The organism is Bradyrhizobium sp. AUGA SZCCT0182 (assembly GCF_018130185.1).
Classification (GTDB): Bacteria; Pseudomonadota; Alphaproteobacteria; order Rhizobiales; family Xanthobacteraceae; genus Bradyrhizobium.
In genome coordinates, this window is sequence record NZ_JAFCLY010000012.1 from 1 (window position 1) to 112,649 (window position 112,649).

A 112,649-nucleotide genomic window follows, 5' to 3' on the forward strand; every position below is an offset into this window, starting at 1 on the left:
TCTCGTGTGCGAATTGTGCATAAGAATGCTGCACACGAGCATACAGGGCAGCGGAGAGCATCCGACATTCCCTGCGCAATGGCTTTACGGCTTATAACGCGCTCTCCCCGGTGAGACGGCCTCTATTGCCACCGTCGTCCCTCGGAAGCGTTAGCTCCCTTAAGGACTTGACGCCGTTACGGGCGCCAGGACCACACGCCTTCACCGTACGCATCAGCCGCGACCGTCAATCGCAACATCAGCGTCCACCGCGACCCGCCCCTCGTTGTGACGATGGCCAACGCCCCTCTGAGTGGGACGGGATGGCGAGAATGTGCCGATGATTTGGGTCGAAGGAAAGGAAAATATTTTTGATTTTCGGAAATTCTGGACTTGACACGATTTCCGTAAATCGGAACTGATTTGCCCGTCGGGCAAATTTTGTTGATTGCGCTCGCCTTTTTTGCGTCATTCCCGATCGGCAATTGCGTATCGTACAAGGCACCTCAATCAGCGTCGGTAATTTTTCCTTTGCCGGTACAGGCCACGCACTTGGCCGGATAGATTCTGCGGGTTGCCAGCACAGGCTGCTTCACCACGGGGAAGCCCGTTCCTTTGCAGGCGGAGCACGTATGCTCCCTGATTTTTTGTGTCATGATTTTCATTCGCTGCCTCCTGGGTGGTGATCCCGCCAATATGCACGCTGGCCGCCCCAAGACGCTGATCAATATTGCTCATCCTGTGCGAATTTGTACAAGCGGCGGCGGGTCGGGAAAAAGCGCAGCCTGGGTCGATTTGGCAATACAGCTATCATTTCCTTGAAATGAGAGACGCCAATTTCATGTCATTGTGCAAAATGGACTGTTCGGCCCGATCATCCCATTTAAGGGATACGCCCGACCAGTTCCTCTCCGTGACGGTTGCCTGATCGCCTTCATCTGCACCCCAGCGAATGCGACTACCGACCTTGAGATTCCTTGATTCATCGCCGGTCATCGTCGGCTCATGTCCCCGGTGGCCGCGGCCCCTGGAATTGGATGCCGCACTTCTTGATGTTTGCGGCTTGTTCAATGGCAACCATCTGCCCCTTCATTTGGGCAAGCTCGGCTGCGGTCTGCTTGTCGCCGCCGACGAAAAACGCGGCTGGCCAAAAGATGACAACGGCCGCAGCGGTTGCCAGGCCGTCGTTGGTTCGCTTTTGATCCTGAACGCCCGATAGCGAAGCGGCCCGGGTTGAAACGGCCTGTGCTTCCTGAGCCAGTTGCTGACACGTATAACTCTGCTACGCGACCGGCGAGACGTAAGCCGGCATGATATCAGACGAACTCGACGCGCAGCCAGCCAGCGCGGTGCAAAGCACCACGATCCCGAGATTTCGCATTTTTGACTTCCCCTGCCCAGGAGGTGTTGCGCCTACTGTGGCGGGAACACAAGGCACTCGCAGGCAGTTTGGCGCTTCCCGGTATTAGTACTGCCTTCCCGCCAAATGATGCGCGGGGTTTCCATGGCCAACAAAAGGTTGCTGCTTAGCGAATCCACGACGCATCGCGCATCCTGTGAATTACCCCCCACCCACCAGCGCCAGAAACACCCGTCGCACCTCCGCCTCGGTCTCCCTTACCCTTGCCTGCAGCGTCGAGAAATCCGGGGTGTCGCCGGCGCGCGCCATTACGCGCTGCAGATTCTCGCCTGCGGTTTCCGGGTTGAACTTGCCGTTCACGCACAAACGCAAAATCTGGGTCAGGTCGTGATAGAGCCGCGCAGCCTGGCGCAGCACTTCGGCTTCGGCTTGCGGCAGCACGCCTGACCGAGCGGCGTTGTCGAGCACCTGCAGGGTGGAGACGCTGAGGATTTCGGGTTTGGCTGAAGCATAAGCCAGCTGCAGATATTGCGCGATGAAATCGATATCGACGAGGCCGCCGGCTGCGAGTTTCAGGTCCCAGATGTCGTCCTCGCCTTTTTCCAGTGCGATGGCGCGGCGCATGTCGGCGACGTCGGTCGCCGTGCTGGCGGGATCGCGGGAGCGGACCAGCACGCCGCGGATGATGTCCTCGATCTTCTTGCGGAACGCAGGGGATGCCGAAATCACCCGCGCCCTCGTCAGCGCCATGTGCTCCCAGGTCCAGGCCTCGCGTTCCTGATAGTCGGCGAATGAATCGATCCGCGACGCCACCGGGCCGGCGCGGCCCGAGGGGCGCAGCCGCATGTCGACGTCATAGAGCACGCCGTAATTGGTCCGCGTCGTGAAGGCCGAGATCAGGCGCTGGGTCAGCCGCGCAAAATACTGCGCGCCGTGCAGCGACCGCTCGCCGTCGGAATCCGGATACTCCTCGTCGAAATCATAAAGCAGGATCAGATCGAGATCGGAGGACGCGGTCATCTCGCGGCTGCCGAGCCGGCCCATCGCAATGATCGCGGTCTCCTGCCCTTTGATCCTGCCATATTGGGTCGCGAACTGGTCGGTGACGAGACCATGCACGGTGTTCACGATACCTTCGGCCACATCGGCAAAGGCGACGCTGGCCTGCTGCGCCGATACGGTACCTGAAAGAATGCGCGTGCCGATCAGGAACAGGCTTTCCTGGCCGAACAACCGCAACCGGTCGAGAAAGTCCTCGTAGGAATCCGCGTCCTTCAATGTCGTCGCAAGCCGCGCGGACAATTCCTTCTGGTCCGGCATCGCGCCGAAAAAGCGCGGGTCGATCAAGCCGTCCATGATCTGCGGCTGACGCGCCAGCATGTCGCCGAGCCGCGGCGCGGCACCGAGGATCAGCGCCACCAGCGCAACGAGATCGCGGTTCTGGCTCAATAGCGAGATCAACCGCCCGCCGCGCTGCAGCGCGCCGAGGAAACGGTCGAACGCCGTCACGGCATCGTCGGGGTCCTCGGCATGCGCGAGGCCGTCGATCAGGCCGGGGATGAATTCGATGAACGCGCTTTTGGTGGCCTCGTTACGCAGCCCGCGATAATCGCCCGTCATCCATTGCTGCAGGGTGCCTGCGACCATGACCGGCTTCTTGAAACCGAGCGTCGCCAAATGATCCAGCAGCCGCGGGTCTTCGGGTCCCGCGCCGTAATTGACATCGGGCAGTTTCTCGGTGCCGGTCGGATCGCCCTCGAACAGCTTGCTGTAATGCCCCTGCACTGTCTTGAGGTGGCCGAGCAAATCTTTTGCGAAGGCGGCGCGGCTCTCATAGCCGAAGAAGTTTGCGAAACGCTCCATGGCTTCGGGCTCGTCGGGCAGCGCATGGGTCTGCTCGTCCGATATCATCTGCAGCCGGTGCTCGACGCGGCGCAGATATTCGTAAGCGATGGTGAGCTCTTCCTGCGCCTGAAACGTGATCCAGTTGCTGGTCGCCAGCACCTGCAACGCCTGCAGCGTCGGCCGCACCCGCAAATGCGGATGCCGGCCACCCGCGATCAATTGCTGGGTCTGGGCGAAGAATTCGATTTCGCGGATGCCGCCGCGGCCGACCTTGACGTTATGGCCCTCGACCGAGATCTCGCTTTGGCCGCGATAGGTCTGCATCTGCCGCTTCATGTCATGGACGTCGGCAAGCGCGGCGAAATCGAGATGCTTGCGCCAGACAAACGGTGCCAGTTCGGCAATCAGCGCCTCGCCGGCCTTGGGATCACCGGCGCAGGGCCGCGCCTTGATCATCGCGGCGCGTTCCCAAGTGCGCCCTTCCCGCTCGTAATAATGCAGCGCCGCGTCGGTCGACATCGCGACTTGCGTCGAGGCGGGATCGGGGCGCAGCCGCAGATCGACGCGGAACACATAGCCGTCGCCGCTGCGCTGCTGCAGAATCCGTGCGAGCGCCTGCGTGACGCGCACGAAGAACGGCGCCGGTTCGATGTCGGCGACGAGCGAGGTCGCGGCGGGATCGAAGAACACGATCAGGTCGATGTCGCTGGAGTAGTTCAGTTCGCCTGCGCCCATCTTGCCCATCGCGAGCACGATCAGGCCGCAGCCTTCCTCGGGCCGGTCATGGTTGGCTGCATTCATCCGGCCGCGCACGACCTCCTGTCGGAGCAGGAACCGCAGCGCCGCCTGCACTGAAGCGACCGCGAGATCGGTCAGCGCCGCCGTCACGCGCATCACAGGCCAGACCCCGCCGATGTCGCACAGCGCGGTCATCAACGCGGCTTCCGCCTTCATGCGGCGAAGCAGATGCATCACGTCGGCTTCGCTGGCCGCATTGAATACGTCGCTGGTGGTTTTCTCGATCAGCGTGGAAAGGTGCGACTCCGGGTCGCACGCCAGCAAGCGGATCAGCCGCGCGGCGTCGGCGCGGAACAGATCGAACAGATAGGGCGAGAACTCCGCGATGCCCAGCAGGATGCGCCTGGCGAACGGCTGCGCCAGCACGGCCTCGAGCGCAGCCAACTGCGCCGGCTCCAGTTCGGAGAGCCAGGCTGAAAATATCTGTTCGGCATTGCTGGAAGCGGAGACATGCGGCCCGTCCACGAAGCGCGCGGCGAGGCCCTGTCCTTCCGCGTTGCCCGGCGCGGATGAGTTCATGCCACCTTCTGTGGCACATCCTGCGTTTGAGCCGCAAGCCTGTCACCGGAGGCCGCGCGCGCCGGAATGGCCAGCGTCGCGACCAGGCCCGGATGCGCATCGCCGAGCCGCAGTTCGCCGCCATGCAGGGTTGCCACCGCCGAGGCCAGGCTGAGGCCGAGGCCGGACCCCGGCAGCGTCCGGCTGGCCTCCAGCCGCACGAACCGTTCCACCGCGTGCTTGCGATCGCCTTCGGGAATGCCGGGGCCGTGATCGGTGACGCTGAGCAGCACGGTATCGCCCTCGCGCCGCGACTCGATCAGGATCTCCCGGGAACGTGCCGCCACCGCGGCGTCCAGCGGCTGCACCGCCGGATCCGGCTTGCCGTATTTGATCGCGTTCTCGACCAGATTGGCCAGCGCCTGGCTGATCAGCTCGCGGTTGCCGTGCAGGGCTGCGGGTGCGGCCCTGACGCGCAAGGTCAGGCCGTCGTCTTCGGCCAGCGGCTCGTAGAGTTCGTGGATGCCTTTTGCGACGTCGGCGGCGTCGAAATCGTCCATGTTGCCGCGCGCCTGCCCGGACTCGGCGCGCGCGATCATCAACAGCGCGTTGAAGGTGCGGATCAGGCCGTCGGATTCCTCGATGGTGCGTTCGAGCGCGGCGCGGTATTCGCTCTCGCTGCCTGAACTCGCCAATGCCTCCTCGGCGCGGTTGCGCAGCCGCGTCAGCGGTGTCTTCAGGTCATGGGCGATGTTGTCGGAGACTTCCTTGAGCCCCGTCATCAGGGCCTCGATCCGCTCCAGCATGGCGTTGAGATTTTCCGCGAGCCGGTCGAGTTCGTCGCCGCTGCGGCCCACCGGCAGCCGGCCGGAGAGATCGCCGGCCATGATGCGCCGGGTGGTGCCGGTCATGGCGTCGATCCGGTGCAGCACCCGCCGCGCCACGAAGATGCCACCGCCGAGACCGAGCACGATGACGACCAGCAGCGACCATTGCGCGGCGTTGGCGACGATGCCGAACATCCGCCTTCGTTCCTCGAGGTCGCGTCCGACCAGCAGCCGAAAACCGTTGTCGAGTTGGGTGACGCGCACCAGCGCGCGATGGTGGGCGGTGTCCTGCTCGTCGAGCCGGCGGTACGCCGTCTCGGACCAGCCCGAAGAGGCCATTACGCCCGGAGACAGCGATTCGACATTGCCGCCGAACGCCGTTCCTGCCGGCGTGGTGACGAGATAGAGGTTGGCGCCGGGCCGCAGCGTGCGGCGGCCGAGCGTGAGGGCAAGGCCCTGCAGCCCGCGGCGTGCGTAGATGATCTCGATCTCGGCGATCTCGGCGTTGACGGTCGCGGTGATCTGCTCGTTGATCAGCCGGCGCGTATTCCAGGCGAAATAGCCCAGCAACGAAGCGGCAAACAGCGCAAACAAAAACAGGTAGACCAGCGTCAGGCGAAACGCCGTGGTGCGGATCAGTTTACCGAATGCCGTCACGGATCATGTATCCAATCTGAGTGCTTCGTTTGTTATCACTGACCGTCGTTACAGCTTTTATTTCCATTTATTTTCAATGTATTGCTGGCATCTACCGTCGTCTGGCTTCGCTAAAAATCGCCGAACGCCGGCCGGTTTTGGTGAAGTAATGGCAAGTTAACGCTGCTTTCCCTCGTAAAGTATCCGTGATGGTCACCGATCCAAAGCAGGTCGATTTTGGAACAACTAACCATCACGACCGAGCATCCGTGACGGTAAGTGGTAAGCAGAACGGGAACGTTAAAGTGGCACTCAATTCGAACCAAGTTAAATCCCTGCAACCTGGCGTACATGCGGACGGTGGGGGCTTTATCTGGTGGTGCGCGAGAGCGGTGATCGGGTGTGGGCCTTCCGCTTCACCGACCTCGAGGGCAAGCGGGCGCAGATGGAGTTCGCCAGGGCTGGCGACCGCGACGGCGCAAGCGTGACGTTCTGACCCTTAGTGGGGCGCGCGAGAAGGCGCGCGACTATAAGGTCGCGTTGAAGCGCGAGGGCATCGATCCGCGCGTCAAGAAGCGGGCCACCGCTCAGGGCAGCAAGACCTTCAAGGAGTTTGCCGAGGAGCAGTATCCTGATTGGTGCCAAGGGCTGTCCGAAGAGGAGTTAAAGCAGTGGCAGCGCTCCATCCGGGACGTGCCGAGCCTGCACAACAAGAAGCTCCAAGAGATCACCACCGAGCACATATTGGAGGCGCTCAAAGCGATCTGGACCGTGAAGCCGGTCACAGCGTCGCGGACGCGCCAGCGGATCGAGCGGCTGACGGATGCTGCCAAAGCGTTGAGGCTGCGCGCGGGCGAGAACCCGGCCGCATGGCGCGGCAACCTCAAACACCTGCTGCCGTCGCCTCGCAAGCTGAATCGCAAGAAGGGGCATCGGTCCGCGCCGTATACGAAGATGCCGGGAATGATGACAGGGCTGCGCTATGATCCCGGCAACGCCGCGCGCTGCACAGAAGTCGGCATCCTCACCGTGTCGCGGAGCCAGGAAATCCGGCTGATGGAGTGGACGGAGCTCGACTTCGAAGCAAGGACGTGGATGGTTCCGGCTGAGAAGATGGGCTGACTTCATCAAGCCGCGCAAGGATACGTCGAGCGAGCAGCCACCAAGAAAGCGGCCAAAGCTCAATCTCGTCGCCTAACGAGGCGCACAAACCTACAGCATGCGGTGTCAGCTTAGTGCTGCTTGGTGCACTCAATTCCAACATGAGAATAGTTTGATGCCAACGCCCCCACGCAGGTTAGAAGACATTGTAGAGGCGCTGCGGCCGAAACCAGGCACAACGCGAAAATGCACCGTGCTACTTGGTGCTGGCTGTTCGATCAGCGCGGGGATTCCGTCGGCAGGTGCAGTGGTAGAGCATATTGGGCTCCATTGGGTAGGCTATGGAAAGGCGCCGCCGGCCCATGTCTCCAAACGGCTCCTCGCCCCCGGACGGCTCGGCTGACTATCTTCGATGGATAGAAGAACAGGTGTTCTGACAGGGTCTTGATAAGGATGGCGAGAGAGCTGCAAAGCAGCGACCCTGGTCACGATTGGTTTCCTCGCTTGTTAGATCTAACGCGGCCGTCTCGAGGGACGGGCCACGGGCCTCACGGTTCGCCCGGCGAAGCATCGTCCGGAGACGCGCGAAGACGCGCTCCTCACCATGAGGTTCGCTACCGCGCCACGACCTCGACCTCGCCATCAACACCGTTCACCACGTTGAACGGGCGCTCGAACACCTTGCCTTCGTTCTTGGCGATGGCGCGGTATTCGCCTTCGGACAGGACGACGCGGGGAAATGCGCCGATCGATTCCTTGATGACGTCGCCGCCCGGCGTGATGACGGACCAGGCGGTGTTGGCGAGCGCCTCGCCGCCCTTGTCGCTGACCAGTTTTAGCGTGATCACAGCGGCGCGATGGGTGACGATCACGTCGGTCAACTTGCCGGCCTGCACGCGGATGTCGGAACGGACAACGGAATTGGCATCGCCGTAGTTGGAGATGATGTAGTAGGTGCCCTCCGGCAGCAGCGCGACGTCGCCGCCGGCGACGTTGGGCAACAGCGAGGTCCGCTCCGCGCCGTCGAACTGGCTGCCTTTATAAATCGCGAACGAAATCTGGTTCGGCGGGATCTTGGAGGTGCCGACGCGGCCTTCGATGCGCAGGCCGCCGGCCGGAAGCACGAAGGATTCCCGATCGGTCTCCGACTTCAGGCTCACCGCCCGCACCGCGCTGACGAGGCCGAGCGCGACGTGCACGACATAATTGCCCGGCGGCAGCACGATGTTCGGGGTCGCACCGCGGTCCTCGCGGATCAGGCGGAACGTGCCGTTATCGTCCGGCTTGTCCGCGAACACCCGCCACACCAACCCGCTGTTGATGACCGGCAAATCCTTGCCGTAGCGCGCCGTCAACGACAGCACGGCCTGGCCAGGCGTCGCGGCGCCCGGCGGCGGCGCAACCGGCGGGACGGTGGCGATCGACGGCGGCACCAGGGTCGGCTGCGTCAGCGTTGGCGGCAGGGCGGGAATCGAGCCCGGCGGCGCCAGGTTCATCGCAGGACCCGACGGCGCATCCGGAATCGAACCCGGCGGCACCGGCGGCGGGCGATCGGAGAACATCTGGGCCGAAGCCGGGCCAGGTGCCAGCAACACCAAGGCAAACATTGAGGCAAGCAGAAGCCGCGGGAAAAGCCGCCATGCGCTCCCGTCCCCGCCGATGCCATTGCCTCGCCAAGTCATCGCCATGCTTTTCACTGAAAACGCGGCAAATTCAAGCCTGCAGAGTAGCCCGAAAGAGCAGCCCGAAGCCTCCTGGACCAAGGAACCGGCAGTTGATCACGCGGTCGCAGTCCAGTCATAATCTCCGCCTAGGCCGCTTTGGCCGGGCATAAACCATGCATCTGGAATTGATTGACATGATTCTGGTACGGCCATGCCGCGGCGAATATGCTTGAGCCGCAGGAGAGTTTTTCGTGTTGGATAACTGGATGGGCCGCGGCCAAAAGGGCTCCGACGGCCGTGACGAGGTAGGGCTCGGCAGCATCCGCCGGCCGGTGATCGGGCTGGCGCTGGGCGGCGGCGCCGCGCGCGGGTTCGCTCATATCGGCATCATCAAGACCCTGGTCGCCCACGGTATCCATCCCAATGTCGTGGTGGGAACGTCGATGGGCGCGGTGATCGGCGGCGGCTACGCCTCCGGAAATCTCGAAAAGGTGGAAGAATGGGCGCGCGGCCTGCAGCCGCGCAATATTTTCAGCTATCTCGATATCCGTCTCAACGGCTCCGGCCTGATCGGCGGCAGCAGGCTTGCCGCCCAACTCGAGACGACGATGGGTCAGGGCCTGATCGAGGACCTGCCGGTGAAATTCGCCACTGTTGCGACCGAAGTGCGCACCGGCCACGAGATCTGGCTGACCCATGGCCGCATGATCGACGCGATGCAGGCCTCATACGCGCTGCCGGGAATATTCTCGCCGGTCCTGATCGGCGACCGCTGGCTGGTCGATGGCGCGCTGGTCAACCCGGTTCCGGTGTCGGCGGCCCGCGCCCTCGGCGCGGAGATCGTCATCGCCGCCAATCTCTCCAGCGACGTCTTTACCCACTCGACGACGATCTATGCGCATGGCCCTTCCGCCGAGCTTGCGGTTGTGCCGGAAGCAGCGCCTGAACCTGCAACTCCGAAGCGCGGCCTCGGAAAATTCTTCTCCGCCGAACGCACCGTAAAGCGCGAATTCTTCGGCGCGCCCGGCCGGCCGGGAATTTCCACGGTCATGGTCGACGCCTTCAACATCATGCAGGACCGCATCACCCGCGCGCGGCTGGCCGGCGATCCGCCGGATCTCCTGATCTCGCCCCGGGTCGGCAAGATCGGCTTGTTCGATTTTCACCGCGCCGACGATCTGATCGCCCATGGCGTGCGCGCCGCCGAGCGCGCCATCGATTCCATCCAGGAAGCGATCCACATTCTGGCGCCGCCAGCGGCTGGTGCCGCCGCGCCCGCCGAAAAGGCCGGACCAGAGAAAGAATAGGGCTCAGGCGGTCTTGATGTAGTCGCGCAGCGCTTCCTGCTCGGCTTCATATTCGTGGACACGGCGCTTGACGATGTCGCCGATCGAGATCAGGCCGACCACCTTGCCCTCCTCGACGACAGGCAAATGCCTGAACTTGCCCAGCGTCATCATTTCCATGATGCCGCTGACCGTGTCCGACTCCCGGCAACTGACGACCTTGCGCGTCATCACGGCGCTGACCGGCTCATCCAGCACCTTGGCGCCGCGCTCGCCGAGCACACGGACGATGTCGCGTTCCGACAAGATGCCTTCGAGGCGTCCCTGGTTCATGACCAGCACGGCACCGATCTTGCGCTCGCCCAGGAGCTTGACCGCGGCCGAGAGCTTGGCGTCCGGCTCGACGTTCAGGATGTCATGGCCTTTGGAATCGAGAATTGCACGTACCGTCATTGCCGCCTCCTGAATCGGTGCGCACCCCTTTTGGGGGTTCGACTTGTTCGCGAGTCTTCAATCAACAGTTCCGCGCCGAACTCGTTTCAAGAGCGTTCGTTTCAGGCGCGGTCTACAAGCTCGGCTGTCCAGCATGGCAGCGGGCTTTGTCTTGTGTCACACATGTCAAGATGATGGATGAAATCGCGGTGCGCCGCAAGCGACGATCAGACGCGGTCGGCCTCGTCAGGCGATGACGCATCTGCAGCATGCGCTGCCGCCCGTGGCACCGGATCGAACAGCGAAAACAGCATCAGGCCGGCGAGAAATCCGCCGATATGCGCTTGCCACGCCACGGTGCCGCCGTCGGCGCCGATCGCAATCGATCCGACGCCAAAGATGATGTTGACGCCGAACCACACCGCCAGAAATCCCAGCACGCGCGTGTCGCGAAAGGCCTGTCCGAGCGACAGCGCCGGCACCTTCGCCGCTTCATCCGCGTCACCGCGGCTGAACGACAGAAAGCTTCCCTTCACAAAGGCAAAGCGAATGGCGGCCGCCATGGTGCCGGACACCGACGCCGACGCGCCGATCATCGGCGCGATCGCGTGTTCATGCGTGAGCAGATGTGCAATCGCGCCGGCCGCGGCCGTCACGGCCATGAACAGGTAAAACCTGACCGCGCCGAACCGGCGCGCCAGCGCGCTGCCGAACGGCAACAGCCACAGCACGTTGAAGCCGATATGGGTGAGATTGGCGTGCAGCAGCGAATAGGTGACGAAGGTCCAGACCTTGGCGCCCGCTCCGCCGGGAAAATCGATGTTGAGCAGCGTCGAATCGTAGCGTTTCGGAATGAAACCGAAGACGTCGATGGTCCAGTTCTCGAGGTCCGGCGGCAGCAGCACCCGCAGATGAATGACCGCGATCAGCGCGATATAGGCCGTCAGCGCACCCGGCAGGGTCAGGATCGGCTCTCGCGGACCGTCCGGGGCTTCAAGCTGGGTTTCAGGCTGGGATTCCAAGGGGCCAGGGACCTTTAGAGACCTTTAGAGGCGGCTTTGGGGAATAATCGGCCCAGATAGGCGGCTTTGCCCGCGCTGTGCAAGTGCACAAAATGGCTGTGGTGGACATACCCGTGTCCCCGGCTCTGCAGTGCACCGCAAGAGCGCTGCACTGCGTCCGGGACACGAGACAGGGTCGCTATGCCAACAAGAGCAAAGAAAAAGGGAGGACGCTGAGAACGTCCTCCCTCGTCGTGCCGATCTTTTCGCGCCCCTGGAGCTTGGGGGAACATCCCCACCCCTCCCCGCGCGACGACCAAACTGTTTGACGCCACCTGTGTACCAACCGAGCCGGTAAGTCGGAGATAAGCCGGCCGGGCTCGATGCGTTCCACTCTACGCAGGCCGCACCGGGATCGCCAATCTCATAGTTAATTTAACGTTAATAACGCAAAGCCGCCGCCAAAGCGGCCAAACCGCGTCCACGGCATGGACGCTGCACAGCCTGTCCTGCACAACACAGAAGGGACAGCACGTGAGCAAAATCGGGACAGATATGTTTCGCCCTGCCACGGGCGGGGGCGAGGCCAACGTATGAAACATCCATCGAGCCGTCAGTTTTTTGCCTATTGGGACGCAAAACGCGGCCACGCGCGGGCACCTGACCGCAGCGAGATCGAACCTTCCGCGGTACGCGAACTGCTCGGCGACATCTTCGTGCTGGGTTACGAAAACGAGACCGGCTTCCCCTTCCGCGTCGCCGGAACACGGGTCTGCGCCCTGCTCGGCCGCGACGCAAAGGACAGCAGCTTCTCGGCGCTGTTCGCACCAGAGAGCCGCCGCGAAATCGAAGACGTCGTGACTTACGTCGCCGAAGAAATGCTGGCCGCCGTCGCCGGCATCACCGCGACGTCGGAAGACGGCCGGACGGCGCATCTGGAATTGCTGCTGCTGCCGTTCAACAACCGCGCGCACGCGCCGATCAGCGTCACCGGCCTGTTGGCGCCGTTCGAGGACGATCTCGGCACGCTGAAGGATTTCAAGCTGACGTCCTGGCGCTATCTGCACCGGCCGGAAAAACTCGTTCCCCGCGCCTTGCGCAAGCTCGCCATCGCGCGCGGCTTCATGGTGTATGAGGGGATTACCGGCCGCTGAACCGCGCGGCGCGCTTTTCAAGAAACGCGTTGCGTCCCTCCAGCGCATCCGCGCTCTTGCGGATCTCGGCCTGCGTCTCGATTTCGCGCCGGAACTGATCGGCATAACTGGCGTGTTCGCTCTCCTCGAGCAGGCGGCGCGTCGCAACCAGCGCCCGCGTCGGACCGTTTGCAAGCTTGCGCGCCAGCGCCAGCGCGCCGCCCTGAAGCGCGGCATCATCGAACACTTCCCGGACCAGTCCCCATTCCCTGGCCGTCTCGGCCGATAGCGGCTCGTTCATCAACATCAGTTCGAGCGCGCGCTGCCGGCCGACCAGGCGCGGCAACAGCCAGGTCGAGCCCAGATCAGGCACCAGTGCGATCCGGCTGAAGACCTGAATGAAGCTCGCCGAGCGCGCCGCGACAATCACGTCTCCCGCCATCGCGAGACTGAAGCCGCCGCCGGCGGCGACGCCATTGACCGCCACCACGATCGGCACCTGACATTCGCGCAGCGCCCTGAAGGCCGGCCAGTAATACCGCATCACCCCATCGACAATGTCGTCGCCGAGGACGGCCGCGGCCTTGAGGTTCTGGCCGGAGCAAAAGCCGCGGCCGGCGCCGGTCAGGACCAGCGCCCGTACCCCGGGATCCTCGGTCATCTCCGGGATCGCGAGGGCAAGATCGCCCAACAGATCTGGCGTCATCGCATTCAGCGTCGCAGGCTCGTCCAGTGTCAGCACGCCGACGGCATCGTCGCGCTCCCGCTTTACTCCCGGCATCGCATCCCTCCCCGAAATTTGGCCGGCCCTGCCGGGCCCGACATTAAGCATGATGGTACCGAAACAACGCACTGACAAACAATCGCTTTCAGCGGTCTTGACCGAAAACGACCTTTGCCGGGATACTGACCGGATTGGACGTGAGCCATGTTTGAGATCATTATTTTCTGCGTCATTTTACTGGCGGTTTCCTATTGGGCGGTCCTGTGGCTGATGGGACGGCGCGAGGATGTTTTGCACGGCGAGTTCGTCGAAGCCGGCGCGCAGGCCGAAGAACCGGTCCGGCCGGTAATTCCAGATCGACCTGCCCAGCGTGCCGTTCGCCCGCTCTTTCCAAAGAAGCCCATCGTCACGGAGAAGCCGGTTCAAACCGCCATCGCGGAGTTGGCTGCTCAAGCGGCGTTGCCAGCGCAGCCGGCATTCAGGCCGGAACGGCTGGAGTCGCTGCTCAACTCGATCAAGCAGGATCTCCATCAGCTGGTCCAGAAGTAGCTTTCGACCGCCGGCGACGTTCAGGCCGAAATCCGTGCGCGCGTTGACATAGCTCGCTCGCGGTCGGAGGTTGCTCGACAACTCTTGAAGGTGCGGCATTGCGCAATCGCTGGGGCATTCTTGCGATCCTGTTCGTGGTTCGCCTCACGATGGCCTTCCAGTTTCAGAGCGTGGCCGCGGTCGCGCCGTTGCTCGGCAGCAATTTCGGCGTCAGCCTTGCCGATATCGGATTGCTGATCGGTCTTTACTTCACGCCGGGCGTGGCGATTGCGTTGCCGGGCGGCGCAATCGGGCAAAGGTTCGGCGACAAGACCACCGTGCTCGCCGCGCTCACGCTGATGCTGATCGGCGGCCTTGCGATGGCGCTGTCGGATTCCTGGACCGTGCAGATGGCGGGACGGCTGATCGCGGGCGCCGGCGGCGTGCTGCTCAACGTCCAGATGACCAGGATGGTCGCTGACTGGTTCGCCGGTCGCGAGATCGCAACGGCGATGGCGATCTTCATCAATTCATGGCCGGCCGGCATTGCGCTTTCGTTGTTGACCCTGCCCGCGATCGGCACCGCCTGGGGCGTGAGCGCGGTCTATTTCGCGGTCGCAGCCTTGATCGGATGGGGGATCGTTCTTCTTGCCGCGGGCTATCGATCGGCCCCGAATGCGGCTGCGGTCTCCGGCGCTCCCGCACGTCTCGACCGCAACGTAACGATCGCGGTGATCGTCGCGGGGCTGCTCTGGGGCATCTACAATATCGGCTTTGCGATGATCTTCAGCTTCGGACCGTTGTTGCTGGTCGAACGCGGCTGGTCGATCGCGTCAGCAGGATCGACCATCAGCATCGTGCTGTGGCTGGCGGCGCTCGCGGGCCCGGCAGGCGGATTTCTGGCGGATCGAACCAAGCGCCCGCAGACTGTTCTTGTCGGCGGGTGCATCGTGTTCGCGCTGCTGATGCTGATGCTGCCACGCTCCGGCGCCGTGCTGCTGACAGTCGTCGCGCTCGGCCTCGTCTGCGCGCTGCCGTCGGGGCCGATCATGAGCCTGCCCCCGCAGGTGCTGCAGCCTTCCACCCGCGCGATCGGCATGGGCCTGTTCTACACGGTCTATTATGCGGCGATGATGCTGGGGCCGTTTGTCGGCGGCAGCCTCGCCAAATGGACGGGGACCGCTGCCACCGCATTCGACTTCGGTGCGGCGATGGTTTTGCTGTGCCCGCCGCTGCTGTGGACGTTCAACCGGATTGCGGCGGCACGGACACACACAGCTTGATGCACATACTTGATGCAACCGGCGATAACACATCATTAACCCTGTCGGCCTTAGGGTCTTCCTGACGCCGAAGGACCGGACGTCGGGTGGCGAAGAATGTCGTTTGCGCAAAAAAAATCCACTGTCCCGGTCGCTCAGGAGCGACGGCGCTTCCAGCGCGTGAAAGTCCACCTGCTCGGCCGCTATATGCTGCCGGACCGGCGTGAATTTCCCTGCCAGATCATCAATATGTCGCCGGGCGGATTGGCCCTGCTGGCGCCCGGCATCGGCAATGTCGGCGACCGCGTGATCGCCTATCTCGACCATATCGGCCGGGTTGAGGGCAAGATCACCCGCATCATCGACAATGGTTTTGCCATGACCGTGGGCGCGACCGCGCGCAAACGCGACAAGCTCGCCGCCCAGCTCACCTGGCTCGCCAACCGCGATATTCTCAATCTTCCGGAAGACCGCCGCCACGACCGTATCGTGCCGCGCAACCCGATCGCGCTGCTCACGCTCGAGGACGGCAGCAAGATGACCTGCCGGATCATCGACCTCTCGGCGTCGGGTGCGGCGATTGCCGCGGAAAACCGCCCGCCGCTGAAATCGCTTGTCATGCTGGGCAAGGTCCAGTCCCGGGTGGTGCGAAATCTCGAAGAAGGCTTCGCGCTCGAGTTCGTCCACGAGCAAATTGCCGAGACGCTCGAAGACGCGGTTAGCGCGCGGTAAAGCGCCAGCCGCCCCAATCCTCGATTTCCCGACTTCAAAAGGCGGTATCCGCGTTGCCGGATACCGCCTTTGTGCGCTCTGACGCCGGCCAGAGCAGGTTAACGCCGGGCGCTTTTGCAACCGCAAGTGCCGCGGCGGCAGCGTCTGGCGCGTTAATGCGTACAATTTGAATCAATTGCAGTTGTTTCAAATTTTAGGCGAATTTTATTCAAGTATAGATCGAATTCGCCGCGTCTTTTACTTGTATTCGCGTCAAATGTACTTGGCTGACTTAGCGGCGGCGCAAATCCTTTGTGCGAAACATGGTCCCAACAAGAAACGGGGGCCACAATGTTGTTCAGGGGACAGGGGAAGGGATTGGCGGTTGCCGCCATCCTGCTGGGGATGAGCGTCTCTACGAGTTATCAGGCGAAAGCCGGTGACGCGCTCTATGCCAGCCTTGGCGATACCACGCGTTCGCCGATCGGCTGGGTTGAATTCTGCGCCGAGAATCCCGGCGACTGCCGCGGCGGCGCATCACAGCCGCGGGACATCGTGCTGTCGCAGACGGCATGGCGAGATTTGCTGAGAGTCAACAAGTGGGTCAACGAGACCATCAAGCCGATCACCGACATGGATCATTGGGGTGTGATCGAGAAATGGTCGTTGCCGACAGACGGCTACGGCGACTGCGAGGACTACGTGCTGTTGAAGCGCAAGATGCTGATCGACGCCGGCTGGCCGCGCGAGGCGCTGCTGATCACGGTGGTGCGCGACAAGAAGGGCGAAGGCCACGCGGTGCTCACGGTCAAAACCGACAAGGGCGAATTCGTGCTCGACAACCAGAACGAAAACGTCCTCGCCTGGACGGATACTGGCTACCGCTTCGTCAAGCGTCAGTCGCAGAGCGACCCGAATCTGTGGGTGTCGCTCGGTGATAACCGCCCCGCGGTCGCCACCGCCAGTTCTCGCGATCGCTAACGAAACAGGAATTTTACGAACCCGCGACCCGGTCACATCCCCACCCCTCCCCGTCCCAGACCGGTTCGCGCGCGGCCAGGCTTCCCCCAAAGCCTGGCCGCAACTTTTTTGTGACAAAGCCCAGCCGGCGTGCGGACAGATAGACCGGGTGCGTTGCGCTGATCTAGTCTTCCGGCAGCCAGAACTCGAGCATGCGTTTGGTTTCGCCGGTCCTTCGACGCCGTTGCCAATTCGGGTTGCGCGAGAGGAATTGAAACGGGTCCCTGTGCTCTCTTGCGGCCTCTTCGAGATAGGCCCGCCAGCGATAGTGACTGTAGGTCTGCATCGCGTTGATCGAATAGTGCATCGCGATCTCGCGATGACCACGAATGACCAGAAAATTCTCATCGTTCTTGCCGCTCGCAGACTTCGAGAAATTATGCGATCCCGTGATCACGATGGGATCGTCGCCGAACGGGTCGATCACAATCATCTTTGAATGCGTAATGGCGTGGCCGATATGCGCCCGGAAATCTGTCGCGGTGCCCTCCACCGCCCATTCTCCAACCGTCTTGCGCACCCCTGTTGCCTGCGCGGAATCGAGGAAGAAATCCTCGGGGTTCTGTTTCAGCAATTTGAACTCCTCGGCGCCCGTGCTGGTGAACTGCGTCGCCACGCCGCGCACGTACAGGTTCTTTTCCTCCTGCATCCTGAGCAGCGTGCGCACAGGCTCGTTGCCGGGCTGGAACATCACGAAGAGCACGCCTTGCTTCGCGTTCTTCACGAGATCGACGAGTTCCTCGATATCGACCTCGCCGCTCATTTTGGAGAACCAGCTGTCGATTGTGGCGTCGCCGAGCGGGATCCCTCGCTTCGGCCGGTTATTCGAGGCGAGCAGTTCCTCGGACACGACATCGCCCGCTTCGGCCAGCAGCTTGAACTGAGCCTCAAATCGTTCTGCCAGTTCGTCATGAACCAGCATGATCCCGTTGTTGAGCTGAGTACAGAGGCCGGTCGGCGTCCAATTGGTGCTGCCCGTCCACACCTTTTCCGGTTTGAATCCGCCCGCGGCCCGGCGCCCCACAACCACGAACTTGTTGTGCGCCAAGGCCCTCGGTGCGAGGAAACGATCGTGAACCACGACGCCAGCGTCGTTCAGCCGCGTCCGGGCTTCTTCATTTTCGTCCTCTCCTTGCACTTCAACGCTGCCGTTAGCCAGCACGATATGCGCGCGCTCGCCTATTGCGACGAGACCGTCCACCAGTTCCTCGTCGCTCAGTTCGTATAGCGCTGCATGGAGCTCAAGCTCATCGTCGTCGGCCACTTCGGCCATCATCTGCAGCATGGTCTCGCGCAGTGTTCCGCCGAGGAAGGATCGAGCTTCGCGGTCAACCTGCTCGCTGACAACGACGGCCGTCTCTTTCAGCTCCGCGAGGGTGATGCCCTTGCGCTTCATGTAGCGCGCCATGAACTGCGACAGCACGTATCCGCGATTGAAGTGCACGCTGACGCCGTCGCCGCAGTCCGCGCCAAGTGTCAGCGTTCTGGACCATTCACTCGACGGCCCGTCATGCAGTTTGCCATCGGCATCCACCACCCTGGCGACTACGCGATACGCGATCACATCGCCGAGATCGGTCGCGTGATCTGTCCAGTCATAGCGTTGAAACGGCCAGATCTGCGAAGAGCGCGAAGTGAGCTGATTGCCGTCGCCGTCAACTTCCACGTCATCCTCGAAGCCGACGCGGTTCGACAGATATTTGGGCTCCGCGTCACCGCGCCGGCATTCGATGGCGAACCCCAGGCATCCGGGAATGTCATCCGCGTGTGTCCAGACAAGATGCGCATCGTCGGCGTTCGAAAACACTTTGAGATTGATTTCCGACATTCGAACCCCCGCATTGAAGCAGATTGACGTTGAAGGAATTCTTTCCAAGCCTCGCGCTGGACGAAAGTTGCTCTATCATATATCACATCTTTTACGTGTACTTTATATGAAACGGCGACCCTGTTGCTCTGTCGGGGCTCTACGCGCCGCAGGTCCGTAGCGTCTCGGCTTTTCCGCTGCCCGGCCGACGTGCGATGATGGCCGGCCTCATCGGGAGAACCGACCTTGGCCGACACTGAGATCGACGCCATCCGCGCATTGCTGGGTTCGAAACCGCGACCGATCGGTTGGTCGGAGCGGCGCCAGCGGCTCGACGAAGTGGGATCAACCTGGCCGATAGCTTCCGATGTGAAATGTGACGCCGTCGATTGCGACGGCGTCCCCGGCGAGTGGTCGCTTGTATCAGGCAGCGACGCGTCGCGCGTGCTGCTGTATTTTCACGGCGGCGGTTATTGCTCCGGTTCGATCCAGAGCCATCGCCGGATGGTGACGGAAGCCGGCCGCGCGGCGCAGTCGCGCGCGCTCGCGATCGATTACCGGCGCGCGCCCGAGCACCCCTATCCGGCTGCCCATGAGGACGCGCTGACGGCGTGGCGCTTCCTGCGCAAGCAAGGCATACCGGCGGCAAACATCGCCGTCGGCGGCGACAGTGCCGGCGGTAATCTCGCGCTCGGGCTGATCGGCCGGTTGCGTGCGGAAGGCGAGCAGCTGCCCGGCTGCGCCTGGCTGGTCTCGCCCTGGACCGACCTGACGATGTCGGGCACCACGCTCGACACCAAGGATGCGACGGACCCGCTGATCCACCGGGCCTATCTCGCCGAACTCGCGGACGCCTATGCGCCGTCGCCGATCGATCGCAGGGATCCGCTGATCTCGCCATTATTTGCGGATCTCGCCGGCTTTCCGCCGCTCCTGATCCAGGTCGGCTCGGCCGAAACGCTGCTGGCGGACGCCACACGGCTGGCGGCCGCCGCCGGATCTGATAACGTCGAGGTGAGCCTCGAAATCTGGCCGCACATGATCCATGCGTGGCCGGTCTGGAATGCGAGATTGGAAGATGGCCGCCGCGCATTGGCGAAGGCGGGGCAATTTGTCCGCGCGCATCTGCAAAGACCGCCGTAGAGCGTGTGCAGGCCGCGCAGGCCGCCCAAGGCCATTCTGCAGCGCAAAAGCCCGGGATTATTGATGTTTTACCCGGAATCCCGCCTCGACTGGGTGAATCCCTGGTTTCGGCGCAGCCAAGCCTGTGGTATTCGAGGGCATTGAAATTACGTCCGGATTTAGAGTCTCATGATCGAACCCACCCCCCGGAATACCAGTGCGCTTGCGCGCATCAGTGGCCAGCCGATCGCAATCGGCGCTGCGGCCCTCGTCATTGTCGTGCTGGGAATAGGTTCAATCACGCTGTGGCGGGCCTATACCGGCACCGCGCCCGAAACCGACCGCGTCGTCGCGGTCAGGCAATTGCAGGCGCGTACCGCGCAGGCGTCCGAACAGCTGGTCGAGAAAACCAAAGGCATCGAAGCCACCCAGCAGGAATCGATCGATCAGCTCCAAGTGGTCCAGGATCAATTACTGACGGTGCGCCGCCTGCTCGCCGCGCAGCAGGCCGATACCAGAAAGCTCTCCGAACAGGTCGGGACCCTGACCGAATCGATCGACGGCTTGCGGCAATCGTTCGCGAGCGCGCAGGCGGCCGAACCGGCCGCCCCGCCCTCTGCCCGCAAACGGTCGGTCAGGAAATCCAACGTGGCAAAGCCGCGCGCCAGCAAGAGCGCCAAACTCAAGCGCGGCAGGTCGAACGGCTGACGCCCGCCCCGGACGCGGTCCGGGGACCGTCCCTCAAAGCAGAGGAACGGACTGAGCGCCTTGGTGATATCCCGCACGATCAGTACCCTTTGCGCGGCTGATCGTGACGCGTTCAGCGCCAGTCCGCCGCGCGGGCTGCAGGCCGGCGGCAGTTCTCCACCAGATGCCACCAAAAATCCGCCTTCCTGCCAATTTTGTGTTCCGAGTGTGAACTGCTTCACATATGGCCGCGGGAATCTCCTGCATGCTGCAGTTCACCGGATGGCGTGAGCCGATTTCAATATCCGGGGCTGGCAAGGTCGTTGACGGTATACTGCGTCGACGGCCTTGTTTTTTTGGCCCCCATTCATCCCTCGCCCCGGCGCTTCCGAAATCCCGATCAGATTTAACTCGCAGGCAGGTGATTTGCCTTTGGCCGGCATTGTTTGCTGAATGCGGCTCTCTTGAGCCCGTGCGATCCTGATACATGAGGACCGCACTCTACTCGTTTGTTTTTGATGCGTTTTCGGCGCAGATAAGTCTACGCAATCTGCGTAAACTTGATCGCGATGCGGGGGAAACCCTTGCGCCGGAAGACGCCATGCAAGGAACCTCCCCAATGAGCGCCGAACCCCTGCCGACCGCCGATGTCATCGGACTGACGAAAATCGCGCCGTTTTCCCGCCGCAGCTTCATGACCGCGACGGCCGCCGTCACGGCCGGCTATACGCTGGCCGCCGGGCCGGTGCGGGCCGACGTTATCAAGACCGACACCAACGGCCTTAACGCCGGCGATGCCCGGATCAAGGTGACCGACGGTGAGATGCCCGGCTATTTCGCCCGTCCCGAAGGCGCCGCCAATCCGCCGGTCGTGCTGGTAGCGATGGAGATTTTCGGGCTGCATGAATACATCAAGGACGTGACGCGGCGCCTCGCCAAGCTCGGCGTGTTTGCGGTGGCGCCGGATTATTATTTCCGCAAGGGCACCGATCTCACCAAGGTCACCGACATCCCCCAACTGCTGCCGATCGTGAATTCGAAACCGGACGCCGAATTGCTGTCCGACCTCGACAGCACGGTGGCGTGGGCGAAGTCGCAGGGCGGCGATACTTCGCGGCTCGGCATCATCGGGTTCTGCCGCGGCGGGCGGACGGTTTGGGAATATGCCGCCCATAGTCCCACGCTGAAGGCAGGCGCCGCGTTTTACGGCCCGCCGGTCGATCCGCCGAACCCGCTCTGGCCGAAGAGCCCGACGCAGCTCGCGCCCGAGATGAAGGCGCCGGTGCTGGGCCTCTATGGTGAAGCCGATAGCGGCATTCCCGTCGCCGCCGTGGAAGCCCTGAAAGCCGCCCTGGCGGCGAACAAGAAGACCGCCGAGTTCAAGATCTATCCGGGCGCCCCGCATGGCTTCCACGCCGACTATCGTGCCAGCTATCGCAAGGAAGCGGCCGACGATGCGTGGGCGCAGATGCAGGCCTGGTTCAAGAAATACGGCGTGCTGAGCTAAGAATAGCCACGGGCAAACCACAGGCGTGAAAAATGGCGCGCAGCCAACGGCTGCGCGCTATTTCAAGGGACGGCCTATCCGACGCGATCGCTGTTGCGATGCGGCCTGGATACCGTCTGCTCGATTTCCCAGAGTATCCAGACGACGGCCGCTCCCAGACTAACAACGATACCCAGGAGCACGAACGTCAAAGCCGGGACTGTGAGCATGTTCAGCATCCCTGATGTGATGCAAGCGACGTACCAGCAAACCAAACGCGGCCTCGGTGATTAAACACCGGGGCCGCCGAAATAATCCCGATAACCCGCCAGGCCGGGATTAGTTGCAAACCTGAACCGGCTGAAGGCGCCAGCCATAGGGGGCCAGCACGCGCTGCTGAACGACGTAGCAGCCGCCATCGCCGTAATCGTAGCCGTAATTGGCGTAATACGGGTAACCGTCATCATAGCCGTTGTAATAGCCGTACGGTCCGTAGAGCCCGTAGCCGAGGCCGGCGCCGACGACGGCTGCAGCGGCAAGGGGAAATCCACGATGACGGAAGCCGTGATGGTAACCGCCGCGATAACCGGCAAAGTTGCCGCCGCGAAATCCGGCCGCTACGGGAAGCGCCGCCGCACGGAAACCACCGCCGATCGCTGCGGCGCGAAACCCTCCGCCGCCTATGCCAATCCCGCCGCCCCGGAAGCCGCCGCCGTGGAAACCACCGCCATGGAAGCCGCCACCGCCGCGAAACCCTCCCCCGCCGAAGCCGCCGCGGGCCGAAGCTGTGTCCGGCACCAGCATGGCGAGCGATGCGGCCGCGACCAAGGCGATCATCGTTTTGCGTAACATCACACATTCTCCTGCTAAGGACTCGCCGCAAGCGAGTGGAAAACATTCTGCTTCCCACCACAAATCTAGGACGGGTTCTCAGCAATCGCGCGGCCTGTTTTCTCACTTCTGCGCGACTGGCAATTTGCAACGTTCTAGCAGCCCCGGCAGATGCTCTTCACCTTGCGGTCGATGGTCCTGTTTTCCTGTTGGATGGCGGCATCGACATCCGCGTGCGGTTGCGCCGTCGACCCTGTGCCCGCAGCGCCGGTCGTGACCCCGGCCCCGGTGTTCACGGCCGGGCCCGACGATTGGGCGGTGCCGGCGCTGTTGGTGCCGGGCGCAGCGGGAAGCCTGGCCGCGTTGCCGCTCGGATCGTTGCCCGAATTGTTCAGACCTGCCGCGTTTGCCGGGCCGGGTGGCACGCCATGCATGGAGGTCGAGCCGGCGCCCGCCGATCCCGCATTGGGCGTACCGACCGCGCTGCTGCTTCCTGTCGTCGAGCCGCTCGCGGCGCCGCCGGCACTTGTGCCGCCAGCACTTCCGCTGCCGCCGCCTGCGCTTTGCGCGAACGAAATGGCCGGCACCGTCAGGATGGTGAGCGCGATCATTGCTGCAAATGCGGTTGGTTTGGTCATCGAGAACTCCTTTCCTGGTTCAACGACGGCGAAACAGGCTTGTTCCGGCCGGAACGATTTCGGGCGCGGACCATTATGCAAACGTATCCGCCACGTTGCCGGAGCCGAGGACGCTTGCTCAAACTGATCGCTTTCGACGACGACACGTTCGACAAGCTGACCCAGCTTGGACGCGACCGGATGGCGACGATTCAGGAACTGGCCGATGAAGCCTTTGCTGACGTTTTGAAGAAGCACGGCATCCCGATCGATCTCAAGGACGCACTTCGCAAGAGCGCAAGACTTTCCAGCGCCAAAACAGAAAAAATTGCAAAACAGAAGAAGTCAAAAGCCCAGAAGGCAACATCATGACGACCGAGCCCGATCCGTTCGAGCAGGGTCAGCGCGCCGCGCGCGCGAACATTCCGGCTGAAGCAAATCCATATCAGGACGGCAGCGAACAGCACGCACTCTGGGCAGCCGGGCACGAACAGGTTGCCAGCGCGGCAGAGGTCAACGAATCCGAAGATACCTGACGCTGTGTTCAGCCGATCTTCTTCAAACCTTTTTTGAAGCGCGGCCCGTTGATGGCGTAGGACTTCGCCGCACGTCCCATCGCCGTCGCCTGCTCGGGCGAAAGCGTGCGGATCACGCGCGCGGGCGAGCCGATGATCAGGGAATGCTCGGGAAATTCCTTGCCCTCGGTGATGACGGACCCCGCGCCGACGACGCTGCCGCGGCCGATTTTCGCGCCGTTCATCACGATCGATCCCATCCCGACCAGCGCGCCGTCCTCGAGCGTGCAGCCGTGCAGGATGACGTTGTGGCCGACGGTGCAGTTTTTGCCGATCGTCAGCGGAAAGCCGGGGTCGGTGTGGCAGGTCGAATTGTCCTGCACGTTGGAGCCTTCGCCGATCTCGATCCACTCATTGTCGCCGCGGAGCACCGCGCCGAACCACACGCTGGCCCCATTCTTCAGACGCACCTTGCCGATGACGGTGGCGGTATCGGCGATGAAATAGTTTCCGTCCGCGGGAAGATCGGGCCCCTGCCCGTCAAGTTCGTAGATCGCCATGATGATCAGGTCTCCGTTTGTGGAGACCTTGGCACAGCCGCCAGCGCATGATCAAGCAAGCGGCCGGATACGCCTCAGGCGAACAGGCTCTAAGCGACCAGGCCTGCGGCCCGCAGCGTCATCAGGAAGAACGTGCCGGACATCAGGCTCCAGAAACCGGCGAGCACGGTCGCCATCATCACGAATTCGAAGCGGCGGCGCTCGATCCTGGCGCCGCGCAGCGTATTGCGCATGATGATGAAGGGGGCAGCAAAAACCAGGAACGGAACCGCGGCGAACGTCTTCGGCGCCACGCCATCCCCGAGTAGCCCGAAACCGGCGGGCCGCGCCGCCATGGCCTGGTAGCCGCAGGTCAACGCGCCGGCGAGCGCAAAACCGATGCAAAGGGAAAACAGGGAATTCAACGCATCGGGCGACATGGAACACATCCGCTACAGAGCAAACCGCGCCCTGCTTTCGCAAAATCGGGGACCCGCCGCCACAGCATCCTTAAGGAAAGGTTAACAGCGGGCGGCCGCAGCCCCGTTTGCGCATGGCTCGCGCTTGCCCGATGCCGGTGAGATCATACGGAAATCCCGCCGCCCGTGGCATATTCGCCGGGTGATTCGGCCTCCGCCTCGAACTCGACCGATACTTCTTTCATGACATTGCTTTCGACGGCCCAGCACATCGCCCGCGACACGCGAAAAGACCCGCGCTCGCACATGGTCCTGATCGTGGTGGCGGCGACCATCACCGCCGGCGCAATCGGGCTCGTGGCCTATCTCCTGTGGCCGACCTGGGGCAATGGTGCAGCCAACGCGCCGTCGCGATTACCGGTCAGCGTGGGCGGTACCCTCTTTAACGTGCCGACGTCGGCGATCCGCAGGAAAATCCAGCGCCATTCCGGTCCACAGGAACGCGTCGATCTCAACTTCACATTCCCTTCGCTCGAAGCGCCCGAGTTGCCCCGGCACATGAGCGCCGATACGGTCGAAGAAAAGGTGCAGCCGATCGACCGGATCTTCCTGTCGATCTCGGCGCACCACGACACACTGGCGCCCGACGTCCGGGTCCGCACCATCTATCCGCGCTATCTGGAGCAGGCCGCAACGCCGATCGACGACGGACTGGCGATGCGCGCGTTTCGCGACGGCTCGCCCTATGCCAACGAGGATCTGTTCACCGCCAGCGCGCCAGGCCTCAACGCGCGCTGCACGCGCGACGGGGTGACGCCCGGAATGTGCCTGAGCGAGCGCCGTGTCGACGGCGCCGACCTGACATTCAGATTTCCGCGGAGCTGGCTATCGCAATGGCGCGACGTCGCCAATGCGATGAACCGTTTGACAGCGCAATTGCACGGGCCGCAAAAATAGCGGCGCGGACGCGCGTTACGCCTCAGCCCTGATCGACCAGGTCTTCCTCGAGGATCGCCATCTGGAACTGGAAGGAACGATCGTCGTCTTCGTCGTCGACGAACAGGACGCCGATGAACTCCTCACCGATATACACCTCGGCGGAATCATCCTTTTTCGGGCGCGGCACCACGCGAATTTTCTGGTTGCCGAATACGCGCTTGAGATAGGCGTCGAGCTTCCTGACTTCCTGAACGTCCACGGCGGTCTCCAATCGGATATTATGCGGTTTCCGGGGAGTATTAGGCCGAGACGGCGCAGACCGCCAGCCGTATCTTCACGAGTTTGACAGGTCAGAAAGTCCTTGAAAATCAGATCCCGATCGCGTTGAGCATCTGGTCCATGGTGCGCGATGGCTCGGCGCAGCCGGCTTCGCCAACGATCTTGGCCGGAACACCCGCCACGGTGACGTTATGCGGCACCGGTTTGACCACCACCGAGCCGGCGGCGATGCGCGCGCAGTGACCGATCTCGATATTGCCGAGAATTTTCGCGCCGGCCCCGATCAGCACGCCGTGGCGAATCTTGGGATGGCGATCCTCGTTCTCCTTGCCGGTGCCGCCGAGCGTGACACCGTGCAGGATCGAAACGTCATCCTCGATGACAGCCGTCTCACCGCAGACGAAACCGGTCGCATGATCGAGGAAGATGCCGCGGCCGATGGTCGCCGCCGGGTTGATGTCGGTCTGGAACACCGCGGACGCCCGGCTCTGCAGGTAGTAGGCGAAATCCTTGCGCCCTCGCTTGTACAGCCAGTGCGCCAGTCGATGGGTCTGCAGGGCGTGGAAGCCCTTGAAGTAAAGCAAGGGATCGATGAAGCGCGACGTTGCAGGATCGCGGTCATAGACCGCGACCAGATCGGCGCGGAACGCATTGCCGAGATCGGGCTCGTCGCGCAGCGCCTCGTCATAGGTCTGGCGGATCAGATCGCCCGACAGCGCCGAATGATCGAGCCGCTCGGCCAGGCGGTGGATCACCGCATCTTCCAGCCGCTCGTGATGCAGCACGGTCGAGTAGATGAAGGACGCCAGTTCCGGCTCGCGGCGAACGATGTCTTCCGCCTCGTTCCGCACGCGATCCCAGATCGGATCGAGCGCGGTCAGCTTCGAACCCTGCGGACTGACCTGATGCACTGCCATGGGTTTCTCTCGGGTTTCTCTCGGGTTTCTCGGCTTGTTTCGCCCGGCCTTATAGCACGGCGGACGGATGGCTGTCCCGGGGCGGGCGCCGGCAGAGTACCCCCCCGCCGAACGCCCCAGGATCGGTCAGGGTCAGTTCAAGGTGGTTGGCGATTTCAGGAAATCAAGCCGGGTAAGGTCCGACTATTGGTGAATTTCGGCCCCCCGGCCATTCCGGGCAAGCTGGCCGAAATTGGGGGGAAACCACATCAACACGCAGATTTTGCGCGCGCGGACCGCCGACTCACGGCTGGTCTGGATCGCCGCCATCGCCATCCCCCTGATGTTGCTCGCCCCTGCCCTGTGGAACGGCTATCCGCTGCTCCAATGGGATACCGGCGGCTATCTGGCACGCTGGTATGAAGGCTACCTCGTGCCAAGCCGCTCCACGGTGTTCGGCCTCTATCTGCATTTCGGCGAAGACTCCGCGTTCTGGATCAATCTCGGAATCCAGGCGCTGGCAACGCTGTGGATCCTGCAGCTGACGCTGCGCGCATTCGAAATCGCCCAACCCTTGCGGCTGTTGGCGATGAGCCTGGTGCTGGCCCTGGCCACCGCGCTGCCGTGGCTCGCGAGTACGCTTCTGACCGACCTCTACGCCGGCCTGTCGGTGCTGTCGCTATTCATCCTGGTCGCGCTGGGCGAGCGGACCTCGACAATCGAAAAATGTTCGCTGTTCGTCCTGACGGCGTTCGCCGCGGCTTCGCACAGCGCCACGCTGGCAGTGCTGCTCGGGCTGTGTTGTGTGGGGTGGATCGTGCGTCCGTTTTCGCGCGGACGGATTGCAGTTTCCGGACTGATGCAGGGCAGCCTCACCCTCGTCGCCGGCGCGGCGATGCTGCTGGCGGCGAATTTCGCACTGTCTGGGAAAGTGGCGTGGACGCCCGGCGGCTACGGCGTCGCCTTCGGACGCATGCTGCAGGACGGCATCGTCGCGCGTTACCTGAAGGAGCATTGCACGCAGCAAAAGTTGAAGCTCTGTCCCTATCGCGACCAGTTGCCTGCAACGGCCGATCAATTTCTGTGGGGCAACAGCATGTTCAACACGCTTGGCCGCTTCAAGGGCCTGGGCGACGAAATGAGCTTCATCGTGCTGCGTTCGCTGGCCGAATATCCGGCACGGCAGCTCGAGGCGGCGATCGCCGGAACCGCGCGGCAACTGGTCCATGTCGCGACCGGCGAAGGCACCAATGAATGGATCGGCCACACCTACGGAATCATCGAGCGTTATATCCCAACGCAGGTCAAGGCGATGCGCGCGGCGAACCAGCAGCGCTGGCGGCTCGACTTCGCCGCCATCAACCGTCTCCACGTTCCGGTGGCACTTGTCTCGATGCTGCTGGCCGTAATCGTGTTCGCTCGCGGCCTGTGGCGGCGGCCGTTCGATGATCTCACGCTCCTCGCGGGAACCGTTACATTGGCCGTGCTCGGCAACGCCTTCATCTGCGCCGTGATATCAGGCCCGCATGACCGCTATGGCGCGCGCATGGCGTGGGTCGCGACCTTCGTGGTGCTGATCGCAGCGGCGCGGCAATTTTTCGGCGAGGACCCGAGCGAACACTCAGCCTCGCCGTGACAGGAAATCGATGACGCCGGCCTTGTAGACCTTGTCGCCGACCGCGCGCATGTGATCGCGGTTCGGAATATCCAGCACCTCGGCGTCCGGAATGATTTCGCCCAGCGCCTGCGCCGAGCCTGCAATTTCGTCTGACGTGCCGACCGCGATCAGCACGGGCACATGGATAGCGGCGGCTTCATCCCGCGTCATCAGGCGCCGCGAGCCGCGCAGGCAGGCCGCCAGCGCGCGGCGGTCGGAACGGGTCTGGTCGGCAAAAGCGCGAAACGTCCGCCCGACCGGATCGGTGACGTCTTCCAGCGACGGCGCCTCGAGTGCGAGGGCTACGTTTTCGCCGGGGCCACCGCCCGTGATCATCCCGATCCCGATGCCGCCCAGGATGGCCGAGCGCAGCCGCTGCGGCTGGCCCAGCGCCATCACCGCCGTCATCCGCGATCCCAGTGAATAGCCCATCACGTCGGCCCGCTCGATTCCCAAATGATCCAGCAGCGCGATGACGTCGCCGGCCATGATCGCGATCTCGTAACTCGCGGCGTCGTAAAGCTTGCCGGAATCGCCATGCCCGCGATTGTCGAGCGCGATCACGCGGCGCCCAGCTTTCTTCAGTTCGGACACCCAGGTCGGATAGACCCAGTTCACGTTCTTGCTCGAGGCAAAGCCGTGTACGAGAACGATCGGATCGCCCTCGCCTTCGTCGAGATAGGCAATTTCGATATCGCCGTTGTGAAAACTCGGCATCGCTAGTTCCATTTTTTGGGGAGTTCAAAATGCGCGATCGAAAAACGATCGCAAGGTTATAGCGTTTTCAAGCGAAGTGGACACCGGTTCGCGTGAAGAAAACGCGTCAAGACAAAACTAGCCGCAGGTGGCGGCGCCCGCCAGAGCCGGGCCGGGAAGCAACGCCGCAGCCGCCGTTTGCTCACGCTGCCGCCTCGCCTTCTTGCGGCGCAGATACGCCATGGTGGCGCGCTCGGTGATCGCCTTGATCGACGACAAGAAGCCGAACAGCGCCAGCAGTGCACTGAATACCCACAGCGACAGATTGAATGCGCCGGCCGCCAGCAGCAGGGCGCCGCGGCCGAGCAGTTTCAGGATCGCCCGGGTCTGGCCACCCTTGGATTCCGCGAGCCGGGCGGCGCGCGCGATATCCTTCGGGCCCTCGGCGATGCGCAGTGTGTCGAGCGCACCGCGCGTACCGGCCTTCTCTCCGATGCGGCCGACGTCCTTGGCCAGCCGAACCAGCGCACCGGCCTTCTCGGCGCGGAACGCCGCCTTGATCGCGTTGACGGTTGCGCCGGGCCGCAGCACCGAGCCGGAGGCGACGGCCTTCTGCAGCATCGGCCCATCGACGACCTCGCGCGCCGAGCGGCCGGCCCACAGCATCAGCCCCTCGCCCAGGCGCCCGACCTTGCGGGCATCCTTGACCATGGTCAGCCCGGCACGCACCGGTAGCGCGCCACCGACCGACACATAGGTCGCCGCCGTCACCGCCAGGCCCACCGTCGCAAGTCCCAGCACCAGATGATCGGTATCCTCGCCCATCGCCAGATGCTTGCTCTCGCGCACCACGTCGCGGATATCGCCGAACACGAAGAGATCGCCGGCCACCGTGCCCGACAGGCTCGCGACATCCTCGGCGTTGCCGGTGACGAGACCGACCGCGAAACGTTTGGCAAAATGCGAGCTTGAGTTCGCGTCCGTGACGGCGTCGTTCACGCGCGTCGACAGCTCTTCGCTAATGGCGATGTTCTTGTCGCGCGCAAGTTCGGTAAAGCTGCCGGCAAGATCGGCATCGCCTGCCGCCAGCGCGGCCTCGATATTTTCTGCAACCAGCGCCGGGTTGTTCCGCAGGACAGAATTGATCCCCAGATCGGCCAATTCGGACGGTTCGTCCTGCGCTGCCAGGATCGCAAAAGCGTCGCGCGCGTGTGGCCATAGCGCCGCACCCACGGCGATAGTTGCCGCCATGCCCGCCACCGCCAAACTGAGCCCTGCCCGCTTCATCCTGCAAAACCTGGGTTTTCGCTGCCCTCAACATAATGTGCCGCATTTGCGACACAACGTCCCCGACGAAAGAAGGGCTTCTCTGGGACGACAAGATTGTGTCGAATTTGCATGAGCAAATGTGCGGCGGCGACCTTCAAGAATCTGGGCTCTAGGAATCAACGGAACCCGTCAGTATGGTGCGCGGCATTTCGGGCCGCCGCATCGCGTTGGTTGCGTCCGTCCGTCATTGCTATCCAAGGTGAAACAAGATGTCCGATCATGTCGTCCCGCACTTTCACAACGACGCCGGCGTCTCGGTAATCGAGATCGGCTCGCAGGAATTCATGTGCGTGGGCGCCAATCCGCCGTTCGACCATCCGCATGTCTTCCTGGACCTCGGCAACGACAACGAGATCATCTGCCCCTATTGTTCGACGCTGTACCGGTTTGCCGCCGATCTCAAAGCCGGCGAAGCGCGCCCCCCGGAATGCGTGCTGAAAGACAAAGTCGCCTGACAGGTCCGCCGTGGCGGCTACGCGCACCATCGTTGTCGCTGGTGCCGGGATCGGAGGACTGACCGCGGCGCTGGCGCTCGCAAAGCAAGGCTTTCGCGTCGTCGTTTTGGAAAAGGCCGAGCGGCTGGAGGAAGCCGGCGCCGGCCTGCAGCTTTCGCCCAACGCCAGCCGCATCCTGGTTGAACTCGGTCTGCAGCCGCGGCTCGCAGCAAGCGCCGTGACGCCCCAATCCATCAACATCATGAGTGCCCGGGGCGGCGGCGAGATCGCCCGCCTGCCGCTTGGTGAGGCCGCGAATTTTCGCGCCGGCGCACCCTATTGGGTGGTGCATCGCGCCGATCTGCAGGCGGCGCTGCAGGCCCAGGTCGACCACAGTCCCGACATCGAATTGCGGCTTGGCTGCCAGTTCGAGGACGTCACCGCGCACGCCAAGGGACTGACGGTCGTGGGGCGCCGCGGCAATGCGCGGCAACAGGAGCTGGCGGTGGCGCTGATTGGCGCCGACGGCATCTGGTCGGCGGTCCGGCATCATTTGTTCCCGGAGGTCCAGCCGCAATTCTCCGGTCTGATCGCCTGGCGCGGCACGCTCGATGCGACGGCGTTGCCGCGCGAATATACTTCGCCCCGGGTGCAACTCTGGATGGGACCAAGAGCGCATCTCGTCGCCTATCCGATCTCGGGCGGGCGGCGCATCAATGTCGTCGCCATCGTGCCGGGGACGTGGAACAGGCCGGGCTGGAGCGCACCGGGCGAGGCTAACGAAATCAAGGCGGCGTTCTCGCAGCAATGGCCGGCGACCGCGCGAATGCTGATCGGCGCCGTCGATGAATGGCGGCGATGGGCGCTGTTCACGGTGCCCGATATCGGCGGATGGAGTGACGGCGCGATCGCGCTGCTCGGCGATGCCGCGCACGCCATGCTGCCGTTCGCCGCGCAAGGCGCGGGAATGGCGATCGAGGACGCCGCGGTACTGGCGAAAGCCTTGAGCGAATGCGCCGGCGACAACACCGCCGGCATCCCGGCGGCCTTGAAGCGCTACGGACGGCTGCGGCGCGCCCGTGTGTTAAGGGTTCAGCGCGCCGCCCGGCGGTCGGGACAAATCTATCATCTGACCGGACCGTTGGCGCTCGCGCGCGATCTCGCCATCAAGTCGCTCGGTCCAAGGCGAATGCTGGCGCGACAGGACTGGATTTACGACTGGCGGGCGTGAACATCCGACGCGAGCGCATGGCGCGGGAGGACTTCCGCAGGACGCGTCACCGCGACGATGGACGGGATCCCCTGACGCCTGCAGACGGCGCAGGCGGCGTCGCCGCCGCGCTCGCGGCAGGTTTGGATTCCGGCGGCGACTCCTGGCATTTGTTGCGCCGCCAGGCCTCCTCGGCGAATTTCGATTGTCCCTGGGTCGCAATGAGTTCGTTGCGATAGGCGAGCTCCGCCACGACTGACCCGCCGACGCCGGTTTCAGCCTTCGCCATCAGGCCGTTCAGTTCCGCCTTGCGCGCAGCAATCCTGACGCGTTCCGTCTCGAGTTGCTTGCATTCGTAGAGGTCGTATTTGGCGGGATCGGCGAACGCCGTCGACATGTTGTCGCCCACGCTGGCACAGCTGGAGAGCCCTGCCCCGACCGCGAGCAGCGCCAACACGCCTGCGGCACGCGAAATTCGCCGGCGATGGGACGTGGATTCGGACATCGGACCTTCATAAGCCAACAACGTTGAGATTGCCTAAAGCAGGACCAGATGTCCGCATTGAGGCTTTGCGTCCGGCCCCGCGTTCCCTTAAGGAAAGGCGCGGTTTCGGGGGCGGATTATCCCATTTCCCCTTCGCCGGCAAACGCGCTAAGTACCTGATCTTCTGACTAAAGCGGACGTGGCGGAATTGGTAGACGCAAGGGACTTAAAATCCCTCGATGGCAACGTCGTGTGGGTTCGAGTCCCACCGCCCGCACCACGCTTCGCCCTGACGGGCTATGCGTGGCGCAGTCACGCTTAGGCCGTAAGGGCGAAGCGTGTCCGGCGTAGCTTGAGCGCAGCGAAAGCGAAGGCGGACTGGTGAGGCAAAGGGGACGCTTTGCCGAATGACGGCTTGGCAAGCCATGCCGGACCGTCGGGACGAAGCGTGGCGGGGGATTCAACTTTGCAGCAGACTAGTCTTTTCGAAATGCGCCGGCTGGAGATGCTGAGCAACACGATCTTCGGCGTTGCGATGACGCTGCTCGCTTACGACCTGCCGAAGGCCGCCAGTTTCGCGAGCGCACCGGCCTGGATCGACCTCGTTCGCGTCTACGCGCAACCGGTCATCGCGCTGACGATCAGCTTCGTGGTCGCCGGCCTGTTCTGGTTCAGCCATCACCGGCGGCTCGCCGTTGCGCCGGAAGCCAGCCGCGGCGTGGTATTTCTCAATCTGCTGTTTCTGCTGTCGATCATCATCCTGCCGGTGACGAACGGTCTGTATGGCAGTTATCGGCTCGACGGCGTGGTCGCCGTGATCTACGGGATTCATCTCGCCACGATCGCCACGCTGAACGGGCTGCTGTGGGTTATCGCCCTCAGGGGCCGCCGCGACATGCCGTTACGGGTGACGGTGTTATTTCCGATCCTGGTGTTCGTGATCGGAACTGCCATCGCCACATTCTCCCCGAAGGTGGCGCAGTTTATCTGGTGCCTGGCCTTTTTCTCGCCGATCGCAGGCTGGCTCGCCGAACGATGGTCGCGCTAACGAACGACCTTCGCGTCGGCCGCCTTGAGCAATCTGCCTGCCTCGTCCGCAATCGCCCGCTCGAGCTTCGCCTGAAACTCTTTCCGATCTAAACCCGGCGGAATCGGCGGCATATAGGACAGCGAAATGTTGCCGCTGTGAATCATCAGCGTCTTCTTGCCCCAGAACAATCCGGAATTATGCGCCGTCGGCAACACCGGAATATCGAGATTGGTGTACAGCGCGGCGATGCCGGCCGCATGGAATGTCATGGGCTCGTCGACCGCCTGGCGCGTGCCTTGCGGAAATATCAGGACCTTGCGGCCTTCGCCGATCGCCGCCCTCGCTTCCGCGATCATCTGCTTGAGCGCCTGCCGGCCGGCTGACCGGTCGACCAGGATCATCGGATAGCGGTGAAGGAACCAGCCGACGACCGGGATATTGAGCAATTCTTTCTTGGCGACGATGCTGGCATCGGGAAAAATCACGCAGAGCGCAACCGTCTCCCACAGCGATTGGTGATTGCAGGCGATGATGCATGGGCCAATTGGAATGTTGTCGCGGCCTTGCTCCCTGTAATCCAGCCCCACCACGTATTTCAGAAGAAGCACGATGCCGTGCGACCACAATTGGGACACCGCGCGAACCTTTGCGCTGCTCGCATCGAAAACCCACAACAGGGGTATCGCCGGCGACAGCACCAGCGTCCACAGCAACACCAACGTATCGAATGCGACCGATCTCAGATAATGCAACGATAATATCCCTTGAGGCTTCTGCGATTGACGGGCCCCAAATACAGTACTTTTCGGCCCTTGCATAATTCCGGGCCACCCCAAACGACCGCCTGCCCCAAAGAAAAATCGTTTCGCCGTGGACCGGCCGGCATTGTCTATCTAGGATTGCCGCGTGCTCGCCCTGGAACAGATCACCATCTCCCCGCGCCTCACCTTCGACGCCCTCGTCGCGGGCGAGCCAGGCGCGCCGCTGGTGTTGCTGCTGCATGGCTTTGCCGAATCGATGCATTGCTGGCGCGCCCAGGTCACGGCGCTCGGCGATATGGGCTACCGCGCGATTGCGCCAAGCCAGCGCGGTTACTCTCCCGCCGCGCGGCCTAACCCCCGCGAGTTCTCGCACTACCTGATCGACCGCCTGATCGACGATGCGCTGGCCATCGCCGCGGCCTCGGGCTATGGCGAGGCGCGCTTTCACCTGGTCGGCCATGACTGGGGCGGCAGCATCGCCTGGGGATTGGCCGACCGTTGCCACGAGCGGCTGGCCTCGCTCACCATCCTTTCGCGGCCCCATCCGAACGCGTTCAATCGCGCGCTGCACATGGCCGACGGCGAACAGGCTAGTCGCTCGCGACACCACAAGGCGTTCCTCGAACCTGACGCCGCCGATGTGGTACTCGCCGACGACGCCAAATGGCTGCGCGATCGGCTCATTGCCAACGGCGTTCCCACTGAGGCGATCGAAAAGCATCTGGCCGTGCTCGGCAACAAGGACGCGATGGAAGCGGCGCTGGCCTGGTACCGCGCGCGCGGCGCGGTCCGCGGGCCGCTCGGTCCGATCCGTGTACCCACGCTCTACGTCTGGGGCGACGCCGACGACACCGTCGGCCGTGTCGCCGCCGAAGGCACCCGCGATTTCGTCGCCGCGCCCTATCAATTCGAAGTCCTGCCCGGCGTCGGGCATTTCGCGGCCGATCAGGCGCCGGAACGGGTCAGCGAGTTATTGCTGGCACATATCGCAGCGCACCCGGATTGACGAAACCTGTTGCCCGCAAACCGGCCCGGGGTCCGCGCTCACCTTCGCAAATCCGGTCCCGCGCCATCAAGCGCTGGCGGCGAATTCCTGATGCCGGCCAGGCGCGGCGTCGAACAATGCCCTGGTATATTCGTGCTGGGGCGCGGCGAAGACCTCCGCCGTGGTGCCCTGTTCGACAATTACCCCGCGCTGCATGACCGCGATCCGGTCACAGACCTGGGCTGCGACCCGCAAATCGTGGGTGATGAACAGCACCGCCAGATTAAACTTTCGACGCACCTCGTCCAGGAGCTTCAGCACCTGATCCTGCACGGAGACGTCGAGCGCCGACACCGGCTCGTCGCCAATCAGCAATTCAGGCTCCATCGCCAGCGCCCGCGCAATGCAGATCCTTTGGCGCTGGCCGCCGGAGAACTGGTGCGGGAAGCGATCGATCGCGGCCGGCGGCAGGTGCACGATCGCCATCAGGTCGCGCGCACGCTGCAGCGCCTCCTTGCGGCTGACGCCAAAATTCATCGGCCCCTCGATGATCGCCTCACCGACCGTGCGGCGCGGATTGAGCGATCGATATGGATCCTGGAAGATGAACTGAACGCGCCGGCGCATCGGACGAAACTTCGCCTCCCGCATTGCCGCGATATCGATGCCGTCGATCTTGATGCCGCCGCCGGAGGTGTCGACCAGCCGCGCGACGCAACGCGCCACTGTCGACTTGCCTGAGCCGGACTCGCCGACAATGCCGAGCGTTTCACCGCGACGGATCGTCAGCGAGACGTCCTTGACCGCGGCCACGACGCGCGCTTTCGGCTGGAACAGCGATCGCTTGCCATAAGTCTTGAAGAGATTCTCGGTCTGCAGGACCACTGGACCGGTCACCGGAGATCGCTTCGGCGGCGTCATGCTCGGCACCGCGCGCAACAGCATCCTGGTATAGTCCTCGCGCGGGGCCCGCAGCACTTCCTCACAGGGACCCTGCTCCACGATCCGGCCCATCTGCATCACCACGACACGATCAGCGATCTCGGAAACGACGCCGAAATCGTGGGTGATGAACAGTACGCCGGTTTTCGTGCGCCCCTGCATTTCCCGTACGAGCTTGAGGATCTGAGCCTGCGTGGTGACGTCGAGCGCCGTGGTCGGCTCGTCGGCAATCAGCAGAGCGGGGTCGAGCACCAGCGCAGCCGCGATCATGATCCGCTGGCGTTGGCCGCCGGACAATTGGTGCGGATAGGCGTCGATCATCTGTTCAGGGTCCGGCAGATGCACCGCGCGCATGATCTCAAGTACACGCGCGCGCTGCTCCTTCTGGTCGAGCCTGGTGTGGATCTCCAGCACTTCACGGATCTGGTCGCCGACCCGCTCGACCGGATTGAGCGCCGTCATCGGCTCCTGGAACACCATGGCCATGCGGGTGCCGCGGATCGCGCGCAGCTCCGAATCGGATTTTGTGAGCAGTTCATCGCCCTGCAGCCGGATCGAGCCGGACTCGACCCGCATCGCAGCTTTCGGCAACAGGCCCATCACGGCCTGCGCCGTCACCGACTTGCCGGAACCGGATTCGCCGACCACGCAGACGATCTCGTCGGTAGCGACGGTGAGGTTGATACCCTGCACGGCGTGCGTCCGGTCGCCTCCCCTGATGGAGACGGAAAGATCGGAGACTTCGAGTACGGTATTGCTCACATCACACCCGCTTCGCCATCTTGGGATCGAGCGTATCGCGCAAGCCGTCGCCGAGAGTGTTGACGGCAAGGATCGTGAGCGCAAGGCACACCCCGGGATAGATGATATTGTGCGGATAAAGGCTGAAGACCTGACGGCCCTCGGCCATGATGTTGCCCCAGGTCGGCACCTCCGGTGGCACGCCGATGCCGAGGAACGACAGGATGGCCTCGATCAGAATGGCCGACGCGCAAATGAACGTGCCCTGCACGATCATGGGCGCGATCGTGTTGGGCAACACGTGCCGCCACAGCAGTTTCGGGGTGGAGGTGCCGAGCGTCACCGCCGCCTCGACATAGGGCTCCTCGCGCACACTGAGCACGATGGAGCGCACGAGCCGGACCACGCCCGGAATCTGCGGAACAGTGATGGCGATGATCACCGTCCACACGCTGGAACGGAACAGCGACACCATGGCGATCGCAAGCAGGATGGCCGGAATGGCCATCAACCCGTCCATGATCCGCATGATGACGGCGTCGAGCATGCGGAAGAAGCCGGCGAGCAGACCGATGAACAGGCCACAGGCGACGCTGATCAGCGCCACCGTGATGCCGACAAAGAGCGAGACGCGCGCGCCATAGACCACGCGACTGTAGACATCACGTCCCAAGCTGTCTGTGCCGAACTTGGTGATCATCTTGATGCGTTCGCCGGTGTCCGTCCGCATCGTGATTTCCGTGCCGGGCACCTTGTTGCGCGCAATCGGGCTGATCGCCGTCGGATCGATGGTTCCGAGCCAGGGCGCGAGCAGCCCCATCAGCAATACGATCGTGATGACGGCAGCGCCGAACACCACGCCCGGGTTGCGCAGCAATTTGCGATACGCGGCGGGCTTGACCGGGCTCGCCGGCAGCACGGGTTCGAGGATCGTCGCGTCGGCCATCAGTAGCGAATCCTGGGATCGAGAACGGTGTAGATCATGTCGACCGACAGGTTGATCATGACGTAGACGAATGAGAACAGCAGGATCACGGCCTGAATCGTCGGGTAGTCGCGCGCCAGCACCGCATCCACCGTGAGCCTGCCAAGGCCGGGGATCGTGAACACGCTCTCGGTAACGACGACGCCGCCGATCAGGAGCGCCACGCCAAGTCCGATCACCGTGACGATCGGAACGGCGGCATTGCGCAGCGCATGACGGAACAGCACCTTTCGCTCGGATTGTCCCTTGGCCCGCGCGGTGCGGATATAGTCTTCCGACAGCACTTCCAGCACGCTGGTGCGCGTCATGCGCGCGATCAGCGCGATATAGATCACCGACAAGGTCACCGACGGCAGGATCAGCCGCTGCACCCAGCCGCCGATCCCCTCCGAGATTCGCTGATAGCCCTGCACCGGCAGCCAGTTCAAATAGACCGCGAACAAATAGATCAGGAGGTAGCCGATCACGAACACGGGCACGGAAAAGCCGAGCACCGAAAAGCCCATGACGATGCGGTCGATCCACGAACCGTGCCGGTGCGCGGCCAGCACGCCGAGCGGAACAGCGACAAACACCGCAATCAGAATCGTGAACAAGGCGAGCGACAAAGTCGGCTCGATGCGTTCGGCAATCAGCGAGGCCACGGTCTTCTTGAAGAAGAAGCTTTCGCCGAAATTACCCGTCAGCACTCTGCCCGACCAGATCACGAACTGCTCGATCATCGGCCGGTCGAGGCCGAGCTGGCTGCGGATCTGCGCCACCTGTTCGGTGGTGGCATTGTCGCCGGCGATGACGGCCGCCGGGTCGGACGGGGTCAGACGCAGCATCAGGAAGATGAAGACCGCAACCACCAGCATCACGGGGATCGTGCCGAGCAATCGCCGGAAGAAGTAGCCATACATAGGTCGATCCCCGAAACCAAGCGGGCGGCGGTAAGCCGCCCGCTTCCTTCACATCACTTGCACATCACTTGGTGACTTCGATGTTCCAATGCACCGGGACCGGCGCCATCAACAGCCCCTTGACGTTCTTGCGAATGGCAATCGGCTGGACATACTCACCGACCGGGATCATGGCCGTGATCTCGATATTACGCTTCTGCACCGCTTCCGCGATCTGTTTCTGCTTTGCCAGATCGGTTGTTCGAGCGAAATCGTCGCGCAGCTTCTCCATTTCCGGGTCGCAGGGCCATCCGAACGAAGCCTTGTCGCACCCCGAATTCACATAGGCGGCAGAGACCGGGTTCATCACGTCGGCCACGACCCAGGCCGTCAGGAAGGCGTTCCAGCCACCGGCGCTCGGTGGATCCTTCTTGGCGCGGCGCGCAACGAGGGTCTGCCAGTCCATCGACTGCATGTCGACCTTGAAGCCGCCTTTCTCCATCAGTGATTTCGCCACTGGCGCGAGGTTGGTCAGAGCCTTCAGGTCGGTGGAGTGCATCAGCAGGACGGGCGTGCCGTCATAGCCCGCTTCCTTCAAGAGCTCCTGCGACTTCTTGGCGTTCGAGTTGAGAATGGCATCCGTTCCATTGGTCGTCCCGAACTGGGTGTCGCAGACGAACAGCGCCTTGCAAGCCTTGATGTAGTTCTCGTCACCGATGGTCGCCATCAGGAAGTCTTCCTGATTGAAGGCGTACCACAGCGCCTGGCGGATTTTCGGGTTGTCGAACGGCTTGTGCAGGTGGTTGGGGCGAAAGACGTACTGCGCCTTGATCTGCGGTACCTGGACGATCGCGACGTTGGCATCCTTCTTCAGGGTACCAAGGAGATCATGGCTGGGTTGCTCGATGTAGTCGATCTCACCTTTTTGCAGCGCGTTGACCGCCTGCTGCGCGTCGGAAATGGCGCGCCACTCGACGCGGTCCACCTTGACGACCTTGCCGCCGGCAAGACCCGATGCAGGCTCGGTGCGCGGCTTGTACTTATCGAACTTGATGTAGACGGTCTTATCGCCCGGCTTCCATTCATCCTTGACGAAGACGAACGGGCCGGAGCCGGTGAAATCCTCGATCTGCTTGTTGGCGTCCGTTTCGGCGACGCGTTTGGGCATCATGAACGGCACGTTGGACGAGGGCTTTGACAGGCCGAGCAGCACGAGGCCTGTCGGTTCCTTGAGCTTGATGGTGAAAGTTTTGGCATCGACCGCGTCGATGGAGTCGACGAAGGTCATCATCTTCTGACCGAGCGAGTCCTTGACTGCCCAGCGCTTGATCGAAGCGATGCAGTCTTCCGACGTCACCGGCTTGCCGTCGTGCCACAGCAGTCCGTCGCGCAGCGTGAAGGTGTAACTTTTGCCGTCCGCCGCGGCTTCGTACTTCTCGACCATCTGCGGCTTGATCTCGCCCTTTTCATCCTGCGCGAGAAGCGTGTCGTAAATCATGTAGCCATGGTTGCGGACGATGTAGGCCGTGGTCCAGATCGGATCCAGGATCTTCAGATCCGAGTGCATGACGGCGCGCAAGGTAGTCTGGGCCAACGCTGGCGCCGCCACCGTCATCAGGCTGCCGACGCAAGTCGCAGCCAGAATTGTTTTTCTGAACGCATTCATTCCTTCACCTCCATTGTCGCTCGGCGCCCGAACGCTTTTTCTTGTTCGGGCCCCCTGCCCGGTTTCTGACCGGACTATAGGGTCGATCTTGAGCTTCACAACACCCTTTTGGTCCGACGATACGGATGACGCCGGCGTTCAGGTGGAAGTCGGGATAGCCCTCATCCGCGCCTGGCTTGCGCTGGCCGCTGGACGGCCCTATCCGGCTCCGCCAGCACGCCTTCACAAATATCTACAATCAAGAATGATGCCAGAATTCCCATTCCCCGATCCGCTGCGGCGAAAGTCTGACGGCGGGATATTTTCCCTTTACAAAATCCCTGCCGGTCCCTCTCGTACGGACCGATCGGCACCGAGCCCAAACATTCCGGCCGAACCGGGAGAATCCAGATGAATCCTGCCAACCTTCCCTTTGATTCCGAGACCATGCTGCAGGGGCTGCGGACCTGGGTCGAATGCGAAAGCCCCACCTGGGACGCCGGCGCGGTCGACCGCATGCTTGATCTTGCAGCGCGGGAGATGGCCATCATGGGTGCGACCATCGAACGCATCGCCGGGCGGCAGGGCTTTGCCGGCTGCGTCCGCGCGCGCTTTCCCCACCCGAAGCAGGGCGAACCCGGCATCCTGATCGCGGGTCATCTCGATACCGTCCATCCCGTCGGCACGCTGCAAAAGCTGGCGTGGCGGCGCGAGGGCAACAAATGCTACGGCCCGGGCATATTCGACATGAAGGGCGGCAACTACCTCAGCCTGGAGGCGATCCGGCAACTGGCGCGTACATCGTTCACGACGCCGCTGCCGATCACGGTACTGTTCACGCCGGACGAAGAGGTCGGCACGCCATCGACCCGCGACATCATCGAGGCCGAAGCCGCCCGCAACAAATATGTGCTGGTGCCGGAGCCGGGTCGCGCCAACAACGGCGTGGTCACCGGACGATATGCGATTGCCCGGTTCAATCTCGAAGCGATCGGCAAGCCGAGCCATGCCGGCGCCACGCTCTCATCCGGCCGTTCCGCGATCCGCGAGATGGCACGCCAGATTATCGCCATCGATGCCATGACGACTGAAGATTGCACTTTTTCGGTCGGCATCGTGCATGGTGGCCAGTGGGTGAACTGCGTCGCCACCACCTGCACCGGCGAGGCGCTCAGCATGGCCAAGCGGCAGGCAGATCTCGATCGCGGCGTCGAGCGCATGCTCGCGCTTTCCGGGACCAGCAATGACGTCACGTTCAAAGTCACCCGCGGCGTGACCCGGCCGGTGTGGGAGCCTGACGCCGGCACGATGGCGCTCTACGAACAGGCGCGCAACGTGGCCCGCAGCCTGGGCGTCGAGCTGCCGCACGCCAGCGCCGGCGGCGGCTCCGACGGCAACTTTACTGGCGCGATGGGCATCCCAACCCTCGATGGCCTGGGCGTTCGCGGTGCCGACGCGCATACGCTCAACGAACATATCGAAGTCGACAGTCTCGCCGAGCGCGGCCGCTTGATGGCGGGGTTGCTGGCGACATTGACGTGAGTGCCAGGCATCTCTCCCCATCATTGCCTGCGGCAAACGCAGAGCGTTTGCGCATGGGAGCAACGCTCCCAGGCAATGCCTAACGGCGCAAGCCGCTGCATGGATTGCTTCCGCCTTCGCTCGTTGAGCTACGGCGGACAAGTCGCTTCGCTCGCAATGACGCATGGGGCGGCATGCAAAACGGAATTGCTCCACGGCTTGCGCTTGGCGCAATGACACGCTTAACGTCCCCCAACGAGTGCACCGGTGAGAAAACTTGATGACCCGCATTGCCGTTGGTGCCTTTCTGCACGAGACCAACACGTTCGCGCCGACCAAGGCAACCTATGACGATTTCGTTCATGGTGGCGGCTGGCCGTCGATGGCGCATGGCGCCGACGTGCTCAAGGTGATGCGCAAGGTCAATATCGGCCTTGCCGGCTTTGTCGAAGCCGCCGAGGCCAATGGCTGGGAGCTGGTGCCGACGATCTCGGCGGCCGCTGTTCCATCAGCCCATGTCACCAAGGATGCCTTCGAACGCATCATGAAGGAAATGGTCGACGGCATCGCGAGCGCGGGGCCGATCGATGCCGTCTATCTCGACCTGCACGGCGCCATGGTCACCGAGCATTACGACGACGGCGAAGGCGAAACGCTTGCCCGGGTGCGCAAGGTGATCGGCAAGGACCTGCCGCTGGTCGTCAGCCTCGACCTCCATGCCAACGTCTCGCCCGAGATGATGGAACATGCGGACGCGCTCATCGCCTACCGCACCTACCCGCACGTCGACATGGCCGACACCGGCCGGGCCTGCGCAAAGCATCTGGCGCTGATGCTCAAGACGAAGGCGCGCTACGCAAAAGCCTTCCGGCAATTGCCGTTCCTGATTCCGATCAGCTGGCAATGCACCAACGACCAGCCGACCAAGGGCATTTATGAAAAACTGGCGGCGATGGAGAGCGCTTCAGTTCCGACGCTGTCATTCGCGCCCGGATTTCCGGCCGCCGATTTCAGGGATTGTGGTCCCAGCGTATTCGCCTACGGCGCGACGCAGACCGATGCGGATGCAGCCGCCGACAAACTGGTAGCGCTGATCGAGAGCCATGAGGACGATTTCGACGGCCGCATCTATTCGCCCGACGATGGCGTGCGGCACGCCATGGAGCTGGCGAAGAACGCCAGCAAGCCGATCGTCATCGCCGACACCCAGGACAATCCCGGCGCCGGCGGCGATTCCGACACGACAGGCATGCTGCGTGCGCTGGTCCGCAACAAGGCGATGCGAGCGGCGACCGGCGTGATCTATGATCCGGAGTCAGCCAGGGCCGCGCATGCCGCGGGCGTCGGCGCCACCGTGACGCTGTCGCTCGGCGGCAAGTCCGGCATCCCGGGCGACGCGCCGTATCAGGAAACGTTCGTCGTCGAAAAACTGTCGGACGGCAAGTTCGTGGCGTCCGGCCCCTATTATGGCGGCCGCGACATGGACATGGGACCGTCGGCGTGCCTGCGCATCGGCGATGTCCGTGTAGTCGTAAGTTCCTACAAGGCGCAGCTCGCCGACCAGGCGATGTACCGCTATGTCGGGATTGAGCCGACCGAACAGGCGATCCTGGTCAACAAGAGTTCGGTGCACTTCCGCGCCGACTTTGAGCCGATCGCCGAAAAACTCCTGATCTGCGCCGCGCCCGGCGCGATGCCGGCCGATACCGCCACCCTGCCCTGGACGCGGCTGCGTCCGGGTATCCGCATCAAGCCGAACGGCCCTGCTTTTGCTAGTCCAGCCAAATCTCGTTCAACCGTAACCGGATAAACAGACATGCCCACCATCGAACGCATCGACGGCTATGCCGAAGAACTCACCGCGATCAGGCGCGATCTTCATGCGCATCCCGAGATCGGCTTCGAGGAGGTCCGCACCTCAGGCATCGTCGCCGACAAGCTGACGCAATGGGGCATCGAGGTGCATCGCGGCCTTGGCGGCACCGGCGTCGTCGGCGTGCTCAAGGGCAAGGGCAACAGCGGCATGAAGATCGGCCTGCGCGCCGACATGGACGCTCTGCCGATGGAAGAGAACACCAATCTGCGCTGGCGCTCGACCATTCCCGGCCGCTTCCACGGCTGCGGCCATGACGGCCACACCACCATGCTGCTCGGCACCGCGCGCTATCTCGCCGAGACCAGGAATTTCGACGGCACCGTGCATTTCATCTTCCAGCCCGCCGAAGAAGGTCTCGGTGGCGCTCGCGCCATGATCAAGGACGGCCTGTTCCAGAAATTTCCCTGCGACGAGGTCTACGGCCTGCACAATGCGCCTGACCTGAACCATGGCGAGATCGCGATCCTGCCGGGCCCGGCGATGGCGGGCGCCGATTTCTTCGACATCACGATCGACGGCTACGGCGCCCATGGCGCGATGCCGGAACGCTCCAAGGATGCCGTGATCATCGCGACCACGCTGGCGCAGGCGCTGCAGACCGTCGTCAGCCGCAACGTCCCTCCGCATCACCCTGCGGTGCTGTCGATCACGCAGATCCATGCCGGCTCGGCCTACAACGTCATTCCCGGCCAGGCCAAGCTGTGCGGCACCGTCCGCGCTTTCGATGACGGCGTGCGCGCACTGATCCGCGAGCGCATGCGCGCGATCTGCGCCGGCATCGCTGCGGCGTTCCAGTGCGAGATCACTGCCGACATCCGCGACACCTTCAGCGTGCTGGTGAACCAGGAAGAGCAGTCGCGGATCGTTGAGGCGGTGGCGCGTACGGTGGTCGACCCGGACAAGGTGATCACCCGCACCGAGCCGAAAATGGGCAGCGAGGATTTCGCCGACATGATGCAGGCGGTGCCCGGCGCCTATTTCTGGGTCGGCCATGAAGGCTCGGTGCCGGTGCACAATCCCGGTTACGTCCTCGACGACAAGATACTGCCGATCGGCGCCAGCATGTTCGCGCGCATCATCGAGACCCGTATGCCAGTAGGTTAGATGCCCATGCATAAAACCAAAAAAGAAGAAGAGGTCACGTCGCTGCACGATCTCAGCGCCGTCGACCTTCTCGCCGGCTATCGCGCCAAGCAGTTCTCGCCGTCGGAAGTGCTGGAGGAAGTCCTGGCGCATGTGGCGGCGTGGGAGCCGCACATCAAGGCGCTCTATCTGCTCGATCCCGAAGGCGCGCGCGCCGTCGCCAAAGCCTCGACCGAACGCTGGCAGAAGGGCGAGCCGGTCGGCACGCTCGACGGCGTGCCGGTGACGATCAAGGACAATATCGCGACCAAGGACCAGCCGGTGCCGCTCGGCGCTGCCAGCGTCAAGCTGGTGCCCTCACCGAAGGACGCGCCGCCGGCCGCACGGCTGCGCGAAGCCGGCTCCATCATCTTCTCCAAAACGACGATGCCGGATTACGGCATGCTGTCGTCGGGCCTTTCGAGCTTCCATCCCCTCACCCGCAATCCCTGGGACCTCAGCAAGAACCCCGGCGGATCCTCTTCCGGCGCCGGCGCCACCGGCGCGGCCGGTTACGGTCCGCTGCATCTCGGAACGGATATCGGCGGCTCTGTGCGGCTGCCGGCCTGCTGGTGCGGCCTGGTCGGGCTGAAGCCCAGCCTCGGGCGCGTTCCGATGGAGCCGTTCTATGTCGGCCGCGTCGCGGGGCCGATGACCCGCACCGTCGACGATGCGGCGCTGATGATGAGCGTGCTGTCGCGGCCGGACCGGCGCGACGGCATGAGCCTGCCCGCGCATGAGATCAACTGGAAGGGGCTCGACAAATCGCCGCGCAAAGTGCGGATCGGGTTGATGCTCGATGCCGGCACCGGCCAGCCGCTGGAGAAGGAAGTGCGCGAGGTCGCAGTCAAGGCCGCCAAGGCGTTCGAATCCGCCGGCGCGGTCGTTACCGAAATCGACGGCATATTGACGCGTGAGATGCTCGACGGGATCGACAATTTCTTTCGCGCGCGAAGCTGGGACGATATTTCCAGGCTGACGCCGGAGGAGCGCGCCAAGACGTTGCCTTACATCCTTCAATGGGCAGAGGCCGGCGCGAAGCTCTCAGGCCTTGATGTCATCCGGGGCTTCAACGCCACCATGGCGATCCGCACCGCCGCGGCAAAGCTGTTCTGCGATCTCGATTACGTAGTTTCTCCGGTGTCGCCGGTGGTGAACTTCCCGGCCGAGTTCGCCTCCCCGGTCAATGATCCCACGAAACCGTTCGAGCACATCGCCTATACCGTGCCGTGGAATATGTCGGAGAACCCGGCGGTCTCGATCAATGGCGGCTACGACAAGAAGGGCTTTCCGATCGGCGTGCAGATCGTCGGCCGGCGTTTCGACGATCTCGGCGTGCTCGGCATGGCCAAGGCGTTCGAGGGCCTGCGCGGCCCGCAAAAGCCGTGGCCGGCCCCGCCGAAGAAGTAGTTTTCTCCGTCATTCCGGGGCGTTGCGCAGCAACGAGCCCGGAATCTCGAGATTCCGGGTTCGCCGCTTTGCGACGCCCCGGAATGACGGGTACAAATCACCAAACAAAGATACAGCAGAGGAAACCCCATGGCGTACGAGACCATCAAGTACGAGGTCGCCGAGCAGATTCTCACCATCACCTTGAACCGGCCCGACAAGCTCAACGCCTTCAACGGCACCATGCAGCAGGAATTGATCGACGCCTTCGACGCGGCCGACAAGGACGACAATGTCAGGGCCATCATCGTGACCGGTGCCGGTCGCGGCTTCTGCGCCGGCGCTGATCTTTCTTCCGGCGCCAATACGTTCGATCGCGACGCGCGGCGCGGGCCGGTGAAGCGGCTTGCGGATGGCACTGTCGATTACAGCGATCCGCAGGTGCGCGACGGCGGCGGACAGGTGACGCTGCGCATCTTCAAATGCTTAAAACCCGTGATCGCGGCGGTGAATGGTCCCGCGGTCGGCATTGGCGTCACCATGCAGCTCGCGATGGATATCCGCATCGCTTCTGAAGCCGCGCGCTTCGGCTTTGTGTTCTCCCAGCGCGGCATCGTGCCCGAGGCCGCCTCGAGCTGGTTCCTGCCGCGCCTTGTCGGCATCGCCCAGGCACTGGAATGGTGCTACACCGGCCGCGTATTCCCGGCGCAGGAAGCGCTCGCCGGCCGCCTCGTCAGCAAGGTGGTGCCGCCGGATGATTTGCTGCCGACCGCCCGCGCGCTCGCCAAGGAAATCGCCGCCAAGACAGCACCAGTTTCGGTGGCGCTGATCCGCCAGATGATGTGGCGCATGATGGGCGCCGACGATCCGATGGAAGCCCACAAGGTCGACAGCCGCGGCATCTACGCCCGCGGCCGTTCGGACGATGTGAAGGAAGGCGTGGTTTCGTTTTTGGAAAAGCGCCCCGCGCAATTCAAGAACAAGGTTTCAACGGACATGCCCGACTATTACCCGTGGTGGGACGAGCGGGAATATAAGTGACGGCGAAGCCGTCATCCCGGGATGGTGCGTTAGCACCAGACCCGGGATCTCGAGATTCCGGGTCTGGTCCTTCGGACCATCCCGGAATGACAGATCGCGAAATAACTGATGTTCAAGACGGCGTCGTCCTGCTGCACGGCATCAGCAGGACGGCCCTGTCATTCCGGAAAATGCAGACCGCGCTCGAGGCCGCCGATTTCGCCACTCTGAACATCGACTATCCCAGCCGCCATCACGCGCTCGAAGCGCTGGCTGAGCACATCCACCCCGCCGTCACACGGTTAGCCGATGGGATCACAGGCCAGCTTCATTTCGTCAGCCATTCGATGGGCGGCCTGCTCGTGCGCGTCTACCTTTCCAGATATCGGCCTGAGCGTCTCGGCCGCGTCGTGATGCTCGGCACGCCCAATGGCGGCAGCGAGATCGCCGATCGCCTGAGGAACAATTCGCTCTATCGCGCCTGGTTCGGGCCCGCCGGCGTGCAACTCGTGACAAGGCGCGATGCAGCAACCGGCGCGCTGTTTCCACCGGTCGATTATCCCGTCGGCATCATCGCGGGAAACAAGTCGATCGATCCGACATCCTCATTGTTCCTGCCGAAGCCGCATGACGGCAGGGTATCGGTGGAGAATACCAAACTCGACGGGATGGCCGATCATGTTGTGATCGGCACGTCGCATCCCTGGCTGCCCGGGAATCGTGTGGCGATTGCGCAGACCATTGCGTTTCTGAGGGAAGGGAAATTTCACTAAGTGGGCGGCAGAACTAGCGAGGCGCAACTCTCTCCACGTCGTCCCGGCCTTGAGCCGGGACCCATAGCCACCGGCTTTAGTTTTGCGAACAGCGTCTGCCGTTTTGCTTCCTCGATAGATCACGGGGTATGGGTCCCGGCTCAAGGCCGGGACGACAAGGTCACCTCATCGTCAGCGCAACGCGGCCGATTGCCTTGCGATCGATCAACAGCCGCATCGCTTGGGCGTAGTCTTCCAGCGGCAGGCGGTGCGAAATGTTGGGGCGGATTTTTCCGGCTTCGGCCCACTCCGTCAGCGCCTTGATCCTGACCTCGCCGAGAACAGGATTTTTCCGCACCGCCTCGCCGGCGCGCACGCCGAGCACGCTCGCGCCCTTGATCATCAAGAGATTGGTTTTGGCGAGCCCGATGCCGCCGGTGAACCCGATGATCAAGAGCCGTGCGCCCCAGTTGATGCAGCGCATCGAGTTCTCGAACACCTCGCCGCCGACGGGGTCAAACACGACATCCGCGCCGCGCCCGTCGGTGATGCGCTTGACCGCGTCGCGAAACGGTTCCTGGTCGTAGCGCACCAGATGTTCGGCGCCCCTCGCTTTGGCGATCGCAAGTTTTTCGTCGCTCGAGGCCGTCGCGATCACGGTGGCCCCCAGCATCTTGCCGATCTCGACCGCAGCCAGGCCGACGCCGCCGCCGGCGCCATGCACGAGCAGCACTTCACCCGGCTGAATCTGCCCGCGATCGATCAGCGCGTGGTACGCCGTGCCGTGGCCGGCCAGAAAGGTCGCGCCTTCCGCATAGTCGAAGGTCGATGGCAGCGGCACGAGTTGCGACGGCGTGGCCACGGCCTCGTCGCAATAGGCGCCGTGGCGCATCTTGACGATCACCTTGTCGCCGATCGTTACGCCTGCGGCCTCGTTGACCTCGACGACGTCGCCCGCGGCTTCGACACCCGGCGTGAACGGCAATGGCGGCTTGAGCTGGTATTGACCTGCGGCCATCAAAACATCGGGAAAATTGATCCCGGCGGCGCGGATCGCGACACGCACCTGCCCTGGCGCCAGCGGTGCCGATTCGAACGTTTCGAGACGCAGGCTCTCGGGCGGACCCAGCTCGCGGCAGACGACGGCTTTCGGCATCAGGCAGCCTTCTCTTGCAGGCGCAGCACGGCTTCGCGGATCAGCGGCATACGGTCGTTGCCAAAGTACATGTCGGTCTTGCCAACGAAGATGGTCGGCGAACCAAAGCCGCCGCGCGCCATTACTTCGTCGGTGTTGGCCTTGAGCTGATCCTTGATCGCCTGCTCGCCAATGCCGGCAAAGAACTTGACGTGATCGACGCCGACGCTCTTGCAGACTTCCGTCAATACCGAATCCTGCGAAATGTCCTTGTCGCCGCCCCAATAGGTCTCGAACACGGCGCGCGCGAATGGCACCATGTGCTTTTCAGATTCTTTGCCCAGCCAGATGCAGCCGCGCATCGCCTTGACGCTGTTCACCGGAAACACCGTCGGCGGCATCTTGATCGCAAGCCCCGCCGAGCGCGCCCAGTCGTCAAGATCCTTTTTCATGTAGCGCGCCTTCAGCGGCACCGGCGTCTCGCGCTGGGCGTAAACGCTGGGATTGACCGTGTTGAAGATGCCGCCGACCAGGATCGGCCGCCACGAAATCTCGACACCGAGCTCTTTGGCAAGTGGCTGGATGTTATGGAAGGCGAGATAGGTCCAGGGACTGGAACAGTCGAAGAAGAATTCGATCATGGCGTTTCCTTTTGTGGACGCCTGCATTCGCCGCGGCGCCTTTGGTCGCGGCGTTTATAGTATTAAAAATCAGACTTTGGAATTGGAGCCGCCTCCGATGGACGGCCGATCCGACACCGGTTCGGCCGGCGCCGGCTAGCCCCGCACCTTCAGCGCGGTGGCGAGAAATTCGCTGACCTTGACGTCGATATCGCCCGAGCTCACGCTGTTCGGGCCGCGATACCAGCCGGAGGACGTCAGCAATGGCAGCGCGGCCGGACCGGGATTAAAGGCCTGGTACCAGATCGCAATCAGATCATCACGCGATGAACTGACGAATCTGAGTTCGAGTGGACCGCCGGCGGCGGAATAGATTTGCCGCGCTTTCGCAAAGCTGCTCGACTGACCGACCTTGAGCAGCAGGTATTCGTCAGGCAGGCTCGCCACCGATGTCTGTCGCTCGGCGTTGGGTCGGGGATTGCGCTCGAATTGAACCAGCTCGCGGCCATAGGCACCCTTTGCGACCGTGCGTTCGATGGCAGGCACCTTCCAGACGCCGCGGATTCCCTCCGTATGCCGGGATTCGAACACGATCGTAGCCGGCACACGCGGCGCAGGTTTGGTCGGAATGGTCGCGATTTCAGCGGCTTCGCGCCGATGGTCCTGGTTTGCCGTCCAATGGGCGTAACCCCAGTGCACGAAGGGCAATAACGCCAACCCGAGCACCGCGAACGAAACGGGTGTTCGTCTCGTGGCGACGAGCCACGCACCCAGGATCAGAAAAAAATAGACCGCCAGCGTTGGAAGCACCATCGAGCTCAGATTGGCGACCAGAGTCAGCGGCACCAACATCGGAGCATCCTTGCCGATGATGACAACGCAGACGACGAGCGTGGGCACAAGAGCAAACAGCAACAGAAGCCCGACCGGCACCGGCGGGTAGGAAGCGGCGGCGCTCGTGGGGGCCAGCGATTCAGCAACATGATCCGGCGGTTCGCGGTATTGCCAGACGATCCAGGCGAGAACGGCGGCAAGGGCTACCATTGCATATGGCATGGCCCATTCGACGTTACGCAGCATCCGAGCAATCTGTATTACCCCGGGCTGCATGCCGACAAATGCGACGGTGAGTGTAAGCGCAGTATTGACCGCGACCAGCACCCCCAGCGCAAAGGCCGCCAAGCCCATCGCTCCAAACGGATTCGCGGTTTCATCGCGATAGCGCGACGGCAATACGCACAGGATCGCGATACAATAAAGCCCGAGAAGCGCGGTGCGCGGAAAAGTCTGAAACAGTACGCCTGACGAGAATGCGAAGGACCAGGGCGCACCCGCATAGACGAAGAATGTATAATTGGCCGTGAACAACAACGGGATGAAAACTCCGAGCGCACCGGGCAAGCGCGGCATCACGAGTCCGGCAGACGGATATTCCGATCAGCGAAAAGACGAACAGGATGTATGCGAGTGGCTTGAACGCCATTGATGCGACAAGCCCGACCGCGCCGCAGGCGCCGCCGACCCTCGCGCAGCCGGACAGCGATGCCACGCTCGCCAGCAAAAACGGGAAAGCCACGATGCTGGCGATAAACAGCGCTATTCTGAGCGCCGCCGCGCGGAGAAACTTTCCACGATCAATGCAGCCATCGAATTTGAACATCAGGCAGCCCCTTTTGGAAAGCACCGTAGGGGCAGCGGATTAAGTCGCGACTAAGCGGGAACGTCAGATTTCAGCATTCGATTAACAAATATGCAACCTTTCGTTGCGCACTTGAGCTTCACTTCGAAAGCTCCTTCGCCTTCGCGCCGAACATGTTCCTGCGCGCCTCCTCATCGAACGGTTCTTTGACGAACTTGCCGATCGCCAATCCCGCCTGCACCTGCGGCCGGGCGCGCACGACGGCGTACCAGCGCTTGATGTTGGGATAATCGTCGAGCGTAAAGCCCTGTGCCTTGTGGGTCATGGTCCAGGGGAAGCAGGCGATGTCGGCGATCGAATATTCGCCCGCGATATAGGCCCCAGTCTTGCCCAGTTGGGTGTCGAGCACCCGGTAAAGCCGCGCCGCCTCATCACGGTAGCGCTCGATCGCGTATGGGATCTTTTCCTGCGCATAAAGCGCGAAATGCCCGTGCTGGCCGAGCATCGGCCCGAGCCCACTCATTTGCCACATCACCCACTGCACCGCGTGAGAGCGGCCGCGCACGTCTGTGGGCAAGAAGCGGCCGGTCTTTTCCGCCAGATAAATCAGGATCGCGCCGGTCTCGAACACCGAGAACGGCGCGCCGCCGTCGGCCGGCGCATGGTCGACGATGGCCGGAATGCGGTTGTTGGGACTGATCGTGAGGAATTCCGGCTTGAATTGCTCGCCGGCGCGGATGTTGACCGGGATCACGGCATAGGGAAGCCCGAGTTCCTCCAGCATGATCGAGATTTTCCAGCCATTCGGCGTCGGCGCGTAATGCAGGTCGATCATGGCTCCCCCAGCCTCCGGGATTTTCGAATTATTCCCGGTAATGGCGACTTTTGTTGTTCTGTACTGACATCATAAGACATGGCAGACAGGCGCTCAATCAGAACCACCCGGGAGGCTCCCATGCTGTTTCCAACGACGATCGCAGGCTCACTTCCGAAGCCGGAATGGCTGGCCGAGCCGAACACGCTATGGGCGCCCTGGAAATCCAAGGGCGATGAACTCGCCCGCGCCAAGCGCGACGCCACCATGCTGGCGGTGAAGCTGCAGGAGGATTCCGGCATCGATATCGTCACCGAGGGCGAGCAGGCCCGCCAGCATTTCGTCCACGGCTTTCTGGAAAAGGTCGACGGCATCGACTTCGCCCACAAGGTCGAGATGGGTATCCGCAAGGATCGCTACAAGGCGATGGTGCCGCAGGTGGTGGCGCCGCTGACGCTGAAAGGCCGCGTCCACGCCGATGAGGCCCGCGTCGCCCGCGCCCATACCGGACGCAAGCTGAAATTCACCTTGCCCGGCCCGATGACCATCATCGACACGGTGGCCGACGGCCATTATGGCGACCGTGTCAAGATGGCGTTCGCCTTTGCCGAATTGTTGAACGAGGAAGCGCGGGCGCTGCAAGCCGACGGCGTCGATATCATCCAGTTCGACGAGCCCGCCTTCAACGTGTTCATGGACGAGGTTTCGGATTGGGGCATCAAGGCGCTGGAGCGCGCCGCGCAGGGCCTGACCTGCGCCACCGCCGTGCACATCTGCTACGGCTACGGCATCAAGGCCAACACCGACTGGAAGGAAACGCTGGGCAACGAGTGGCGGCAGTACGAGGAGATTTTCCCGGCGATCGCCAAAAGCTCGATCCAGCAGGTCGCGATCGAATGCCGCAATTCCAAGGTGCCGCTCGACTTGCTGGCGCTGCTCTCCGGCAAGATCGTCCAGGCCGGCGTGATCGACGTCGCCAACGACACGGTCGAAACCCCCGAAGATGTCGTCAAGGTGATCGAGGCCGTGTCGAAATTCGTGCCGAAGGCCAACATCGTCGCGACCACCAATTGCGGCATGGCGCCGATGCGCCGGGATATCGCGGAGGCGAAGCTGGCGGCGCTGGGGGCCGGGGCAAAGCTGGCAAGGGAGCGGTTGGGGTAATCGTTGCTCCCCACCGCCGTCATGGCCGGGCTTGACCCGGCCATCCACGTCTTGCTTTAGCTATCGAAGAAAGACGTGGATGCCCGGCACAAGACCGGGCATGACGAAGGATAGAGTCCGGCTCAATCCTTCAATTCACCCGCACTCGGATGCAACACCGGCCGATACCCAGCGCTGATCGCACGCAGCGTCGACGGCGGCGTCAGGAGCATCGCGTCTTCGATCGCATGGCCCGCCTGTCGATAGCCCGCCATCGACCATTGCAGCGCCCTGCCCCGCACGATCAGAAAACTCTCCGCCCCCGCCTGCACCATGGCGCCATCGGGCAGCTTCTCCACGGGCATCGGCAGCGGATGCAGCCGCTTCCGACTTTTATCCAACCGCTCGCGATGCAGCACGGCATCGATATCGCGCGCGAGGACATTGGCGACACCATTACCCTCTTCCCACGCCGCGCGAAAACGGTTGGCGTCGTCGCGGCGGCAGAAGAAACAGGGGCGATGGCCGGCCGCGAACGCGGTCGCTTCATCGAGGAAGAACAGTTCGGTCCAGCTGCGCGTGCCCATCACCTTGCGTCGCCATCCCCTGAACTCGCAGACACAGGTGATCCACGCCGGGCTCGCCCAGCGCTTTTTCAGCAGCGTTTTCGTTGCGGGATGATGGATGATGCCGCGGTTGCCGGTGAACAGGCCGCGGTGCGGATCGGCGACGATGTCGCCTGAGGGCGTGACGCGGTTTTGCAGCGGCATGGACGGCTCGATCGTTGGCCGCACCCCAAGCCGTGGGGCTCGTCATTCCGGGATGGTGCGCAGCACCAGACCCGGAATCTCGAGATTCCGGGTTCGCGCTTACGCACGCCCCGGAATGACGGCGAGAGTGTTACCCCGCGCCGTCGCGGATCGGCGGCTGGAACGACAGCGCGGTGTCCCAGGGAAAGTGAATCCAGGTGTCCTGCGACACTTCGGTAATGAAAGTATCCACCAGCGGCTTGCCCTGCGGCTTGGCGTAAACAGCCGCGAAATGCGCCTCCGGCATCATCGATCGCACCAGCCGCCCGGTCTTGCCGGTATCGACGAGGTCGTCGACGATCAACAGCCCCTTGCCGGTACCGCCGCCGAGTTTGGCCACATCAGCCGAAACGCCCTTGAGAGCCTTCAGGTCGCCCTGTCTGGTGTGGTCATAGCTGGCAATGCAGACGGTATCGATGATGCGAATGCCGAGTTCGCGCGCAACGATGGCGGCCGGCACCAGCCCACCACGGGTAATCGCAATGATGGCATGAAACGGCCCGACCTCATTGAGTCGCCAGGTCAGCGCCCGGCAATCCCGGTGGAATTGATCCCACGACACCGGAAAGGCCTTCTCCGGCGGAGTGACTTTTTCACTGGTCATGACTTCGCTCCAAAACGATTGGCCACCTTGATCTCCTCAACTATAGCGACTTTGCCATCTCGCTGGTCGCCGACCAGCCCAGTTGCGCGTAGAGCGGCCGTCCCATCTTGGTGGCGTGCAGTATCGCGAACGCCACGCCTCGGCTGGCGAATTCCTGGTCCGCCCGGTCCATCAGCGCCTTGGCAATTCCCCGTTTGCGATGCGACGGCTCGACAAACACATTGAGCACGTAGCCGCGCCTGTCCTGCGTCGGATGGGAGGGGCCCGGCGGCCACTCGATGGTCATCAGCCCGATTCCTGCGATAGGCTTGCCGTGTTCCTCGACGATATAGCCGAAATACGATCCGTCACCGAGGTGCTTGGCCAGCTAGGGTCGAAAATGCGCGGTCTGACTCTCCAAAATCGCTTCGGTCCTGCCCGGCGCGTCGGATTCGCGGAACATCTGTTCGCGGTGCCGGCACACCAGTTCGAGATCGTCTGATCGGATTGGCCTGGTCGAAATCATCGGTGCTATCGCGGCGTGTTCAAACCCGCCAGCATCTCCTTCACCGCAGCCATCGCGGCGGCGAGCTTGTCGGGATCGCGCGAGCGGACCACAAGATTGGTGTTCGGCTTCTTGTCTTCGTCCTGGAACGGATAGCTGCCGATGATGGTGTCGGGATGGGCACTCGCGATCGCGCGCAAGGGGCCGCCGATGTCGCCTTCCCGCGCATTCGCCCGGACCGAATCCGACAGCATCCGCACGCCCGATTTCAGCTTCGGTGCGACGATGTCCATCATCGCCTGCATGATCGTGGGAATACCGGCCATCACGATGACATTGCCGAGCTTGAAGCCGGGGGCCAGGATGGTGGCGCTCTGGATCAGTTCGGCGCCATCGGGGACACGGGCCATGCGCAAGCGCGCCTCGTTCAGATCCTGTTCGGTCCAGCGCTCGCGGAATCGGGCCACCACTTCGGGGTGATGATCGATGCCGACGCCGAACGCCTTGGCGACGCTGTCGGCAGTGATGTCGTCATGGGTCGGCCCGATGCCACCGGTGGTAAAGACGTAATCGTAGCGCTTTCGCAGTGCATCAAGGGCGGCGATGATGTCGGCCTCCTCGTCGGCAACGACGCGGACTTCCTTGAGGTCGATCCCGATATTGGTCAGGTACTCGGCGATAAAGCCGATGTTCTTGTCCTTGGTCCGGCCGGACAGGATCTCGTCACCAATGACCAGAATACCCGCTGTGACGATCTCACTCATTTCCAATCCTCGTCTTATCCCCTGACCTTGCGCATCCAACGCATTGAAGTCACGGGGCTTTGCTGCCGAAATAAGCACCCGGCAGCCGATTTTTGAGGCAGCACGGGGAAACAACCCCATACCAAATGCCCCAGCCCATGCATATCGCGCTGGCCCGGCCCTTGCTACCATCCCGTGAAGTCATGCACTGTGTCGCATGGCTTCGAAAGATAGTCAGGATTTATGGCAGTCGCGTTTGATGAAATGAATGGCCCCGGCGGGGACCTCCGGCCCGCCTACCAGGAACTCTCCCGCTGGTTGAAGGAGACGCCTCCGGACGCCCTTGAATATCGCCGCCAGGAAGCGGAGCTGTTGTTCCGCCGGATCGGCATCACCTTCGCCGTTTATGGCGACGCCGAAGCCCAGGAACGGCTGATCCCCTTCGACGTGATCCCCCGGATCATGTCGGCCAAGGAATGGACGCTGCTGGAAAAGGGCCTGAAGCAGCGGGTCCGCGCCCTCAACATGTTCCTGCGCGACATCTATCACGGCCGCGACATCCTGCGCGCCAACATCATCCCCGACGACCTGATCTTCCAGAATCCGGTATTCCGTCCCGAAATGAACGGCCAGGACGTCCCCCATGACGTCTACGTCCATATCGCCGGGATCGATATCGTCCGGGTCGACGCCGACAATTTCATCGTACTGGAGGACAATGCGCGGACCCCGTCCGGCGTGTCCTACATGCTGGAAAACCGCGAAATCATGATGCGGCTGTTTCCGGACCTGTTCGCCCGCCACCGCGTCGCACCGGTGGAGAAGTACCCCGACGAACTGCTGTCGGCGCTGCGCTCGGTGGCGCCGCTCTCCGCTTCCGCCGAGCCTGTGGTCGCGCTGATGACGCCCGGCGTCTACAATTCAGCCTATTACGAGCACTCGTTCCTGGCCGACAAGCTCGGCATCGAGCTGGTCGAGGGCCGCGACCTCATCGTCAAGAACGACGAGGTGTTCATGCGCACCACCGAGGGCCTCAAACGCGTCGATGTGATCTACCGCCGCGTCGACGACGACTTCCTGGATCCCCTGACCTTCCGCCCGGATTCCGCGCTCGGCGTGCCCGGGCTGATGTCGGCCTATGCGGCCGGCAACGTCACGCTGGCCAACGCGGTCGGCACCGGCATCGCCGACGACAAGGCGGTTTATTCCTACATGCCTGACATCGTGAAATTCTATCTCGGCGAAGAGCCGATCCTGAAGAACGTGCCGACCTGGCGCTGCCGCGAGCCGAAGGACCTCGCCTACGTGCTCGACAATCTCGGCGATCTCGTGGTCAAGGAAGTGCACGGCTCGGGCGGCTACGGCATGCTGATCGGCCCCGCCGCCACCAAGGCGACCATCGAGGCGTTCCGCGACAAGCTCAAGCGCGAGCCGGAGGGTTTTATCGCGCAGCCGACGCTGGCGCTGTCGACCTGCCCAACCTGCACCGCGTCGGGCCTCGCGCCGCGCCATGTCGACCTCCGGCCGTTCGTGCTGACCGGGCGCGATCACGTCACCATCGTGCCGGGCGGGCTGACCCGCGTGGCGCTGAAGGAAGGCTCCCTGGTGGTCAATTCGAGCCAGGGCGGCGGCACCAAGGACACCTGGATTCTGGACGAATAGAGATGCTGTCGCGCACCGCCGAAAACCTGTACTGGCTGGCCCGCTATGTCGAGCGCGCGGAATATCTCGCGCGCACCATCGACGCGACCTTGCGCGTGACCGCCCTTCCCGCCGCCTATATCGGCAAGACCAATGAATGGGATTCCGCGCTGTTGACCGCCGGCGTCAGCGCCAGCTTCTACGAGGCCTATCAGGAAGCCAACGAACAGAACGTCGTCGAGTACCTGGCGTTCTCGCCGTCCAACCCCTCCTCGATCAAGAATTGCATCGAGGCCGCCCGGCTCAATTCCCGCTCGGTGCGCACGGCACTGACGAGTGAGATGTGGGACACCATCAACTCGGCCTGGATCGAGCTGCAGGAGGTCTGGGGTAAAGGCACGTCGAGCCGGGAAGAGCTGGCGAGATTCCTGCGCTTCGTGCAGGAGACCTCGCTGCGCTTCGACGGTTCCGCTTACCGGACCATGCTGCGCAACGACGCCTACTGGTTCTCGCGTCTCGGGCTGCATCTGGAGCGCGCCGACAACACCGCCCGCATTCTCGACGTGAAATATCACGTGCTGCTGCCCGAGGAGGAACATGTCGGCGGTCCGCTGGATTATTACCAGTGGACCTCGATCCTGCGCTCGGTGTCGGCGCTGACGGCCTATCACTGGGTCTACCGCGAGACGCTGAAACCCTGGCTGATCGCTGATTTGCTGATCCTCAACGACACGCTGCCGCGCTCGCTGGCGAGCTGCTACAGCAATCTGGTGCGGAACCTCGACCAGATCGGCGTCGCCTATGGCCGCCAGGGCGCCTCCCAGCGCCACGCCCGCGGCGTCCGCAACCGGCTTGAACACAGCCATATGGACGATATCTTCCAGCATGGCGTCCATGAATTCATCCAGGAATTCATTGCGGACAACGCTCGGCTGGGTGAGATCATCACCAAGCAGTATCTGATATGATGTACGTCATTCCGGGATGGTCCGAAGGACCAGACCCGGAATCTCGAGATTCCGGGTTCGATGCTGCGCATCACCCCGGAATGACAACGCAGAAAAGTAACGGTCTGCCATGCGCCTGCGAATTGCCCATACCACCAGCTATCGCTACGAGCCCCCCGCCTCTGGCGTGATCCAGATCCTGCGGATGACGCCCGGCAGCCATGACGGGCAGTATGTCGCCGAGTGGCAGATCGACGTTTCTACCGATTCCCGGCTCGACATGCACCAGGACGCGTTCGGCAATGTCACGCATGTACTGACTCACGGGCCGCTCGCCGACCTCACCATCAATGTCGAGGGCCTGATCGAGACCCACGACACCGGCGGCGTGCTGCGCGGCACCGACGAGCGTTTCCCGCCAAGCCTGTTCCTGCGCCCCACCGCGCTCACCGAAGTGAATCCGGCGATGGCGACCTTTGCCCGCGAGATGCGCTCCGAATCGGGCGACGACGTGCTCGGCTTCCTGCATGCGCTGATGGTGCAGATCAACGAGCACATGACGTTCGACGAGGATCCGACCAACAGCGGCACCTCGGCGGCGGAGGCCTTCGCTTTGAAGCGCGGCGTGTGCCAGGACTACGCGCATATCTTCATCGCCTGCGCGCGCTCGGGCGGCGTGCCGGCGCGGTTTGTCTCCGGGCATTTCCTGCGCTCCGACGGCACCGTCAACCAGCAGGCCGGCCATGCCTGGGCGGAAGCTTTCGTGCCTGATCTCGGCTGGGTCGGCTTCGACGCCGCCAACGGCATCTGCACGACGGACGCCCACGCCCGCATCGCCATCGGGCTGGATTATCTCGGCGCGGCCCCCGTCCGCGGCACCCGCTATGGCGGCGGCAACGAGACGCTGACGGTCGCGGTCAAGGTAGAACAGGCCGGCGGCCGGTCGGGGCAGTGGCAGAGCCAGTCGTGAGGGGCTCCGTCATTCCGGGATGGTGCGCAAGCACCAGACCCGGAATCTCGAGATGGTTGCGCGAGATTCCGGGCTCGTCGCTTCGCGCCGCCCCGGAATGACGACTGAAGTTGTCGCTCGAGATCCCGGGTTCGCGCTAAGCGCGCCCTCAGATGCGCAATTGCGCATCGGGGGATGACGGCCTTTCGGCCGTCACTTATCCAGCCACACATCCTCGAACCGCAGATTATTATACTGACTATTGTCGTGCGGCTTGAAGTTCTTCACATGAGGCTGCCAGCAATTGCCGGCCGATGAGTGCAGGATGATCGGGCGTGCGGCGTCGTCGACCAGGATGCGCTCGATATCCCAGACGATCTTCCTGCGCTTTTCCTTGTCGAGTTCGCGCGACTGTGCCGCCAGCAGCTTGTCGACCTCGGCATTGCAGTACTGGGTATAGTTGCGCTCGGACTTGCATGAATAGTTCTCGACGATGTTGCCGTCGGGATCGTCGACGCTGACGCCGGTAACGTTCAATCCGATCGTAAAATCCTTCTTCGCCAGCCGCGCATACCATCGCGGCGTATCGAGGATGTCGAGTTCGCCGACGATGTAAATCTTCTTGAGCTGGTCGGCCAGGATCACCGCGGGATCGCGATAGGTCGGCAGGTTCCGGGTCTGGATCTTGATCGGCAGCGGTTTGGCGTCGCTGTAGCCGAGCTTCTGCATGATCGCCTGCGCTTCCGCGACGTTCCTGGCGATGTCAGGGCCATAGCCCATGAGCGATGACACCATTTCCGGAGACATGCCCCATTCGCCCTCGGGCTTTGCCAGCATCGCCCCGCCCAGCCGCGCGTTGCCTTCCATCAGGATGGTGTTGAAGGCCTTGCGATCGAGCGCCAGCGACATCGCCTTGCGAATGTCGGGATTGTCGAACGGCGGGTTGACGCGATTGACCAGCAAATTGATCTGGGTTCCGGTGCCGGTCATCTCGCAGATCGCGTTCGGCGCCCGCGCCTTGATGTCCTTCAGCAGGGGAACGCTGACATCGGAGGGAAAGGTGATGTCGTAGTCGCCGGTCGCGAATGCCAGCATCCGCGTGGCGCGGTTGTCGATCGTCCGCACCGTGATTTCATCGAGATAGGGCCGATCCTTCTTGAAGTAATCCGGATTGCGCACGACGTGCATGGATTCGCCGCGCTTGAATTCGACGAACTTGAATGGCCCGGTGCCGATCGGCTTGGTCCGCATCACAGCTTGCGGCACGTGGCAGGGATAGACGGCTGAAAAAGCGCTCGCCAGCAGCACCGGCAGGCTCGGCTGCGGCTCGCTCAGTTCGAACGTCGCCTCATGGTCGCCATTGATGCTGACGTCCTGCAGCTTGGTGTACCAGACCTTGCGCGGGTTGCGCCTGAAATCCTGCGTTTCGGTCTTGCCGATCAGCATTCGCCAGGTGCACTGCACGTCTTTCGCCGTGAAGGGTTGGCCGTCGTGCCACTTCACGCCCTGCCGCAGCTTGAAGGTCAGCTTGGTGTTGGTCGCGTCCCAGGACCAGCTTTCGGCCAGATCAGGGATCACGGTCTCCATGCTCTCATGCGGTTTGGCCGGATCGAACACCACGAGATTATTGAACACCGCCGCAAACGGCAGCACCGAGGCGATGGTCGCTTCTTCCAGGAGTGACGTCGAGGGCGGATTGTCGTTGTGATAGAGCCGCAGCGTGCCGCCCTTCTTCTGGGCGATTGCGGGGCTTGCAGCGCACAGCGCGATGCAAAGCAGTGCCAGGGGAGCGAATTTCCATCTGACGGACAACCGGTTGGCGCGCACTTTGGCCTCCCAAAAGATTTTGTTTTTCTATAGAACTACCACCGGTCGAGCGCAACGTTACGCGGGTGATTATCCCAGAGTAAGGTAGCTGGCGTCGCATGAAGATCGCGGTCGGGATCATCGCAGCGGTTCTGTTGGCGGCCGCTGCCAAGGAAGCAAGCGCAGTGTTCGCGCCGCTGGCGCTGGCGCTCTTTATCATCGCAATCGTCTGGCCGCTGCAGAGCCGGCTGCAGGCGAAAATGCCGAAATTGCTGGCATTAGCCGTCACCATCGTCGTCACGATCGTGGTCTGTCTCGCTTTCGCCTCGCTCGCGGCCTGGGGCTTCGGGCGGGTCGGACGATCACTGATGGCCGATACGGTGCGCTATCAGGCGCTTTATGGCGCCATGGTGACGTGGCTCGACGGCCATGGCGTCTCGGTCGCCGGCCTGTGGGCCGAGCATTTTAACGTCGCGTGGCTGATGCGCGCAACGCAACTCGTCACCGGCCGCGTCAACACCACACTCAGCTTCTGGGTGATTGCACTTGTCTATGTTGTGCTGGGACTTCTGGAGGTAGAGGACGCCAGACGAAGGATCGAGACGCTCGGCAAGCCTGAGGTTGCGCGCGTGCTGCTGGACGGCAGTGCGGCGACCGCGGCCAAATTCCGGAAATACCTCCTGGTTCGGACGCAGATGAGCGCCATCACCGGCCTGCTCGTCGGTCTGTTCGCCTGGATCACCGGACTGCCGTTCGCGCTCGAGTGGGGCGTGATCGCCTTTGCGCTCAATTACATCCCCTTCATCGGGCCCTTCATCGCAACGCTGTTTCCCACCTTGCTGGCGATGACACAATTCGAGAGCTGGCAAGCCGTTCTTGCCGTGTTCGTTTGCCTCAACATCATCCAGTTTGTGGTCGGCAGTTATATTGAGCCGCGCGTTGCCGGCAGCATGCTTTCGATCTCGCCTCTGGTTGTGTTGTTCGCGATCTTTTTCTGGACTTTTCAGTGGGGCTTGTTCGGAACCTTCATCGGCGTACCGATCGCGCTCGCTATCCTCACCTTCTGTGCCCAGCATCCGTCGAGCCGCTGGATAGCCGATCTGCTCGGCGGATCGAAGCAATAGGGGGTGACAAACGCTAGCTACCGCTCTCGCCGGCGATCTCGACGCACTGCGGCGGGAGCAAACAGAGCCGCCCGTTCGAACCGGCGGCCAGCGTATGGATCAGAAACTGCGTCGGTTCGGCGTCAGGGCCACCCATGACAGGCGACGGAGCTGAGATGATCTTCAGCGTACCGCAGGCGCCGATCCAGTCGATGTGGCGATGGCCGTGCATGACCACGGCCCGCTTCGCGAAAGGCCTGAGTTTGCGGACAAACCAGCTGCCGTTGACCAGCGCGGTTCCAATCCGTTCGGAAAAATTCGTAACCGGCATTGGATATTCTATCAGATGATGATGCAGCGCGACGATCCATTGCGCTTTCGGGAAACGACCCAGCGCCGCCGCGAGCCGGCGCATCTGTTCAACGGAGACCAATCCGAGCGCGTTGGTGAAGGAAAAATGCGTATCGGCGTTGGAATTCAGGATCAGGACGCCTAATCCGTCTTCCCGATCGGGTGGCAACAGCATCGGAAACAGGTCGTCGAACAGCCCGACCAGTCCGGCGGCGCGGCGCAAGCCGCCGCGTTCGGCGAATGCCGCGATCCGCTGGCGATACGGCGCCAGCGCCTCGTTGAGCGTCGCTGCCGGCTTTCCCGCGTCGTCGACGACATACACACGTTCCCCCTGCACGGTTGCGATGGCCGACAACGTCCGCATCTGCCGCAGCCGCTTGCCGGGGCTGAACGGCAAATCGAGCCGGGCCGGATTGGCACGGTCGACGATGTTCAGATCGTGATTGCCGGGCAACATGACCATGAGAGCCGCGAGATCACGATGCAGCGCCACGACGTCGAGGAATTCGGCCCATTCCGTCGCGCGGCCGGCATCGGTCATGTCGCCGGTCACAAGGATGAGATCGAGCGGGTCAGCGGCGTGGATCGCCGCAAGACGCGCCATGAGGCGCGTAAAGCGCTGGTTTCCGCGCGGGCCGCCACGTCCGCTCTCGATGCGGAAACCATATCGCTCGCCAATCACGTGAAGGTCCGAAAGATGCGCGACACGCCAGGTCCGGCAACCGGACGGCGCGTCGTCGAATCCGGGAAGATCGAGCGGCTGATCCATTCTGGCATCCGCAAAGCCCCAGACCAGCGACGCGAACGCGAGATAACCCGATACCAGTATGACCGCATTGGCCAAAGTCGGAACGATCAGCCGATGCAGAAGCACAAGGTCCGACACCGAACCGATCCACCGCGAGAAGGGCCAAACGAAAATCGCGACTGCCGCCGCACACAGGCAGAGCACAATGCCGGCGCCAGCGGAGCTCGTCGCACGCAGCCGTGCCCGCCCTGCCGCGTCAGCGTTCCTGCCGAACACCAGTTCCACCAGGTGCCGCAGCGCTTCGCGCCCAAACGCATAGCCGGGCTGGACGGCGAGCGCATTGAGCGACCAGAAATTTGTCTCAGCGGCCCGAAACAATGGTCGCCATCCGAACCATCCAAGCGCGATGACCGTGACCAGCAGCAGCGACGCGCCGATCCCGGTCAGTTCCAGAACATGTTCGGACAAGGATGAGAACCATGCCGTCGCGATCAGCGGCGCGAGCCCGAGCAGCACCGCCGGCAACAGCAGCGAGACGGTCCAGGCAAACAGCAGTTTCGGCAGGCTGATTTCAACCAGCAGACTGCCGGCGATCGCCAGCAGCGATCTCTGTCCGGGACTGGAGGCATCGTCCTCGATATCGCCCTGGCGCGGATCGACAAGCAACCGGCCTTGAGCGGCTGTTGAATCAGGCTCCGCGGTCGGCCTCGTCATGATCAGGGCCCGCATTTTACGTCCGCAGCAGGATCGATTGCTCTCCGACCGACGCTATCAGTCTTTCGGTGGAATGCCAGCAGCGCATCCGCTCACCCGGGGCCGCGACCTTGCTTCTGAACACACTCATTTTGTTCGCCAGCCTTCCTCTGCGCCAGCCTTCGGATATGCAATTCGTGCCACCGGATAGCGTAATTTGTCACAAACTTTTGTAGCAAAGCGCACAAGCCGCAAACCCTTTCATTCGGTTGCAGCGTTAACATTGAGCGATAGTAATCAAGTTCCGCATTACAAAATTGCAAGGGAGGCTTGTTATGCGCACAAGGCTTATCGGCACTGTCGCGGTTGTTTCGACCGCTTGGCTGGTCACGTTGAGTGGAAATGCCCGTGCAGAAATATTGATCACGACTGCCGCGATATCGCGAGGCGAGTTGGTTGTCGTGGGACGGGTTCGGCGAGCGCGCGACCCCAACGTGGAGATCAAGATAAGCCCAACCAAAACGGTGCGTGTTGAGAGCACATCGACCGGAGGCTTTAGGTGGGTTGGATCGGAATTTCCCTCCACTTGTATCGTGAAGATCACGTCCGGGCCGGATACGAGAGACGTGGTGATACAGAACTGCGGCCTTCCCGGACCTGCTGGCCCGCCTGGCCCAGCAGGTCCTCCAGGCCCGGCCGGACCGAAGGGGAATTAGCGGCTTCGGTGCGGATTGGACTTAGTCTTGAGGACTTCATCCCGCTCAGAAGAGGTTCATATGGCGAGGGTCAGGATCGTGCATACGACCGAATACACCTACCGCAACCCGGTGGGCTTGTTGCGCCACAAGCTGATGATCCGGCCGGATGAGAGTCACGATCTGCGACTTCATAGCGCGACGCTAAAGGTCGAACCGGCGCCGTCCGATATCTACTGGAAGCATGACGTTTTCGACAATTCGATCTGCTTCCTGCATTGGCCGGAAGCGCTCAGAACCAGGCGGCTCGGCATTGTGTCAGAGCTTGACTTAACACATCACCCCGAGGGGCAGCCACTTCCGATTTATAGTCTCGACTCGGCTGCCGAGCAGTTTCCATACGCCTACGCCGCCCATGAGTTTCCCGATCTGGCTCGGTTCACTCAACTCCAAATGCCGGACTCCGATCGAAAGGTCACGCATGGGCCCGCCGTGTCGTGTCAAGCGTGGATAGTAAAGAGACCCTGCGAGTACTGGACGCAATGACGCATGTAATCAAGGAAGAATTCCGTTATGTCGCGCGCCATGAGGAGGGTACGCAGACAGCCGCCGAGACCCTCGCACTTGGTTCCGGCACCTGCCGCGATTTTGCAGTGCTGATGATGGAAGCGCTGCGCTGCTTCGGGCTCGCCGCGCGTTTCGTCACCGGCTATTTGTATGACAATATCTCAGGTTCGGTTCGCGGGGGCGGCAGTACCCATGCCTGGTGCAGCGTCTACCTCCCCGGCGCAGGATGGGTTGAGTATGATCCCACGAATGGCTTGATTGCCGGCGAGAACCTGATCCGCGTGGGCGTAACCCGAGAGGCGGAACAAGCAATTCCAATTTCGGGCGGCTTCGTCGGCAACGCTGATGACCCGATCGCACTGCATGTGGATGTATCCGTCCATGCCATGCCGCAGCATGGATGCGGCGCAACATAATTAGCCCGCTCCCGGCATATGCAGTTTGTGCCATCGCGTTGCGCGATTTGTCACAAATTTTGTAACGAAACATACGTGCTGCAAACAGTGCTGTTCGGTTGCACCGTTGACTCGACGCTTCCTTGAGCGTTCACTTGTGCAACGATCTAAAAAGAGCTGACGCAATTCCTCGGGATGATTTGTCAGCGCGCAGCAGTGCTGCCGAAATACCTGACGATCCCTGAAGCGGATTGCTTGAGCCAGATGGAGGGGTCCAATGGACTCACCTTCGATCGCGGAACAAGCCGAGCGGCCATACGTCTCAACGGGGCATTTGCCCGAAGCCGAGACGGTGCAGAGGTTGGTGTCTGACGCACACCGGCAATTCAAGTCGAATACCGACGGCCAGAATTCCCAAGTCTATCCAGCCCTTGCCAGGATCCCCGGCGATTTGTTCGGCGTCTGTGTTGTCGGCACCAGCGGACGCGTCTACGCCGCCGGAGATACCGACTACGAGTTCTCGATCATGAGCGTGTCGAAGCCGTTCGTGTTCGCGCTGGTTTGCGAGACGATCGGACCGGAAGCAGCGCGCGACAAACTCGGTGCGAACGCCACGGGACTGGCCTTCAATTCGCTGGCCGCGATCGAGCAAGGCTCGAATGGTCGCACCAACCCGATGGTGAACGCCGGCGCCATTGCGACAACAAGCCTGACACCGGGTTCGACCGCGGAGGAAAAATGGCAATTCATCCATGACGGATTGTCGCGTTTCGCGGGCCGAAAGCTGCCGCTGAATGAAGAGGTCTACGCCTCGGCGTCGGATACCAACTTCCGCAACCGCAGCATCGCCCGCCTGCTGCAGAGTTTTGATCGGATCTACTGCGACGCAAGGGAAGCGACCGACCTCTACACCAGGCAGTGCTCGCTGAATGTCAGCGCCCGGGACCTCGCGGTCATGGGCGCTACGCTGGCTGATGGCGGCGTCAATCCGATCACCAGGGAACGCGTGGTCGATCCGGCAGTCTGTCACTACGCGCTGGCGGTGATGATCACCGCCGGACTGTACGAGACTTCGGGCGACTGGCTTTACGACATCGGCTTGCCCGGAAAGAGCGGAATCGGTGGCGGCATCGTCGCGGTTGCCCCGGGCAAAGGCGGCTTCGGAACCTTCGCGCCCCCGCTCGACGCCGCAGGCAACAGCGTCAAGGGACAGCTCGCCGCTAAATTCCTGTCGCAGCGGCTGGGAATGGATCTGTTCGTGTCGCAACCGGAAGAATGAATCAGATGCCAAAGGGATTGTGACGGGCCGCAAGACCCGACCGATCCGGACCCGAGCAAGCCGGAGGACGCCATGGCAACGCACTCGATTTCAATCGGCGACATCCGCGAAGACGCGCAGGCGTCATGGGTGCCGATGATCGCCATTGCGTTCGGCCAGATGATCATGTCCTTCAACGTCGCTTCGCTGCCGGTCGCGATGGGGGGCATGGTGCAGAGCTTCGGCGTCCCGCCGACGACCGTCGCGACCGGCATCGTGGCCTATTCGATGCTGGTTGCCGGCTTCGTGATGCTGGGCGCGAAACTCGCCCAGCGGTTCGGCGCCGCTCAGGTCTTCCGCGCCGCCGTCGTCCTGTTCTGTGCCGCGCAGATATTGATGACATTCAGCCCCACCGCGACCCTGATGATCACGGCCCAGGCGCTTTGCGGCGCGGCAGGGGCCGTGATCGTGCCGTCGCTGGTGGCGCTGATCGCCGAGAATTATTCAGGGCGCCAACAGGCGACCGCCGTCGGCGCGCTTGGTTCGGCGCGGGCGGCTGCCGGCGTGCTGGCGTTCATCATTGGCGGCGTCCTCGGTACATATATCGGCTGGCGTCCGGCGTTCGGAATCCTGATCGCCGCCTCCGCCATTGTTTTCGTTTTGAGCTTCCGCCTCAGGCCCGACCACGGACGGCCGGACGTGCAGATCGATGTCACAGGCGTTGTGCTGGCGGCAACAGCCATCATCCTCATCAGTTTCGGCTTCAATAATCTGAACGGCTGGGGCCTGGCGCTGGCAACCCCCAACGCGCCGTTCGACCTGCTTGGCCTCTCCCCCGCGCCGGTCATGATCGTTCTGGGTATCGTACTCGGCCAGGCCTTTCTGATGTGGACGCATCGGCGCCAGGCGGCCGGGAAGACGCCGCTGCTTGCCCTCGAGGTGATCGACTCGCCGCAGGAACGCGCGGCGGTCTACGGGCTGTTTGCCGTGGTCGCACTGGAGGCGGCGCTTAACTTTTCCGTGCCGTTGTACATTCAGATCGTACAGGGCCGCTCCCCTCTCGCGACCGCGATCGCGATGATGCCGTTCAATCTCACGGTGTTCTTCACGGCGATGCTGATCGTCAACGTCTACGACAAACTGACGCCCCGCCAGATCGGCCGCTATGGCTTCGCCCTTTGCACGATTGCACTGGTGTGGCTCGCGTTCGTGGTGCGGAACGACTGGAGCGAGATTCCCGTGCTGTTCGGCCTCGTCCTGTTCGGTATCGGCCAGGGTTCGCTGGTCACGCTGCTGTTCAACGTGCTGGTCACCGCCTCACCCAAGGCGCTTGCAGGCGACGTCGGATCGGCGCGCGGCACCACGCAGAATCTCGCCGCGGCAGTCGGAACAGCCGTCGCCGGCGCGCTCCTTGTCGGCCTCTTGAGCACAATCGTCGTCAGCAACATCGCCGCGAATCCGGTGCTGCCGAAGGAGATACAGAGTCAGGTCGATCTCAACAGCATCACTTTCGTCAGCAACGAGCGTCTGCGGACCGTGATGGAGAACACGACCGCTACGCCCCAGCAGGTGCAGGAAGCGGTGCGCGTGAACACGGAGGCGCGGCTGCGAGCGCTGAAGATCGGCCTGCTCATCATGGCCGGCCTCGCCTTGCTCGCGGTGTTTCCGGCCGGACAGCTCCCGAATTACCTGCCGGGAGAAATCCCAAGTGACGACCCCGCGGTCGAAGGCGCGAAATCGGCCTGATCCCGATTGCGAGACGTGTGTTCTCCGCGGTGAAAGTAACAAGGCGTCGATCAAAGGAGAGAACCCAATGGATGCAATCGAGCGTCGCAGCGTATTACGGGGCCTTCTGTGTGCGGCCGCAGCCGCGGGTTTTGCCGCAAGTTCGCTGCCGGCCGTGGTCGAGGCCATGCCCCTCGCGCCCCAGAAGGACCTTGGCAAAGATCTTGGCAGCAAAGATCCTGGCAGCAAGGCGGATGATCTCACCGTGCGGGTTCAGGCCGTAGCCCGCCGGCCGCCCCGGCGTCCTGTGGCTCGTCCGCCGCGACGACGCCCAATTCATCGTCACCGCCGGCGCCGTTGGGTCTGTTATTGGCACCGCGGGCGCCGCGTTTGCGGCTGGCGATGGCTATAGCCAATTTCAGTATGCTGATGAGACCCGAGCAGCCGGCGCTGCCGCTGATTTGATCGCACAGGCTCCGAACCGAGGAGGACAACATGACCACTTACGACGGTAGTTCACGGTTGCGCGCCGATGGTTTGTCCGCGCCGCCATTTTGGATCTGCGTTCTGCTTGGATTGGTGATGATTGCGGCAGGAGCCCTGGTGTTGGGTGACGTCGTGCTCGTGACTGTGATCAGCACGATGTTCATCGGCTGGATCTCGATCGCCACGGGCGCCTTCGAAGTGGTTCACGCGTTCTGGACCAAGGGATGGGGCGGCTTCATATGGCAGGTGCTGCTGGGCATTCTGTACATCGCCTTCGGCGCGGCGCTGGTGAGCCAGCCCGTCGCCAGCGCCTTGATCCTCACCTATGTCCTCGGCCTGTTGCTGCTGATATCCGGCATCGTTCGAATTCTGCTGGGCTTCGGCCACTGGAGAGAAGCCGGCTGGATCATGCTGCTGTCGGGATTGTTCGGAGTCCTGGCTGGCCTCGTCATTCTGACGGGATTCCCGATGACCGGTCTGTGGGTGCTCGGATTTGTCCTCGGCGTCGACCTGATATCTCACGGCATCGCGTGGCTGGCTTATGCGTGGCGGCCGGCGGCGAAAACGGCATAAGGGAGTGGTCGCTATGGTTGCACGTGCTGACGAAGGGTCCGTTTTTCTCGCGAAAAAACTCGGCGGTCTGGTTCTGATCGTGCTGGGATGCGTGCTGCTGGTCGCAGGCATGAACCTCGAGTCAACGGCGTTATCGTTTCTTGGCGTCCTGTCACTGATTGCCGGCGTGATCTTCTGGGTTCTCAAGATCATCAGGCGCAATGAGAACAGTCAGACCAGATAACCAGATCAGAGAACGGGGAACACGCGGCTATGAGAATGTCTTGCCTGAGAATATTCCCCGGCAGCTCCATGCTGGCAGTTCTGGCTGCAATTGGAATGAGCTTCTCCGCCCCGCCCTCCGCGCAGGCCCAGCAAGCTGCATTATTTCAGAACGTCAGGATCTTCGACGGAAAGAGCGGCGCGCTTTCAGCGCCGTCCAACGTCCTGATTCGAGGCAACACGATAGAGAAGATTTCGACGGCGGCGATCACGGTCGACGCTCAAACTGCAACGATCAATGGTGCCGGCCGCGTCCTGATGCCGGGCCTGATCGATGCGCATTGGCACGCGATGCTGATCCGCACGAACCCGGTAGAGGCGTTCGGTGACGTCGGCTTCAACAATCTGGTGGCTGGCGACGAAGCGACAGACACGTTGATGCGCGGCTTCACCACCATTCGCGACGTGGGCGGGCCGGTGTTTGGTCTCAAACGCGCCATCGATGAAGGCATCGTCAAGGGCCCGCGTATCTATCCGTCCGGCGCCATGATCACTGTCACGAGCGGGCATGGGGATTTCCGGCAGCTGACTGATTTGCCGCGGACGATCGGCGGCATGCTTACCCGCATGGAGCAGATCGGCGGCGCCATCGTTGCTGACAGCCCTGACGAGGTGCGCGTACGCGTACGCGAACAGCTCATGCAGGGCGCCTCACAAGTCAAGTTGACGGCGGGCGGCGGAGTGTCGTCACCCTTCAGTCCGATCGACGTGAGCACCTTCACGGAGGCCGAAATGCGCGCCGCGGTCGAAGCGGCAGAAAATTGGGGGACCTACGTCGCCGCGCACGCCTTTACGCCGGCTGCGATCCGGAGCGCTATTGCGGCCGGCGCGAGGTGTATCGAGCACGGTTTCCTGATGGACGACGCAACCGCAAAACTGATCGCGGACAAGGGTGTTTGGCTGAGCATGCAGCCACTGCCGGAGGGAATGAGGCTGGGCCTTCCTGAGGGTTCTGTGCAGCGAGCCAAAGCGGAAGAGGTCTGGCCCGGGATAGCCCGCGCCTATGAGATGGCGAAGAAATACAAGATCAAGACGGCGTGGGGCACGGATGTGCTGTTCTCCCGCGAGCTGGCCCAACAACAAGGGGCAATTCTGGCCTCGCTTACCCGTTGGTACACCCCTGCCGAAGCGCTGGTCATGGCGACATCGACAAACGCCGAACTGCTTGCCATGTCCGGGCTTCGCAATCCTTATCCCGGCAAGCTCGGCGTGGTGGAAGAAGGCGCGCTGGCCGACCTGTTGCTGGTGGACGGCAACCCCGTCGATAACATCAAGCTGATCGAAGACCCCGCCAAAAATTTCGTCGTCATCATGAAGGATGGGAAAATCTACAAAAACCTGCTTGGCGCGGGCAAATAGGACACCTCATCCATCGCAGTGCCATGTTCGTTTTGATCGATCAATATTCGCAACCGCGATAGTTCGAGGCCTCGCAGGCTTGCGCCATCGCACGTGCGGTCGAGATTGATGGTCCGCGACACATCGCACAGGCCGGCCCTGGCCCCGGCATCGCCGCGTTTCCCCGCAAGGCTGACCACATGAAGGCGCCGTTCGAGTAGCGCGGTACGCTCTCGCGATTCCGCCTCCCAGCATGTTTTCATTTTTGCCTAAAGCTGCCAAAATCCATGGGGCTGCGAGGGATGACTGCCAGGCAAAACGACCGGATGCGGAATGCAGGAGACGCGCGATGTCGGAAACCGACAAGGTGTTCGCAGGCTCGATCCCGGAAAACTATGATCGCCATATGGTTCCGCTGATCTTCGAGAGCTACGCGCGGGACCTTTCACAACGCGTCGCCACACTGGCGCCAAAGGCCGTGCTGGAAACCGCGGCCGGCAGCGGCGCGGTCACGCGCGCGCTGGCGCCAGTCCTTGCCGCTGATGCCTCCTATGTCGTCACCGACCTCAATCAGCCGATGCTGGATTATGCGAAATCAAGACAAGGCGCGGACAGCCGCATCATGTGGCAGAAGGCCGACGCCCAAGCATTGCCGTTCGAGGACGCCGCGTTCGACCTGGTCTGTTGCCAGTTCGGCGTCATGTTCTTTCCCGATCGCCCATCCGGCTACCGCGAGGCCCGGCGCGTTCTCAAGCCGGGCGGCTATTTCCTGTTCAATGCCTGGGATCGCATCGAGGAGAACGTGTTCGCGAGCGACGTCACCGACGCGCTTGCGACGTTCTTTCCGAACGACCCTCCCCGCTTCATGGCGCGCACGCCCCATGGCTATCACGACACGTCACTGATCCGCAGCGACCTGGCAAAGGCCGGCTTCACTGATGTGACGATCGAGACCCGGGAGGCGCAGAGCCGCGCCCCTTCTGCCCGCTATGTCGCGCTGGCCTATTGCCAGGGAACCCCGCTGCGCAACGAGATCGAAGCACGGGGGGCGGACCGGCTCGAGGCTGCGACCGACCATACGGCCTCGGTGATCGCCGGCCGGCACGGCAGCGGCGAGATATCGGCCAAGATCCAGGCCCATGTCATCCTCGCCCGGACCTAGCCCTGCCGAGCCGATTCAATGCGTCTTTTTACCCACCCGGCGCATGCCAAGTCCTGGGTAATTGGGGTTGGATGCCCTCCCGAAATTCGCTACTAGTTGCCCCGCCGGTAATTCGGACGGCTTGGGGACACGGAATGACCTATTGTTGCGGAGTGCTGGTACGGGACGGTCTGGTCATGATCGCGGATACCCGCACCAATGCCGGCCTCGATAACGTCTCGACCTTTCGCAAGCTCCACATTTTCTCGAAGCCGGGCGACCGCATCATGGCGATCGCCAGCGCCGGCAATCTGGCGATCAGCCAGTCGGTGCTGTCGACCCTGACCGAAGGCATCGAAGACCCGCATACCGGCGAGGTCGAAACCCTGATGAACGCGCCGACCATGTTCCAGGCCGCGCAGCGCATCGGCCGCGCCATCCGCAGCGTCCACGCCACCGAAGGCGACGCGCTGCGGTCGGAAGACGTTTCCTTCGACGTCTCGTTCCTGTTCGGCGGCCAGATCAAGGGCTCGCGGATGCGGCTGTTCATGGTCTACACCGCCGGCAATTTCATCGAATGCACCACGGACACACCCTATTTGCAGATCGGCGAGCACAAATACGGCAAGCCGGTGCTCGACCGCGCCATGCATTACGACGTCGAACTGTACGAGGCGCTGAAGACCAGCCTGATCTCGATGGATTCGACGATGCGCTCCAATCTCGGTGTCGGCCTGCCGATCGACGTGCTGGTGGTGCGCGCGGATGCCTGCGAGGCCGACCTCAACCACCGCATCGAGGCCGGCGAGCCCTATTTCCACGATTTGCGTTCGCGCTGGTCGGCCGCGCTGCGCGCGGCGCACCAGAATATTCCAAGACCACCCTACAAGTCAGAAACAGAAACAAAGAAGTAAAGGCGAGGAAACAATGGCCGAAGCAACAAACAAGATCGCAGTCGTCACCGGTGCAGGCACCGGCGTCGGACGCGCGGCATCGCTAGCGCTGATGAATGCCGGCTTCACCGTGGTGCTCGCCGGGCGCCGCATGGAAATGCTGGAAGAGACCAAGAAGCTCGGCGACAATATCGGCAAGAGCCTGTGCGTTTCCGCCGACATGACGAGCCCGGCCTCGATCGCCGCCCTGTTCGACAAGGTCAAGGAAACCTACGGCCGGCTCGACGTGCTGTTCAACAATGCCGGCATGGGCGCGCCGCCGGTGAACTTCGAAGATCTCACGCTTGAGCAGTGGCAGGCGGTGGTGAACACCAACCTCACCGGCCCCTTCCTGTGCACCCAGCACGCCTTCCGCATCATGAAGGACCAGAACCCGCGCGGCGGCCGCATCATCAACAACGGCTCGATCTCGGCGCATGCGCCGCGGCCGTTCTCGTCGGCCTACACCTCGACCAAGCACGCCATCACCGGTCTCACCAAGGCCACCAACCTCGACGGCCGCATGTACGACATCGCGGTCGGCCAGGTCGATATCGGCAATGCCGCAACCCCGATGACCGACCGCATGGTCGCCGGCCCCGGCGTGATGCAGCCCGACGGCACGATGAAACACGAGCCGCGCATGGACGCGAAAGCGGTCGGCGACGCGGTGGCCTACATGGCCGGCCTGCCGTTAGACGCCAACGTGCTGTTCATGACGGTCATGGCGACCAAGATGCCGTTCGTCGGGCGGGGCTAGCCAAATCCACCGTCGTCGTCCCGGCCTTGAGCTCAGATGCGCAATTGCGCATCGGGGGACCCATACTCCGCGGCGGTGATTGGGTAACGAGGCCTCTACCATTCGCGTTCTCATCGAGAATTTACGGCGTATGGGTCCCGGCTCAAGGCCGGGACGACGTGGTGATGGGTCGTCGGCCTACTCCAGCTTCTCCACATCGCGCAGCGTCGGAAACAGCTTCATCCACAATAGCGCGATCGCAATCGTGCCGACGCCGCCGAGCACGGCGGCCGGCATCGCGCCGAACAGTGCCGCGGTGACGCCGCTTTCGAACTGGCCGAGCTGGTTTGACGCGTTGATGAACAGGAAATTGACCGCGCCGACCCGGCCGCGCATATCGTCGGGCGTTGCGAGCTGCACCAGCGAGAAGCGGATCACCACGCTGACGACGTCGGCGGCGCCCAGCACCACCAGTGCCAGCACCGACAGCCACATCCAGTGCGACAGCGCAAACACCACCGTCGCCACGCCGAACACGATCACGGCCTGAAACATCCGTATTCCGACGCGGTGGTTGATAGTGTGGTGCGCGAGGAACGCGGTCATCAGCAGCGCGCCGATCGCGGGCGCGGCGCGCAGGATGCCGAGACCGAGCGGGCCGGTCTGAAGGATATCGCGCGCATAGATCGGCAGCAGCGCCGTGGCGCCGCCGAGCAGCACCGCGAACAGATCGAGCGAGATCGTGCCGAGGATGGCCGGGTTGTTGCGGACGAATTTGACACCGGCAAAGATATCATCTGATGTCGCGGCATCCCGCACAACGGCCGGCTGTATCAGCCGGATCGCGCCCATGATTGCGGCCCCGAACAGCAAAAACGCCGCCATGACCCCGTAGGCCGCACTGGGTGCGAGGGCATAGGCCAGCCCACCCAGCGCGGGACCGGCGATGGTGGCGATCTGCCCCGCGCCGCTCGAAACCGCGGTGGCGCGCTGCAGCGAGCCTTTCGGCGCGATCAGCGGCAGCAGTGCAGCCAATGCCGGGCTTTCGAAGGCCCCGGCTATACCGAGCACAAAGGACGCAATGAAGATCTGCGTCACGTTAAGAATGCCCGCATAGGCGCCCCAGGCCAAAAACAGCGCCGTCAGCCCCTCGGCGATCTGGCAGAGTTGCACCACCCGTTTGCGTTCGTAGCGGTCGGCGGCATGGCCGGCCACGAACAGAAACAACGCCGTCGGCAGGAATTGAACCAGTCCGATCATGCCGAGATCGAATGCGCTGCCGGTCATATCGTAGACCTGCCAGCCGATGGCGACGGCCCCGATCTGGCTGGCGAAGCGCGACAGGCTGCGCGACAGCAGAAACGACAGGAAAGAGGGATGCCTGAGCAGATCGCCGGCACCGACAGGCATCAGGGAAGACATGGTGAGGCCGGTATCCTGCTTCTCGAAGCGTGAGCCGTGGCCCCGCTTGCATTGTTGATTACGCCGTGAACGACCCTGGTCCCCCTGTCAATGGCCGGCGGCGAAGGGCTGCCCGGCATTGCGCTTGCAAGTCCCCCGCTGCCATAATCGACCGGGGGACTTTGAGATCATGCTGCAACTGCAATCGGCTTTCGGCGTGCTGGCGTTGCTGGCGATCGCGTGGGCGCTCGGCGAGAACCGCCGCGCGGTGTCATGGCGGCAGATGGCGATCGGGCTTGCGGTCACCGTGCTCACCGCGCTGGTGCTGCTCAAGCTGCCGCTGGTCGCAAAGGCGTTCGGCGCCATCAATGACGCGGTCAATACCATCGCCGCGGCGTCCCGCGCCGGCACCTCCTTCGTGTTCGGCTATCTCGGCGGCGGCACGCTTCCTTTCGACCTCAAGGCGCCGGGCGCCGATTTCATCCTGGCGTTTCAGGCGCTGCCGATCATCCTCGTCATGAGCGTCCTGACCACACTGCTGTTTTATTGGCGGGTGCTGCCGCCGATCGTGCGCGGCATGGCGTGGCTTTTGGAACGCACGCTCGGCGTCGGCGGTGCGGTCGGCCTTTCCGCCGCCGCCAACATCTTCCTCGGCATGGTCGAGGCGCCGCTGTTCATCCGCCCATACCTTTCGCAACTCACCCGTAGCGAATTGTTCATGGTCATGACCGGCGGCATGGCGGGAATCGCCGGCACCGTGCTGGTGCTCTACGCCACGTTTCTGGCGCCATTGATCCCGGACGCGGCCGCGCATTTCGTCATTGCCTCGGTCCTCGGCGCACCCGCGGCGATCCTGGTCAGCCTGATCATGGTGCCGGAGACGTCGGACAAGCGGACTGGCGGAATGCTGGCCGCTCCCGATACGGAGGTGAAGAGCACCATGGATGCGATCGTCAGGGGCACCACTTCCGGACTGGAGCTGCTGCTGAACATCATCGCGATGCTGCTGGTGCTGGTAGCATTGGTCTATCTCGCCAACGCCATCCTCGGCCTGTTGCCCGAGATCGGCGGCGCGAAGATTTCGCTGCAGCGGCTGCTCGGCTATCTGATGGCGCCGGTATGCTGGCTGTTGGGCCTGCCGTGGTCGCAGGCGATCACGGCGGGAAGCCTGATGGGCACCAAAACCGTGCTCAACGAGTTGATCGCCTATGTCGATTTATCGAAGCTCGGTCCTGATGCGCTCGATCCGCGGTCGCGGCTGATCATGCTCTATGCGATGTGCGGCTTTGCCAACTTCGCCAGCCTCGGCATCATGATCGGCGGCCTCGGCACCATGGCGCCCGACCGCCGCGAAGAAATCAACGCGCTCGGGCTGAAGTCGATCGTATCGGGCACGCTGGCCACTTGCCTGATGGGCGCGATCGTCGGGGTGATGAGCTAGGACGCGCACGCCGCTTCATCGTTGGAATTCGCTGTGTGAGGTTCGCTGTGTGAGGCTCCTCACAGCGACAACGAGCCGCACCGGCTACTCTGCGACCGTGACATGAGGGAACGCCCTTCCCAAACGATTCCAGGAGAGTGACATGAACAATCAAATTCGGGACCTTGGTCCAACGAAGCCGAGCAACGAACGCGCCAAACGTTCGCTCATTGACGTCGAAATGGAACTTAGCGAAGAGGAATTGTCGAACGTATCCGGCGGCAGCTTGCATTTGACGTGCGCAAAGGGACAGCATTTTGCGACGGGCAGGATCACCTGTTGAATGCAGACGTCCCCATGCGCCATGCTGGTGGCGCTATCGCGCCAAATCGATCGCGTCGAGCACCCCGACCACCTGCCTGATGGGTGCGATCGTGCGGTTGTGAGCTAGCGGGCAATGGCAAAAATCGACGAGGTGTGGCATACTTCACATGCAGATACTTCACCTCGCATTACGGTTACGCTGAAGTACAGGATATCCAGCAGCCCGAGCGACGAAGACCGCCGCACCTATCGTCGCCGACGACCGCGAACGGAGGCGCAGGGACAATGCAGGACACGATGCGGCTATACCGCACGCTGTTTGGTACGCGCGCGTATGTCCGCTCGCTATGCGAAGGCGCCGCCTTCCTCACTGCCAGCAGCATCGCGATCTTCGCCGCCGTCACCTATGCCACGGTCCATGCCAGCAACCACGTCACCGATTTTGTGCTGAGCCGCGTCGGGCCCTACAACGTCCGCTTTCTGTTCATCTACGGTACGTTCACGGCCTTCGTCATCACGGCGGGGCTGCTGGCCTGGCGGCCGAACCGGTTGCCGTTCGCGCTGAAGGCCACGGCGCTGTTCCTGGTGGTCCGCGCCGTCTTCGTGGCGCTTACCCACATGGCGCCGTCGCCGATCGACCCGCAGCAGCCGGCGCCGTTTTTCAACTCCATTTTTTACGGCAGCGATCTCTTCTTTTCCGGTCACACCGGAATGCCGTTCCTTGCGGCGCTGGCGTTCTGGCACATCGTGCAATGGCGGATATTCTTTCTCGCGCTGACCGCGTTCTTCGGCGCGATCGTGCTGCTCGGCCACTATCACTATTCGATAGACGTGCTCGCCGCACTGTTCATCACCCACGGCGTCTTTCAAACATCGCGCTGGCTATTCAGCCGCGACTACGCGTTGTTTCGCTCCACCGAAAACCAGGCGGTGCAACGGCCAAAGCGGGGAGTTCGCAAGCGTGTCGAAAAATGGGTCGAGGAGCACAGTCCAAAGCGCCCGACATTGGTCCCCGTCGACGGAACCGCACGTGCGTCTGAATCGTTCGTGCTGCACGCCGTCGGTGAAGACCCCGACGATGGCACAGGCCATCGTCGGAGATGATCAATGGGCGCCCTCACAGATACCGCCCTCTCTACTCCGCGCTGCTGACCAGTTTCATCCGCGGCTTCACCGCCTCGATCATGCCCTGATAGGTGTTGACATAGTCGAGCGCCATTCGGCGAGCCGTAAAGCGCGTCTCGAAATGCGTGCGAATGGCCTGGCGATCCAGTTCCCCGAGCCGCCCGACATCAGCGACCGCGCTGATTTCATCCTCGACGATGAAGCCGGTCTTTCCGTCGTCGATGATTTCAGGAACCGATCCACGGTTGTAGGCGATCACGGGCGTGCCGCAGGCCATGGCCTCGATCATCACGAGGCCGAACGGCTCCGGCCAGTCGATCGGCAGCAGCAGCCCGATTGCCCCGCTCAGGAAACCGGCTTTCTCGTGGTCCCCGATTTCGCCGATAAACTCGACCAGCGGATTAGCCATCATCGGCTTGATGATCGCATCGTAATATTCCTGGTCCGCGCGATCGACCTTCGCCGCGATCTTGAGCGGGATACCGCAGCGTATCGCGATCCTGATCGCCCGGTCCACGCCCTTCTCCGGCGCGATACGGCCGAGGACGGCAAGATACCTCGGCTTCACGACTTGGGGCGTCAGCAGATTTTCCGGCAGGCCATGATGGATGGTGCGGATGAAATTCGCCTGCGGCACCGGACGCCGCTGCGCATTCGAGATCGAGACCAGAGGTATCGACGAAAACGTCTTGAACAACGGTTGATGTTCGGGAAGGTCCAGCCGCCCATGCAGGGTGGTCAGGAACGGCGTCGGTTGCCGTGCGAACAGCGAAAAAGGGTAGTAGTCGAGGTGGAAGTGAAGAAAGTCGAATTCTTCGTCGTCGCATTTCTGCCTTACTCGCTCGAGCATCAGCATGTGCAGCGCGTTGGCGTCGCGAACCGATCCATCCAGCCTCAGCGCCTTCGGCCATGCGGCCTCTAACTTTCCGGATGTTCGGGAATCGCCGCTGGCGAATAGCGTGACCTCGTGGCCCAGAGCGACCAGTTCCTCGGTCAGCCAATAGACGACACGTTCGGTGCCGCCATACAACCTGGGCGGAACAGCCTCCGTCAACGGAGCAACCTGCGCGATGCGCATCCTAACAACCTCCTGATCTCTGACTCTGCTTTGAAAGCCCTCAGCCCCTCGTGGCGCGGCATCGCCAAGTCGGGAACGTTTACGCACCTGCGAAGTTCCAAGATGATGCGCACTTCGCGCACACTGTCGTCTTGCTCATGACATCACATGTGATCAGGCTCTTCGGACCGACCTTGCTGCGGAATTGTTGTGCAGATGAGGCGCAGCTGCGTCCTCGGGATGATCCTCATCAAGACCGGCTCCCGGCAATCGGCGATCCGCTAGGGATTCTCGTTTATCTCCAACAGGTTTAACAGGCACATGGACAATCTTTCGGGATATGCAAACCGCCCTTTCCACTTCGTCATGCGCTATCTGCGTCAGCGGCGCACGTCGCATCTGGTGATATTGGTCGCGGTTGTTGCCGCCGTTGCCTGCTCGGTCGGCACCCAATACGGCGTGAAGTATCTCGTCGACGCCCTCGCCGCCGGACCGGCGCATAGCGCCGGTGTATGGCTGGCATTCGTTTTTCTCATAGCGCTGATTGGTTCCGACGTTTTGCTGTGGCGGATCGCGAGTTGGACAGCGAGCTTCACCTTTGTCGGCGTCACCGGCGATCTGCGCCGCGACATGTTCCGCCATTTGACCGGGCATGCCCCGAGCTATTTCATCGATCGGCTGCCGGGCATGCTGACAAGCCGGATCACCGCCACTTCGAATGCCGTCTTCACGGTGGAGAACATGTTCGTATGGAACGTGTTGCCGCCCTGCATCGCCACAATTGTGGCAATTGCTCTGATTGGAACCGTCAGCCTGCCGATGGCCGCCGGCATGGTCGTGATCGCAAGCGTGGTCCTCATCGCCATGTTCCGGATCGCGGCCGCTGGCAAGCCGTTACATGACGACTACGCCCACAAGGCCGCCGCCGTTGACGGCGAAATGGTCGACGTCATCAACAACATGCCGCTGGTGCGAGCCTTCTGCGGGCTCGACCATGAGCACAATCGTTTCGACGACACCGTCGACCGCGAATTGACCGCGCGAGGCCGAAGCCTGCGCTATCTGGAAAAGCTGCGGCTCATCCATGCGGTGATCACGCTGGCGTTGACGGTGGCCCTTTTGTACTGGGCGGTCACGCTATGGCAGAGCGGCAAGGCCACGACCGGCGACGTGGTGCTGGTCTGCACGCTCGGCCTCTCCATCCTGCACGCGACCCGCGATCTTGCGGTAGCGCTTGTCGATGTCACGCAGCACACGGCCCGGCTCTCGGAGGCGATCGCAACGCTGCTGCAGCCGCATGAACTGCGCGACCATCCCGAGGCCGAACCGCTGATCAAGAGCGGTGCGGCCATCACCTTCAGGAACATCTCGTTCGGATATCCCGGCGGTGTCCAGGTGTTCGACAAATTCAACCTGAATCTCAAACCCGGACAGCGCGTCGGCCTGGTCGGCCAGTCCGGCGGCGGCAAGTCCAGCCTGTTCGTGCTGCTGCAGCGCTTCTACGACGTGGACAAAGGCAGTATCACCATCGACGGCCAGGATATCTCGCGCGTCACCCAGCAAAGCCTGCGCGAGGCGATCTCGGTGGTGCCGCAGGACATCTCGATGTTCCACCGCTCCATCATGGAGAACATCCGCTATGGCCGCCCAACGGCGACCGACGACGAGGTTTTACGCGCGGCGATCGCGGCGCGGTGTGACTTCGTCGAAAATCTGCCCGACGGCCTTGCCACCATGGTCGGCGATCGCGGCGTCAAGCTCTCCGGCGGCCAGCGACAACGCATCGCGATCGCGCGCGCGTTTCTGAAGGACGCGCCGATCCTGCTGCTCGACGAGGCAACTGCCGCGCTTGACGGCGAATCCGAAGAGGCCATCCGCGATGCGCTCGGCCGCCTGATGCGCGGCCGCACCGTGATCGCGATTGCGCACCGTCTCGCGACGCTGCGCAATTTTGACCGCGTCGTGATGCTCAAGGATGGCAAGGTCATCGAGGATGGTCCGCCCGACCGCCTGATGCGTGAAACCGGCCCGTACCGGCAGCTCGTGACCCAGGAAATGAACCGTCTCGCGATCCACGCAGCCTGAATCGCGGCGGCGAATTGAGACACAGTCAGATCGGCGTCGCGGCGTGCGGAGCGGTATCCGCTAGAGCGTTTTCCAGCGAATTGGATACCGGTTGGCGTCAATGAAACACATCAAATCAAGAATCTAGCCCGTTCCGATTTAATCGGAACGGAAAAGGCTCTAGAGTTACAGGACAGAGGTTACGCATGGCCACCAAAGCCAACGTCCAGCGGGCGGATGCTCCGCTCGCGGAGCAGATCACGGAATCGCCGTTCTACATTCCCATGACCGGCCAGGCGGCACGGCCGCGCCGGACCCTCAAGCACGACGATACGTTCATCGTCCTCGACAGCCATGGCGACATCGGTGCCTCGGCCGGTGGACCCGATGGATTGTTCAATGCCGATACCCGCTATCTGGCGCGGCTCGAGCTCTTGCTGAACCAGACTCAGCCATTGCTGCTCGGCTCCAACCTGCGCGACGACAATTCCGCACTGACGATCGACCTCACCAATCCCGACATCTATGACGGCGACCGGATCGTCCTGCAGAAGGATCTGATCCACGTCGTGCGCACCATCTTCCTGTGGCGCGGCACCGCCTATCAGCGGATCGCCGTCCAGAACCATGGCGACCGGGCGGCACACATTGATCTGACCTTCCTGTTCGACAATGATTTCGCCGATCTGTTCGAGGTGCGCGGCGCCAGGCGCCCGCGCCGCGGCACCGGCACCAGCGAACTGCTCAGCCCCGCCGATGTCAGGTTCGAATATCACGGCCTCGACGGCGAGGCGCGAACGACCAATCTGCATTTTGACCCGCGCCCCACCCTGCTGGCGGTGAACAGCGGCAGCTATCATTTCGCGCTCGAGCCGCAGCAGCTTACCTCGTTGTTCGTTGCGGTCACCTGCAACAATGCTGCCGAGCATCGGCCGGCACCGTTCATGCGTGGCCTGCTCGCGCATCGCCGCGAAATGCGCCGTTCGACCGCGGGCGCCGCCAGCGTCGAAACCTCGAACAGCATCTTCAATGAGGTGTTGTGCCAGTCGATGGCCGATCTCAACATGCTGATGACCGACACCGCGCATGGCCGCTATCCCTATGCCGGCATTCCCTGGTATTCGACCACGTTCGGCCGCGACGGCCTGATATCAGCGCTGCAGATGCTGTGGATCGACCCGCGCGTGGCCTGCGGCGTGCTCAAACGGCTCGCTGCCTATCAAGCCACGGCCGTCGATGCCTTGAACGATGCCGAACCCGGCAAGATCCTGCATGAAATGCGCGGCGGCGAAATGGCGGCGCTACGCGAAGTGCCGTTCGCGCAATATTACGGCAGCGTCGATTCCACGCCGCTGTTCGTGCTGCTGGCGGGATTCTATTTCGAGCGCACCGGTGACGAGGACACGCTGCGCGAGCTGTGGCCTGCGATAGAGGCCGCGCTGGCCTGGATTGACGGGCCAGGCGACCCTGATCGTGACGGCTTTGTCGAATATCAGCGCGCCTCCGAACAGGGCCTCGCCAACCAGGGCTGGAAGGATTCCTTCGACGCGATCTTTCATGCCGATGGCCAGTTGGCCGAGGGCCACATCGCCCTGTGCGAGGTTCAGGGTTACGTCTTCGCTGGCAAACGGCTGGCAGCGCGTTGCGCGCGCCAGCTTGGCTTTGCCGAGAAGGCGCGCAGGCTCGACGAGGAGGCAACCCAACTTGCCGCGCGCTTTGAGGAGGCGTTCTGGTGTCCTGACATGGGCACCTACGCGCTCGCGCTCGATGGCGCCAAGCGGCCGTGCAAGGTGCGGACATCCAATGCCGGCCAGCTTCTATTCACGGGCATCATTGGCGAGGACCGTGCGCGCATGGTCGCCGCCGACCTGATGCGGCCGCGCTTCTTCACCGGATGGGGCATTCGAACCGTGGCATCAGGCGAGTCCCGCTACAATCCGATGTCCTACCACAACGGCTCGATCTGGCCGCACGACAACGCGCTGATAGCGCTGGGCCTTGCCCGCTACGGCCTGAAACATTCCGTCGAACATCTGTTCAAGGGGTTGTTCGGCGCGGCGAGTTACATGGATCTCAGGCGGTTACCGGAATTGTTCTGCGGCTTCCACCGCGAGCGGCGGTTTGGCCCGACGCTCTATCCCGTGGCGTGCTCGCCGCAGGCATGGGCGAGCGCGACGCCGTTCACGCTGCTGGAAGCTTCGCTCGGCCTGGAATTCGATGCGCGGGCCGGCGAAATCCGCCTGCGTAATCCGCGTCTGCCGGAATTCCTGAACGAGGTCGTGCTGCGTGACTTGCGGCTTGGCGATTGCAGCGTGGATCTTCGCCTGCGCCGTCACGGCGACGATGTATCGCTCGAAATGATGCGGACGCGCGGCCGCGTTCAGGTCTCGATCGTGTTGTCGCGCTGACGGCGATCGTACTCGGGGAAATGGTGACGAAACCGGCTGCGGCCGGTTCGTCACCTCTGCGCAACAGCGAAGAGCTTCAGGAGACCGCATGCGTTCAGGGCAAAAGATCACGGCAGCCGTTCTGGTGTGGAGCGCGATATCCCTCGGCGCATTGGCGGTCGCACAGGAGCCAGACAAGGGCCCGCCGGCCCCCGCCGCACCAAGTCCGGCGGCAAAGGCCTCGCCGGATGCGCCGAAAGAACCGGTGCCCCCGCCTTCCGTCACGGTCATCCGCGCGGCGGACGCACGCGGGATTCTCGGACGCGATGTCCGCAGCACGGCTGGCGAGAACATGGGGCGCATCGTCGACGTGATCGTCGATCGCTCCGGAACCGTGCGCGCCGCGGTGATCGATTTCGGCGGCTTTCTCGGCGTCGGCAGCCGAAAGATCGTCGTCGACTGGAACGCACTCCACTTCGGACAAGTTACCAACAAGAAGGAAAGCATGACGCTCGAATTGACGTTGGAACAGGTCAAGGCCGCGCCCGAATACAAGGAAGATACGCCGATCGTGGTGCTCGGCGCCACCGGCAGTCTGCAACCCCTGCAATTCGACCACTGACGGAGGAGGAGAATTCCACTGTCCGCGCGCCCGAACCCATATCCCAAAGATACTGCCAAGGATTTTGCCGCTGAGACGCGGGGCGCGCCGTCCGTCGATGAACGCTGCGACACGTCACCGCCGCCGCCGGCATCGCCCGAGCCCCACCCTTCGGCGCAAAGCCAGCGCGGCCTCGACTGGTTCATCTTCTTTCTCGCCGACGTCCAGACCGGCTTTGGTCCGTTCGTCGCGGTGTACCTCACGACGCAGAAATGGACCCAGGTCGAGATCGGGCTGGTGCTGTCGATCGGCGGCATTGTCGGGTTGATCGGCCAGATGCCGGGCGGCGCCATCATCGACGCCGCCCGGAGAGAACGGCTGGTCGCCGGTTTCGCGGTCGCAGCGATTGGAGTCGCAGCGCTGGCCTATGCGGCATGGCCGATCTTTCCCGTCATCGCAGCGGCGGCGACATTGCACGCCATGGCGAGTTGCGTGCTCGGCCCGGCGATCGCCGCGATCAGTCTCGGATTGGTCGGACCGTCCGCGATCGGCGAACGGCTGGGGCGCAATGCCCGGTTCGCGTCAATTGGCAACGGCGTCGCCGCGGCGCTGATGGGGGCCTGCGGCTATTTCATCTCCAGCCGCTCGGTGTTTCTCGCCACCTTTGTTCTGGTGATCTTCACCATCATAGCGCTATCCCGGATCAGGGATCGCGAAATCGATCCGGAGCAGGCCCATGGCGCGATCGTCCGCGCCAAGCCGGATCCCGAAGCCACCAGCGTGCTGCATCTGTTGCGCCAGCGCCCGCTCCTGATCTTTGCCGGTGCCGTGATGTTGCTGCAGCTCGCCAACGCCGCGATGCTGCCCTTGATGGCCGGCATCGTGACGACGCGTTCGACCCAGTGGGCGCCGGTGCTGATCGCGGCGTGCATCATCCTGCCGCAAGCGATCGTGGCGCTGACCTCGCCATCGGTCGGCCGTAAGGCGCAACAATGGGGCCGCCGGCCGCTGCTGCTGATCGGCTTCACCGCGCTCGCCATCCGCGGCGTGCTGTTCGCAACCGTCACCGATCCCTATCTGCTGGTCGCCGTGCAATTCTTTGACGGCGTTACCGCCGCGGTGTTTGGCGTTCTCATTCCGTTGACTGTCGCCGACATCGCCTTCGGCAGCGGCCATTTCAACCTCGCCCAGGGCGTGGTGGGGACGGCGGTCGGCATCGGCGCTTCCTGCAGCAATATCCTGGCAGGCTATGTCAGCGACCATTTTGGACATAGCGTAGCCTTCCTCGGCCTGTCCGCCATTGCCTGCGTCGGGCTTTGTCTGATTGCGTTTGTGATGCCGGAAACGAAGCCGCCCCGTCATGCCCGGGCATAGCCGTCTGGAGGACGGCGTCGCTTCCGCTCGCCTACGCCCCGGGCATCCACGACTTACTTCCTTTGCGTGAGACAAGACGTAGATGGCCGGGACTACAAGCCCGGCCATGACGAACACTAACATTCGCGCTCGCGCGGACTTACGACGATAACTCCACCGTCTTGAACTCCGCCGGCAAAATCACTTCCAGCAATTCGACGTCGTCGGAATAATCAAGGATCAGATGCCTGATGCGCGGCGGCTGGGTCCAGCAGCCGCCCTCTTTCATCAAGGTCTCTCCCTGGCCTTCCATGTAGGTCTTCACCCACCCCTTGAGCACATAGACCATCTGGAATTCGACGTCGTGATAATGCAGTTTTGAAACTTCCTCCGGATTGCAGGGTCCGATCAGCCGGATCACATGCGCTTGCGCGAGGCCATGGGTCGCCGCGGCAATGCCGAGATCGCGGTACTGCGCATAGGTGCGCAGGCCGTCGGCCTTAAAATCCTCATCCCGATGATGGCTGATGGCGATGCGCTGTTTCGGCCGCGCCTTCGGCTTTGCTACGGCCTTGGCCGTTGGCTTGGCTGCCGCCTTCGATTTGGCTGTGGCGACGCGGCCTTTTGATTCGATGGTCTTGCGGGCTGAAGATTTGGCTGCCGTACCGAGGCCCGTCCATTTCTTCTTCACCGCGGTTTTGGCTGCGGCTTTCGATGTCGCTTTTTGCTTGGCCATTGGCGCCCTCCCGTTTGTTTGATGGCGGGAGGCTAACACAAAATGAAATTCGTAGGGTGGGTTAGGCGAAGCCGTAACCCACCGCCGTCGTGGCGACGAAGATGGTGGGTTTCGCTACGCTCTACCCACCCTACGAATCCTGTCCGCTCAATGCAGCCTGAACACGCCGTCCACAGCGCGAAGTTCTGCCGGCTTGATCAGCTTGGAATGCGCGACCGTGACCGAATACAGCGGGCCGTCGAGCTTTTCCTGCCAGAAGGCCAGAAAATCTTTCAGCGCCGGAAATTTCGGAAACAGATCATAATTCTGCCAGACGTAGGTTTGCAGCAGCGAGGGATGATCCGGCAGCCGATAGAGAATTTCCGCCGTCGTCAGCCCATAACCCAGCACCTGCTTCCGGAAATCGTCGGAAACAACCCCAACCCGCGAGACCATGCCAACCTCCATTGGTGGAAGCGCATTTCACGTGGTGGCCACACCGAGCCACCCCGGCGGAGATGCGCTCACATGAGAGAAATGTGACGCACGATACCCACCCATCACAAGCCTAAATGTTTAATGAACTGTTGAAAAATCACGCGTTAGCAGCAGCTTACCGCACGTGCTAATACGGGGTCGGCAGGCCGTTTACCTCGATTAATCATGATGAATGAAATTGGCAGCCGTCATATTTGAGTGCCAATTTTTCTGCTAGAAGCCCTTGTCCCCCGAACAAGACTGGCTTAAATCAGCCGCAGCCGAGCTAGCACTCGCCTGCTCGGACTGCCAAAATCCCAGAATTCGACAACAGTTGCAAAAACTTAGGAGGACTGCATGAAATTCCGTCCGCTTCACGACCGCGTCGTGGTCAAGCGCATCGACGCCGAAGAGAAGACTGCTGGCGGCATCATCATTCCGGACAGTGCCAAGGAAAAGCCCTCCCAGGGCGAAATCACCGCCGTCGGCCCCGGTGGCCGTGACGAAGCTGGCAAGCTGATCCCGATCGACCTCAAGGTCGGCGACCGCGTCCTGTTCGGCAAGTGGTCCGGCACCGAGGTCAAACTCGATGGCCAGGAACTGCTGATCATGAAGGAAAGCGACATCATGGGCGTCCTCACCGACGTTCCCGCGACCAAGAAGAAGGCCGCCTAAGCCAAACCCGCACACGCTCACCCCTGAGGAGCGCCTGCGAGGCGCTCCGCGACAAGGGTGAGACACCAAGTTCAACTCAGGGAAATCAAATATGTCAGCTAAAGAAGTCAAATTCGGCGTTGATGCCCGCGACCGCATGCTGCGCGGCGTCGACATTCTCGCCAATGCCGTGAAGGTCACGCTCGGCCCGAAGGGCCGCAACGTCGTGCTCGACAAGTCGTTCGGCGCTCCCCGCATCACCAAGGACGGCGTTACCGTCGCCAAGGAAATCGAACTCGAAGACAAGTTCGAGAACATGGGCGCGCAGATGGTGCGCGAAGTCGCCTCCAAGTCCGCAGATGCTGCCGGCGACGGCACCACCACCGCAACCGTGCTCGCGGCTGCGATCGTCCGTGAAGGCGCCAAGTCGGTTGCTGCCGGCATGAACCCGATGGACCTGAAGCGCGGTATCGACCTGGCTGTGGAAGCCGTGGTCGCCGACCTCGTCAAGAACTCCAAGAAGGTCACCTCGAACGAGGAAATCGCCCAGGTCGGCACCATCTCCGCCAACGGCGACGCCGAAATCGGCAAGTTCCTCGCCGACGCCATGAAGAAGGTCGGCAACGAGGGCGTCATCACGGTTGAAGAAGCCAAGTCGCTCGAGACCGAACTCGACGTCGTCGAAGGCATGCAGTTCGACCGCGGCTATATCTCACCCTACTTCGTCACCAACGCCGACAAGATGCGCGTTGAAATGGACGACGCCTACATCCTGATCAACGAGAAGAAGCTCTCCTCGCTGAACGAGCTGCTGCCGCTGCTCGAAGCCGTGGTGCAGACCGGCAAGCCGCTGGTCATCGTCGCGGAAGACGTCGAAGGCGAAGCTCTCGCCACCCTCGTCGTCAACCGTCTGCGTGGCGGCCTCAAGGTCGCTGCCGTCAAGGCTCCGGGCTTCGGCGATCGCCGCAAGGCCATGCTGCAGGACATCGCGGTTCTGACCGGTGGTCAGGCGATCTCGGAAGATCTCGGCATCAAGCTCGAGAACGTCACGCTGCAGATGCTCGGTCGCGCCAAGAAGGTGATGATCGACAAGGAAAACACCACCATCGTCAACGGCGCCGGCAAGAAGGCCGACATCGAGGCGCGCGTTCAGCAGATCAAGGCGCAGATCGAGGAAACCACCTCGGACTACGACCGTGAGAAGCTGCAGGAGCGTCTGGCCAAGCTCGCAGGCGGCGTCGCGGTGATCCGCGTCGGCGGCGCGACCGAAGTCGAAGTCAAGGAGCGCAAGGATCGCGTGGATGACGCGATGCATGCGACCCGTGCGGCGGTTGAAGAAGGCATCGTGCCGGGCGGCGGCGTCGCCCTGCTGCGCGCCTCCGAGCAGCTCAAGCGCATCAAGACCGCGAACGACGACCAGAAGACCGGCGTCGAGATCGTGCGCAAGGCGCTGTCCGCGCCGGCCCGCCAGATCGCGATCAACGCTGGTGAAGACGGCTCGGTCATCGTCGGCAAGATCCTCGAGAAGGACCAGTACAACTACGGCTTCGACTCGCAGACCGGCGAATACGGCAACTTGGTCTCCAAGGGCATCATCGACCCGACCAAGGTGGTTCGTGCGGCGATCCAGAACGCAGCGTCGGTTGCGGCTCTCCTGATCACCACCGAAGCCATGATCGCCGAACTGCCGAAGAAAAACGCGGGCGGCGGCGGCGGTATGCCCCCCGGCGGCGGCGGCATGGGCGGCATGGACTTCTAAGTCCAGCCATCCAGGCGAACATCAAAGAATGCAAAACCCCGGCAGCGATGCCGGGGTTTTTGTTTGTTGGGGTTTTCGAAGGCCAGCAATCCCTCTCCGGGACGCGCCGCTTGGCGCTGGCCGCAGATGCGCAATTGCGTATCGGGGAATCCATACGCGCGATCGTGGTTATGACGGAGGATAATTTGTGGTCGCTTATCGTTCAACACGAACCCGCCGCAAGTTCATCCGCTCGCCCCGCCACCGCCCCGAAACGTCCCGTCAATACGGCTTCGCCCACGCATCGGCGGCGGCGATGATCTTGCCGAACAGTCGGCCGAGCTCGCGCCGCTCCGCAGGATCGAGCGTTTCCAGCATGGCTTTTTCGCGCTCGATAAAGCTGCCTATGATCGCGGTGTAGATGCGCTGCCCGGAATCGCTAAGATGCAGCACCCGCGCGCGGCTGTCGGCGATGTCGGTCTTCCGGGTAATCAGTCCTTTTTTCTGCAGCAGCTTCACCGCACCTGCAATGCTGGTCTTGGGCCGGCCGGTCACGATGCTGATCTGCTGGGCGTTCAGCCGCGGTTGCCGCGTCAGGCAGAACAATACGATCCATTCGGATCGCGTCAGCTTGAAAGACTTCTCCATCATCGCCACCAGCGGGCCGACGTAGAAATTGGCGATGTAATTCATCCGATACGCCAGCGGTATCGGATTGTCCTTCAGGATGGCGTCGAGCAGCAATTCGTGAAGCACGCGCTCTCCGGGCTGCCAACCGACATTCAACTCTTCCGTCGTTCCGGACTTGCGCTTTGCCGCCGCCTTGACCGCCATCGCCGCCACTCAATCCATCGTCAGATAGGTATTTATCGCCCGGTATAGGCTCATGTGATTCTTCTCGATACAGAGGAAGTGCGAGCCATCAGGTATTTCCAGTGAGGATTTTTCCACCGACCCGATCGCCGCTTCCAGCCGCTGCATGTCCGACGCCGTCGAGGTGGTGTCGCATGCGCCCCGCACCAGCAGGACCGGCGCCTCGATCGTTCCGGGTTCGTACAGGGGCCGGCCGTTGAACACCTCGACCAGATCCGCGAACGCGCCGTTCGGACACCGAAACGCTGGCGGATGACGCGATCCGGCGAGGACATCATTGCTGGCTGCCGCCTCAAACAACGCCTCCACCACCCCGTCCGCGCGAACGTCCGCGGGGTCACCGGGCCCATCGCTGTTCCAGCGCGCGATGACATCGGCCTCGGCGACGAGCCGATAGGCGCCGAAATGACCGGCCAGTTTGCTGCGGTCGGCGGCATCGCCGATGCGATGCAGCCACAGCGCGTTCTTCTCCGCAAACAGCGGCGCATACAGCACCAGCCTGCGGACCTCAGCGGCATGCCTGCTCGCGTACCAGCCTGCAACGATGCTGCCCCACGAAAACCCGATCAGGTCGATCGACAGGACTTTTCGCCTCCGCCGGATTTCGGTTATCGCCGCACCGACATCCTCGATCGCGTGCCGGGCGCGGCAAAACGGCGGATGCGCGGCCATGGGCGCATTCATCACACCGGTCTCGACCGATGCGCCATACCCCCTGACATCGATAGCATAGACGAAGCGGCCGCGCGCGAGCTCCTGCATCAGCGAGTAGCCCGCCACGGGCAGATCGAACAGCCCCGATCCGAACGTGGCGCCGTGCACCAGCAGCACCGGCGGAAGGATCGCCGGCCCAACGGGCTGCATCTCCCACAAGCCAAGCGCCGTCTCGCCGTCCTTGGCTGCGATCCGTAACAATCGTTTTGTCGTCATCGGCTTACCGCACATGCGAGAATCTGAATCATCCGACTGTCAGGCTATTCCAAGGTATATAGTGCGTCATCGTACTAAATAGTCCAAAATCGCTCTATAAAGTGAAGCCAGCGCCGGTTGGCGCCGCATTAAGCAGGCTTCAAAACAGGGGGAGATGCAACCATGCGCAACATCGCACTAGCACTTTTGATGGCGGCGGGCACCGCCCTCGCCGCGCCTGCACCCGGCTTGGCACGCGACACGGCGACGGCTTCATCCCGCGCAGGATTCGATACCGCGAAGCTGAAGGCCATCACCGGATGGCTGCAGGCCGATGTCGACAAGGGCCGAACGCCGGGCGCGGTGGTCCTGATCGCCCGCGACGGCCAGGTGCTGCTTCACGAGGCCGTGGGATGGCAGGACAAGGACAAGAAGGTCCCGATGGCGCGCAATTCCATTCATGCGATCGCCTCATCGACCAAACTGATCACCACCGTGGCGGCGCTTCGCCTGTTCGAGCAGAACAAATTGCAGATCATGGCGCCGATCGCACTCTACCTTCCCGAACTGAAAGACCTCAAGATTTCGGTCGAGAAGAAAGACGCCAGCGGCAATGCGACGTCCGAGCTCACCGCGCCAACGCGCCAGCCGACGGTTCACGATCTGATGACCCACCGCGCCGGATTCACCTACTTCTTCTTCCCGCCCAATCCGCTCCGCGCCAAATACCGAGAGCTCGGCATCGATCGCGTCGACAACATGTCCGCCGACGAAATGCTGAAGAAGCTCGCGACGCTGCCGCTGGCGTTTTCACCGGGCACCTCTTTCGAATATTCGATCGCGACCGACCTGCTCGGCCATATCATCGAGCGCGTCACCAAGAAACCTCTCGACGTCGCTCTGAAGGAGCTGGTGCTGGATCCGCTCAAGATGGGTGACACGACGTTTCACGTCCAGGGAAATGCGCTTGCGCGCTATGCGCGACCCTTGCCGACGGACCCTGACATGTGGGTGTTCGAATGGCTCGATGTGACGCGGGCGCCCAAGCGGTTCTCCGGCGGCGCGGGAATGGCATCCACCGCCGCTGATTACTTCCGGCTGCTGCAACTTCTCGCCAACGGCGGAGCGCTCGACGGCACCCGCCTGCTATCGCCGATGACCGTTCGATGGGCGCTAGCCGACCAGATCGGAACGATGCGCGGCGTGGCGCATCCTGGCGACGGTTATTCCTGGAGCCTGGTCAATCCGGTCCGGGTCAGCGTCGGCGGCGCGCCGTTCCAGGGCAATGTCGGCGATCTGTTCTGGGGCGGCATCACGGGACCGCGCTACTTCATCGACACCAAGGAGAATCTCGTCGGCATCGTCTTCGTCCAGGGGCCGTCGATCCGTGCCGCCTATCATGCCGAACTGAGAGCAATGGTTTACGGCGCGATGATTGCGAGCAAGAACGAGAAGTAACGCGCCCGCTATTTCCGCGGACGCCGACCCTGCACCGAGATGAAGGGCCGCCCGTAGGCGACCCTTCCTGTTACGCGCTTTCCGCCGGCTTCAGGCGAACCAGCTTGTTGAGCAGGGCATCGAAGCCCTGCCCGTCGCCGGCGTGAAGGTCGATGCGGCCGACCTTCTCCACCAGCCGCTCGAGGGACTCCAGTTCCTTGAGCCGCAGCAGCAGCGGGTTCTCTTCCATCAGCTTGGCGGTGTTCAGAAGCGAGCGCGTCGCCGCGGTCTCTTCCTGCCGGCGGATCAAATTGGCCTTCGCCACCCGCTCCGCCTCCACCACCTTGTTCACCAGCTCGCGGATTTCGCCGGGCAGGATCACATCCTTGACGCCGAGCTCGGTCACCTCGACACCGCTGTCCGCGATACGCCCGCGGACATAGTCCCGAAGCTCCGCATCGAGAGCTGCCTTTGCGGACAGCACCTCGTCGAGCGTGCGGCCGGCAACCGCCTCGCGGATCGCGAACTGCACCAGCCGGTACAGCCACGCATCCACGTCAGGCACCACGGCGACGACCCGCTCGGGATCGACGATCCGGCGGAACGCCGTCAAGGTCACCCGCAGCGCGATGCGGTCCTTGGTCAGCATCTCCTGCGCGGTGATCTCGACCGCCTGGGGACGCAGATCGAGGCGCTTGACCTCGACCTTGCGACCGACGATCCAGAACGCGTGCCGGCCGGGCGCGAGCCGCTCCACCAGCCGGCCCTCGACATAGAGCAGACCGGCTTCGTGGTTCTCGACCACCGCTTCCGTCACGACCACCGAACGGTTGCGATCGATCATCGCCAGATGACGCGCCGTCACCCTGGGATCGCTGGTCACGTCGATGCGCTCGACATCGATCGTGGTCGCGACCTTCCAGTAGACGCGCGCCTGCCAGGGCGTCATCAGCTGCATCGGACGGCCGTCGAGGTTGACGATGGCGACTTCATCCGCCCTGGTCTCGACCGCCTCGAACAGCTCGGCCGCCAGATCAGGCCGTGCAGCCTTCAGCACCAGGTAACGCTCCACCGGAAATTCGGCGCGAACCACCTTGAACACTTCGGCCGCCAATTCGTTGCGCGGATCGAACAGCCGATGCCGGCCGGGTCCGAGCACGCGCTCGAGCCTGCCGCTCCGCGTCAGCAACGCGCGCTCGCCATCCTTCACCGTCACATGCGTCATCAGGAAATGCCAGTTCATGGCACGCCTCCATCATTGGCCTTCCGGCCAGAGGTCGGAAGGCTGGTTTCGTTTTGAAGGAACGGAGGACCGAACGGCGCTTCCTGAAGGTCCGGCGGGCCGTGGTTTGAGCTTGCATGACGACAGGCGCACGCGCGCAATCGCCCGACAATGTCGGGCGTTTTGAGCGGTGTTCCCGGCGTCAGCGCAAGCGGTATCCACCGCGGCGCAGAGCCGTTCGTACAGTGTCTAGGTTCGGACGAAGAGCCTTGCGGCAATGCGGCCGGACTGCGACTGAAGCGCGCGTCCGGTCCCCTTCAATGGGAAATTCAGTTTTTTAGACTGAACCGGAGCGTTGGAACGGGATTCGAACCCGCGTCACGATGATTCATAGTCATCTGCTCTACCACTGAGCTATCCTTCGGTTGCGCAAGAGATCGGAATCGAACCGACGCCTTCGGGTTTCACCCCGACGCTCTCCATGAGCTACACCTCGCGTCTTCATTCGGCGGAACACGAAACCGGACACCGGCTCGCGCCAGTCGGGATCTCAGAGAGCCCGAACCCATGGCCTAGCGAAGGAGCGGGCTAATAAACGAAACATCTTTCAGTTGCAAGCGTGTTTTTCAAGTTCGGCAAGTGCTGTGACTTCCCGTCACAGCCATTCAACGAACCAATGTGCCCATTCGTCGTAATTCGATGACGTGATGCCGTCCGCTATCGGTCGCCTGTCCGCGCCGCGACGCTGACGCACTCGCGCCGATGATGCTGCCTTCCATCCCGGAAGCCTACCCACGTCGTGCCGCGCCTCGTCGATGCGCGCGACGGCTGGCGATGTGACCGCCGTCACTTCGCGACGAGAGGGTTGACGCTAAACGTGGCCGCACCAGCGTTGGATGATCGCGTCGGCTAAATCAAAGGAGAACTGTGATGACTGGAAATGCAATCAATGCGAAGAGCGTGCGCGAGTTGTCCGCCGAGGCGCTCGATGCGGTGGCTGGCGGCTGGCTCCCGCTCCCCTTGCGCGCCTTCACCCAAATCAAAGCAGGAGCGGGTGAACCGGGTGGTCAGAACGATCCGGCCCAAATGTTTCAACAGATTATGCAGCAACTCACTCAGGGCTAAATCAAAGGAGAACTGTGATGACCTGTTGGCGCGGGACCGTCGAACGATGGCGGTCGTCCGCAATCGCAAGCAGACTTTGTGCGGTGACCACGTGACGGTGATGTTTGAAGATAATTGCACTCGCGCATTTCCGGTTTAATTTTATGTACGATCAGTACACAAAGGCGGTGCGCGATGTGGCGCCTGTTATCCGGAAACAATGATCTTCATGGGGTGGAACGCCCGGAGCCCGTACGAGGTTAGATAGAATGCGCACCATCGCGGCGGCGCTGATCGGCGGCCTTGGATTGGAGGCGGCACATGAAAATCATCGTGGACGAAGACGGAGAAATCATCGCCAAAACAACGGATGACCATATTCTGATCGGCGGCCACCACCGCCTGGCGGTGGCAGCCAGCCTCGGTCGAAAACTGTTCTGGCGAGATACCGGCGAACCTGTAAAGCTTGACCTGTTCTTCAAGCATCATGGAACTCTTCGACATACAGCCTGAGGAGGCTGCACATCGCAGGGATGAGCCTCTGTTACGTTGTGGCCCGGATGACAAGGGGCGCAGAAAGCCCCGCGCAAACGGGGCCTCCGCTCGCTTCTTTCAGACGGACTGCGTTATTTCGACATGTCCTGTGCAAATCTGACCGCCCCGTACCCGGCGAAAAAGCCGGTGCTGAACGCCGCCGCACCCACCAATATGAAGATAAAGCCGCCATTGACCTCATCGAGTTCCGCATCAGTCACGGTATCCGACGCAGCGATTTCGATTGCATCCATAGTTACGCCTCCTACCTTGGGTTGGTTGATACCGATGCACCAGTGCCTCGGCGATAGGAACGATGACTGATCGGCGGCGGTCGCACTGTTACGAAGATCACATTCTTCGGTGGCCTAAGGCCGAACCCGGTGACCCATACGCCGCGGCCGATCCGTTATACCTTCTGCAACAATGATTGCTACGCGTATGAGTCCCTGCGTTCGCAGGGACGACGAGCGGCGTCACTGAACCCTGGCCAGCACCGCAAGGCGCCGGATGCCCTGGTTCCGGTACGCGTTCAGGAACGCGTAATAGTCCTTGAAGGAAACGCAGCCATTGGAATCGCCGCGGCTGCCGAGCATGTAGGTATGCGCCAGGAGGCCGTCACGGTTGAAGATCTTGTCCTGCCCGCCGATCGGCGTCAGCCGCAGCGCCGGCACACCGTGGAACAGCGCCTCGCGCGGCTTCAGATCATAGATATGCGGCGGCGTCACGCCCTGCATTCGCACATGCGCATAGCGCACATCGTCCATCTTGGCGCCGAGGCCTGAATGCGCTTCGAGTTTGGTGCCGTCGGGCAGATAGACCATCTTCGCCGAAATGTCGTAGACCGCGGTCTGCTTGTCGTAAGGCGGCGATCCGCCCAGCATCGGGTTTTGCGCGCGGGTATCGGGTAGGCTTCCGGTGACGCTGGCGTCGGCGGAAGCGTAGGACAACAGCCCGCCATGCGAGGGCTGCTTGCCCCACAATTTCTCGACCATGCTCGGCTTGTCGTTGGACGCAATCGACATCACCGCCGCCTTGGCGCGCTGCGCCATGTCGCGGACGGAAGCCCCGGATTCCTTCGCGGCGGGTTTGGCTTCAGCCTGCTTGGGCGCCGGGGCCGGAACGTTCAACGCGACCTGGGTCGGTGCCTGCGAAGCGGCTTCCTTCGGCTTCGGCGCTTCGCCAGGTTTTGGCGCTTCAGTCTTCTTCACACCGACCGGCAGCGAGACCTCCGCCACTTGCGTGGCTTCGATCGCCCTGGATGCTTCGCCTTGCGGCGCCGAGGCTGCAAACCTTTCGTTAAACATAATCGAAGGAGCGACGGTCGCGGGCGCGGAAATTTTCGGGGCCGGCTGGGGCAGCGACGCGAACACTTCGTTGAAGGCGGGCCACGCCGGACGCGACGCGACAATCGAGGAGCTCTTGACGACCGGCGGATCGAACGCCGCGCTGTTGACCGAGGGATAGATGCCGGCTGCGAAAATATTGCTGTAGACGGTCCAGGCGCAGCCCAGCACCACGGCTGCGATCGCGACGCCGCCGAGGAAATGCTGAGGAATGACTTTCCGGGAAGATTTCTTGCGGTTGTGGGCCGCAAGGCCAAACGCACCGGTACTCGTACTCATTCGCCTTGCGTCCACAACAACTCTACTAAGTCCCCGCTTGATGCCGCGCCCGAAAAGTTCCCGGGCAGCATCTCGCAAAGACACGGAGCGTCATTAAGGCGAGTTTTAGTTAAATGCAGATTAAACGCGGGCAGATGTAAGGCATGCGCAAATCATTGGAAGTTATGCGCAAATCAGCCCGTAAACATGCGGGGTTGCCCTGCGATCGGGACATCCGGCCGTTGGCCGGCTGTCCCATTTTGGCAATCAATCCTTGAACGGATCGAATTCGTTCTCGCCCGCCATGACGACGGCGAACGGACGCAGCGTGTGCTGCACCTTGATCGAGCCGGCATGCTCGGCAAGCACCTCCGGCAACCTTCGATAGGCCATCGGGCTTTCGTCGAGATCGGCGCCGATCAACGTCACGCCGCGCGACTGCAGCCACGCATCCATCTCGACGCGCGTAAACCTCCGTTTGGCCTCCCTGCGACCGAACCTCCGGCCCGCGCCGTGAACCGTCGAGTAGAGCGACGCTTTCGCTTCGGGGCTATCGACGCCTTCGACGATGACGGCGTCATCTCCCATCGATCCGCCGATGAAGCCGCGCTGTCCCGGAAAGGCCGGCGTCGCGCCCTTGCGCACAACCCACAAATCCTTACCCGCGTGATTTTCGCGCCAGGCATAATTGTGATGGTTGTGGACCATGTCGGTGACGTTACCGCCGATGATCTTTCGCACGCGCTCAATGACCCACTCCCGGCCGGCATAGGAATAGCGCCCGGCCAGTTGCATCGCCGCGATGTAGCGTCGCCCGATCTCGCTGTCCTCGTCGATGACAGCCGGCGGCACATTCATGCCATCCTTGCCGCCCGCAGCCTTGAGGTAGCGGGTGGCACTGGTGTGGCCGAGACCGCGGCTGCCGAAGTGAACGCCGATCCAGACAAGGCCGGCTTCGTCGCGCATCAAGTCGACATAGTGGTTGCCCGATCCGACGGTGCCGAGCTGCGACACGGCCTTCTGCCGATACGCGCCCATGTCGGATTCTCGCCAGGCATCGCCGTCGTCGAACAGCTCGTGCTCAACGCGCTCCTCGTTGGTCCGCCCGACGCCAAAGGAAATCGCCCTGTGCACGTCCTTGATGATCGTGCCGACATTGCTTTCGATCCGGCTGAACGGCGTATCGAGACGCACCGCCATGTTGCCGCAGCCGATGTTGAAGCCGACGCCGGAGATGCTGATCTGCTTCTCATAGGCGATCACGCCGCCGACCGGCTGGGCATATCCCAGATGACCGTCCGCACAGATCACGCCGGCCACGGCATTGCCGACCGCCATGCAATTGCGCATCTGCGCGATCGTGGCGTCCTCGTGCTGGCCGAAGATCTTGAGTGGGCTGTTCTGGTATTGCGCAGGCTGCGCCGTGAACTGTTCCTTGCGGGCAGCGTCGCGGAACGTGCACCAGACCGGGATCGGCCGCTGACCGGGACGATAGATCTTCGCATCGGGGTCGAGCCCGGCTTCGACCGCCAGGGCCCTTGCACGCTCCTGATAGGGATCGAGCCGCATTGCATCTTCCTCTTTCACGATTACCGAGACGTCGCCGGCCATATCTTACACCGAGCACAGGTCGTCGCACCAAAACCCGCTTGGGTTCATGGGCTTCGATGCTTTGATGGGACGCGGCCCGCTGTCAGCATGGCGTTCACTTCGGCTCGCAAAGCCCGCCTTCAATAGCTCAAGCTCGGATACCAGTCCTTGTCGCGGCCTTCAGGCGTGGTGTCGAAAAGGGCCCACAGCGGATCGAGGTCGGGTGCCCCACGCGGATCCTGGCCGGGGTCGGCGGTACCCTGCCCCATTTCGCCGGACAAGAAATGACGGATCGAACCGTCGCGGCGCGTGAACACGTTATAGCCGGGCATATCGGCATCCGCGGCGCTGACGTAATCGCGGGTGTAATCGCCAGACGGATCGGAATAGATCCTGTGTTGTGTCCAGCCGCGCGCCTTCTTCGCTTCGATCAATCGTGCGATCGGCGAGCGCGCGACGAACACAAACGCGATGCGTTGCTCGACATCTTGCAGCTTGGCTGCCCACGTGGCCATGAACGACGTGCACATCGGACACGGCTGAGCGCGTTGCGGCCCGAACATGTAACTGTAGATCACGAGCGTCTGCTTGTTTCCGAACAGATCAGGCAGCGTGGCTTTGCCGCCTTCGCCTACGAACGAATAGGTCTTCGCCACCTCACCGCCGGGCGGCAATGCGCGGCGCATTTCGGCGACGCGCTCGATGTGGCGACGGAGTTCGATTTCCTCAGCGAGCAATTGCTCGCGGGCACGGCGATATTCGGCGCTTTCGTTGGGAATGCGCGCGGTATTGCCGCGGGCGAGTTCAGCGGCGGGCTTCAGGCTGGAACTGGACATGGGCATGACCTCACGGTTGGACGGCGTGCTGGGTTCCCTACAAGACGATTCCAATGCGGCCGTTCCGACATGACCATCGGACTATTTTCGGCGCAACCACGCCGGCAAAATGCTGTTTTCCAACGCCAGTTCCGGCGGCGGGGAACCGTCAAGCACATCCCGTTTCGGTCCCTCGAGCAGATCGAGTTCGTAGGTCTCGACCACAAGCGGACCGCGCTTGCGCGTGACCTCACCGACCTTCTCGACGCGGGCAAATTCGTCCTTCAACGGATGAGCGCCGGGCAAGGCCTCGCGAACATACAGCTGCCTGCCGCCGAGCTGCGCCGCCGTCGGCTCGGGCATGTTGACCCAGCGGATGCGCTGGCTTTGCTGAGCAACGCAAGTGCCCTTCGGCAGATAGAACGCAAGCCAGCCGGTGGTGCCGTAATCCGGCGCGAGCACGCAGGATGCGCCCGCGCGCGCCCGCACCGCTTCGATCTCGCCTGCGATTTCGCGCCAGCCGACGCCGACACTGCGCACGGTGGCGTCGCGGCGATAACCCGAGAGCGCGCCGGTGTTGGCTTGCACGATCAGGATCGCAAACATCACAATGCCTGTTGGCGCCGCCCAGCGCAGGCAGAAATTGACGGTGCGCTGCTCGCGCTTTTCCCATGGCACCAGATGGGCTGCATACGCCGCCGCGACCACAAACGCCGGGTAGACGGGTGCGAACCAGTTCGCCTCGACGCGGGCGTGCAGCGAATGCCAGACGAAATAGACGACGATGGTCCAGAACATGGTGCTGACCAGCACGCGCGCCGGCAGCGCACCGGCGCGACGCTGAAACAAAGCATAGAGACCCATCGCGCCGAGAATCCATACCAGCGGCGTTGCGAACGCGATCTGCGTCGGGATCAGTTCGGCGATGAAGGCCGGCTTGAAATCCTCGATCCGCGCCCGGCCCATCTGCTTGATGAAAGACACCCAATGATGATCGGCGTTCCACAGAATGACCGGCGAAAACATCAAGAGCGCGACGAGGCCGCCGAGATAAGGCCATGGTGAAATCAGCCAGCGCCGCAGTTTCGGAACCACCACCAGCCAGATCAGGATCGCGGGGCCGAAGAACAGCGCGGTGTATTTCGACAACAGCGCAGCGCCCGTGGCGAGACCTACCGCCAGCCACCACGCACCGCGTCCGGTCTCGAGCACCTTGGACAGCGAAAACAGCACGAAGCTCGACGCTACCAGGAGCGGCGCATCCGGCGTGACGATCATGGTGCCGACCGCGGCCATCAGCGTGACGTTGAGCAGGATCGCCGACGTCGTCGCCACCCGCCTGCCGCCGAACAACACGGCCGCGGTCTGGTACACCGCCCAACTCATCGGCAGCGCCAGCAGGATAGAGACCAGACGCACGCCGAGTTCGGTGTCACCCGCAATCATGGTGCCGAGGCGGATCACGAATGCCACCATAGGCGGATGGTCGTAATAGCCGCCGGCCAGATTCTTCGACCACATCCAGTAATAGGCTTCGTCGAAGGTAATGGGCGTGTAGGCGGCGGCTACCAGCCGTACCGCGACCAGCGCCAGGATCGTCAGAACCGTGTTGAGGACAAGCCGCGCCTCGTTCGGATTCATTTTGGAGCCCCACCGGTCCTGTTTGAATCAGGACCGGGCTCCAGTTCATCGTTTCGACGCGTTTTCTTCACGCGAACCGGGTATCCACTTCGCTTGAAAACGCCGTCGATCATCGCTTGCGCCAGACGAACAGTCCGGACATCGCGTAGTTCCAGACCACGCCCATCAGCGCGCCCGCCGCTCCCGCCAGCCACCAGATCGGCTCCTGGTCGTAGACCGAGAACGCGACGCCGACATTGGCGAACAGGCCGACGCTGCAGACGAGGTAAAACAGCAGCAGGCCGCGCAGGATGGCAAAACCCTTCAGGCGTTGATCGCGATAGGTGAGAAAATTGTTCAGGATGAAATTGCTGGTCATCGCCACCAGTGCGCCGACGGCCTGCGACTCCGGGAATGGCATGTTGAAGAGTTGGTTCGCGATGAACAGCGCCGCGAGATGCACGATGAGGCCGATCGAGCCGACCATCGCAAACAACAGAAAGCGCAGCGAGACCACGTCGTGAGTGAACTTGGCCAGCACCAGACCCAGGAAATCCAGCGCCACCATCGAATCGAGCTTGCTCTCGCCGTGCTGGCGCGAGCCGAAGGTAAAGGGAACCTCGACCGTGCGCAGCTTGCCTTGCGCGGTCGCGACGATATCGAGCAGGATCTTGAAGCCCTGGATTGAAAGCTGCGGCGCCAGTTGCTCGAAGCGGTCGCGGCGGATCATGAAGAAGCCGCTCATGGGATCGGCGATCTCGACCTTGAGCACGCGTCTTGCAACTTCGGTCGCGAGCGCGCTGATGCCGGCGCGTCCCTTGTTGAAACTGTCGGCGCTGCCGCCCTCGACATAGCGGCTGCCGACCACGAGTTCGGCCTCGCCACGTTGCAAGAGGCCCACCATCTTCGGCAGCTGGGTCTCGTCGTGCTGCAGATCGGCGTCGATGACAGCCGCATAGGGCGCGCTGGCGGCGAGAATGCCCTCGATGCACGCCCCGGACAGGCCGCGCCGCCCGATCCGGCGGATGCAGCGGACGCGGGGATCCTTCTGCGCCAGGCTGCGCACCACTTCCCAGGTGCCGTCAGGGGAATTGTCGTCGACGAACACGACTTCCCAGGGGATGTCCTTGAGGGTCGCGTCCAGCCGCCGGTAGAGGACGGTGACGTTGTCGCGTTCGTTAAAGGTAGGGACGACGACCGAAAGCTGAGGCAAACCCGCGGCCTGCGGCGGGTTTTCGGGGCCCGGTTTGATGGCTTGATTCATGGGGCCAGCGTATATCCGCAGCCGCTGGGGATGCCAAGGCGCCGCCAGGACTACCAATGGCGCCGCCAGCGCTACGAAAGACGCCGCCAGCAATCGAAGCCGCCGCTAAGATTACCAAAGCAGGGGCGCGGGAACGGGTTTCAGGTGGGGAAACTGGGCCAAAAAGGCCCCCAAAATGCCAACGACCACGAACAGAGGGCGCGCGTACATCCGGCGCAGCCAAACTATTCATGGTCGTCCCGGCGCCGGAGCTGCTTAAGCATCGACGTCGCCGTTAGGAGCAAGATAGGGATGCCAGGGGCCTTCCGCAAGGGTGGCCTGACCCCTACCCTGCGTCGACTAATTCGGCACTTCCCGGATCACCGGTCCCCGTGGTGCGGGCGCCGCGGGCGCCATCTGGGACGGTTGCTGGACAGCGGCCGGCTTCGGCGCCGGCTTGCCAAACTGCCCGATCGGCCCATAGGCGATCGCGACCACCAGCACGATCGAGGCGACAATGGCACCCAAGATACCGGCTATCGACTCAGAATTCATACCCGACAATCCCCCGTCTGATCGGGAATCAATATCACGGAAGGCCGGAATGGTCGAACAGGCTGGCGAAAACCGAGTTGGCTACTTCGACGCGGCTTTGCGCCTTGCGAACGCCGTCACGATGTCCTTCTGGGCGAAGGCGATGGCATCGTTGGCCGTCGTCAGGTTCGCGCCCGCATCCTTGTCCGGGGACTGGATCCCGAGAAAGCCCACCAGCGCCACCCGGAAATTCTGCCGCTCCGACGCACAGGCAGCCGCGATCAACGCGCCAAAATCCTGTTCCGGCATGTTCCTGTTGCTCTCGCGCGGATATTCGCGGGCCAGGCAGTTCCAATAGGCGTCACGCCCCGAAACCGCCAATTTGCGCGCGTCACCGACCTCGTCGGCGAGAACTGGGAAAGTGGTCATCACGACCAATGCGGCGATCAGGATGCGCATCCTTTTCTCCATTCTTGTTTTGCGTAGCCCGACCCGCGATCGAGACAAGAGTGCACAGCACGGTTTAAGCGAGTTGGCCAATCACGATTGATTGGGCTGGTCTGGAGTACGCGCTGCCGGAGAAGGCCCCGGGTCCGCGATCAACGCCGCATCTCAGGAGCTTGTGCTGTGGCGCGCGCTTCGCTTTGACGCCGGCCCGGCCCCGCGCATGTAATGCCGCTCCGGCCGATAGCGGCCGGACCAGTTTCGCATCATCCTGCGGGCGAATGTCGATAGCCATCGGAAGATTGCCATCGGAAGCTCCTTCTCGTTCCGCGTTCCGAAATTCAGGCGCCGAGCTGGCCGGTCAACCGCTCGTGGAACGAGGAGCTGCGCTGGTCGAGCCCAACGAACGTGACTGACGCGCCATGGTCGCGGTATTTGGTTTCAATCGAATCCAGCGCCGCGACGCTCGAAGCGTCCCAGATCTGGGAATGGGTGAGATCGATCAGGACGCGCTTGGGATCCGCGCCGTAGGAGAAGCGCTCGACGAGGTCGTTGCTGCTGCCGAAGAACAGCGGCCCATGGACGTGATAGCGAACCGATAGGCCGTCTTCGCTGAGCGTGCGGTCCGCACGGATGACATGGGCGACCCGGCGCGCGAACAACACCATCGCCAGCAACACCCCGACGGCGATCCCGATCGCGAGGTTGCTGGTGGCAACCGTGACCGCAACGGTCAGGACCATCACCAGCGTTTCCGGGATCGGCATGCGCTTCAGCGTCGCCGGCGTGATGCTGTGCCAATCGATGGTCTTGAGCGCTGCGATCATCATGACGGCAGCGAGCGCCACCATCGGAATTTGCGCCATCAGGTCGCTCAGCGCGGTGACCAGCACCAGCAGCACGAGTGCGGCGACCGCCGTCGATATCCTGGTGCGGCCCTGCCCGATCTTCACGTTGACGACGGTCTGGGCGATCATCGCGCATCCGCCGATGCCGCCATAGAACCCGGCCGCGATATTGGCGACGCCGAGCGCCCAGGACTCCTTGCCCTTGTGCGAGCGGGTATCGGTCAGGTCGTCGACCAGCTTCGCCGTCAGCAGCGTCTCCAGCAGGCCGACAAAGGCGACGCTGAGCGCGGTCGGCCAGATGATGCTGAGCGTTTGAAGGTTGAGCGGGACGATGAACGCAGTAAAGCCAGGAAGCCCCGGCGCCATGGCGCCCTCGCCGCCGACATTGGGCACGGTCAGATGCCCCACCATCACGATCGCGGTCACGACGATGATCGCGACCAGCGGCGCCGGCACGGCCGTCGTGAAACGGGGCATGATGAGGACAACCGCGATCGTCAGCGCGAACAGCGGATAGACCAGCCACGGTACGTTGAAAATGTGGGGCACCTGCGCCGCAAAGATCAGAATGCCGAGCGCATTCACAAAACCGATCATCACCGAACGCGGAACGAAGCGCATCACCCGCGCCAGTCCGGCAACCCCGAAGACGATCTGGATGATGCCGGCAAAGAGGATGGTCGGCAGGATGTAGCCGACGCCATGCACCTTCACCATTGGCCCGATCACCAGCGCGATCGAGCCCGCCGCCGCCGTGACCATCGCCGGCCGGCCACCGAGCGCCGACATCACCAGGCACAGCACGATGGAGGAGACCAGCGCCACCTTGGGGTCGACGCCCGAGACAAAGGAGAACGAGATCACCTCCGGAATCAGCGCCAGCGCGGTGACTATGCCGGCCAGGGACTCGCGGACGAAAAGGTTGGGCGCACGCAGCACCGCGCCGATCGACGGCGAGTCTTCAAACTGGAGTTGCGCGTTGGTCGTGGTGCTGGCGGCTTGCATGGGAAACTTTCGAAAGATGTCTGGAGGTGCTCCGGCCCGCGCCGGTTGTGAAAGGGATACTCGTCAGGTGCCCGGTGGTTGACGCACGACGCAGCGGAAGCCGATATGACAGGTGGAGGAATCGACGGTTTCGCCCTGGCGCGCCGACGGCCGGTAGCGCAGGCAATAATTCGGCGCGCACAGATGCGAACCGCCCTTCACCACGCGGCGCACGGATTTGTCGTCGCCGGGCTTCGGATGACAGCACGATTGCTGTTGCTGCTCCTGCGCGGCGCCATAGGGGCTCGACGTCCATTCCCAGGTGTTGCCGACCATGTCGAACAGGCCGTAGCCGTTGGCCGGGAACGCATCGACCGGCGATGTGCCCTCGTAGCCGTCATCGGCCGAATTCTGGTAAGGAAAATGGCCCTGCCAGGTATTGGCCATGAACTGCCCGTCCGGATTGGAGGCGTCGCCCCAGGGATAGGCCTTGCCTTCCAGACCACCGCGCGCCGCAAACTCCCACTCTGCTTCAGTCGGAAGCTCCTTGCCGGCCCACGCCGCGTAAGCGAGCGCGTCCTCATAAGCCACATGCACGACAGGATGATTTTCGCATCCTGCGATCGAACTCTCCGGCCCCTGCGGATGCCGCCAGTCGGCGCCGGGTCTGTATTCCCACCAGGCGAGATTGTTGCGCAGGTTGACCGGACGATCGGGCTTCTTGAACACCAGCGAGCCCGGCACCAGCATTTCCGGATCGGCGTCGGGATACATCGAAGGGTTCGGCGGGCGCTCGGAATAGGTGACGTATCCGGTCGCCTCAACGAATTTATGAAACTCGGCGTTGGTGACGGGATAGGTGTCGATCCAGAAGCCGTCGACGGAGGCGGGACGCACCGGGCGTTCCTCCCGATAGAAGCTATTGGAACCCATCAGGAAAGAGCCGCCCGGGATCCAGATCATGGAATCGCGGTTGATTGTGCCAGATGTCACACCCGTGTTTGGTTGACCAGGGAGCGAGCAGCAGCCCGCTCCCCGGCGATTGCCGGCTGCACCCTGCGCGACATCAGCCGCCATCGTCGGTGCAGACATCGTACTCAAGCCTTCTGGCGCTGCTTCGGCACGAAATCGAGTGCCGCGCCCGGCGGAATCAGTTCCTCCTTCTTGGCGCTCTCCTCGAAGTCGCGGATGATGCGCTGGGCGTGCTGCATCACCCACCAGCGAACGTAGCGCTGGTTGACGGCGTCACGCTCCTTCGGGTCTTCCTTCAGATGCGTGATGCGGGCAAAGCCGAGCGCCAGTTCCGGATCGTGGAAGTGCTGCTGCCGCTTGAAGTTGATCTTGAAGTCCTTCCACTTCACGGCATGCAGTTCGTCCTTGAGCCAGACGATGCAGGACTCGCGGTTGGACGTTTCCTTCTTGCCGAGGAAAAACTCGCTCTGGTCGACGCCGTCGATCAGGCGATCCTTGGGTGCCTCGCAGCCGGTCATGGACAGCAGCGTCGTGAACATGTCGGTGACATGAACCATCTCGTTGCTCTCGGTGCCCGGTTTGATGTGGTTCGGCCAGCGGATCAACAGCGGCGTACGAATGCCGCCTTCCGCCGAGCTGAAGTACGAGCCGTCGAAGAAGCCGCCGGTGCCGCGTCCGGCAAGATGGTCCTCGGCGCCGTTGTCACCGCACATCACGACGATGGTGTTGTCGCGAACGCCGAGTTCGTCGAGCTTGTCGAGCAGCACGCCGAAATCATGGTCCAGCATCAGCAGGCAATCGCCCCAGTCGCCGTTGGTGCTCTTGCCGACGAATTCGTCGCGCGGGCTCATCGGGAAGTGCATCAGCGAGTGGTTGAAGTAGCAGTAGAACGGCTTGTCCGCCTTGACGGACTTTTCCATGAACTTGATGGCCCGTTTCTGGTACTCGAGGTCGCAGGTCTTTTTGGTCTCCATGGTGAGCTGCTCATCGAGCAGCGGCCAGGCACCCTTGCCCTTGACGCCTTCATGCATGTGCGAGAAGCCGTCGCGCTCCGCGACATAATGGGGGTCGGTCAGCCACATGCATTCGTCATAGGTGCGCAAGGGGCCGTACCATTCGTCGAACCCGTGGTCGGTCGGGAAGCGGCCGTCCTCGGCGCCGATGTGCCATTTGCCGTAGATCGAGGTCGCATAGCCGGCATCCGACAGAATGGTGCCGATGGTGCGCTCCCACTTGACGATGCCGCCGCCATTGCCGCCGAGCGCGATGGTGTGGTTGCCCGAACGGATCGGGAAACGGCCGGTCATCAGCGCCGAACGCGTCGGCGTGCACTGCGGCTCGACGACGTAGTGCGTCAGCTTGGCGCCTTCCTTTGCGAACTGATCCATGCGCTTGGTATCGGCGCCGCGCAGAATGCCGCCGCCGTAGCAACCGAGTTCGCCCATGCCCAGATTGTCGACATGGAAAAACAGAATGTTTGGTTTCTTTGCCATTGAATGCTCCGATTTGATGGACGCCAGGCGTGAGTCATCGTTGACGCGCGCGCCTGTTTGCGTCTGTGCTTGATTGCTGTGATCGATTCTTGGGTTCGCGCCTGTCAGGCCGCGACGTTCAAGTTACGTCAGAAGATTTCGCCTACTCCTTTCGGTCCCACTTTCATTCCAAAGCCAGATAGGCCCCGATCCTTGATCTCCGGCGCCATGGCGGCGAGCGACTCTTCGCGGATCAGACCCTTGAGTTCCTGCACCAGGTTCATGAATTCCGGCGTGTCGGTCATCTCCGCCGTGCGCGGACGCGGCAGCGGCACCTTGATGACAGCCTTGATGCGGCCCGGGCGCGCGGTCATGACGTAGATGCGGTCGGAGAGGAAAATCGATTCCTCGATGTCGTGCGTGATGAACAGCACCGAGATGCGGAACTGCTGCCAGATGTTGGTGAGGATCTCCTGCATCACGACCCGCGTCTGCGTGTCCAGCGCGCCGAACGGCTCATCCATCAGCAGGACTTGAGGGCTTGTCGCCAGCGCACGGACGATGCCGATGCGCTGCTTCATGCCGCCGGACAGCTGATCCGGATAATGGTTTTCGAACGAGAGCAGCCCGGCCAGATCGAGCAGCGCCCGCGCCGTGGTGTTGCGCTTGCTTTGCTCGACGCCTGCCATCTTGAGGCCGAACTCGACATTCTTGCGAACCGACAGCCACGGAAACAGCGAGTATTGCTGGAACACGACGCCGCGGTCCGAACCGGGTTTGGTGATCGCCTTGCCGTCGAGCAACGCCTCGCCGCGGGTCGGCTTGACGAAGCCGGCGACGATGCTGAGCAAGGTCGACTTGCCGCAACCGGAAGGTCCGATCAGCGAGACGAACTCGCCCGGCTGCACGTTGAGCGAGACATTATCGACGGCGACGACCTTGTTGTCGTTGGCGCCGAACGTCACGCCCATGTCGCGAACGTCGATGAAGCCCTTGCTGACTTCGGTTTTCATCGCCGGCCTCCGGGTGCGAATGCGAGCCAGGGCATCAGGAGGACGCCAACCATCCGGATGATGCCGCTGCACGCCAGTCCAAGGACACCGATCGTGATCATGCCGAGCACGATCGCGGGATAGTCCACCAGTGAGTAGGCTTCCCAGGTGAAGTAGCCGACGCCGAATTGACCCGAGATCATCTCGGCGGCGATCAGCGAGACCCAGGCCACGCCCATGCCGACGGCAAGACCCGTGAAGATGTGCGGCAGCGAGCCAGGCAGGATCACGTTCATGAACAGACGGATTTCGCTGGCGCCGAGACAGCGAGCCGCCCGTACCAGCACGCCATCCAGTGAATGAACCCCGTGAATGGTGTTGAGCAGGATCGGAAAGAAAGCGCCGATAAAGGTAATGAAGACGATGCTGGCCTCGTTGTTCGGCCACAGCATGATCGACATCGGCACCCAGGCGATCGCCGGAATGGGCCGCATGATCTCGACGACAGGCATGAAGAAGTCACGCACGCGCTCGTACTTGCCGATCGCAAGCCCGAGCGGCACGCCGATGATGGTCGCGATCATGAAGCCGAACAGAATGCGTCGAACACTCATGGCGATATTGAACAGGTATTTGTTCGACAGCCCGACCTGCGTCAGCTGCTGATACACCTCATAGGGCGTCGGAACATTCTTGAAGCGGATGTAGAATTCGAACTTGTACTTGGTGCCGAGATACCAGAACAGGAACAGCGCCCCGATCGAGATGCAGGCAAGCAATGCAGTGATGATCCGCTCGCGGGTCACGTATCCGAGCAGGCCCAGAAACACCTTGGTCAGCGAGACCGTGGGGATCGGCTCCGGTTCCGGCACCGGAATTTCCGATGCGGACATTTGGGCTGCGGAGGCTTTCACCGCCACCGGCTCGGGATCGGCGTGCTTGTCGACCATAGGGAGCGCCACAATCTTGGCTGTTGCCGTGCTGCCCATCGGATTCCCCTATTGCCCCAGGTTGATGGCGCCGAGGACTTCGGCATAGGTGGCAAGCTTGCCGCCATTCTTGGCCGCATAGGCTTCCGCATCCTTCTTGAGCAGGAACGGCACGACATCCGGCTTCTTCGGATCCTGGCCGCCGACCGAATAGAACGCAGCGTCGGCGAACACCTTGATGCCGAGCTCGCGGTCGACCAGATAGACGGCGTTGAACTTCTTGCCTTCGGAGCCGTACTTCTTCACGCCGAGCAGCGTGCAGACCGGTGAGCTGAACGGCACGATGTCGCCGCCCTGGATCCAGATCTCGCCGGTTTGCAGGGGATTGTTGACCGGCGTGTTGCAGACCGGATCGGTGCCGGTGACGTTATAGGTGTCATACGCAGCAAGCTGCTTGTCGTAGTCGAGCCCGAGTTCCTTGTAGGCGGTCCGTACATAGCCGTCGTTGACCCAGGCGCCGATGTTCAGTTCCTTGATCATGTTGAGCTTCTGCAGGATCGCGTAATTGGCACCGACAGCTTCCACCCATTTCGGCTTGATGGTCGCATCGAGCGTGTGCACGCCGCCGGGACCCAGGAAGATGTAGATCACTTCCTTGTTGATCTTGGTCCATTCCTCGATCTTCTCGGCCGCAAACTTCGGGTTCTTGCGCATCCAGTCGTTCGCCTCCATCAACGCCTTGATGTAGGCCACCACGATTTCCGGATATTTCTCGCCGAAGTCCTTGCGCACGACGACGCCGTGGAACGTCGGCACCTTGGTTTCGGCGCCGTCATAGATCTTGCGGGCAAAGCCCTTGAACGGCAGCAGCTCGGCGAACGGAACGAAATCGCCATGCGCGTCGATACGTTTTTCCTGCAGATTGGTAGTGCCGACTTCCGGCGATTGCGAAACCAGGCTCCAGAAATCGGGCGGCAGGCCGCGCTTCTGCAGCGAGGTGAGCATCATGCCGTGCGCTGCGGAGCCGAACGGCACCGACACGTTCTTGCCCTTGAGATCGGCGAGTTCGTAGAACGGCGAGTCCTTGTGGACGACGATGCCATTGCCGCCGCCATGCGCGTTGTAGGCGATGATCGCGACGAGCTGCGTTTCGTTCTTGGTCGCCTGCCCGGTGGCGCCATTCACCATCAGCGGGTAGTCGCCCATCATGCCGATCTGGATATTGTTGGCCATCATGCCGTTGGTGATCGGCGGACCGGAGGTGGCGTTCTGCCAGCTCAGCTTGTACTGGATGTCCTTGTACTTGCCGGTCTTCGGCAGGTGCTTCTCCAGGAGTCCAAGCTCTTTCAGCACGACGCCGCCGGTCACCGTGTTGGTCGTCGTATTCTGTGTGCCGATCCCGATCTCGAGCGTCTGCGCGCTCGCCTGTCCGGGCGCCAATGCGATGGCTGCCGCAGCGATCAAAGGAAGGAAGCCAGAGAGTTTAGACGCAGGGCCGATGCTCATGAGACAAATCCTTTCGAACCAAACTGTGCGGTGTGACTGGCATGGCCCACGCTGAATCCCCCGGCCGCGGCGAAGGGCGGCAGGGTTACTCGGCGCTGAGCAGACTGGCTGGCTTGATGATCTTGATGGTGCAAACGACATGCCATCAGACCAATCCTGACGACGCAAACGGCATTCGGTTCGCGAAGGCCCGGTTCGCGAAGGGCGTGGCTAACGAAGGGAGTGGTAGGCGTCATTTGCCGCAAACTCGCTTGCTTCCATCACGGACGTGATCACGTCCGGTCAGCAAGTTCTGAACGGCCTCCTCAGAATCCGAAACGACGAACGCCTCCAACCAGCAACCTATTGCTAAGAAATTTGCGGATGCTCAATTAATGAACAGATTTTGCGCCCGTCTTGGTTATCCGGCGGGCTAAATGTCTATAAATTAGTCATTGCGATCAGACAGGACTCAGCCCGCAAAGGTCTGGAAGCCCGCCGTCATCAGCGGCGGTTTGACGCGGGACTCACTGTTAGGCGCTCGCTTCAGATGTCGTCAGAGGCCGCGGCCTTGGCGAGCTTGCCGTCGCGGATATCGCTTAGCCTGTCCGCGTCCTTGATGACGAGGTTGGAGCCGTGCGCGTGCAGGATTCCCAGCTCGGTAAATCGCTTCAGGCTGATGGTGACGGATTGGCGCGTCACGCCGGTCATGTGCGCGAGATCGGCATGCGTGAATGAGGCGGCAATCAGCGACCCCTCGCGTTCTTCAACGCCATACAGGTTCATCAGATGCAGCAGCAGCTGCGCCAGCCTTTCGGTCGGCGAGCGCGTTCCGAGCATCTGGGCGAGTGCCGAATAGCACTGTCCCTTGAAAGTCAGGCCCTCGATGATTCCGATCGCGAGCGCGGGGATCGTGAGCACCATCCGGCGCAGGATATCGCCCGGCAAATGCAGCACGGTGCTGTTGACGGCGGCGACCCC

At 62.5% G+C, this 112,649-nt stretch carries 109 protein-coding genes and 3 tRNA genes (1 of these 112 running past the window's edge); 55 read left to right on the forward strand and 57 right to left on the reverse strand.

Going from position 1 to position 112,649, the window contains the following annotated elements; all coding sequences use genetic code 11:
• Positions 1–485: 485 nt before the first annotated feature.
• On the reverse strand, positions 486–644 hold the full coding sequence (locus JQ611_RS14880; protein ID WP_212265827.1) for a hypothetical protein: 159 nt from the start codon (positions 642–644) through the stop codon (positions 486–488).
• Between the two features lie 145 nt (positions 645–789).
• On the reverse strand, positions 790–975 hold the full coding sequence (locus JQ611_RS14885) for a hypothetical protein (protein WP_212465853.1): 186 nt from the start codon (positions 973–975) through the stop codon (positions 790–792).
• A 37-nt stretch (positions 976–1,012) separates the two neighbouring features.
• Here JQ611_RS14885 and JQ611_RS41740 point away from each other — a divergent pair, with 37 nt between their 5' ends.
• Positions 1,013–1,198, forward strand: coding sequence for a hypothetical protein (locus tag JQ611_RS41740; RefSeq protein WP_249133190.1), 186 nt, complete (start codon positions 1,013–1,015; stop codon positions 1,196–1,198).
• A gap of 342 nt (positions 1,199–1,540) precedes the next feature.
• On the opposite strand, the gene JQ611_RS14895 is transcribed toward JQ611_RS41740, so the two are convergent.
• Both JQ611_RS14895 and JQ611_RS14900 read right to left on the reverse strand, forming a co-directional pair.
• A complete protein-coding gene (locus JQ611_RS14895) occupies positions 1,541–4,501 on the reverse strand; it encodes a bifunctional [glutamine synthetase] adenylyltransferase/[glutamine synthetase]-adenylyl-L-tyrosine phosphorylase (protein WP_212465854.1) in 2,961 nt (986 codons plus the stop codon).
• Positions 4,498–5,964, reverse strand: coding sequence for an ATP-binding protein (locus JQ611_RS14900; protein ID WP_212386831.1), 1,467 nt, complete (start codon positions 5,962–5,964; stop codon positions 4,498–4,500). Before JQ611_RS14900 ends, JQ611_RS14895 begins: the two co-directional genes overlap by 4 nt.
• A 519-nt stretch (positions 5,965–6,483) precedes the next feature.
• Here JQ611_RS14900 and JQ611_RS14905 point away from each other — a divergent pair.
• The gene (locus JQ611_RS14905; RefSeq protein WP_212465855.1) at positions 6,484–7,065 is read left to right on the forward strand and encodes a phage integrase central domain-containing protein; all 582 of its coding nucleotides are present in this window, start codon (positions 6,484–6,486) and stop codon (positions 7,063–7,065) included.
• Positions 7,066–7,658: 593 nt separating this feature from the next.
• Here JQ611_RS14905 and JQ611_RS14910 read toward each other — a convergent pair.
• The gene (locus JQ611_RS14910) at positions 7,659–8,726 is read right to left on the reverse strand and encodes a hypothetical protein (protein ID WP_212265834.1); all 1,068 of its coding nucleotides are present in this window, start codon (positions 8,724–8,726) and stop codon (positions 7,659–7,661) included.
• Positions 8,727–8,959: 233 nt separating this feature from the next.
• Here JQ611_RS14910 and JQ611_RS14915 point away from each other — a divergent pair, with 233 nt between their 5' ends.
• Positions 8,960–10,015 carry a patatin-like phospholipase family protein gene (locus tag JQ611_RS14915; RefSeq protein WP_312010908.1) on the forward strand — a complete coding sequence of 352 codons (1,056 nt, stop codon included), beginning with the start codon at positions 8,960–8,962 and terminating at the stop codon, positions 10,013–10,015.
• A gap of 3 nt (positions 10,016–10,018) precedes the next feature.
• Here JQ611_RS14915 and JQ611_RS14920 read toward each other — a convergent pair whose 3' ends face one another.
• Both JQ611_RS14920 and JQ611_RS14925 read right to left on the reverse strand, forming a co-directional pair.
• A complete protein-coding gene (locus JQ611_RS14920; protein WP_212265835.1) occupies positions 10,019–10,447 on the reverse strand; it encodes a CBS domain-containing protein in 429 nt (142 codons plus the stop codon).
• 206 nt (positions 10,448–10,653) lie between these two features.
• Positions 10,654–11,448 (reverse strand): rhomboid family intramembrane serine protease, encoded by a 795-nt coding sequence (locus tag JQ611_RS14925; RefSeq protein ID WP_212265836.1) that lies wholly within the window; start codon positions 11,446–11,448, stop codon positions 10,654–10,656.
• A 572-nt stretch (positions 11,449–12,020) separates the two neighbouring features.
• Between JQ611_RS14925 and JQ611_RS14930 the strand changes: the two genes are divergently transcribed.
• Complete coding sequence (locus tag JQ611_RS14930; RefSeq protein WP_212386837.1) at positions 12,021–12,581, forward strand: PAS domain-containing protein; 561 nt, start codon at positions 12,021–12,023, stop codon at positions 12,579–12,581.
• Here JQ611_RS14930 and JQ611_RS14935 read toward each other — a convergent pair.
• Complete coding sequence (locus tag JQ611_RS14935; RefSeq protein WP_212465856.1) at positions 12,568–13,341, reverse strand: enoyl-CoA hydratase-related protein; 774 nt, start codon at positions 13,339–13,341, stop codon at positions 12,568–12,570. The two genes, JQ611_RS14930 and JQ611_RS14935, sit on opposite strands and share 14 nt — an antisense overlap.
• A 147-nt stretch (positions 13,342–13,488) precedes the next feature.
• Between JQ611_RS14935 and JQ611_RS14940 the strand changes: the two genes are divergently transcribed.
• From JQ611_RS14940 to JQ611_RS14955, 4 genes are all read left to right on the forward strand, one after another.
• Positions 13,489–13,833: a hypothetical protein gene (locus JQ611_RS14940; protein WP_212465857.1), complete on the forward strand. Its 345-nt coding sequence runs from the start codon at positions 13,489–13,491 to the stop codon at positions 13,831–13,833.
• Between the two features lie 98 nt (positions 13,834–13,931).
• Positions 13,932–15,095, forward strand: coding sequence for a CynX/NimT family MFS transporter (locus JQ611_RS14945; RefSeq protein WP_212465858.1), 1,164 nt, complete (start codon positions 13,932–13,934; stop codon positions 15,093–15,095).
• 96 nt (positions 15,096–15,191) lie between these two features.
• The gene (locus tag JQ611_RS14950) at positions 15,192–15,806 is read left to right on the forward strand and encodes a PilZ domain-containing protein (protein ID WP_212204845.1); all 615 of its coding nucleotides are present in this window, start codon (positions 15,192–15,194) and stop codon (positions 15,804–15,806) included.
• 330 nt (positions 15,807–16,136) lie between these two features.
• Entirely contained in the window at positions 16,137–16,766 is a 630-nt protein-coding gene (locus tag JQ611_RS14955; protein ID WP_212465859.1) for a transglutaminase-like cysteine peptidase, read from the forward strand.
• 163 nt (positions 16,767–16,929) lie between these two features.
• Here JQ611_RS14955 and JQ611_RS14960 read toward each other — a convergent pair whose 3' ends face one another.
• Positions 16,930–18,201 carry a phospholipase D-like domain-containing protein gene (locus tag JQ611_RS14960; RefSeq protein WP_212465860.1) on the reverse strand — a complete coding sequence of 424 codons (1,272 nt, stop codon included), beginning with the start codon at positions 18,199–18,201 and terminating at the stop codon, positions 16,930–16,932.
• Between the two features lie 114 nt (positions 18,202–18,315).
• Between JQ611_RS14960 and JQ611_RS14965 the strand changes: the two genes are divergently transcribed.
• From JQ611_RS14965 to JQ611_RS14980, 4 genes are all read left to right on the forward strand, one after another.
• A complete protein-coding gene (locus tag JQ611_RS14965; RefSeq protein WP_212465861.1) occupies positions 18,316–18,660 on the forward strand; it encodes a hypothetical protein in 345 nt (114 codons plus the stop codon).
• 198 nt (positions 18,661–18,858) lie between these two features.
• Positions 18,859–19,755, forward strand: a complete 897-nt coding sequence (locus tag JQ611_RS14970) for an alpha/beta hydrolase (RefSeq protein ID WP_212465862.1) — start codon at positions 18,859–18,861, stop codon at positions 19,753–19,755.
• Positions 19,756–19,923: 168 nt separating this feature from the next.
• Positions 19,924–20,442: a hypothetical protein gene (locus JQ611_RS14975; RefSeq protein WP_212465863.1), complete on the forward strand. Its 519-nt coding sequence runs from the start codon at positions 19,924–19,926 to the stop codon at positions 20,440–20,442.
• Positions 20,443–21,115: 673 nt separating this feature from the next.
• Complete coding sequence (locus JQ611_RS14980; RefSeq protein WP_212414259.1) at positions 21,116–21,928, forward strand: dienelactone hydrolase family protein; 813 nt, start codon at positions 21,116–21,118, stop codon at positions 21,926–21,928.
• 318 nt (positions 21,929–22,246) lie between these two features.
• On the opposite strand, the gene JQ611_RS14985 is transcribed toward JQ611_RS14980, so the two are convergent.
• Positions 22,247–22,759: a hypothetical protein gene (locus JQ611_RS14985; RefSeq protein WP_212465864.1), complete on the reverse strand. Its 513-nt coding sequence runs from the start codon at positions 22,757–22,759 to the stop codon at positions 22,247–22,249.
• 134 nt (positions 22,760–22,893) lie between these two features.
• Positions 22,894–23,376, reverse strand: coding sequence for a hypothetical protein (locus JQ611_RS14990; protein ID WP_212465865.1), 483 nt, complete (start codon positions 23,374–23,376; stop codon positions 22,894–22,896).
• A 39-nt stretch (positions 23,377–23,415) separates the two neighbouring features.
• Between JQ611_RS14990 and JQ611_RS14995 the strand changes: the two genes are divergently transcribed.
• Both JQ611_RS14995 and JQ611_RS15000 read left to right on the forward strand, forming a co-directional pair.
• Positions 23,416–23,727: a hypothetical protein gene (locus JQ611_RS14995; RefSeq protein ID WP_409411273.1), complete on the forward strand. Its 312-nt coding sequence runs from the start codon at positions 23,416–23,418 to the stop codon at positions 23,725–23,727.
• Positions 23,724–23,891: a hypothetical protein gene (locus tag JQ611_RS15000; protein WP_212265848.1), complete on the forward strand. Its 168-nt coding sequence runs from the start codon at positions 23,724–23,726 to the stop codon at positions 23,889–23,891. Before JQ611_RS14995 ends, JQ611_RS15000 begins: the two co-directional genes overlap by 4 nt.
• Before the next feature lie 8 nt (positions 23,892–23,899).
• On the opposite strand, the gene JQ611_RS15005 is transcribed toward JQ611_RS15000, so the two are convergent.
• Together JQ611_RS15005 and JQ611_RS15010 are read right to left on the reverse strand one after the other, a co-directional pair.
• Entirely contained in the window at positions 23,900–24,430 is a 531-nt protein-coding gene (locus tag JQ611_RS15005; RefSeq protein WP_211996227.1) for a gamma carbonic anhydrase family protein, read from the reverse strand.
• Positions 24,431–24,519: 89 nt separating this feature from the next.
• Positions 24,520–24,849, reverse strand: coding sequence for a DUF6949 family protein (locus tag JQ611_RS15010; protein WP_212386853.1), 330 nt, complete (start codon positions 24,847–24,849; stop codon positions 24,520–24,522).
• 222 nt (positions 24,850–25,071) lie between these two features.
• On the opposite strand from JQ611_RS15010, the gene JQ611_RS15015 reads away from it, so the two are divergent.
• Positions 25,072–25,785: a hypothetical protein gene (locus JQ611_RS15015; protein ID WP_212465866.1), complete on the forward strand. Its 714-nt coding sequence runs from the start codon at positions 25,072–25,074 to the stop codon at positions 25,783–25,785.
• A gap of 22 nt (positions 25,786–25,807) precedes the next feature.
• Here the strand turns inward: JQ611_RS15015 and JQ611_RS15020 are convergent, their stop codons facing one another.
• Together JQ611_RS15020 and cysE are read right to left on the reverse strand one after the other, a co-directional pair.
• The gene (locus JQ611_RS15020; RefSeq protein ID WP_192734033.1) at positions 25,808–26,026 is read right to left on the reverse strand and encodes a DUF3126 family protein; all 219 of its coding nucleotides are present in this window, start codon (positions 26,024–26,026) and stop codon (positions 25,808–25,810) included.
• Positions 26,027–26,135: 109 nt separating this feature from the next.
• Positions 26,136–26,963 carry a serine O-acetyltransferase gene (cysE, locus tag JQ611_RS15025; protein ID WP_212265851.1) on the reverse strand — a complete coding sequence of 276 codons (828 nt, stop codon included), beginning with the start codon at positions 26,961–26,963 and terminating at the stop codon, positions 26,136–26,138.
• 232 nt (positions 26,964–27,195) lie between these two features.
• Here cysE and JQ611_RS15030 point away from each other — a divergent pair, with 232 nt between their 5' ends.
• Entirely contained in the window at positions 27,196–28,578 is a 1,383-nt protein-coding gene (locus JQ611_RS15030; RefSeq protein WP_409411274.1) for a hypothetical protein, read from the forward strand.
• Here JQ611_RS15030 and JQ611_RS15035 read toward each other — a convergent pair.
• Together JQ611_RS15035 and JQ611_RS15040 are read right to left on the reverse strand one after the other, a co-directional pair.
• Positions 28,564–29,316: an alpha/beta fold hydrolase gene (locus JQ611_RS15035; RefSeq protein WP_212386857.1), complete on the reverse strand. Its 753-nt coding sequence runs from the start codon at positions 29,314–29,316 to the stop codon at positions 28,564–28,566. The two genes, JQ611_RS15030 and JQ611_RS15035, sit on opposite strands and share 15 nt — an antisense overlap.
• A 117-nt stretch (positions 29,317–29,433) precedes the next feature.
• Entirely contained in the window at positions 29,434–30,582 is a 1,149-nt protein-coding gene (locus JQ611_RS15040) for a hypothetical protein (protein ID WP_212465867.1), read from the reverse strand.
• A gap of 251 nt (positions 30,583–30,833) precedes the next feature.
• Here JQ611_RS15040 and JQ611_RS15045 point away from each other — a divergent pair, with 251 nt between their 5' ends.
• Both JQ611_RS15045 and JQ611_RS15050 read left to right on the forward strand, forming a co-directional pair.
• Positions 30,834–31,079 (forward strand): zinc-finger domain-containing protein, encoded by a 246-nt coding sequence (locus tag JQ611_RS15045; protein ID WP_192734038.1) that lies wholly within the window; start codon positions 30,834–30,836, stop codon positions 31,077–31,079.
• Between the two features lie 10 nt (positions 31,080–31,089).
• Complete coding sequence (locus tag JQ611_RS15050; RefSeq protein WP_212465868.1) at positions 31,090–32,289, forward strand: FAD-dependent monooxygenase; 1,200 nt, start codon at positions 31,090–31,092, stop codon at positions 32,287–32,289.
• 46 nt (positions 32,290–32,335) lie between these two features.
• Here the strand turns inward: JQ611_RS15050 and JQ611_RS15055 are convergent, their stop codons facing one another.
• Positions 32,336–32,773: a twin-arginine translocation pathway signal gene (locus JQ611_RS15055; protein ID WP_212465869.1), complete on the reverse strand. Its 438-nt coding sequence runs from the start codon at positions 32,771–32,773 to the stop codon at positions 32,336–32,338.
• A 172-nt stretch (positions 32,774–32,945) separates the two neighbouring features.
• Between JQ611_RS15055 and JQ611_RS15060 the strand changes: the two genes are divergently transcribed.
• Both JQ611_RS15060 and JQ611_RS15065 read left to right on the forward strand, forming a co-directional pair.
• A tRNA-Leu gene (locus tag JQ611_RS15060) sits at positions 32,946–33,032 on the forward strand.
• A gap of 210 nt (positions 33,033–33,242) precedes the next feature.
• Positions 33,243–33,800: a TMEM175 family protein gene (locus JQ611_RS15065; protein WP_212465935.1), complete on the forward strand. Its 558-nt coding sequence runs from the start codon at positions 33,243–33,245 to the stop codon at positions 33,798–33,800.
• Here the strand turns inward: JQ611_RS15065 and JQ611_RS15070 are convergent.
• Positions 33,797–34,534 (reverse strand): 1-acyl-sn-glycerol-3-phosphate acyltransferase, encoded by a 738-nt coding sequence (locus JQ611_RS15070; protein ID WP_212465870.1) that lies wholly within the window; start codon positions 34,532–34,534, stop codon positions 33,797–33,799. The two genes, JQ611_RS15065 and JQ611_RS15070, sit on opposite strands and share 4 nt — an antisense overlap.
• A gap of 154 nt (positions 34,535–34,688) precedes the next feature.
• On the opposite strand from JQ611_RS15070, the gene JQ611_RS15075 reads away from it, so the two are divergent.
• On the forward strand, positions 34,689–35,549 hold the full coding sequence (locus JQ611_RS15075) for an alpha/beta fold hydrolase (RefSeq protein WP_212465871.1): 861 nt from the start codon (positions 34,689–34,691) through the stop codon (positions 35,547–35,549).
• Between the two features lie 66 nt (positions 35,550–35,615).
• On the opposite strand, the gene JQ611_RS15080 is transcribed toward JQ611_RS15075, so the two are convergent.
• The 4 genes from JQ611_RS15080 to JQ611_RS15095 all read right to left on the reverse strand — a co-directional run bounded on the left by JQ611_RS15080 (position 35,616) and on the right by JQ611_RS15095 (position 40,743).
• On the reverse strand, positions 35,616–37,232 hold the full coding sequence (locus JQ611_RS15080; RefSeq protein ID WP_212465872.1) for an ABC transporter ATP-binding protein: 1,617 nt from the start codon (positions 37,230–37,232) through the stop codon (positions 35,616–35,618).
• 1 nt (position 37,233) lies between these two features.
• On the reverse strand, positions 37,234–38,157 hold the full coding sequence (locus JQ611_RS15085; RefSeq protein ID WP_212265859.1) for an ABC transporter permease: 924 nt from the start codon (positions 38,155–38,157) through the stop codon (positions 37,234–37,236).
• Positions 38,157–39,098, reverse strand: a complete 942-nt coding sequence (locus JQ611_RS15090; protein ID WP_212265860.1) for an ABC transporter permease — start codon at positions 39,096–39,098, stop codon at positions 38,157–38,159. The genes JQ611_RS15085 and JQ611_RS15090 overlap by 1 nt, the downstream gene beginning before the upstream one ends.
• Positions 39,099–39,162: 64 nt before the next feature.
• Positions 39,163–40,743 (reverse strand): ABC transporter substrate-binding protein, encoded by a 1,581-nt coding sequence (locus tag JQ611_RS15095; protein ID WP_212465873.1) that lies wholly within the window; start codon positions 40,741–40,743, stop codon positions 39,163–39,165.
• 390 nt (positions 40,744–41,133) lie between these two features.
• On the opposite strand from JQ611_RS15095, the gene JQ611_RS15100 reads away from it, so the two are divergent.
• The 6 genes from JQ611_RS15100 to JQ611_RS15125 all read left to right on the forward strand — a co-directional run bounded on the left by JQ611_RS15100 (position 41,134) and on the right by JQ611_RS15125 (position 48,423).
• Entirely contained in the window at positions 41,134–42,264 is a 1,131-nt protein-coding gene (locus JQ611_RS15100) for a M20/M25/M40 family metallo-hydrolase (protein WP_212386880.1), read from the forward strand.
• A 259-nt stretch (positions 42,265–42,523) separates the two neighbouring features.
• Entirely contained in the window at positions 42,524–44,053 is a 1,530-nt protein-coding gene (locus tag JQ611_RS15105) for a M81 family metallopeptidase (RefSeq protein ID WP_212465874.1), read from the forward strand.
• Positions 44,054–44,059: 6 nt separating this feature from the next.
• On the forward strand, positions 44,060–45,223 hold the full coding sequence (locus JQ611_RS15110; RefSeq protein WP_212465875.1) for a M20 aminoacylase family protein: 1,164 nt from the start codon (positions 44,060–44,062) through the stop codon (positions 45,221–45,223).
• A 6-nt stretch (positions 45,224–45,229) separates the two neighbouring features.
• Positions 45,230–46,651: an amidase gene (locus JQ611_RS15115; protein WP_212465876.1), complete on the forward strand. Its 1,422-nt coding sequence runs from the start codon at positions 45,230–45,232 to the stop codon at positions 46,649–46,651.
• Between the two features lie 129 nt (positions 46,652–46,780).
• Positions 46,781–47,671, forward strand: coding sequence for a crotonase/enoyl-CoA hydratase family protein (locus JQ611_RS15120; protein ID WP_212465877.1), 891 nt, complete (start codon positions 46,781–46,783; stop codon positions 47,669–47,671).
• Positions 47,672–47,757: 86 nt separating this feature from the next.
• Positions 47,758–48,423, forward strand: a complete 666-nt coding sequence (locus tag JQ611_RS15125) for a triacylglycerol lipase (protein ID WP_212465878.1) — start codon at positions 47,758–47,760, stop codon at positions 48,421–48,423.
• A gap of 160 nt (positions 48,424–48,583) precedes the next feature.
• Here the strand turns inward: JQ611_RS15125 and JQ611_RS15130 are convergent, their stop codons facing one another.
• The 3 genes from JQ611_RS15130 to JQ611_RS15140 form a co-directional block, all read right to left on the reverse strand.
• On the reverse strand, positions 48,584–49,558 hold the full coding sequence (locus tag JQ611_RS15130; RefSeq protein ID WP_212465879.1) for an NADPH:quinone oxidoreductase family protein: 975 nt from the start codon (positions 49,556–49,558) through the stop codon (positions 48,584–48,586).
• On the reverse strand, positions 49,558–50,178 hold the full coding sequence (locus JQ611_RS15135; protein ID WP_212465880.1) for a 2-hydroxychromene-2-carboxylate isomerase: 621 nt from the start codon (positions 50,176–50,178) through the stop codon (positions 49,558–49,560). The genes JQ611_RS15130 and JQ611_RS15135 overlap by 1 nt, the downstream gene beginning before the upstream one ends.
• Before the next feature lie 135 nt (positions 50,179–50,313).
• Positions 50,314–51,567, reverse strand: coding sequence for a hypothetical protein (locus JQ611_RS15140; protein ID WP_212465881.1), 1,254 nt, complete (start codon positions 51,565–51,567; stop codon positions 50,314–50,316).
• A gap of 62 nt (positions 51,568–51,629) precedes the next feature.
• On the opposite strand from JQ611_RS15140, the gene JQ611_RS15145 reads away from it, so the two are divergent.
• Positions 51,630–51,860: a hypothetical protein gene (locus JQ611_RS15145; protein ID WP_212465882.1), complete on the forward strand. Its 231-nt coding sequence runs from the start codon at positions 51,630–51,632 to the stop codon at positions 51,858–51,860.
• Positions 51,861–51,935: 75 nt separating this feature from the next.
• Here JQ611_RS15145 and JQ611_RS15150 read toward each other — a convergent pair whose 3' ends face one another.
• Positions 51,936–52,631, reverse strand: coding sequence for a glutathione S-transferase N-terminal domain-containing protein (locus JQ611_RS15150; RefSeq protein WP_212465883.1), 696 nt, complete (start codon positions 52,629–52,631; stop codon positions 51,936–51,938).
• A gap of 120 nt (positions 52,632–52,751) precedes the next feature.
• On the opposite strand from JQ611_RS15150, the gene JQ611_RS15155 reads away from it, so the two are divergent.
• Entirely contained in the window at positions 52,752–53,774 is a 1,023-nt protein-coding gene (locus tag JQ611_RS15155; RefSeq protein ID WP_212465884.1) for a methionine synthase, read from the forward strand.
• Positions 53,775–53,896: 122 nt separating this feature from the next.
• On the opposite strand, the gene JQ611_RS15160 is transcribed toward JQ611_RS15155, so the two are convergent.
• From JQ611_RS15160 to JQ611_RS15175, 4 genes are all read right to left on the reverse strand, one after another.
• The gene (locus JQ611_RS15160; protein WP_212465885.1) at positions 53,897–54,523 is read right to left on the reverse strand and encodes a hypothetical protein; all 627 of its coding nucleotides are present in this window, start codon (positions 54,521–54,523) and stop codon (positions 53,897–53,899) included.
• 130 nt (positions 54,524–54,653) lie between these two features.
• Entirely contained in the window at positions 54,654–55,166 is a 513-nt protein-coding gene (gpt, locus tag JQ611_RS15165) for a xanthine phosphoribosyltransferase (protein WP_212265872.1), read from the reverse strand.
• Between the two features lie 40 nt (positions 55,167–55,206).
• Positions 55,207–55,533 (reverse strand): GNAT family N-acetyltransferase, encoded by a 327-nt coding sequence (locus tag JQ611_RS15170; RefSeq protein ID WP_212465936.1) that lies wholly within the window; start codon positions 55,531–55,533, stop codon positions 55,207–55,209.
• 143 nt (positions 55,534–55,676) lie between these two features.
• Positions 55,677–56,414 carry a molybdopterin-binding protein gene (locus tag JQ611_RS15175; protein ID WP_211996254.1) on the reverse strand — a complete coding sequence of 246 codons (738 nt, stop codon included), beginning with the start codon at positions 56,412–56,414 and terminating at the stop codon, positions 55,677–55,679.
• A 222-nt stretch (positions 56,415–56,636) separates the two neighbouring features.
• On the opposite strand from JQ611_RS15175, the gene JQ611_RS15180 reads away from it, so the two are divergent.
• From JQ611_RS15180 to JQ611_RS15190, 3 genes are all read left to right on the forward strand, one after another.
• Positions 56,637–58,055: a circularly permuted type 2 ATP-grasp protein gene (locus JQ611_RS15180; protein ID WP_192734058.1), complete on the forward strand. Its 1,419-nt coding sequence runs from the start codon at positions 56,637–56,639 to the stop codon at positions 58,053–58,055.
• A gap of 2 nt (positions 58,056–58,057) precedes the next feature.
• Positions 58,058–59,002 carry an alpha-E domain-containing protein gene (locus tag JQ611_RS15185; protein ID WP_212265874.1) on the forward strand — a complete coding sequence of 315 codons (945 nt, stop codon included), beginning with the start codon at positions 58,058–58,060 and terminating at the stop codon, positions 59,000–59,002.
• Positions 59,003–59,111: 109 nt separating this feature from the next.
• Entirely contained in the window at positions 59,112–59,951 is an 840-nt protein-coding gene (locus JQ611_RS15190; protein WP_212265875.1) for a transglutaminase family protein, read from the forward strand.
• Positions 59,952–60,143: 192 nt separating this feature from the next.
• Here JQ611_RS15190 and JQ611_RS15195 read toward each other — a convergent pair whose 3' ends face one another.
• Positions 60,144–61,757: an ABC transporter substrate-binding protein gene (locus JQ611_RS15195; RefSeq protein ID WP_312010910.1), complete on the reverse strand. Its 1,614-nt coding sequence runs from the start codon at positions 61,755–61,757 to the stop codon at positions 60,144–60,146.
• Positions 61,758–61,855: 98 nt separating this feature from the next.
• Between JQ611_RS15195 and JQ611_RS15200 the strand changes: the two genes are divergently transcribed.
• Positions 61,856–62,860: an AI-2E family transporter gene (locus JQ611_RS15200; protein ID WP_212265876.1), complete on the forward strand. Its 1,005-nt coding sequence runs from the start codon at positions 61,856–61,858 to the stop codon at positions 62,858–62,860.
• A 13-nt stretch (positions 62,861–62,873) separates the two neighbouring features.
• Here JQ611_RS15200 and JQ611_RS15205 read toward each other — a convergent pair whose 3' ends face one another.
• Positions 62,874–64,652 carry a metallophosphoesterase gene (locus JQ611_RS15205; protein ID WP_212465886.1) on the reverse strand — a complete coding sequence of 593 codons (1,779 nt, stop codon included), beginning with the start codon at positions 64,650–64,652 and terminating at the stop codon, positions 62,874–62,876.
• Between the two features lie 773 nt (positions 64,653–65,425).
• Between JQ611_RS15205 and JQ611_RS15210 the strand changes: the two genes are divergently transcribed.
• From JQ611_RS15210 to JQ611_RS15255, 10 genes are all read left to right on the forward strand, one after another.
• Positions 65,426–65,872, forward strand: coding sequence for a transglutaminase N-terminal domain-containing protein (locus JQ611_RS15210; protein WP_212465887.1), 447 nt, complete (start codon positions 65,426–65,428; stop codon positions 65,870–65,872).
• Positions 65,833–66,309, forward strand: coding sequence for a transglutaminase family protein (locus tag JQ611_RS15215; protein WP_212465888.1), 477 nt, complete (start codon positions 65,833–65,835; stop codon positions 66,307–66,309). Before JQ611_RS15210 ends, JQ611_RS15215 begins: the two co-directional genes overlap by 40 nt.
• Before the next feature lie 256 nt (positions 66,310–66,565).
• Positions 66,566–67,567 carry a glutaminase A gene (gene glsA / locus JQ611_RS15220; protein ID WP_212265879.1) on the forward strand — a complete coding sequence of 334 codons (1,002 nt, stop codon included), beginning with the start codon at positions 66,566–66,568 and terminating at the stop codon, positions 67,565–67,567.
• Positions 67,568–67,639: 72 nt separating this feature from the next.
• Positions 67,640–69,292 carry an MFS transporter gene (locus tag JQ611_RS15225; RefSeq protein ID WP_249133193.1) on the forward strand — a complete coding sequence of 551 codons (1,653 nt, stop codon included), beginning with the start codon at positions 67,640–67,642 and terminating at the stop codon, positions 69,290–69,292.
• Between the two features lie 474 nt (positions 69,293–69,766).
• The gene (locus tag JQ611_RS15230) at positions 69,767–70,330 is read left to right on the forward strand and encodes an HdeD family acid-resistance protein (RefSeq protein WP_212265880.1); all 564 of its coding nucleotides are present in this window, start codon (positions 69,767–69,769) and stop codon (positions 70,328–70,330) included.
• 13 nt (positions 70,331–70,343) lie between these two features.
• Positions 70,344–70,553: a hypothetical protein gene (locus JQ611_RS15235; protein WP_212265881.1), complete on the forward strand. Its 210-nt coding sequence runs from the start codon at positions 70,344–70,346 to the stop codon at positions 70,551–70,553.
• Between the two features lie 95 nt (positions 70,554–70,648).
• Complete coding sequence (locus JQ611_RS15240) at positions 70,649–71,950, forward strand: amidohydrolase family protein (RefSeq protein ID WP_249133205.1); 1,302 nt, start codon at positions 70,649–70,651, stop codon at positions 71,948–71,950.
• Positions 71,951–72,278: 328 nt separating this feature from the next.
• Positions 72,279–73,091 carry a class I SAM-dependent methyltransferase gene (locus tag JQ611_RS15245; protein ID WP_212265883.1) on the forward strand — a complete coding sequence of 271 codons (813 nt, stop codon included), beginning with the start codon at positions 72,279–72,281 and terminating at the stop codon, positions 73,089–73,091.
• 134 nt (positions 73,092–73,225) lie between these two features.
• Entirely contained in the window at positions 73,226–73,984 is a 759-nt protein-coding gene (locus JQ611_RS15250; protein WP_212265884.1) for a proteasome-type protease, read from the forward strand.
• Positions 73,985–73,997: 13 nt separating this feature from the next.
• On the forward strand, positions 73,998–74,762 hold the full coding sequence (locus JQ611_RS15255; protein WP_212265885.1) for an SDR family oxidoreductase: 765 nt from the start codon (positions 73,998–74,000) through the stop codon (positions 74,760–74,762).
• Between the two features lie 177 nt (positions 74,763–74,939).
• Here JQ611_RS15255 and JQ611_RS15260 read toward each other — a convergent pair whose 3' ends face one another.
• Entirely contained in the window at positions 74,940–76,163 is a 1,224-nt protein-coding gene (locus tag JQ611_RS15260; protein ID WP_212465890.1) for an MFS transporter, read from the reverse strand.
• A 169-nt stretch (positions 76,164–76,332) separates the two neighbouring features.
• On the opposite strand from JQ611_RS15260, the gene JQ611_RS15265 reads away from it, so the two are divergent.
• From JQ611_RS15265 to JQ611_RS15275, 3 genes are all read left to right on the forward strand, one after another.
• The gene (locus JQ611_RS15265) at positions 76,333–77,583 is read left to right on the forward strand and encodes a NupC/NupG family nucleoside CNT transporter (protein ID WP_212265887.1); all 1,251 of its coding nucleotides are present in this window, start codon (positions 76,333–76,335) and stop codon (positions 77,581–77,583) included.
• A 142-nt stretch (positions 77,584–77,725) separates the two neighbouring features.
• Positions 77,726–77,905: a bacteriocin gene (locus JQ611_RS15270; RefSeq protein WP_212465891.1), complete on the forward strand. Its 180-nt coding sequence runs from the start codon at positions 77,726–77,728 to the stop codon at positions 77,903–77,905.
• A gap of 266 nt (positions 77,906–78,171) precedes the next feature.
• On the forward strand, positions 78,172–78,990 hold the full coding sequence (locus JQ611_RS15275; RefSeq protein WP_212265889.1) for a phosphatase PAP2-related protein: 819 nt from the start codon (positions 78,172–78,174) through the stop codon (positions 78,988–78,990).
• Positions 78,991–79,021: 31 nt separating this feature from the next.
• Here the strand turns inward: JQ611_RS15275 and JQ611_RS15280 are convergent, their stop codons facing one another.
• Positions 79,022–80,089 carry a glycosyltransferase family 4 protein gene (locus JQ611_RS15280; RefSeq protein ID WP_212465892.1) on the reverse strand — a complete coding sequence of 356 codons (1,068 nt, stop codon included), beginning with the start codon at positions 80,087–80,089 and terminating at the stop codon, positions 79,022–79,024.
• Positions 80,090–80,389: 300 nt separating this feature from the next.
• Between JQ611_RS15280 and JQ611_RS15285 the strand changes: the two genes are divergently transcribed.
• From JQ611_RS15285 to JQ611_RS15300, 4 genes are all read left to right on the forward strand, one after another.
• Entirely contained in the window at positions 80,390–82,153 is a 1,764-nt protein-coding gene (locus JQ611_RS15285) for an ABC transporter ATP-binding protein (protein WP_212265891.1), read from the forward strand.
• Positions 82,154–82,338: 185 nt separating this feature from the next.
• A complete protein-coding gene (locus JQ611_RS15290; RefSeq protein WP_212465893.1) occupies positions 82,339–84,540 on the forward strand; it encodes an amylo-alpha-1,6-glucosidase in 2,202 nt (733 codons plus the stop codon).
• 88 nt (positions 84,541–84,628) lie between these two features.
• Positions 84,629–85,141: a PRC-barrel domain-containing protein gene (locus JQ611_RS15295; RefSeq protein ID WP_212265893.1), complete on the forward strand. Its 513-nt coding sequence runs from the start codon at positions 84,629–84,631 to the stop codon at positions 85,139–85,141.
• Positions 85,142–85,153: 12 nt separating this feature from the next.
• Complete coding sequence (locus JQ611_RS15300; RefSeq protein ID WP_212465937.1) at positions 85,154–86,494, forward strand: MFS transporter; 1,341 nt, start codon at positions 85,154–85,156, stop codon at positions 86,492–86,494.
• 139 nt (positions 86,495–86,633) lie between these two features.
• Here the strand turns inward: JQ611_RS15300 and JQ611_RS15305 are convergent, their stop codons facing one another.
• Both JQ611_RS15305 and JQ611_RS15310 read right to left on the reverse strand, forming a co-directional pair.
• Positions 86,634–87,209: a cupin domain-containing protein gene (locus tag JQ611_RS15305; protein WP_212465894.1), complete on the reverse strand. Its 576-nt coding sequence runs from the start codon at positions 87,207–87,209 to the stop codon at positions 86,634–86,636.
• Between the two features lie 147 nt (positions 87,210–87,356).
• Positions 87,357–87,644 carry an usg protein gene (locus JQ611_RS15310; protein ID WP_192734078.1) on the reverse strand — a complete coding sequence of 96 codons (288 nt, stop codon included), beginning with the start codon at positions 87,642–87,644 and terminating at the stop codon, positions 87,357–87,359.
• A gap of 378 nt (positions 87,645–88,022) precedes the next feature.
• On the opposite strand from JQ611_RS15310, the gene JQ611_RS15315 reads away from it, so the two are divergent.
• Together JQ611_RS15315 and groL are read left to right on the forward strand one after the other, a co-directional pair.
• A complete protein-coding gene (locus JQ611_RS15315; RefSeq protein ID WP_027539690.1) occupies positions 88,023–88,340 on the forward strand; it encodes a co-chaperone GroES in 318 nt (105 codons plus the stop codon).
• A gap of 91 nt (positions 88,341–88,431) precedes the next feature.
• On the forward strand, positions 88,432–90,078 hold the full coding sequence (gene groL, locus JQ611_RS15320) for a chaperonin GroEL (RefSeq protein WP_212265895.1): 1,647 nt from the start codon (positions 88,432–88,434) through the stop codon (positions 90,076–90,078).
• Between the two features lie 261 nt (positions 90,079–90,339).
• Here the strand turns inward: groL and JQ611_RS15325 are convergent, their stop codons facing one another.
• Together JQ611_RS15325 and JQ611_RS15330 are read right to left on the reverse strand one after the other, a co-directional pair.
• Positions 90,340–90,891: a MarR family winged helix-turn-helix transcriptional regulator gene (locus tag JQ611_RS15325; RefSeq protein ID WP_212465895.1), complete on the reverse strand. Its 552-nt coding sequence runs from the start codon at positions 90,889–90,891 to the stop codon at positions 90,340–90,342.
• A 9-nt stretch (positions 90,892–90,900) separates the two neighbouring features.
• Entirely contained in the window at positions 90,901–91,860 is a 960-nt protein-coding gene (locus JQ611_RS15330) for an alpha/beta hydrolase (protein ID WP_212386941.1), read from the reverse strand.
• Between the two features lie 162 nt (positions 91,861–92,022).
• Between JQ611_RS15330 and JQ611_RS15335 the strand changes: the two genes are divergently transcribed.
• Positions 92,023–93,297 (forward strand): serine hydrolase, encoded by a 1,275-nt coding sequence (locus tag JQ611_RS15335; RefSeq protein ID WP_212265898.1) that lies wholly within the window; start codon positions 92,023–92,025, stop codon positions 93,295–93,297.
• Positions 93,298–93,367: 70 nt separating this feature from the next.
• Here JQ611_RS15335 and JQ611_RS15340 read toward each other — a convergent pair whose 3' ends face one another.
• The 3 genes from JQ611_RS15340 to JQ611_RS15350 form a co-directional block, all read right to left on the reverse strand.
• Positions 93,368–94,519, reverse strand: coding sequence for a slipin family protein (locus JQ611_RS15340; RefSeq protein ID WP_212386944.1), 1,152 nt, complete (start codon positions 94,517–94,519; stop codon positions 93,368–93,370).
• A 335-nt stretch (positions 94,520–94,854) separates the two neighbouring features.
• A tRNA-His gene (locus tag JQ611_RS15345) sits at positions 94,855–94,918 on the reverse strand.
• Positions 94,919–94,926: 8 nt separating this feature from the next.
• Positions 94,927–94,995 (reverse strand) — tRNA-Ser (locus JQ611_RS15350).
• A 433-nt stretch (positions 94,996–95,428) separates the two neighbouring features.
• Here JQ611_RS15350 and JQ611_RS15355 point away from each other — a divergent pair.
• Together JQ611_RS15355 and JQ611_RS15360 are read left to right on the forward strand one after the other, a co-directional pair.
• A complete protein-coding gene (locus JQ611_RS15355) occupies positions 95,429–95,623 on the forward strand; it encodes a hypothetical protein (RefSeq protein WP_212465896.1) in 195 nt (64 codons plus the stop codon).
• Positions 95,624–95,923: 300 nt separating this feature from the next.
• Entirely contained in the window at positions 95,924–96,115 is a 192-nt protein-coding gene (locus JQ611_RS15360) for a hypothetical protein (RefSeq protein WP_212265901.1), read from the forward strand.
• Positions 96,116–96,228: 113 nt separating this feature from the next.
• On the opposite strand, the gene JQ611_RS15365 is transcribed toward JQ611_RS15360, so the two are convergent.
• The 15 genes from JQ611_RS15365 to JQ611_RS15435 form a co-directional block, all read right to left on the reverse strand.
• Positions 96,229–96,390 (reverse strand): hypothetical protein, encoded by a 162-nt coding sequence (locus JQ611_RS15365; RefSeq protein ID WP_212265902.1) that lies wholly within the window; start codon positions 96,388–96,390, stop codon positions 96,229–96,231.
• Between the two features lie 222 nt (positions 96,391–96,612).
• Positions 96,613–97,761 carry a DUF2778 domain-containing protein gene (locus JQ611_RS15370; RefSeq protein ID WP_212465897.1) on the reverse strand — a complete coding sequence of 383 codons (1,149 nt, stop codon included), beginning with the start codon at positions 97,759–97,761 and terminating at the stop codon, positions 96,613–96,615.
• Between the two features lie 246 nt (positions 97,762–98,007).
• Positions 98,008–99,309, reverse strand: a complete 1,302-nt coding sequence (locus tag JQ611_RS15375; protein ID WP_212465938.1) for an RtcB family protein — start codon at positions 99,307–99,309, stop codon at positions 98,008–98,010.
• 161 nt (positions 99,310–99,470) lie between these two features.
• A complete protein-coding gene (locus JQ611_RS15380; protein WP_409411275.1) occupies positions 99,471–100,166 on the reverse strand; it encodes a DUF899 family protein in 696 nt (231 codons plus the stop codon).
• A gap of 81 nt (positions 100,167–100,247) precedes the next feature.
• A complete protein-coding gene (locus JQ611_RS15385) occupies positions 100,248–101,786 on the reverse strand; it encodes a glycosyltransferase family 39 protein (protein WP_212465899.1) in 1,539 nt (512 codons plus the stop codon).
• 109 nt (positions 101,787–101,895) lie between these two features.
• Complete coding sequence (locus JQ611_RS15390) at positions 101,896–103,029, reverse strand: glycosyltransferase family 2 protein (protein ID WP_212265906.1); 1,134 nt, start codon at positions 103,027–103,029, stop codon at positions 101,896–101,898.
• A 339-nt stretch (positions 103,030–103,368) separates the two neighbouring features.
• Positions 103,369–103,563, reverse strand: a complete 195-nt coding sequence (locus JQ611_RS15395; protein ID WP_192734088.1) for a hypothetical protein — start codon at positions 103,561–103,563, stop codon at positions 103,369–103,371.
• A gap of 81 nt (positions 103,564–103,644) precedes the next feature.
• Positions 103,645–104,001 (reverse strand): hypothetical protein, encoded by a 357-nt coding sequence (locus JQ611_RS15400; protein ID WP_212265907.1) that lies wholly within the window; start codon positions 103,999–104,001, stop codon positions 103,645–103,647.
• A gap of 326 nt (positions 104,002–104,327) precedes the next feature.
• On the reverse strand, positions 104,328–105,839 hold the full coding sequence (locus JQ611_RS15405; protein WP_212465900.1) for a SulP family inorganic anion transporter: 1,512 nt from the start codon (positions 105,837–105,839) through the stop codon (positions 104,328–104,330).
• 63 nt (positions 105,840–105,902) lie between these two features.
• Entirely contained in the window at positions 105,903–106,751 is an 849-nt protein-coding gene (locus tag JQ611_RS15410; protein WP_409411276.1) for a formylglycine-generating enzyme family protein, read from the reverse strand.
• Positions 106,752–106,915: 164 nt separating this feature from the next.
• Positions 106,916–108,283, reverse strand: a complete 1,368-nt coding sequence (locus JQ611_RS15415) for an arylsulfatase (RefSeq protein WP_249133195.1) — start codon at positions 108,281–108,283, stop codon at positions 106,916–106,918.
• A 128-nt stretch (positions 108,284–108,411) separates the two neighbouring features.
• Complete coding sequence (locus JQ611_RS15420; RefSeq protein ID WP_212465902.1) at positions 108,412–109,275, reverse strand: ABC transporter ATP-binding protein; 864 nt, start codon at positions 109,273–109,275, stop codon at positions 108,412–108,414.
• Positions 109,272–110,243, reverse strand: a complete 972-nt coding sequence (locus JQ611_RS15425; RefSeq protein ID WP_249133196.1) for an ABC transporter permease — start codon at positions 110,241–110,243, stop codon at positions 109,272–109,274. The genes JQ611_RS15420 and JQ611_RS15425 overlap by 4 nt, the downstream gene beginning before the upstream one ends.
• 9 nt (positions 110,244–110,252) lie before the next feature.
• Entirely contained in the window at positions 110,253–111,689 is a 1,437-nt protein-coding gene (locus tag JQ611_RS15430; RefSeq protein WP_212265910.1) for an ABC transporter substrate-binding protein, read from the reverse strand.
• A gap of 525 nt (positions 111,690–112,214) precedes the next feature.
• Positions 112,215–112,649: the 3' portion of a Crp/Fnr family transcriptional regulator gene (locus JQ611_RS15435; protein ID WP_249133207.1), read on the reverse strand. It continues 288 nt past the right edge of the window; 435 of the gene's 723 nt are visible here — the last part of the coding sequence; its start codon lies beyond the right edge, outside the window; the stop codon is at positions 112,215–112,217.

What these genes read in the sequence shown, in the direction of transcription:
- JQ611_RS14880 (WP_212265827.1), bottom strand. Translation starts at nt 644, where the DNA reads ATGAAAATCATGACACAAAAAATCAGGGAGCATACGTGCTCCGCCTGC.
- JQ611_RS14885 (WP_212465853.1), bottom strand. Translation starts at nt 975, where the DNA reads ATGACCGGCGATGAATCAAGGAATCTCAAGGTCGGTAGTCGCATTCGC.
- JQ611_RS14895 (WP_212465854.1), bottom strand. Translation starts at nt 4,501, where the DNA reads ATGAACTCATCCGCGCCGGGCAACGCGGAAGGACAGGGCCTCGCCGCG.
- JQ611_RS14910 (WP_212265834.1), bottom strand. Translation starts at nt 8,726, where the DNA reads ATGACTTGGCGAGGCAATGGCATCGGCGGGGACGGGAGCGCATGGCGG.
- JQ611_RS14920 (WP_212265835.1), bottom strand. Translation starts at nt 10,447, where the DNA reads ATGACGGTACGTGCAATTCTCGATTCCAAAGGCCATGACATCCTGAAC.
- JQ611_RS14930 (WP_212386837.1), top strand. Translation starts at nt 12,021, where the DNA reads ATGAAACATCCATCGAGCCGTCAGTTTTTTGCCTATTGGGACGCAAAA.
- JQ611_RS14935 (WP_212465856.1), bottom strand. Translation starts at nt 13,341, where the DNA reads ATGCCGGGAGTAAAGCGGGAGCGCGACGATGCCGTCGGCGTGCTGACA.
- JQ611_RS14940 (WP_212465857.1), top strand. Translation starts at nt 13,489, where the DNA reads ATGTTTGAGATCATTATTTTCTGCGTCATTTTACTGGCGGTTTCCTAT.
- JQ611_RS14950 (WP_212204845.1), top strand. Translation starts at nt 15,192, where the DNA reads ATGTCGTTTGCGCAAAAAAAATCCACTGTCCCGGTCGCTCAGGAGCGA.
- JQ611_RS14955 (WP_212465859.1), top strand. Translation starts at nt 16,137, where the DNA reads ATGTTGTTCAGGGGACAGGGGAAGGGATTGGCGGTTGCCGCCATCCTG.
- JQ611_RS14960 (WP_212465860.1), bottom strand. Translation starts at nt 18,201, where the DNA reads ATGAAGCGCAAGGGCATCACCCTCGCGGAGCTGAAAGAGACGGCCGTC.
- JQ611_RS14965 (WP_212465861.1), top strand. Translation starts at nt 18,316, where the DNA reads ATGCAGTTTGCCATCGGCATCCACCACCCTGGCGACTACGCGATACGC.
- JQ611_RS14975 (WP_212465863.1), top strand. Translation starts at nt 19,924, where the DNA reads ATGATCGAACCCACCCCCCGGAATACCAGTGCGCTTGCGCGCATCAGT.
- JQ611_RS14980 (WP_212414259.1), top strand. Translation starts at nt 21,116, where the DNA reads ATGACCGCGACGGCCGCCGTCACGGCCGGCTATACGCTGGCCGCCGGG.
- JQ611_RS14985 (WP_212465864.1), bottom strand. Translation starts at nt 22,759, where the DNA reads ATGTTACGCAAAACGATGATCGCCTTGGTCGCGGCCGCATCGCTCGCC.
- JQ611_RS14990 (WP_212465865.1), bottom strand. Translation starts at nt 23,376, where the DNA reads ATGACCAAACCAACCGCATTTGCAGCAATGATCGCGCTCACCATCCTG.
- JQ611_RS15000 (WP_212265848.1), top strand. Translation starts at nt 23,724, where the DNA reads ATGACGACCGAGCCCGATCCGTTCGAGCAGGGTCAGCGCGCCGCGCGC.
- JQ611_RS15005 (WP_211996227.1), bottom strand. Translation starts at nt 24,430, where the DNA reads ATGGCGATCTACGAACTTGACGGGCAGGGGCCCGATCTTCCCGCGGAC.
- JQ611_RS15010 (WP_212386853.1), bottom strand. Translation starts at nt 24,849, where the DNA reads ATGTCGCCCGATGCGTTGAATTCCCTGTTTTCCCTTTGCATCGGTTTT.
- JQ611_RS15015 (WP_212465866.1), top strand. Translation starts at nt 25,072, where the DNA reads ATGACATTGCTTTCGACGGCCCAGCACATCGCCCGCGACACGCGAAAA.
- cysE (WP_212265851.1), bottom strand. Translation starts at nt 26,963, where the DNA reads ATGGCAGTGCATCAGGTCAGTCCGCAGGGTTCGAAGCTGACCGCGCTC.
- JQ611_RS15035 (WP_212386857.1), bottom strand. Translation starts at nt 29,316, where the DNA reads ATGCCGAGTTTTCACAACGGCGATATCGAAATTGCCTATCTCGACGAA.
- JQ611_RS15040 (WP_212465867.1), bottom strand. Translation starts at nt 30,582, where the DNA reads ATGAAGCGGGCAGGGCTCAGTTTGGCGGTGGCGGGCATGGCGGCAACT.
- JQ611_RS15045 (WP_192734038.1), top strand. Translation starts at nt 30,834, where the DNA reads ATGTCCGATCATGTCGTCCCGCACTTTCACAACGACGCCGGCGTCTCG.
- JQ611_RS15055 (WP_212465869.1), bottom strand. Translation starts at nt 32,773, where the DNA reads ATGTCCGAATCCACGTCCCATCGCCGGCGAATTTCGCGTGCCGCAGGC.
- JQ611_RS15065 (WP_212465935.1), top strand. Translation starts at nt 33,243, where the DNA reads ATGCGCCGGCTGGAGATGCTGAGCAACACGATCTTCGGCGTTGCGATG.
- JQ611_RS15085 (WP_212265859.1), bottom strand. Translation starts at nt 38,157, where the DNA reads ATGGCCGACGCGACGATCCTCGAACCCGTGCTGCCGGCGAGCCCGGTC.
- JQ611_RS15090 (WP_212265860.1), bottom strand. Translation starts at nt 39,098, where the DNA reads ATGTATGGCTACTTCTTCCGGCGATTGCTCGGCACGATCCCCGTGATG.
- JQ611_RS15095 (WP_212465873.1), bottom strand. Translation starts at nt 40,743, where the DNA reads ATGAATGCGTTCAGAAAAACAATTCTGGCTGCGACTTGCGTCGGCAGC.
- JQ611_RS15100 (WP_212386880.1), top strand. Translation starts at nt 41,134, where the DNA reads ATGAATCCTGCCAACCTTCCCTTTGATTCCGAGACCATGCTGCAGGGG.
- JQ611_RS15105 (WP_212465874.1), top strand. Translation starts at nt 42,524, where the DNA reads ATGACCCGCATTGCCGTTGGTGCCTTTCTGCACGAGACCAACACGTTC.
- JQ611_RS15110 (WP_212465875.1), top strand. Translation starts at nt 44,060, where the DNA reads ATGCCCACCATCGAACGCATCGACGGCTATGCCGAAGAACTCACCGCG.
- JQ611_RS15115 (WP_212465876.1), top strand. Translation starts at nt 45,230, where the DNA reads ATGCATAAAACCAAAAAAGAAGAAGAGGTCACGTCGCTGCACGATCTC.
- JQ611_RS15120 (WP_212465877.1), top strand. Translation starts at nt 46,781, where the DNA reads ATGGCGTACGAGACCATCAAGTACGAGGTCGCCGAGCAGATTCTCACC.
- JQ611_RS15125 (WP_212465878.1), top strand. Translation starts at nt 47,758, where the DNA reads ATGACAGATCGCGAAATAACTGATGTTCAAGACGGCGTCGTCCTGCTG.
- JQ611_RS15130 (WP_212465879.1), bottom strand. Translation starts at nt 49,558, where the DNA reads ATGCCGAAAGCCGTCGTCTGCCGCGAGCTGGGTCCGCCCGAGAGCCTG.
- JQ611_RS15135 (WP_212465880.1), bottom strand. Translation starts at nt 50,178, where the DNA reads ATGATCGAATTCTTCTTCGACTGTTCCAGTCCCTGGACCTATCTCGCC.
- JQ611_RS15140 (WP_212465881.1), bottom strand. Translation starts at nt 51,567, where the DNA reads ATGCCGCGCTTGCCCGGTGCGCTCGGAGTTTTCATCCCGTTGTTGTTC.
- JQ611_RS15150 (WP_212465883.1), bottom strand. Translation starts at nt 52,631, where the DNA reads ATGATCGACCTGCATTACGCGCCGACGCCGAATGGCTGGAAAATCTCG.
- JQ611_RS15155 (WP_212465884.1), top strand. Translation starts at nt 52,752, where the DNA reads ATGCTGTTTCCAACGACGATCGCAGGCTCACTTCCGAAGCCGGAATGG.
- JQ611_RS15160 (WP_212465885.1), bottom strand. Translation starts at nt 54,523, where the DNA reads ATGCCGCTGCAAAACCGCGTCACGCCCTCAGGCGACATCGTCGCCGAT.
- gpt (WP_212265872.1), bottom strand. Translation starts at nt 55,166, where the DNA reads ATGACCAGTGAAAAAGTCACTCCGCCGGAGAAGGCCTTTCCGGTGTCG.
- JQ611_RS15175 (WP_211996254.1), bottom strand. Translation starts at nt 56,414, where the DNA reads ATGAGTGAGATCGTCACAGCGGGTATTCTGGTCATTGGTGACGAGATC.
- JQ611_RS15180 (WP_192734058.1), top strand. Translation starts at nt 56,637, where the DNA reads ATGGCAGTCGCGTTTGATGAAATGAATGGCCCCGGCGGGGACCTCCGG.
- JQ611_RS15185 (WP_212265874.1), top strand. Translation starts at nt 58,058, where the DNA reads ATGCTGTCGCGCACCGCCGAAAACCTGTACTGGCTGGCCCGCTATGTC.
- JQ611_RS15190 (WP_212265875.1), top strand. Translation starts at nt 59,112, where the DNA reads ATGCGCCTGCGAATTGCCCATACCACCAGCTATCGCTACGAGCCCCCC.
- JQ611_RS15200 (WP_212265876.1), top strand. Translation starts at nt 61,856, where the DNA reads ATGAAGATCGCGGTCGGGATCATCGCAGCGGTTCTGTTGGCGGCCGCT.
- JQ611_RS15205 (WP_212465886.1), bottom strand. Translation starts at nt 64,652, where the DNA reads ATGACGAGGCCGACCGCGGAGCCTGATTCAACAGCCGCTCAAGGCCGG.
- glsA (WP_212265879.1), top strand. Translation starts at nt 66,566, where the DNA reads ATGGACTCACCTTCGATCGCGGAACAAGCCGAGCGGCCATACGTCTCA.
- JQ611_RS15225 (WP_249133193.1), top strand. Translation starts at nt 67,640, where the DNA reads ATGGCAACGCACTCGATTTCAATCGGCGACATCCGCGAAGACGCGCAG.
- JQ611_RS15230 (WP_212265880.1), top strand. Translation starts at nt 69,767, where the DNA reads ATGACCACTTACGACGGTAGTTCACGGTTGCGCGCCGATGGTTTGTCC.
- JQ611_RS15235 (WP_212265881.1), top strand. Translation starts at nt 70,344, where the DNA reads ATGGTTGCACGTGCTGACGAAGGGTCCGTTTTTCTCGCGAAAAAACTC.
- JQ611_RS15240 (WP_249133205.1), top strand. Translation starts at nt 70,649, where the DNA reads ATGAGCTTCTCCGCCCCGCCCTCCGCGCAGGCCCAGCAAGCTGCATTA.
- JQ611_RS15245 (WP_212265883.1), top strand. Translation starts at nt 72,279, where the DNA reads ATGTCGGAAACCGACAAGGTGTTCGCAGGCTCGATCCCGGAAAACTAT.
- JQ611_RS15250 (WP_212265884.1), top strand. Translation starts at nt 73,226, where the DNA reads ATGACCTATTGTTGCGGAGTGCTGGTACGGGACGGTCTGGTCATGATC.
- JQ611_RS15255 (WP_212265885.1), top strand. Translation starts at nt 73,998, where the DNA reads ATGGCCGAAGCAACAAACAAGATCGCAGTCGTCACCGGTGCAGGCACC.
- JQ611_RS15260 (WP_212465890.1), bottom strand. Translation starts at nt 76,163, where the DNA reads ATGTCTTCCCTGATGCCTGTCGGTGCCGGCGATCTGCTCAGGCATCCC.
- JQ611_RS15265 (WP_212265887.1), top strand. Translation starts at nt 76,333, where the DNA reads ATGCTGCAACTGCAATCGGCTTTCGGCGTGCTGGCGTTGCTGGCGATC.
- JQ611_RS15270 (WP_212465891.1), top strand. Translation starts at nt 77,726, where the DNA reads ATGAACAATCAAATTCGGGACCTTGGTCCAACGAAGCCGAGCAACGAA.
- JQ611_RS15275 (WP_212265889.1), top strand. Translation starts at nt 78,172, where the DNA reads ATGCAGGACACGATGCGGCTATACCGCACGCTGTTTGGTACGCGCGCG.
- JQ611_RS15280 (WP_212465892.1), bottom strand. Translation starts at nt 80,089, where the DNA reads ATGCGCATCGCGCAGGTTGCTCCGTTGACGGAGGCTGTTCCGCCCAGG.
- JQ611_RS15285 (WP_212265891.1), top strand. Translation starts at nt 80,390, where the DNA reads ATGGACAATCTTTCGGGATATGCAAACCGCCCTTTCCACTTCGTCATG.
- JQ611_RS15290 (WP_212465893.1), top strand. Translation starts at nt 82,339, where the DNA reads ATGGCCACCAAAGCCAACGTCCAGCGGGCGGATGCTCCGCTCGCGGAG.
- JQ611_RS15295 (WP_212265893.1), top strand. Translation starts at nt 84,629, where the DNA reads ATGCGTTCAGGGCAAAAGATCACGGCAGCCGTTCTGGTGTGGAGCGCG.
- JQ611_RS15305 (WP_212465894.1), bottom strand. Translation starts at nt 87,209, where the DNA reads ATGGCCAAGCAAAAAGCGACATCGAAAGCCGCAGCCAAAACCGCGGTG.
- JQ611_RS15310 (WP_192734078.1), bottom strand. Translation starts at nt 87,644, where the DNA reads ATGGTCTCGCGGGTTGGGGTTGTTTCCGACGATTTCCGGAAGCAGGTG.
- JQ611_RS15315 (WP_027539690.1), top strand. Translation starts at nt 88,023, where the DNA reads ATGAAATTCCGTCCGCTTCACGACCGCGTCGTGGTCAAGCGCATCGAC.
- groL (WP_212265895.1), top strand. Translation starts at nt 88,432, where the DNA reads ATGTCAGCTAAAGAAGTCAAATTCGGCGTTGATGCCCGCGACCGCATG.
- JQ611_RS15325 (WP_212465895.1), bottom strand. Translation starts at nt 90,891, where the DNA reads ATGGCGGTCAAGGCGGCGGCAAAGCGCAAGTCCGGAACGACGGAAGAG.
- JQ611_RS15330 (WP_212386941.1), bottom strand. Translation starts at nt 91,860, where the DNA reads ATGACGACAAAACGATTGTTACGGATCGCAGCCAAGGACGGCGAGACG.
- JQ611_RS15335 (WP_212265898.1), top strand. Translation starts at nt 92,023, where the DNA reads ATGCGCAACATCGCACTAGCACTTTTGATGGCGGCGGGCACCGCCCTC.
- JQ611_RS15340 (WP_212386944.1), bottom strand. Translation starts at nt 94,519, where the DNA reads ATGAACTGGCATTTCCTGATGACGCATGTGACGGTGAAGGATGGCGAG.
- JQ611_RS15355 (WP_212465896.1), top strand. Translation starts at nt 95,429, where the DNA reads ATGACTGGAAATGCAATCAATGCGAAGAGCGTGCGCGAGTTGTCCGCC.
- JQ611_RS15360 (WP_212265901.1), top strand. Translation starts at nt 95,924, where the DNA reads ATGAAAATCATCGTGGACGAAGACGGAGAAATCATCGCCAAAACAACG.
- JQ611_RS15365 (WP_212265902.1), bottom strand. Translation starts at nt 96,390, where the DNA reads ATGGATGCAATCGAAATCGCTGCGTCGGATACCGTGACTGATGCGGAA.
- JQ611_RS15370 (WP_212465897.1), bottom strand. Translation starts at nt 97,761, where the DNA reads ATGAGTACGAGTACCGGTGCGTTTGGCCTTGCGGCCCACAACCGCAAG.
- JQ611_RS15375 (WP_212465938.1), bottom strand. Translation starts at nt 99,309, where the DNA reads ATGCGGCTCGATCCCTATCAGGAGCGTGCAAGGGCCCTGGCGGTCGAA.
- JQ611_RS15380 (WP_409411275.1), bottom strand. Translation starts at nt 100,166, where the DNA reads ATGTCCAGTTCCAGCCTGAAGCCCGCCGCTGAACTCGCCCGCGGCAAT.
- JQ611_RS15385 (WP_212465899.1), bottom strand. Translation starts at nt 101,786, where the DNA reads ATGAATCCGAACGAGGCGCGGCTTGTCCTCAACACGGTTCTGACGATC.
- JQ611_RS15390 (WP_212265906.1), bottom strand. Translation starts at nt 103,029, where the DNA reads ATGAATCAAGCCATCAAACCGGGCCCCGAAAACCCGCCGCAGGCCGCG.
- JQ611_RS15395 (WP_192734088.1), bottom strand. Translation starts at nt 103,563, where the DNA reads ATGAATTCTGAGTCGATAGCCGGTATCTTGGGTGCCATTGTCGCCTCG.
- JQ611_RS15400 (WP_212265907.1), bottom strand. Translation starts at nt 104,001, where the DNA reads ATGCGCATCCTGATCGCCGCATTGGTCGTGATGACCACTTTCCCAGTT.
- JQ611_RS15405 (WP_212465900.1), bottom strand. Translation starts at nt 105,839, where the DNA reads ATGCAAGCCGCCAGCACCACGACCAACGCGCAACTCCAGTTTGAAGAC.
- JQ611_RS15410 (WP_409411276.1), bottom strand. Translation starts at nt 106,751, where the DNA reads ATGGGTTCCAATAGCTTCTATCGGGAGGAACGCCCGGTGCGTCCCGCC.
- JQ611_RS15415 (WP_249133195.1), bottom strand. Translation starts at nt 108,283, where the DNA reads ATGGCAAAGAAACCAAACATTCTGTTTTTCCATGTCGACAATCTGGGC.
- JQ611_RS15420 (WP_212465902.1), bottom strand. Translation starts at nt 109,275, where the DNA reads ATGAAAACCGAAGTCAGCAAGGGCTTCATCGACGTTCGCGACATGGGC.
- JQ611_RS15425 (WP_249133196.1), bottom strand. Translation starts at nt 110,243, where the DNA reads ATGGGCAGCACGGCAACAGCCAAGATTGTGGCGCTCCCTATGGTCGAC.
- JQ611_RS15430 (WP_212265910.1), bottom strand. Translation starts at nt 111,689, where the DNA reads ATGAGCATCGGCCCTGCGTCTAAACTCTCTGGCTTCCTTCCTTTGATC.